The organism is Shinella sp. M31 (genome assembly GCF_049199205.1).
Lineage (GTDB): Bacteria > Pseudomonadota > Alphaproteobacteria > Rhizobiales > Rhizobiaceae > Shinella.
The window spans coordinates 1-91,144 of record NZ_JBLZPH010000072.1 but is presented as its reverse complement, the minus strand read 5'-3'; the positions used below and the strand labels follow the sequence as shown (position 1 = coordinate 91,144).

Sequence of the window (91,144 nt, the reverse complement as noted above, 5' to 3'; positions counted from 1 at the left end):
GTGGTGGCCTCGATCGATTGCGCCCGGCATTTTCGCATTCAGCATCCTGACTGGGTCACGGTCTGGGTGCTGTTCGGCGGCGACCGTCAGACGACGCAACTCGACCGCATGATCAGCCTGCCGAGCGACCGGGCCTATCTCGCCCAGTCTCGCACCTTTCTGACCGAAATCGCGCGCGAGGGCGGCTATGAGAACGTGGATATCGATACGTTGGCCGAAGGGCTGAACTATCTCGTGCACGGTGCCTGGTACTGGGACACGTTCAATCCCGATACGGTCCGTTCCGACGCCCTGCACGCGACGGCGCTGGCGCTGCTTCGCCAAGCGTTTCCGAAAAGTTTTTGAGCGGGCAAAAAAGAGCCCCGCACGAAGCGGGGCAGCAAGCGCCACGGTTTGGCTCCCAATGACGCGGGGAAGCTCGCGGGTTGCGCGAGTGACTTTCACCTAGGCCCTTGCCCCTCGCCAGGGAAGGTCTGATTCGGCGATTCCGGTACGCCTGTGCAAATAAACTGCAAATGCAGCGGTTTTGACCGCAGGCGTGCCTGGAAAGCGCCCACCTACAGGATACCACGCACGCCATCGGCCGAGCGGCGCACCACCGTGGCGATCTCCCGGAGCTGTTTGGCGAGCGGTGTGGAGTTGCGCCAGATCATGCCGATCGTGCGCGAGGGGCGGGGCGAGGGAAAGCGGGCGATGGAGACCGGCGCCGAGCGCGTTTCCACCGACACGGCCATTTCCGGAATGAGGGTGACCCCGATGCCGGCGCCGACCATCTGCACCAGCGTCGACAGCGAACTGCCCTCCATGATCTCGCGCGGCCTGGCCGCGCCGACGCGGCAGAAGGACAGCGCCTGGTCGCGGAAACAATGCCCTTCTTCCAGCAGGAGCAGCCGCATTTCGCGCAGCGCGTCGCGCTCGGGCACCGGCTTGCCCTCGTCCTCGCGCCGGCGCACCAGCACGAAATCCTCGTCGAACAGCTTCATTTCGGTCAGCGACGGCTCCGAGACCGGCAGGGCGACGATGGCGATATCGAGATCGCCCTGCGTCAGTTCCTGGATGAGCCTGGCCGTCTGCGTTTCGCGCACGTCGATCTGAATTCCGTCGTAGGCGCGGTTCAGATCGTTTATGATGACGGGCAGCAAATAGGGCGCGACGGTGGGGATGATGCCGATGCGCAGGCGCGCAAGGAAGGGATTGCGCGCCGCGCGGGCAAGCTCGCCCAGTTCGTCGACGGCCTGCAGGATGTCCCGCACGCGGTGCGCGAAAGTCTCGCCGAAAGCGGTGAGCGTCACGTCGCGGGCGTTGCGTTCAAAGAGAGGGTTGCCGAGTTCTTCCTCAAGCTCCTTGATCTGCATGGAGAGGGCCGGCTGGGAGATGGCGCAGGCATCGGCGGCAAGGCGGAAGCGGCCATGTCGCGCCAGAGCCTCGAAATAGCGCAACTGTTTAAGGGTGAGGTTCGTCATAACTTAAACTTATCGAAGCGATCAGAAAATCCAACTTAAATTTATCACATGCTTCCGGTAAGGAGAAGGCAAGGAAGGGAACACGCGCAAATTTGCCGCCCTGCAAGGCGGTCGCCGTCGCAATGTGCTTTCTTGGAAGAGACAAAGGGCCAACAGGAGAAAATCATGGACCAGAAAACTGACACCGCGGGCAAATGTCCCGTCGCCCATTCGGTCACCAAGGGTCGCTCGAACCGCGACTGGTGGCCGGACCAGCTGGACGTTCAGGTCCTGCACACCCATTCCAACCTCTCCGACCCGATGGGCGGGGATTTCGACTATGCCGAAGCCTTCAAATCGCTCGATCTCGATGCGGTGAAGCAGGACCTTCACGCGCTGATGACGGATTCGCAGGAATGGTGGCCCGCCGACTTCGGTCACTACGGCGGCCTCTTCATCCGCATGGCCTGGCATTCGGCCGGCACGTACCGCATCACGGACGGCCGCGGCGGCGCGGGCATGGGCCAGCAGCGTTTCGCGCCGCTGAACTCGTGGCCTGACAACGTCAACCTCGACAAGGCCCGCCGCCTGCTGTGGCCGATCAAGCAGAAATACGGCAACAAGATCTCCTGGGCCGACCTGATGATCCTGACGGGCAATGTCGCGCTGGAATCCATGGGCTTCAAGACCTTCGGCTTCGCCGGCGGCCGCGCCGACGTCTGGGAGCCGGAAGAGCTCTATTGGGGCCCGGAAGGCACCTGGCTGGGCGACGAGCGCTATAGCGGCGAGCGCCAGCTCGCCGAACCGCTCGGCGCCGTGCAGATGGGTCTCATCTATGTCAACCCGGAAGGCCCGAACGGCAATCCGGACCCGCTGGCGTCCGCCCGCGACATCCGCGAAACCTTCGCCCGCATGGCGATGAACGACGAAGAGACCGTCGCGCTGATCGCCGGCGGCCACACCTTCGGCAAGACCCATGGCGCAGGTGACCCGTCCTTCATCGGCGTCGATCCGGAGGGCGGCGAGCTGGAGGCGCAGGGTCTCGGCTGGGCGAGCAAGTTCAATTCGGGCGTCGGCAAGGACGCCATCGGCAGCGGCCTCGAAGTCACCTGGACCTCGACGCCGACCAAGTGGAGCAACAACTTCTTCTGGAACCTGTTCGGCTACGAATGGGAACTGGAAAAGAGCCCGGCCGGTGCCCATCAGTGGGTCGCCAAGGGCGCTGGCGCTACCATCCCGGACGCCTTCGATTCGACGAAGAAGCACCTGCCGCGCATGCTCACCTCCGACCTCGCGCTGCGTTTCGACCCGATCTACGAAAAGATCTCGCGCCGTTTCCTGGAAAACCCGGATCAGTTCGCCGATGCTTTCGCCCGCGCCTGGTTCAAGCTGACGCACCGCGACATGGGCCCGAAGGCCCGCTATCTCGGCCCGGAAGTTCCAGCCGAAGACCTGATCTGGCAGGACGTCATCCCGGCTGTCGACCACCCGCTGGTCGATGAAAAGGACATTGCCGATCTGAAGGCCAAGGTTCTCGCCTCCGGCCTCACGGTGCAGGAACTCGTCTCCACCGCCTGGGCTTCGGCCTCGACCTTCCGCGGTTCCGACAAGCGCGGCGGTGCCAATGGCGCGCGCATCCGCCTTGCTCCGCAGAAGGACTGGGACGTCAACCAGCCGGCGCAGCTCGCCAAGGTTCTCGGCGTGCTCGAAGGCATCCAGGCCGACTTCAACGCGGCTCAGACGGGCGGCAAGAAGATCTCGCTCGCCGACCTCATCGTGCTTGCCGGTGCGGCCGGCGTCGAAAAGGCGGCAAAGGCTGCCGGCTACGACGTTACCGTTGCCGTCACGCCGGGCCGGGCCGATGCTTCCGACGCGCAGACCGACGCGCAATCCTTCGCCGCGCTCGAGCCGCGTGCCGATGGCTTCCGCAACTATGTGAACGCCAACCGCCATCAGTTCCTGAAGGCCGAGGAAGCGCTCATCGACCGCGCCCAGCTCTTGACGCTCACCGCGCCGGAACTGACGGTTCTCGTCGGCGGCCTGCGTGTGCTGAACGCCGGCGCGCCCGAACACGGCGTCCTCACCAACCGCCCCGAGGCGCTGACGAACGATTTCTTCGTCAACCTGCTCGACATGGGCACGGTCTGGTCGCCGGTCGCCGACAAGAAGGGCGTCTATGAAGGCCGCGACCGCAAGACGGGCGAAGCCAAGTGGACCGGCACCCGCGTCGATCTGATCTTCGGTTCGCATGCCCAGCTGCGCGCGCTCGCCGAAGTCTATGGCGCGTCCGATGCCGGCCAGAAGTTCGTCAGGGACTTTGTCGCCGCCTGGAACAAGGTCATGAACGCCGACCGCTTCGATCTCGTCTGATCGATCCGCTCAAAATATGGAAATGGCCGGCTTTTGCCGGCCATTTTCGTTCAAGCCGTTGAAAACAAAAGTCCCAGGCCGTTTTTGCATGAGGTTTTGCCCAAATTGAATTGGCAAGCCCCGGCAAGTCGCACCAATGTTCCGCGCCAGTGACAACCAATGCGCTATGAGGAACGGATGGGCAGGATCGTCTACATCCATGGTGAGTTCGTGCCGGAGGAGGAGGCCCGCATCGGGCTTTTCGATCGCGGCTTCCTGTTCGGCGATGCCGTCTATGAAGTGACGGCCGTCATTGGCGGCCGGATGATCGACAACGATCTGCATCTTGCCCGTCTCGAACGCTCGCTCGGCGAGCTCGGCATCGCGTTGCCGCTGCCGCGACCGGACATCGAAGTCCTGCAAGCGGAACTGATCAGGCGCAATCACCTCACGGACGGCACCGTCTATCTGCACGTCTCGCGCGGCGAGGCGGACCGCGATTTCCTCTATCCGCAAGACATAGTGCCGAAGCTCGTCGGCTTCACCCAGACCAAGACATTGACCGGCACGAAGGCGCAGCGCGAGGGCATTGCCGTCGATCTGGCGGACGACCCGCGCTGGCACCGGCGCGATATCAAGACGGCAATGCTGCTCGGGCAGGTCATGGCCAAGCAGACGGCACGCGCGCGTGGCTTCGACGATGTCTGGCTGGTCGAGGCGGGGCTGGTGACGGAGGGGGCTTCCTCGACGGCGCATGTCATCACCGCCGACGGACGCATCCTCACCCGCGCCGCCTCGAAGGCAACGCTGCCGGGCTGCACGCAGCGGGCTCTGGCCCGCCTCTGCGAAGCCGAGGGCCTGCGCATCGAGGAGCGTGCCTTCACGCCCGCGGAGGCGCAGGACGCGGCCGAAGCCTTCCAGACCTCGGCCTCCAGCCTCGTCATGCCGGTCGTGAAGATCGGCGGGCGGATGATCGGCGATGGCCGGCCCGGTCCGATGACGCGGCGGTTGCAGTCGCTCTATCTGGAGGCAGCCGGCGTTCCGGCTTAGAGCAATTCCAGTACAAGTGCGAAGCGGTTTTGCGTCCGGAATTGCGTGAGGACAAAGAGATAGAGCGTCTTCGCGCTTCGAAGAAAAGCGGACATGCTCTAGAGAAGATCGGGACATCGGGGAGCGGCTATGAAGACGGCGCGGGAATGGGGTTTGATGCCGGAAAGCCGGCTGGCGGTGGGACCTGACAATGCCATCACCGATGTGCCGGGCGTGGCCGTCGGGCATCGTTCGCTGCGTGGCGACGGCATCTTTACCGGCGTGACGGCGGTAATCCCTCATCCGGGCGATCTTTTCCGAATAAAGCCGCGCGCGGCCGTCGAGGTGATCAACGGCTTCGGCAAGTCGGCGGGCCTGATGCAGGTGGCCGAGCTCGGCACGATCGAGACGCCGATCTTGCTGACCAACACGTTTGGCGTCGCAGCCTGCACGGATGCGCTGATCCGCCGGGCGATTGCCGCAAATCCGGCGATCGGGCGCAAGACCTCGACGGTCAATCCACTCGTCTGCGAATGCAATGACGGCAGCATCAACGATATTCAGGCGCTGTCCGTGACGCCCGATGACGCCATGGCCGTGCTCGATGCCGCCCGGTCGGGTCCGGTCGAGCAGGGCGCGGTGGGTGCCGGCTCCGGCATGACGGCCTTCGGCTTCAAGGCGGGCATCGGCACGGCCTCGCGTGTCATGCGCATCGCCAAACGCGATTTCACGCTCGGCACCTTGGTGCTTGCCAATTTCGGCGCGGCCGGCGATCTGCTATTGCCGGATGGCCGGCGTCCCGATCCCCGCGTGCCGGCCAGTCCGGAACGCGGCTCGGTCATCGTCATCATGGCAACGGACCTGCCGCTCGGCGACCGGCAATTGCAACGCGTCGCCCGGCGAGGCGGGGCGGGACTTGCCCGGCTCGGCGCCCTCTGGGGCCATGGCAGCGGCGATGTCGTGCTCTGCTTCACGACGGCCGATCCTGTCGCGCATGATCCGGTAGCACCGATCACCAGCCAGCAGCGCCTGTCCGACGACCATATCGACCTTGCCTTCCGCGCAGCAGCGGAAAGCACGCAGGAGGCCGTGCTGAATGCGCTCTGCATGGCCCCCGCCACCCCGGCCCGTAGCGGCCGCCTCTATCCCGCCCTGGCCGATTGGCTGAAGGAGAACCAGAACCCATGAAAGTCTTCATTTCCGCCGATATCGAGGGAACCGCCGGCATTGCCCAATGGGATGAGGCTGACCGCAACCACCCCGACTGGAACGAGTTCCGCGCGCTGATGACCGCCGAAGTGGTCGCCGCCTGCGAGGGCGCGCGGGCCGCCGGCGCGACCGAGGTCGTGATCAAGGACGCGCACAGCAGCGGCCGCAACCTGATCCTCGACCGGCTGCCCGATTATGCGCGCATCGTGCGCGGCTGGTCCGGCCATCCTGACGAGATGATGTACGGCATCGATGCGGGCTTCGCCGCCGCGATCTATACCGGCTATCACTCCAAGGCCGGCACGGAGGTCAATCCGCTTGCTCACACCTCCAACATGTGCATTTCGCGCCTGCTGCTGAATGGCGAGGTCGCCTCCGAATTCACCTTCAACGCGCTCTGTGCGGCCGGCTACGGCGTGCCGTCGGTCTTCCTCGCCGGTGACGAGGGCATCTGTGCGGAGGCGCGGGCCATGGTGCCGGGCCTTGCAGCGGTGGAAACGCTGGACGGCCGCGGCCATGCGACGACATCCATCTCGCCCGCCTGGTCGCGGCGCCTCATTCGCGAGGGCGTGGCCGCGGCCCTTTCGGGTGATTTCGCGCAGGCGCTGCCCGCCAAGGCCGAGCATTACGAGGTGATCATCGAATTCAACACGCCGGGCGAGGCCTATCGCGCCAGCTGGTATCCCGGTGCGCGCACGCACGGCCTTCGCGCCATCGCCTTCGAGCACAAGGACTTTTCCGAAATCCTGCGCGCGCTGCTTTTCCTCAAGGTCTGATCAAGCCGGTTCGCGCTCCAGGAGCAGCTTTGCCGTACGCCACAGGTCCTCGACCTTGCGGCTACGGCTTGCCGCATGGCGGTAGAGCCGGATTTCAAGAGCGAGGTTCCAGCCCGCATCGGCAGAGGCGGGCACGAGGCGTCCGCTGTCGATCTCGTCGCGCGCCAGGCTCTCCGGCAGCCAGCAGATGCCCGCTCCCGTCACCGCCATGTTCATCAGCCCGGCGCTGATCGTGTTTTCGTGCGTTGTGCGCCGGCGAAAGGGCGGGCGGCGCAGCATGAGGCGCGACAGCGCGACACCGAAGAACGAATTGAAGCCGTAGCTCAGGTAGGGAACGGCAAGCCGCGGCTGTGCGACGGCGCGGTCGAGGAGATGCAGCCCCGGCTGCACACCGCCGGGCACCGCGACCTGGGCGGCCGCAAGCGGGATCAGCCGGTCATGCGCGACCGTCAGCGACGAGAACTGCCCGCGGTCGAGGTGGAACGGCACTTCCGGATGGGCATAGGTGAGGAAAAAATCCGCCTCGTCGCCGACGAGGGCATCAAGATTGGCCTCGATGCCGCCGCGATCGGCGATCAGCGAGGTACTGAAGGCGCCGCCAGCCTTTTCGAGGGTCTGCAGCCAGCGCGGAAAGAACGTCACCGTCAGCGTGTGGAGGGCTGCGAAGCGCACGAGGCCCGGCTCGTGCGACGGCCGCAGCGCCTCGCGCGCCGCATAGAAGGTGCGGATCGCCTCCTGCGCGACCGGTAGGAAATTGCGGCCGGCCGGCGTCAGTTCGGCCGGCATTGTGGCGCGGCTGATCAACGTTGCGCCGAGCCAGCTTTCCAGCTGCTTGATGCGGCGGCTGAAGGCCGGCTGCGTGACGTTACGCAGATCTGCGGCGCGGGAAAAACTCGACGTGTCCGCCAGCGTCACGAAATCCTCGAGCCATTTGATCTCCACGCCCGCTCCCTCCCGATCCTGTCCCTGTCTTATGGATCATAAGTCATTCAATCGAAATGGGTATGCCGTTTCGGCATGGGCTGGTGCCAAAAGCGAATTGGCCAAGCCAGCCGCAACCTTTCACGTTGCGTCAGGAGGAGCGGGGCACCGGGTTGGTCGCCCCGACAAGGGAGTGATGCATGTCCGTTGCAATCGAAGCCGATCTGATCCTGCACAATGGCCGCATCTGGCGCGGCCGGCAGGAGGGTATCAGCGAGGCCGTCGCCGTCTGGCAGGGCAAGGTGTTGGCCGCCGGCGATAGCGCCGACATGCTGAGCCTGAAGGGCCCGCGCACCGAGGTCATCGACCTCGAGGGCCGTTTCGCCAGCCCCGGCCTCATCGACAACCACCTGCACCTCATCTCGACCGGCATCACCATGGGCTGGGTCGATGCGACGCCCGCAGCCGCACCGACATTGTCGACGCTGATGGCGGCGCTTGCCGATCGCGCCGCAACCACCGCCGAGGGCGGCTGGGTGCGGGCCCGCGGTTATGACCAGGTCAAGCTCGATACTGGCCGGCATCCGACACGCGACGATCTCGACCGGGCGGTGCCGGATCATCCTGCGCTGCTGACCCGCGCCTGCGGCCACATCGCCATCGCCAATTCGCGGGCGTTGGAACTGGCCGGCGTGAGCGAGGCGACGCCGGTGCCAGATGGTGGCGTGATCGGTGTCACCGATGGGCGTCTCAACGGCCTGCTAGCCGAAAACGCCATCAACCTCGTCAAGGCCGCCATGCCCGAGGTGACGACGGAGGAGCTAATCGACGGCATCGAGCGCGGCGGGCGGTATCTCAACTCGCTCGGCATCACCAGCTGCATGGATGCGGCGGTCGGCCAGCTTTCCGGCTTCGCCGAAATCCAGGCCTATGAAATGGCCAAGATTTCCGGCCGCCTGCCGGTGCGTGTCTGGCTCACGCTGCTCGGCGATCCCGGCATTTCCATCGTCGAGGATTGCTGGCGCGCCGGCCTGATCTCGGGTGCCGGCGACGACATGCTGCGTGTCGGTGCGGTCAAGATCTTCCTCGACGGTTCGGCCGGCGGACGCACCGCCTGGATGACGAAACCCTATGAGGGCGAGCCCGACAATATCGGCGTGCAGATGCTGCCGACCCCGGAGGTCGAAGCGCTCGTCCAATCCTTCCACGATCGCGGCTACCAGATGGCCTGCCATGCCATCGGCGACGGTGCGATCGAGCAACTGATCACGGCTTACGAAAAAGCGCTGGCCGCGACGCCCGATCCGGACCGCCGCCACCGTGTCGAGCACTGCGGCTTCTCGACCGCCGAACAGGACGCACGCATGAAGGCGGCCGGCATCCTGCCCGCGCCGCAGATGGCCTTCATCCACGATTTCGGCGACAGCTACATTTCCGTGCTGGGCGAGGCGCGCGGCAAGCCGTCCTACCAGATCGGCACCTGGATGCGAATGGGCCTGAAGCCCTCGACCGGCTCGGATGCACCGGTCTGCTCGCCCGATCCCTTCCCGAACCTGCACGCCATGATCACGCGCAAGACCGGCAAGGGCACCGTCATGGACGAAACCGAACGGCTGACGCGCGAGGAGGCGCTGCAGGCTTATACGGAATTCGGTGCCTGGTCGCAGAAGGCCGAGAACGTGAAGGGCAGGCTGGTGCCCGGCCAGTGGGCCGACATCGCGGTCTTCGACAACGACCTCTTGGAGGCCTCGACCGATACCATTCTTTCAGGCACGCGTTGCCTGCTGACCCTGCTTGCAGGCCGCGTCGTGCATGATGCGCGGTAGGGGCTTGCCGGACTGAACCATCGAAACGATGCCGAAAACGGCACGAGAGGGAGAACGACATGCTGAAAAGACTGACACTCGCCGCCATGCTGAGCCTCAGCGTCGCAACCGGGGCGCTGGCAGCCGGCGAACGTTCCGGCGGAACGCTCGTCTTCACCGCGCCCTATGGCTCGAGTTTCGCAACGCTCGACGTGCAGGCAAGCCCCAACACGCAGGAAGAGTTCATCACGCAGGCCATCCACCGCGGCCTCTACAGCTGGAATTCGATCGAGAACAAGCCGGTGTTGGAATTGGCCGATTCCGAGGATGTCTCCGAGGACGGCCTGACGCACACCTACCACCTGCGCAAGAACGCGGTGTTCCACAACGGCAAGCCACTGACGGCAGATGACATCATCTACAGCTACAAGCGCATCGCCAATCCGAAGAATGCCTTCCCCGGCGCGAGCTTCATCGCCGTCATCAAGGGCGCGGAAGAGTTCATTGCCGGCAAGGCGGAGGAGATTTCCGGCCTCAAGAAGATCGACGACAACACGCTTGAGATCACCTATACCGGCCCGATCAATCCCGGCTTCCCGCTGATGCAGAACACGACGGTGATCTACCCGTCGAATGTGGAAGATGAGACGACCTTCACCAAGAACCCGGTCGGTCTCGGCGCTTTCGTCTTCAAGGAGCATGTGCCGGGCTCGCAGGTCGTCGTCGAGAAATTCGACAAGTATTACGAGGAGGGCAAGCCCTATCTCGATCGCATCAACATCGTGCTGATGGCCGAAGACGCCGCCCGCGACGTCGCCTTCCGCAACAAGGAAATCGACGTCTCGATCCTCGGCCCGACGCAGTATCAGGCCTACCAGGGCGAGGAAGGCCTGAAGGATCACCTGCTCGAAGTTGCCGAGGTCTATACCCGCAACATCGGCTTCAATCCGGCCTTCGAGCCCTTCAAGGACAAGCGCGTCCGCCAGGCGATCAACCACGCCATCAACGCGCCGCTGATCATCGAGCGCCTCGTCAAGAACAAGGCCTATCCGGCCTCCGGCTGGCTGCCGCTCTCCTCGCCGGCCTTCGACAAGGACAAGGCGCCCTATGCCTTCGACCCGGAAAAGGCCAAGGCCTTGCTCGCGGAAGCCGGCTATGCCGATGGTTTCGAATTCGAGGTGACGGCGAGCCCGAACGAGAGCTGGGGCGTGCCGATCGTCGAGGCGATCCTGCCGATGCTGAAGAAGGTCGGCATCACGGTGAAGCCGAAGCCGGTGGAAAGCGGCGCGCTCGGCGATGCCGTGACGTCGAACAACTTCCAGGCCTTCATCTGGTCGAACCTCTCGGGTCCCGACCCGCTGAACGCGCTGCGCTGCTACTATTCCAAGACGGCGCAATCGGCCTGCAACTATACGAGCTATGCGAGCCCGGATTTCGACAAGCTCTATGAGGCCGCCCAGCAGGAACGCGATCCGGCCAAGCAGAACGACCTGCTGCGCCAGGCCAACAACATCGTGCAGGACGACGCGCCGGTCTGGTTCTTCAACTACAACAAGGCGGTCATGGCCTATCAGCCGTGGATCCACGGTCTCGTGCCGAATGCCACCGAACTGGCGGTCCAGCCCTATGACGAGATCTGGATCGATGAAAACGCGCCCGACGCGCGCAAATAAGCCTTGAGGGGTTCGGGGGCGGTTTTGGCCGCCCCCGCATCTGTTATCACGCCCTTAAGGGCGGCCAAAACGGAACCATCAATGCTTCGTTTCACCCTGCGCCGCATATTGCAGGTCATCCCGACGGTCGTCGTGGTGGCGCTGTTGATTTTCGTCATCTTCTCCGTCGTGCCCGGCACCTTCGCGGCGAGCCTCTTCGCCGATGGCAAGCGCGCCGCCGACCCGCAGATGATTGCCCGCCTCAACGAGGAATTCGGGCTGAACAAGCCGCTGATGGAGCGCTTCGTGACCTATGTCACGGACCTCGCACAGTTCGATCTCGGCACGTCCTTCCGCACCCGCCAGCCGGTCATCGACCTCATCAGCGACCGCATGGGGGCCTCGTTGCAGCTTGCCATCGCCGCCATGGTCTTCGCGCTGGTCGTCGGCGTGCCGCTCGGCTTTCTGGCGGCGCTCAGGCCCGGCTCCGTCCTTGATACGGTGACGATGATCGGCGCGGTCTCCGGCCTCTCCACTCCGCAGTTCTGGCTCGGCCTTTTGATGATGTATCTCTTTGCTCTCCAGCTGAACTGGCTGCCGAGTTTTGGCTATGGCGACGGTTCGTTCCGCAATCTCATACTACCGGCCGTAACGCTGGGTGTGACGCCGCTTGCGCTTCTCGCGCGAACGACGCGGGCGGGCGTGCTCGATGTGCTGAACGCAGATTTCATCCGCACGGCCCATTCCAAAGGCATGAGCGAGATGAAGGTCGTGCGCTGGCATGTGGCGCGCAACGCGCTGGTGCTGATCGTCACCACGGTCGGCCTGCAGTTCGGCTCGCTGATCGGCCAGGCCGTCGTCATCGAAAAGCTCTTTGCCTGGCCGGGCATCGGCTCGCTGCTCGTCGACAGCGTGGCGATCCGCGACATTCCCGTGGTGCAGGGCACGATCCTCGTCATCGTGCTGTGGTTCCTCCTCATCAACACCGCCGTCGATCTGATCTATGCCGCGATCGATCCGCGCATCAAGCAGGAGTGACGGGATGCGCTTCGGTTTCAATTTCTGGCTCGGTGCCGGGCTGACGGCGCTGGTGATCCTCGCCGGCATCCTCGCTCCGTGGATCGCGCCCTTCGACCCGGTGCTCGATGCCGACCTGATGAGTTCCGAACTGCCGCCCGACGCCACCTTCTGGTTCGGCACGGATGCGCAGGGACGCGACGTTTATACGCGCATCCTCTACGGCGCGCAGATTTCGCTGACCGTCGGCATCGTCTCGCAGGTCATCAATTCGATGATCGGCATCACGCTCGGCATGACGGCCGGTTATTGGGGTGGCTGGTGGGACGATCTCGTCAACGGACTGACGAATGTCATGCTCGCCATCCCCTCGCTGATCTTCGCGCTCGCCGTCATGGCGGTGCTCGGCCCCGGCCTGCCGTCGCTGCTCATCGCGCTTGGCCTCACCAACTGGAGCTGGACCTGCCGCATCGCGCGGTCCTCGACGCTGTCGCTGAAATCGCAGGGCTACGTGCAGGCGGCGCAGACGCTGGGTTATGGCGACCTGCGCATCATGTTCACGCAGATCCTGCCCAACATGATGGGACCGATCCTCGTCATGGCGACGCTCGGCATGGGCTCGGCGGTGCTGTCGGAAGCGGCCCTTTCCTTCCTAGGCCTCGGCATCCAGCCGCCGTTCCCGAGCTGGGGTTCGATGCTGACGGATGCGCGCCAGCTCATTCAGCTCGCGCCCTGGGTGGCGATCTTCCCCGGCCTTGCCATCTTCCTCTCGGTGCTCGGCTTCAACCTTCTCGGCGACGGCCTGCGTGACAGCCTCGACCCGCATATGAGGACACGCAAGCCATGACCGCGCCGCTGCTCGACATCAGGGACCTGCGCCTCGGCGTTTCGCTCGGCCGCTCGGCCCATCACCCGCTGCTCAAGGGCGTGTCCTTCCAGATCATGCCGGGCGAGGCCTACGGCCTCGTCGGCGAATCCGGATCGGGCAAATCCGTGACGTCGCTCGCCGTCATGGGGCTTCTGAAAAAGCCGCTCGCCATTGCCGGCGGCGAAATCCTGTTCAAGGGCCAGAACCTGCTCGCGCTTCCGAAACGCGAGATGCGGCGGCTGCGCGGCAACCGCATCGCCATGATTTTCCAGGAGCCGATGACGGCGCTCAATCCGCTGTCGACCGTCGGTCGGCAGATCGCCGAAATGTTCGTGCTGCACCAAGGCAAAAGCTGGGGTGAGGCGGAAAAGCTCGCCGTCGAGGCCTTGGGGAATGTGCGCGTGCCCAATCCCGACCGGCGCGCGAAAAACTATCCGCACCAGATGTCCGGCGGCCTGCGCCAGCGCGTGATGATCGCCATGGCGCTCGCCTGCGACCCCGACCTCCTGATCGCGGACGAACCGACCACCGCGCTCGACGTGACGGTACAGGCGGAAGTGTTGCGGCTCATCAAGGAGCTCTGCGCGGCGCGCGGCACGGCGGTGCTGTTCATCAGCCACGATCTCGGCGTCATCGCCAGCGTCTGCCAGCGCGTCGGCGTCATGTATTCCGGCTGCCTCGTGGAGGAAAACGAGACGCGGGCGCTCTTCGCCAATCCGAAGCATGATTATACGCGCGGCCTGCTCGGCGCGCTGCCGCGTCTTGGCAGCCGCAGCGAACATGGTCGCCAGCGTCTGGTCGATATCGACAGCATCATCGCCGACCGCTCGAAGCTCACCGAGACGCGCTTCATCGCGCCGCGCGGAGCGGAAGGGAGCCAGCCATGACCGCCCCCCTGTTGCAGGTGGACGATCTCCACGTGCGTTTCCCGATTTCCGGTGGCGGTCTGCTCGGCACGGGCAAGCGCACGCTGCATGCCGTCAACGGCATCAGTTTCGAACTGGCCAAGGGCGAATGCCTGTCGATCGTCGGCGAATCCGGCTGCGGAAAATCGACGACGGCGCTCTCCATCCTGGGCCTTCAGGCGCCGAGCGAGGGCACGATCCGTTATCGCGGCCAGCCGCTTGCCGGCCCCGGTGCGCCGGGCCGCATGCAGCGGGCGAAGGCGGTGCAGATGGTGTTCCAGGACCCCTATGCCTCGCTCAATCCGCGCCAGTCGGTGCGCACGTCGCTCGCCGCGCCGCTGCGCCTGCATGGCGTCACCGCCGCTTCGGAAATCGAGGGCCGCATCGAGGCGATGCTGAAGAATGTCGGCCTGACGCCCGAACAGGCGGGGCGCTACCCGCATGAATTCTCCGGCGGCCAGCGCCAGCGCATCGGCATTGCCCGTGCGCTGATCCTCGAACCGGAAATCGTGCTGCTCGATGAACCCGTCTCCGCGCTCGACGTCTCGATCCGCGCGCAGATCATCAACCTGCTGCTCGATCTTCAGGACAAGCTCGGCCTTTCCTATCTGATGATCAGCCACGATCTCAGCGTCGTCGAGCATATGAGCGACCGTGTGCTGGTGATGTATTTCGGCGAGGTTGTGGAGGAGGGCGGCTGGCGCGAGATCTTCGAAGCGCCCACCCATCCCTATACGCGCCGGTTGATCGCCGCCATTCCCGATCCGGCCGCCGCACTCGATCCGGCGGCAAAACAGGATCGTTTTGCCGACCTGCCGCAGTTTGCCGGCCGCCGCTTCGTCTCCGACGGCAGCACCTCGCCGGATGTTTTTACCGCACCGACAGCCTCCGAGCTGGTCGAGATCGCACCAAAACACCGCGTGCGGTTCGCCGCCGCCTGAACGAAAACGCCGCGGAGGAATATCCGCGGCGTCGATCTCCAGTGGAACGGCTCAGCGCGCCGGCGGTGAATACATCAGGCCGCCGTCGTTCCACAGGCGGTTCAGGCCGCGGTCGATCTTGAGGGGGCTGTCTTTACCGAGATGACGCTCGAAGATTTCGCCGTAATTGCCGACGGCGGAGATCGCCTGATAGGCCCATTTCGGATCGAGCCCCAGCGTCTTGCCGGCCTCGCTCTCGATGCCGAGGAAGCGCTTTTGCGCGACCGTGCCGCTTTCGAGAAGCGAAGCGGCATTCTCCTTGGTGATGCCCATCTCCTCGGCTTCGATCAGCGCAAACAGCGTCCAGCGCACGATCTTGAACCACTGGTCGTCGCCTTGGCGCACGGCCGGGCCGAGCGGCTCCTTGGAAATGACCTCGGGCAGCACGACGAAGCGGTCGGGATCGTTGAGCGTCAGGCGCTGGGCGTAGAGCGCGGAGGCATCCGTCGAATAGACATCGCAGCGGCCGGTGTTGAAGGCCTGGATCGTCTGGTCCGGCTTTTCGAAGGCGATGACCTGGTATTCGATCTTGTTGGCGCTGAAATAGTCAGCCATGTTCTGCTCGGTCGTCGTGCCGGTTTCCGTGCAGACGGAGGCGCCGGAGATCTCCTTGACGCTCTTCACGCCGACGTCCTTGTTCACCATGAAGGCCTGGCCGTCATAGTAGTTGACGCCGACGAAGCTCATGCCGAGATCGGTGTCGCGCGAGAGCGTCCAGGTCGTCTGGCGCGAGAGAAGATCGACTTCGCCCGATTGCAGCGCCGTGAAGCGGTCCTTGGTGGACAGCGGCACATAGGCCACCTTGTCCGGATTGCCGAGCGTTGCCGCAGCGACCGCCCGGCAGAAATCGACGTCGAAACCGCCCCAGACGCCGTTCTTGTCCGGCACGGAAAAGCCGAGCACGCCCTGGCTGACGCCGCAGCGCACCTCGCCGCGCTCCTTGATGACATCGAACGTGCCGGCATGGGCCGTGCCGGCGGCAAAGGCTGCGGCCGCAAGGGCCAGAATTGTCGTCTTCATGGTGTTCTCCTCCCTGATTGGTTTTTTCGGCATGCGTCTTCCCGGCCGGGGGAGAGCGCCCCCGGCTGAAGGTTTGAAAGTTTGGTATTTCGGGCCTTAGCCGAGCGTCTTTTCGACGTCGGCGAAGGTTTCCTCGAGCACGGCGATCAGATGATCGGCGTCGCGCCTGGAGAAGATCATCGGCGGGCGCATCTTCAGCACGTTGTCATGCGGGCCTTCGGTGCCCATCAAGACGCCCCGGCGGCGCGCCCCGTTGGAGACGGCGCGGGCGAATTCGGTGGCGGGTGCCTTGGTCCTGCGGTCCGTCACGAGTTCGATGCCGAGGAAGAGGCCGAGGCCGCGTACGTCGCCGATCGCCTGATAACGCGTCTGCATGTCGCGGAAGGCATCCATCAGGTAGTTGCCGACGGAAAGCGCATTGCCGCGCAGGTCCTGGCCCTCGATGACGTCGAGCACGGCGAGGCCGACGGCGCAGGAGACCGGGTTGCCGCCGAAGGTGTTGAAATATTCCATGCCGTTGTTGAAGCTGTCGGTCACGTCGCGGGTGGTGACGACGGCGGCGAGCGGATGGCCGTCGCCGATCGGCTTGCCCATGGTGACGATGTCGGGCACGACGCCCTGCGTCTCGAAGGCCCACCAATGGCTGCCGACACGGCCGAAGCCGACCTGCACCTCATCGGCGATGCAGACGCCGCCCGCCTCGCGCACCAGCCGGTAGACCTCCTTGAGGTAGCCCTCCGGCAAGAAGACCTGGCCGGCGACGCTCGGGATGGATTCCGCGATGAAGAAGCCCGGACCCTCGCCCTTGGCCTTCATGACGGCGATCTGCTCGGCGACGCTTTCGGCAAAGCGCTTGCCGTGCTCCTCAAGAGGCCAGTCCGCCGGGGCATGGTAGCTGTCCGGCACGGCGGCGATATGGACATGCGGCTTGGGGCCCTTGCCGCCCTTGCGGCGGAACTTGTAGGGGCTGATGTCGATCAGCTCCTGCGTCGTGCCGTGATAGGACCAGTCGAGCGTGATGGCATTTTCGCGGCCGGTATGGGCGCGCATCATGCGCAGCGCCAGGCTGTTGGCCTCCGAGCCGCTGTTGACGAAGCCGGCGACCGTCAATTCCTTCGGCAGCGTCGCCGTCAGGCGCTCGGCATAGGCGACGATATTGTCGTGCAGATAGCGCGTGTTGGTATTGAGCGTCGCGGCCTGCCTGGCCATCGCCTCCACCACGGCCGGATGGGCATGGCCGATGTGGCAGACATTGTTGAAGCAATCGAGATAGGCCCGGCCGCTGTCGTCGATCAGCCAGACGCCTTCGCCGCGCACGAACTTGATCGGTTTGTCGTAGGAGATGGAGAGATTCGGCAGCAGCAGTTCGCGCCGCATCTTCAATATCTCTTCGTGTGAGCGGCCCTGGCGCTCGAAGAATTCCTTGGCGACACCGGCAAAGGTGCGGGCATCGGGGAAGAGTTCCGCCCAGACATCGAGATAGCGCGGCTCGCCGACGCCGAGGATTTCGGTGGCCGAGAGCGTCGTGTCGGTGGAAATCTGCAGGTGGAGATGCGGAGCCCAGCCGCCGTTTTCCTTCGGTGCGCCCATTTCGCCGACCAGCGCGCCGGCTTCCAGCCGGTCGCCGGCCTTAAGGCGGGTGACGGCCTCGTGGGCAAGATGGCCCCAGAGCGAGATGAAGGGCGGGCAGCCCTCGGGTTCGTGGCGTAGCGCGATCAGGCAGCCATAGCCGAGCGGATCCTTCTCGACCTCGACGCTGACGACGGTCGCGGCAAGCGGTGCGAAGACCTTGGTGCCGGCGGCCTGGAAGAGATCGAAGCCGAGGTGATGCGTGCGGCGCGCTCCCTCGATGAAGCGCGAGACGAACATCTCGCCGGCATAGACCGTGCGCTCCTCGGCGAACGGACCGATGCCGAGCTCGACGCCGGTCTCGCGGCAATAGGCGTCCCAGATCGCCTGCGCCTCATCCGGCTGTTCGGCTGCGGAGGCGACGGTCATCGGGTGGGTCGGATCGCCATAGGGCACGAGCGCGGCCGGATAGGTCGCGGCCGGCTTTTCCAGCAGCGGGGCAAGGGATTCACGGTTCTTCTCGATCCACTCGATCACCCCGCGCGCACCGGGCACGGCCTCGAAGCCGCAGGCCTTGCGAAGGATGGCGGTGGCGAAGCGCGGGTTCACGCGGTCGAGCTTGCGCAGCAGCGCCCAGGCCGGGCGTTCGCTGATCGCGAGATAGGGGTTGTCCTCCGTATGGATCCGGCGCGAGGCCGAGATGGTGACTGACGTGATGAGGCGTGCCGCGATCAGGTCGAAGAGCAGATCGACTTCCTCTTCCAGCAGCGGATATTCCGCATGGAAACCTCTGATGATGGCGGCGGCTGCGCCGATCGGGTCGGCATGGTCGAGGCCGGCATAGGCGGCGGCGATCGCCACTTCCGCGATGACGGGCGTATGCAGCGCATCGCCGAAATCGATCAGGCCGGAAATGCGGTCATGGTTCGCGGCATCGACCAGCACGTTCCAGTCGTTGGCGTCATTGTGGATGACGGCGGCGCGCAACGTCGCAAGGCGCGGCGCGACGGTGGCGAAGCGCTTGAGGAAGCGTTCGACGAGAGCGCGGTCTTCGGCATCTGCGATATGCGAAAGGCGATCCGCCGAACGGCCGGCGGTGCGGATGTCCCAGTCGAGATCGCGCAACGCGCCGGGATGCATGAAACCCTTGAGCGCCGCGTCGAAGCGGCCGAGCATATGCCCCAGGGATTCGAGTGCGGCTTCACTGCGGCCCGTTTCGGCGAGCGGCTCGCCCTCGACCCAGCTGACGAGGCGGACGCGGTGCACCGTGCCGTGGGCGCTCGTGGTGGTGGCCAGGCTTTCACCCGAAAGCGTCGGGCGGATATGCGGCACCGGCAGATCGCCGGCATGCACGCCGAGATGGGCGAGCAGCGCCGTCTGGAAATCGCTCTCGACGGCCGGCTCGGCGGCGTTGACGATCTTCAGGATGAAGGTCCCGTCCGATGTTTCCACCTTGAAATTCTGGTCGCGCTCGCTGGCGAGCGGCGAGAGCTTTCCGGCAAGCCCGTAATGCTCCTTGAGCAGGGCGGCGGCGCCTTCGAGGGAGAAATCCGGGGTCGTCTTCAGCATGTCGTTCATGGCAATCCTCTTTTCGGGGTGAAGATTTGCATGGACGGCGCTTCGGCGCATCCGGCATTATGCCGGTTGTGCCGGCACTGTGTCTGTAATAACCGTCATCTTGTCGGCGCAGCGAAGAGGGGCATCATGCAGGGCACGGACAGTATCGACCGGACGATCCTCAGCATCCTCACGAAGGAAGCGCGCATCCCCATGAAGTCGCTCGCCGGGCGCATCGGGCTGTCGCGCAGTGCAACGACCGAGCGCGTCACGCGGCTGGAAAAAGCCGGGATAATCCGGGGTTATCGCGCCGATATCGGCCAGCTTGACGACGGTCAGGTCCAGGCCTTCCTGCTGGTGACGCTGAAGCGCACGCCGTCGATCGGCGTGCTCGACCGGCTCGCCGGCTTTTCGGCGGTGCGCAAGGTGTCCTCGGTCAGCGGCCAGCTCGATCTCGTGGTCGAGGTCGAGGTCGGCTCTATCAATGCGCTGAATGAACTGCGCGACGAGGTTGCGACGATGGAGAATGTCGAGGATCTGACGACCTCCATCGTGCTTCGCCGCGACATCGAGCGCGTTTGATCGGGCGCGTTTGATTGTCAGCGCCAGCCCAGCGCCGGTGCGACGTGTTTCAGGATCGCCTCGATGACATGGGCGTTATATTCGACGCCGAGCTGGTTGGGCACGGTCAGAAGCAGCGTGTCGGCCTCCTGGATCGCCTCGTCGGCGGCCAGCTGCTTAATCAGCCTGTCCGGCTCGTCTGCATAGGAGCGGCCGAAGATCGCGCGGGTCTTGTCGTCGATGAAGCCGACCGAATCCTCTTCCTTGCCGCCCCGGCCGAAATAGGCGCGGTCGCGGTCGTCGGTAAGCGCAAAGATGCTGCGGCTTACCGAGACGCGCGGCGTGCGGCTATGGCCGGCTTCCTTCCAGGCCTCGCGATAGGCGCGAATCTGTGCGGCCTGCTGGACATGGAAGGGCTCGCCCGTCTCGTCGTCCTTGAGGGTCGAGCTTTGCAGGTTCATGCCGCGCTGGGCGGCCCAGACGGCCGTCGCGTTCGAGCCGGCGCCCCACCAGATGCGTTCGCGCAGACCCTCGGAATGCGGCTCGAGACGCAGCAGGCCCGGCGGGTTGGGGAACATCGGCCGTGGGTTCGGCTGGGCAAAACCTTCGCCCTTCAGGACGTCGAGGAAAACCTCCGCGTGACGGCGGCCCATATCGGCGTCGCTCATGCCCTCCTGCGGCTCGTAGCCGAAGTAGCGCCAGCCGTCGATGACCTGCTCGGGCGAGCCGCGGCTGATGCCGAGCTGCAGGCGGCCGCCGGCAATAAGGTCGGCCGAACCGGCATCCTCGGCCATATAGAGCGGGTTCTCGTAGCGCATGTCGATGACGGCGGTGCCGATCTCGATGGTCTTCGTGCGCGCACCGACGGCGGCGAGCAGCGGGAAGGGCGAGGCGAGCTGCCGGGCGAAATGGTGGACACGGAAATAGGCGCCGTCAGCGCCAAGCTCTTCGGCCGCGACGGCAAGGTCGATCGACTGGAGGAGCGTATCGCCCGCCGAGCGGGTCTGGGATTGTGAAGAGGGTGTCCAGTGGCCGAAGGAGAGAAAGCCGATTTTCTTCATGATGTCGCCTCGACGCAGAGCGTCCGTTGCAAGATGTGTTGGGCGGAACATGGTGCATCGCGTCGGGCTTGAAAAGGTACCCGGCGAGAACGCATTGTTCACAAATCGGCCCTTGCAGGCGGGGCGACGCTCGCACGCCGCCTCGCTTCATTGACAATCAGGCCGGCACGACATGCACCGTGCGCGGCAGCGCGGAGAGGATTTCCGGGCCGTCGGCGCGCAGGATCACGATATCCTCCAGGCGGATGCCGAAGCGGCCGGGCAGGTAGATGCCGGGCTCGACGGAGAAGACCATGCCCTCTTCCAGAACGGTATCCGAGGTGGCGGTAATATAGGGCGGCTCGTGGATGTCGATGCCCAGGCCGTGGCCGGTGCGGTGCACGAAATAGTCGCCGTAGCCGGCATCGGCGATCACCGTGCGGGCGGCGGCATCGACGTCGCGGGCACGGGCGCCGGGCTTTGCCGCCTTCAGAGCCGCCTGCACGGCCTTTTCGACGATGGCGTGGATTTCGCCATAGCCTTCCGGTGCCGTGCCGATGACGGCCATGCGCGTCATGTCGGAGGGAAAACCGTCCTTGCGGCCGCCAATGTCGATGACGACGGCTTCGCCTTCCTGCACGACCTTGTCGCTCGCCGAATGGTGCGGGAAGGCGCCGTTGCCGCCCGCGCCGACGATCCAGAACTGCGGAGAGGCACCCTCGGAGGAGAAATGCGCGCGGATGGCGGCGGCGACCTCCTTCTCCGTCATGCCGGGGCGGATGGCGGCGAAGGCGGCCTGCATGGCGCGGTCGGCGATACCGGCATTCATCTTCAGCTTGGCATATTCCGCGTCATCCTTGCGCATGCGAAGACCGCCGAGCGTCGCGGGCGTGAAATCGCGGCGCGTCTCGGCCGGCAGCGCGTCAAGCAGCAGCAGCGCAAAATCCGCGCGCATGGTTTCGTCGAGCGCGACAAGGCCGGGAGCGTCCGCGCCGATATCGGCAAGGGCGGCGGCAAGGGCTTCGACCGGGCCGACCTCGTCCGCCCAGTTGTGGAAGGCGATATCGGTGAATTCGCGCGTGCCCTCGGCATTCAGCACCGGCATCAGGAACGCCTCCTTTTCCGGGCCGATCAGCAGCAGACAAGGCCGCTCGTCGGGATGCGGGTGAAAGCCCAGCACCCAGTCCATATGGGAGCCGGGCGCGATGGCGACGAGGCCGGTGCCGGTTTCGGCCATGCGCTGGCGCAGCGCCTTCAGGCGCGTGGCGGTCTGTTCGGTCATGATCTGTCCTTGCGATTACGGAGTGTCGGAAAAGGGGGATTTGCGTTTGACGACGAAGCTCGCCGGTGTGCGGCCCGCCGCCTCGGCGGCGCCGAAGACGTCCATGGTACAGGTATGGAAAATCGTCGTCGGCGTGCTCGTGTGGTTCCAGGTCGTGTGCGTCAGCGTCGAGAGGAAATGGGCGGAATCGCCCGCTTCCAGAATGGTGTGCTCGCCGTCGATCTCGATGGTCAGCGCGCCCTCGACGATGAAGTAAATCTCCTCGCCTTCGTGCGACATGGGCTCGCTGTGGAAACCCGGCGGCGCATGGATGAGCGTCGAGCACAAGACGCTGCCGGGGAAGGAGGCGGAAAGGCGTTCATAGGTTACGGCGCTGTCCGGCGTGCCGCCGAGGCCATAGACCGCGCGTCCGTCATGCCGCGTAATCGGTGTTTCCACGCGTGGCGGCTGGAAGAACGAGCCGACATCGGCATTGAGCGCGCGGCAGACGGCGACAAGCGACGTCAGCGAGGGAATGGTGATGCCGCGCTCGATCTGCGAGATGAAGCCGACCGAGAAGCCGGCGGCATCCGCGACCTCCTGCAAGGTCATCTTCAAGGCTCGTCGACAGGCGCGCAGACGCGCACCCACCGCCTGCGTATCGGCCGACGGTTGCTTTGCGGGGCTTGTCATCATGCTCACCGGGTTTTTAGTATTACTTCAATAGTGCGAAAAACAAGGGCGCCGTCAAATCATTTTTTAGTATTGCTAAAAATGGGCCGGACGTGACAAGTTTCCAGCCGCGGCTCGCCCCTATATCCTGAAGCTTTTATGCACCATGAAGCAATTATGTCGCCGCGCCATGACATGCTCACGCCGCGTAAACCAAATCCTTACGCCGAGCCACTAGCCTCTCGCGGATGGTGTAATGACCACACCTTATTCGTGTAGCGAGTAGCAAGCACATGAGCATGCCTGACACCGCAGTTCCGATCTCCCCGTCACCGGATGAGACCCATTCGCGCAGGTCCCGCCGGGAGGTGGACTTCTGGATGAACTGCGTTGGCGCACCGCTCGTTCTCATGGAAAAGCAGACGCTTTCGGTGCGCTATGCCAATGCCAATGCCGCGATCCTGTTTGGCCGCGGCCTCGAGGGCTTTGGCGGCTGTTCGGTCGAGGAACTGGTCGGCCAGGAAGCGACCCTGATGCTCGGCCAGATCTGGAGCGTGGCGCCCGTCGGCGTTCCCGGCGAGCCCTTCCTGATCCGCGCGCAGGTGCAGGGCCAGGAGCGCATGCTTATGGTACAGGTCACCAAGGTTGCGGTGGAAGGCGAGATCCTGCGCCTCTTCACCTTCCTCGATGCACCGCCGCAGGGCTCCGTGACGCTTGCCGGCTGGCAGGAGAACGTCATCTCGCTGCTCAACTGGCTACCCTTCGGCTTCGAGATCTCCGGCACCGACGACCAGATCCAGTTCGCCAACTCAACCTTCAAGGCCCTGTTCGGCTATACACAGGACGAGATTTCCAATATCGAGGACTGGTGGCGGCTCGTCTATCCGGATCCGGATTATCGCGAGTTTGCCCGAACGCAATGGTACGAGTCCCTCGCGGCCGCCCGCGCGGAAAACCGCGAGATGACACCCTTCGACCTTGAGGTGGCGACGGCGAGCGGTGAGACGCGGACGATCCAGTTCCGCCACCGCACGATCGGCAATTTCAACGTGAACATGTATATCGATGTAACGCGTGAGCGCAGCTACGCGAGGGAATTGAAAGTTCTCGCCGATACCGATCCTCTGACCGGCGCTATGAACCGTCGCCGCTTCTTCGAGGAGGCTGATCATATCCACGCGGAGTGCCAGAAGAGTGGCGCGTCTGCTACTTTCCTGATGCTCGACATCGATCATTTCAAGACGATCAACGATCGCTACGGCCATGGCGTCGGCGACGCTGTGCTCATCGAGTTCACTCGTCGCTGCCGCAGTGTGCTGCGCCCGGAGGACCGTTTCGGTCGCATGGGCGGCGAAGAATTCGCCGTCGTGCTTTGTCGCCCGGACGCCGTTTCGATCCATGCCGTCGCAGAACGGCTGCGGCAGGTCGTCGGAGCCGAGCCTTTCGTCATCGGCGCGGACACGCTGAGGGTGACGGTCAGCGTGGGCGGCGCGATCTGCGGGGACACCGAAAGCGTCGGCTCGGCCATTTCGCGTGCGGACAACGGACTTTACGATGCAAAGAAGGCTGGACGGGACCGGGTTGTTGTCCGGTAACGGTCTTTCTGAACCGTCATACTGCTCGATGGAACGCCTCCATAATGCGGCAGTTGGCGAGAGCGCTTGCCGACTTCGTTCGTCTCGGGGGTATTCATAACGGATTTCTATAGGCTCATCTGATCGTTTCATGAGCTGGAACGCCGTGTCGCCCTTGACTCGGTGCGTGATCCCCTGACACATTCAGTTGTCAGACATCTTACATAATGGGGATCCGAGCTGACGGATCAAAAGGAGGACCACATGAAAAAGCTCTTCATGCGCCTGGCCGTAGGCGCCGCCTTCGTCGCTGCCGCCGTTTCGGCTCAGGCCGGCGAGACGCTCGACCGCGTCATGGAAAAGAAGGCGATGGTCGTCGCCACCAACAGCGGATGGCCGCCGCAGAGCTATCTCGACGACAACAACGAGATGGTCGGCTTCGACATCGACGTGTCGCGCGAGATTGCCAAGCGCCTCGGCGTCGAGGTGAGCTTCGAGACGCCGGACTGGCAGACGCTGACCGGCGGCCGCTGGCAGGGCCGTTACGATCTCGGTGTCGGCTCGGTCACGCCGACCAAGGCGCGCGCCCAGGTGATCGATTTCGTCGGCATCTACTACTACAGCCCCTATGTCTACGTCGTGCACAAGGACAGCGACGCCAAGTCTGTCACCGACCTCAACGGCAAGGTGATCGGCGTCGAAACCGCGACGACTTCGGAAGACTTCATCAACCGCAAGCTGGAAATCGACGCACCGGGCCTGCCGCCGATCGAATACAAGCTGGAGCCGGGTGAAGTCCGCACCTTTGCCGATTCCATGCTGCCCTTCGACGATCTGCGCCTTGGCAACGGCGTGCGTCTCGACGCGGTGATCGCGCCCGAGCAGACCGCGATGAACGCCATCAAAAACGGCTACCCGGTCAAGGTCCTCGAAGGTGAATACGCGTTCCGCGAACCGCTCGTCGTCATCGCCGAGAAGGTCGATCCGGAATGGACCGCCAAGGTCGGCGGCATCATCGAGGAGATGAAGAAGGACGGCACGCTGGGTCAGCTTACCACCAAGTGGTACGGCAAGGATTACAGCGCCGACTGATGCAAGACCGGCGCGGGCGATTTTTGCCCGCGCCATTTCATTCGAGGGGGAGCATCCAATGGCCTATCCGGACACCTACTACAAACGAACCATGGCGGACCAGACGGCGCGCCCGGCGCTTTCGGGCACGGTCGAATGCGACGCGGTCATCGTCGGCGCCGGCCTTGCCGGCCTCACCACGGCGCTGCAGCTGGCCCGCGCCGGCAAACGCGTCACGCTGCTGGAAGCCGAAAGCGTCGGCTTCGGCGCCTCCGGGCGCAATGGCGGTTTCGTTGGCCCGGGCTACGCGACGGGCGGAGACGACATTGCCCGCGTGACCGGCAAGGAGGCGGCGCGCAAGCTGCATCACCTCTCCATCGAAGGCATGGATTTCATCCGCGAGAATATCGCGTCGCTCGCCATCGACGATGCCAAGCCCGAACCGGGCATCATGAGCGTGCTACGCTACGACGATGGCGCAAGCCTCAAGGCCTATGCCGAAGAGACCCGTCGGGAATACGGTTACGAGCTCGACTATATGGACCGCGATGCCGTGCGCGCGGTGTTGAAGTCCGAGCGCTATTTCCAGGCGCTGCGCAATCCCCATGCCTTCCACATGCACCCGCTCAACTATCTGCGCGCCATCGCAGCCGAAATCGAGCGCCTTGGCGGACGTATCTGCGAACAGTCTCCTGCCGTCTCGGTGGATTTCTCCGGCGCCGAAAAGCGCGTCAAGACATCCGGCGGCGAGGTGAAGGCCAAGGATGTCGTCTTCACCACCGGCGGCTATACCGGATCGCTGAACGGCAAGCTGAAGCGGTCCTATCTGCCGATTGCCACCTATGTCATGGTGAGTGAGGACGCGCCCGAGCTCATCGCCTCGGCGATCGCCACGAAAAACGCCATCGGCGACAACCGCCGTGCCGGCGACTATTATCGCCTTGTCGATGGCGGGCGCCGCATCCTCTGGGGTGGCCGCATCACCACGCACGCCGCCTCTACGGACGGCCTCGTGAAGGAACTGCGTGCCGAAATGGTTGGCACCTATCCGCAGCTTGCCGGCCTCAAGACCGAGCTCGCCTGGTCGGGCCTAATGTCCTATGCCCGCCACCTGATGCCCCAGATCGGGCGCATGAGCCCCGGCGTCTGGTACTGCACCGCCTTTGGCGGCCATGGCCTCAACACGACGGCCATCGGCGGCAAGGTCATCGCGGAAGGTATTCTCGGTGAAACCGAGCGCTACAAGCTCTTCGAACCCTTCGGCCTCGTCTGGGCCGGCGGTCTCGCCGGGCTTGCCGTGGCGCAGCTCACCTATTGGAAACTCCAGGCGCAGGACTGGTGGCGCGAGCGCGCAGCGTAAGCGGCTCAACGAGAACAAGGGGCGGAACATGATTGGCCGACTGATACTCACCTATCCCGAAGCATCGCGCAGGGCCGGCGGCCTGCTCATCCTCGCCATCGTCGCGGCGGTGCTCTATTCCATCGGCGTCAGCTCCGCCTGGATCGGCCATATCCTGCCGTCCTCCGTCGACTGGCTGAAGGAGAACGCGGCCGTCGGCCGCATCGTCTCGTCGGTGCTGATCGCGCTGATCGTCGCGGCGAACTGGAAGGCGCTGCGGCAGCTGCCGCGCCGCTGGCAGGTGGTCGGCGTCTGGGTCGAGCTCTTCGTACTCCTGATGCTGTTCTTCTATTCCTTCGATCTCTCCTTCTCCTTCATCGCCAAGAAGATCGGCTTCCTGATCACCCAGGGCGTGACGACGACGCTTTTCATTTCCGCGGTTTCGATCCTGATCGCCACGATCATCGCGCTCGCCGGCGCCATTGCGAAACTCTCCAGCAACGGCGTCGTCTATGGACTTGCGACCTTCTACACGTCGCTGTTCCGTGGCCTGCCGCTCCTGATGCAGATCTACATCATCTATCTCGGCCTGCCGCAGGTGGGTTATGTCATCGGGGCCATTCCGGCCGGTATTCTCGCTTTGTCGCTCTGCTACGGCGCCTATATGACGGAAATCTTCCGCGCCGGCATCCAGAGCATCAACCGCGGCCAGACGGAGGGGGCGACCGCGCTCGGCCTGAGCCCCGCCCAGACCATGGCGCTCGTCATCCTGCCGCAGGCCATGCGCGTCATCATCCCGCCGACGGGCAACCAGTTCATCGCGATGCTGAAGGATAGTTCGCTCGTCTCCGTCGTCGGTGTCTGGGAAATCATGTACCTTGCGCGCACTCAGGGGCAGACCGAGTTCCGCCATATCGAGATGCTGATCACCGCCTCCATGATCTACTGGATCCTCTCGATCGGCCTGGAATATGCCCAGTCCCGCATTGAAGAAAGGTTCGGCCGCTTCAATGTCCGCTGACGCCTCCGTGGCAGAGGGCGACGGCACGCCGGTCGTGCCGTCGAACGGCAAGGGCGCTCTGATCGTGCTCGTCGCCTTCTTCGTGTTTTCCGCGACCGATGCCATCGTCAAGATCATGGCGGGCACGATCCCCGCGCCGCAGGTGACCTTCCTCATCACCGCCACGGCGCTGATCCTCCTTCTGGTCCATGCGCTCGTCACGGGCCGCGTTCGCCGCCTGATTCCGCGCCAGCCGTCGCTCGCCTTCTGGCGGGCGCTGCTTTTGGCGCTCGATACGCTTCTGATCCATTACGCCTTTGCCACGTTGCCGATGGCCGAGGCCTATCTGATCGCCTTCCTGACGCCGATCCTGGTGGCCATGCTGAGTTTCGTCTTTCTGGGCGAGCGGCTGTCGCGCATCGGCTGGCTGGGCGTGCTGGTCGGCTTTGCCGGCGTTGCCGTGGCGCTGAAGCCGGGTGCCGCACCGCTCAATGCCGGCCATCTCGCCGCTTTCGTCTCGGCGGTGCTGTTCTCGCTGTCGCTGATCCTGCTGCGCCGGACCAAGATGGCGGAGACGGATGAGGCGCTGGTCGCGAGCCTTCTTGTGGTGATGACGCCGGTCGCCTTCGCCGTGGCGGCCGTCTCCGGCGAGTTGAAGCCGCTCGATCTTCCCATCTTCGGCTATGCGGTGGCTGGTGGCGTGCTGATGATCGTCGGCAATGCGCTGCTTGTGCGCGCCTTCCGGGTCGGCGAAGCCTCGGTCGTCGCGCCGTTCCAGTACAGCCAGATCATCTGGGGCTGCCTCTACGGCGTCTTCCTGTTCTCGACACCCGTGGAAATGCACACGCTGATGGGCGCCGCGATCATCATCTTTTCCGGCTGGCTGGTTCTGAAGTAACCGTTCAGAGCGCCCGGGCATCCTGCGGGAACCCGCCGACATGGGTGCAGGTCGCCGCTGCCTGGTCGCGCCCGGCTGCAAGGCAATCGGGCAGCGGCTTTCCAGCGATGCGGGCGGCGAGAAAGCCGGCGATGAAACTGTCGCCGGCGCCGGTCGTATCGACCACCTCGACGGTGCGAATACCCGCTTCGAAACGCGCCTTGCCATCGCTGACGACGGAACCCTTGCTGCCGCGCGTTACGACGGCGAGCGGCACGCCATCGCCAAGCAGGCGCTCCAGCTGCCGATCCGCCGCGCCGTCCTCGCTGCCTGCCGAAGCGAAGGCGATGGCAAGGCCGCCGGTACCAAGGTTGGTGGGATCGGCATTGACGGAAATGTCCTGCGAGACGCTGATACCGGCGGCAGCCAGCGTGCGACGCAGGGCGCCGCCATCGTCCATCCAGCCGATATGGACGTGATCCATGGTTTTCAGCACGGCGATGTCGCCGGCATCGGGCCGGTAGCCGGCGCAGACGCCGAAATCCTCATGGAGGAAGACGCGTTCGCCGGAGGGCAGGACATCGATGTCCGTATAGGCGGTGATGCCGTCGCGCTCCTTCAGGTGCCTGACGTCGACGCCGTTTTGCGCGATCAGTTCCCGTGTCCAGCGGCCGGCGGTATCCGGGCCGACGGCGCCGAAATAGAACGAGGCCTGGCCAAGCCGCGCGAGCTGGACGGCGACATTCACCGCATTGCCCCCGACGAGCGATTGCGAGACGGGCGGGCGAAAGCGGTCAATGCAATTGTCGCCGACGGCGGCGAAGCGGAAGCTTTTCATGCGGATCTCTTTAGGGACGGCAAAGCCGCGAATACGGACAGGCGCATTCGCGGCTCGCAGGCGTTCACGTCAAGCCGTCGATCAGTAGGCGACGCGCTTGTAATAGCGGCGGGTCGTCAGCGGATGGTTGCGCATAACCTCGAGATGGGCGCTGATGCGCTCCAGCACGGTGGCCAGCAGGACCGGGGAGATGAGGCCGCGCACCTCGGGCGAAATGCCCGGCAGCTCGAATTCGGCGGTATCGAGCACCGTGAGCTTGTCCGTGTAGTTCGGCGCGAAGTTCTCGATGCGCTCGGCGAGCGGCCGCAGCGCATCCTCGCCCTTGAACAGGATGACGCTCACGCCCTTTTCGACCAGCTCCAGCGTGCCGTGGAAGAAGTCGGATGCATGCACCGGGCGGGTGCGGATCCACTGCATCTCCTCGAGGATGCACATGCCGTAATAGAAGGCTTCCGGCCAGACATTGCCGGCACCCGTGACGATGTGGAAATCGGAGCCGGCCAGCACCTTGGCAAAGGCTTCCGCCTTCGGCTCGTAGGCGCGCTTGACCTCCAGCAGCAGCGCCGGCAGCCGCGCCAGTTCCGCGACGATGGCGTCGTGGTTTTCGATCTCGCCGCGGTGCTTGAGGACCGCCAGCGCCACGAAAAGCGACTGGAGATAGAAGGATTCGCAGGACGTGTCGTCTTCGGCGAAGTTGACGAAGACATGGTCTCCGCCCTTGCCGAGCGGGGTTTCTTCATGTCCGACGAGGGTTAGCACGGTCGCGCCGATTTCTTTCAGTTTGGCGAGAAGTGCTACGCTTTCCTTCGTCGTGCCCGACAGCGAGGGCATGACGACGATCGACTTGTCCGTCAGGTTCGCCGAACCGGTCAGCACGAGCTCCGCCGGCATGTCGATGAAGGCAGGGAAGCGCGAGCGGCGCTGCAGGAGCTGGGCGGCCGGCTGCATGAGGATCGCCGCACCGCCTGTGCCGAGGAAGAAGATGTTTTCCGCACCGGCGGCAAGGCAGGATGCAACCACCGTTTCCAGCCGCTTCTGCAGGCCGACGGCGCCGGACTGGATGCGCAGGAATCTCTGTTCGTCGAAGTTCAGCATGGACGTACCCTCGTGGTCATGCGTTTCAATGTTGTAAGACAACTGACATCATGGTTCGCCGCTGTCAAGCCAAGTCGCGGATTTTCCCGATAAGCGGAAGCGTAACATATTGCACAAGTCGCGCCCGTTCGGACGCCGGCTTGACCATCCGGAATTTGTCAGACAAGAAAGGTGACGACAACGACGAAAGAGGCATCCGGTGGAGGAACCCCTTCGCGATTCGCGCACCCTTGCCGTCCAGTTGCGGGACCGGGTTGCCGATCTGATCAAGGACGAGGGGTTGCAGCCGGGCGACAAGCTGCCGACCGAGGCACAGCTGACGCAACGCTTCAAGATTTCGCGGCCCGCTTTGCGCGAGGCGCTGAAGCTGCTCGAACAGGACGACGTGATCTATGTCGAGCATGGCCGCGGCCGCTTCGTCTCCGCGCTTTCGGCCGTGCAGGTCGACCGGCCGATCACCGTCTTCGAGAGCGTCACCGACATGGCGCAGCACTACGGCTACCGGACCGTCAACAAGGTGCTGTCGATTTCCGAGGAAACGCCGGAAAAGCGTGTCGCCGAGAGCCTGAAGCTTACGCCGACCGATCGCGTGATCCGTATCGAGCGCATCCGCCTGCATGGCGACGAGCCGATCCTCTATTGCATCGACTACGTGCCCCGCAGCGTCATTCCCGGCCGGCTCTACGATATCGAGTGGAGCGGGTCGCTGATGAAGGTCCTCGAGGAACACGCCAACCGCCCGCGCATGTCGGCGGCGAGCGTTTCGGCCGTCATGCTGCCGGATGACGTGGTCGAGCGGCATGGCCTGAGGGATTTCGGCCCGGCGCTGCTGATCACCGAAACCTGTTTCAACATCGCCGGCATCCCGGTGAACTATGCCGTGGATTATCATCGCGGCAGCCATTTTTCCTTCAGCCTGACCCGCAAGTGACGCGGGCGGCAATCCATCCCATAGAGGCAGACATGACCGATCAGGCGACCAGAAGAGTAGCGCTCATTGCCGGCGGTGCCGGCGGCATGGGAGCGGCGATCGCGGCGCGGCTTTCGCGGGAAGGTTATGCGGTTGCCATCGCCGACCTCGAAACCGAGCGCCTGACGCAGACAGTTGAGACCCTTGCCGCGGGCGGCGGCGATGCGCTCTCCGTGCCGCTCGACATGCGCCGGATCGCTTCCTGCGCCGCCGCCGTCGAGGCCGTGCTCGCCTGGCGCGGTCGCCTCGATGTCGTCGTCAATTCCGCCGGCGTCTGGCGCGAGGGCGATTCCACGACCATGACGGAAGCGGACTGGGATATCGTCTTCGACGTCAATCTCAAGGGTGCGTTCTTCCTGATCCAGGCTGCGATCCCGCATCTCGGCGCCGGCGCTTCCATCGTCAATATCGCCTCGGATGCCGGCCTCGTCGGCAACAACGGCGCGGCGATCTATTGCGCCTCGAAGGGCGGCCTCGTGCTGCTCACCAAGGCGCTGGCGCTGGAGCTTGCACCCCGCCAGATCCGCGTTAACGCCGTCTGCCCCGGCGACGTCGCGACCCCGATGATCGAATTCCAGGCCGAGCGCTACGGCGAGGGCGACCCGGATGGCTACAAGGCAAAACTCCTGTCCAACTATCCGCAGCAGGCGGCCGCGCGCTTCATCAAGCCGGAGGAAATTGCCCGCATGGTGGCCTTCCTCTGCGAGCCCGACGGCGCGCCGATCACCGGCGCGGCGCTCTCCATCGATTTCGGCGTCACCGCTGGTTACTGAGGACAAGCCGATGCAGCGCAAGACCGCGATCATCACCGGGGCCGGGGCCGCCGACGGCATCGGCTTTGCCTGTGCCAGAAGCCTGGCAGAGGAGGGCCTTCACGTCCATCTCGTGGCGACCAGCGAGCGCATTTTCGCCCGCGCAGAGGAATTGCGCGCGGCGGGCTTCGCCGCGACCGGCCATATCTGCGACCTTACCGACAAGGCCGCCGTCGAAGCCCTGCGGCAGGCGACGGGACCGGCCTCGGTTCTCGTCAACAATGCCGGCATGGGCAGCGTCGCGCAGCCGGCGCTGCAGCGGGAATTCGTCGATCTGGAGGAGGCGGACTGGGATCGCGGCATCGCCGTCAGCCTGAAGACCGCTTTTCTCGCCACGCGCATCTACCTGCCGGATATGTATGCCGATGGCTTTGGCCGCATCGTCAATGTCGCCTCGGTGACCGGCCCCTATGTCGCCAATCCCGGCGAGACCGCCTATTCCGCCGCCAAGGCCGGCATGGTGGGCATGACACACGCGCTGGCGCTCGAAGCCGGCCCGCGCGGCGTTACCGTGAATGCCGTCGCCCCCGGCTGGGTGGACACCGGTGCCTCGACCGAAGAGGAACGCCGGGCGGCGCAGGCCACCCCCTGCGGCCGGGCCGGCACGCCGGACGAGATGGCGGCCGCCGTCGTCTTCTTCGCCTCGGCCAAGGCGAGCTACGTCAACGGGGCAGTGCTCGTCGTGGACGGTGGAAACATCCTGCAGGAACGCAAGGCATAGGCCCTAAGCCGTTTCTTCCCGCGTCGTTTCGTACCATAGTGCGGGAAGCACTCCCGGGTGCCCTTTGCGGGCGCCGCGCAAATCCGAAGGTTCGCCATGTATTCACCCTGGCCCGAAGCCGGCACGCCGCTCGATCAGGTTGCAACGCCCATGCCCGTCATCGACGAGGACCGGCTTGCCGCCAATATCCACCGCACGCAGGCCTATTGCGACGCGCACGGCAAGGCGTTCCGCCCGCATATCAAGACGCACAAGATCGTCTCGGTCGCGAAAGCCCAGCGCGACGCCGGCGCTGTCGGCCTGAATTGCCAGAAGATCAGCGAGGCCGAAGTCTTCGCCGATGCGGGCTTCGACGACCTCCTCATCACCTACAACATTCTCGGTGCAGCGAAGCTGAAGCGCCTGCGCGCGCTGCACGACCGCGTGGCGCGTCTCAGCGTCGTCGCCGACAGCGCCGTCACCGTCGAGGGTCTGGCCGGCGCTTTCGACGCGGCGCATCCGCTGACGGTGCTGGTCGAGTGCGATACCGGCGGCAAGCGCTGCGGCGTGCAGACACCGGAGGCAGCGGCCGCTCTGGCGGAGAAGATCGCGACAGCGCCCGGGCTGCGCTTCGGTGGACTTCTCACCTACCCGGCGCCCGGCGGTGCCGAGGCGATCGAGGCTTTCCTGTCCGGCACGATGGCGCTTCTGGCGGCGAGGGGCGTCGATTGCCCGGTGCGCTCCAGCGGCGGCTCGCCGGACCTGTTCAAGGCCCATCTCGTGCCGTCGGCGACGGAGCACCGGGCGGGAACCTACGTCTATAACGACCGCAGCATGGTGCGCGCCGGCCATTGCACGCGCGCCGATCTCGCCATGCATATCCTGGCGACCGTCATCTCGCGCCCCACGGAAAACCGCGCCGTGCTCGACGCCGGCTCCAAGGCGCTGACGTCGGACCTGCTCGGCTTTTCCGATTACGGCGAGATCGACGGCTTCGAGGAGGCGCGCATCCTGTCGCTTTCGGAAGAACATGCAGTGGTCGATATCGGCGCCTATGGCGCTGCATTCCCGCCGATCGGCAGCGTGGTGAGGATCGTGCCCAACCACACCTGCGTCGTCAGCAATCTTTTCGACCGCATGGTCTTCCACCGGGGCGGCATCGTCACCCGCGTGGAGGATGTCGCCGCGCGCGGCACGGTCTGGTAACAGCAAGGAGACCAACTCATGGCTGACAACAATGCCCCCTTCTTCATCGAGGATACGGGCGAGAGCGAGATTTCCTCCGATACGACAGGCCTCGGCAACCTGCTCTTCACGACGCATATCCCGCTGCGCGCCGATGGCTCGATCGAGACCGGCGATATCAGGACCCAGAGCATCGCAACGCTGGAAAGCCTGAAGAATTCGCTGGAAAAGGCCGGCAGCAGCCTCGCCGAGGTGCTGCACCTGACGATCTACCTCACCGATATCAACGAGCGCCCGGCTTTCAACGAGGTCTATTGCAGCTACTTCAGGAAGCCCTATCCGGTCCGCTGCGCCGTCGGCGTCGCCGCCCTGGCCGATCCCGACATGAAGGTGGAAGTGACGGCGATTGCGGCACGCCGCCGGCCGGCCTGAATTTTCGACGAGGAGTGCCATGACCGATCTTTTCGATGCCGCGCCGCGCACCGGCTCGATGCCGCTTGCCGCCGAATTGCGGCCGGCAACGCTGGACGATGTGATCGGCCAGGAAAAGGTGATCGGCGAGGGCACGATGCTGCGCCGGCGCATCGCCGCCGGGCGGCTCGGCAGCATCATCCTCTACGGCCCGCCGGGGCTGGGCAAGACGTCGATCGCGCGGGCCATCGGCAATATGCTCGGCAAGAATTTCCGGCCGCTGCATGCCGCCCATAACAATGTCGCCGACATCAGGAAGATCGCCGACGAGGCGCGCATGCGCCCGACCCTGCTCTTTGCCGACGAGGTGCATCGCTTCAGCGCCACGCAGCAGGATCATCTTCTGGCGCTCTGCGAGGAGGGCGTCGCCGATTTCATCGGCGCGACCACCGGCAATCCCTATCACACGCTGACGCCTGCGCTTATTTCCCGCTCGACGATCCTCAAGCTGGAGCCGCTGACGCTCGAGGAGATGGAGGAGGTGGTGCGCCGCGGCGTCGGGCATCTGGCGAATCGCGGCATCGAGGTTCGGCTGGAGCCGGCGCAGCTGCGCCGCATCGCCGGCCGCTCCGGCGGCGATGCACGCCGGGCGCTGACCGTGCTGGAAAGCCTCGCCGTCGGCCATGAACCGGGCCGGGCGGTCGTCCTGACCGAGGCGATGGTGGAGGAGGCCTATGCGGCCGCCCCCGTCAACCACGACCGCTCGGGTGATGCGCATTACGACGTCGTCTCCGCCTTCGTGAAATCCATGCGCGGTTCGGATCCCGACGCGACGCTCTACTGGCTCGCCCGGTTGATTCACGGCGGCGAAGACCCGCGCTACATCGCCCGCCGCATCATGATCCACGCCTCCGAAGACGTCGGCCTTGCCGACAATACCGCGCTCCAGACGGCGGTCGCGGCCCTCCATGCGGTGGAAAAGATCGGCTATCCCGAGGCGCAGATCATCCTTGCCCACGCCGCCCTGCATGTCGCGCGGGCGCCGAAATCCAATTCGGCCTGCCGCGGCATTTCGCTGGCGCTTGCCCATGTGGCGAACGAGGCGCCCTCGGCTGTGCCGATGCATCTGCGCGACGCGCATTACAAGGGCGCGGCGGCACTCGGCCATGTCGGCTATGCCTTCCCGCATGACGATGGGCGCGGCTGGAGCGAGCAGGATTATGCGCCCGACGTGCCGCGCGGCGCCTTCTATCAGAGTGACGCGCGCGACGCCGCGACCTTCGAGCGGCGCGCGGACGAACATTGGGAGCAGGTGACCGGTCGTTCGACGCCGGGCCGGTTCAAGCGCTGACGTTTACGCGCCTGACAGTCCGGCGCGTACCCGGTTTACGACCGTCCAGGCGAGCAGCACGCAGGCCATGGGCTGGATATGCCAGGTCCAGGCCGGCAAGGTGCCGAACACAGCGACGAGCGCACCGAGCGCCCCGAACAGCAGCGCCCGGTCGCTCTTGCCCATCGGCCCCTCGTAGTTGCGGCCATTGCCATGCGCGACGCCGAGCACGCCGGCAAATTCCGTGAGCGTGGCGAGGAAGATGATCGCTGTCAGCCAAGGCAGTGAAAAGGGCGCGATGAGCGCGAAGGGTACGTAAAGCGCGGCATCCGACACCACATCCGTGATCTCGTTGAGATAGCCGCCGAGCGCGCTTTTCTGGCCGTGTTCACGCGCCAGCATGCCGTCGATGGCGTTGAAGGCCATGCGCAGGACCATCCAGACGGGAACCAGGGCGAAAAGTGCAGGCTCGGGGTGGGCGAGGAGAAGCGCGCCGATGCCGATGGAGACGACGGCGGCCACCAGCGTCACCTGGTTTGCGGTGAGGCCCATGGCGGCGAGCCGCCCGACCAAGGGCCTGAGGAGGGTTTGAAAGGACGATTTCAGTTTATAGATCGACATGAATGCTCGAATCCGCTCGATTGCTCGGGCCGAAATGAATGTGCAATCGACGGGAAATCAACTGCAAATATGGAGCTTCATCCGTATAGGTGAGAATGACATCCGCATGAGGGGGACAGCATGATCGAAAAAGCCTTTGCGAGCCATGATGGCGTAGAGCTCTTCTATCGCTACTGGCCGGCCCGGTCCGGCACGGCAAAGGGCGCAATCGTGCTGCTTCATCGCGGCCACGAACACAGCGGCCGCGTCGCCCATATCGCCGAGGAACTGGGGCTTGCCGATTTCGCCTTCTATGCCTGGGATGCACGCGGGCACGGCCGCTCGCCCGGCGAGCGCGGCCATTCGCCATCTTTCGCCCATTCCGTGCGCGACCTCGATTGTTTCGTGCGCCATATCCGCGAGACCGACGGTTTTGCGATGGACCAGGTCGTCGTGCTGGCGCAGAGCGTCGGCGCGGTGCTGGCCGCGACCTGGGTGCATGACTATGCGCCCGATATCCGCGCACTGGTGCTTGCCTCGCCGGCCTTCAGCGTCAAGCTCTATGTGCCCTTTGCGAGAGAGGGCATCGCGCTCTGGCAGAAGCTGAAGGGCACGTTCTTCGTCAATTCCTATGTCAAGGCGCGTTTCCTCACACATGATCCCGAGCGCATCGCCTCCTTCGAGGCCGATCCGCTGATCACCCGGCCCATCGCGTCCAACATCCTGCTGGAGCTCTACGAGGCGGCCGATCGCGTGGTGGCGGATGCCCGCGCGATCACCGTGCCGACGCAGCTTCTGATTTCCGGCAGCGATTTCGTCGTACGCCATGGCCCGCAGCACCGCTTCTTCGAAAATCTCGGCAGCACGATCAAGGAGCGACATGTGCTGCCCGGCTTCTTCCACGATACGCTCGGCGAGCGGGACCGGGCCAAGGCGCTGGACAAGGTCCGTAGCTTCATCCTCGCGCGCTTTGCCGAGCCGCCTGTTGTCGCGGATGTCCGCCGCGCGCACCTCTCCGGCTTCACCCGCGACGAGGCCGACCGGCTGGCGACGCCGCTCTCGCTGTTTTCGCCGCGCGGCGCCTATTGGGCGCTGACGCGCGCCTCGATCCGGATCGGTGGGCTGTTTTCCAAAGGTATCGCGACGGGCGTGCGCACCGGCTTCGACTCCGGCTCGACGCTGGATTATGTCTACGAGAACGAACCGCGCGGTCTGGGTCCCGGCGGGCGGCTGATCGACCGCCAGTTCCTCGATGCCATCGGTTGGCGCGGCATTCGCCAGCGCAAGGTGCATCTGGAGGAACTGATCGGCAAGGCGCTTGCGCGTCTCAAGGGCGACGGCAAGGCGATCCGCGTGCTCGACATCGCCGCCGGCCACGGGCGCTATGTGCTGGATGCAGTGACGGCCTCCGAGGCGAAGCCGGACAGCATCCGCCTGCAGGATTATTCGCCGATCAATGTGGAGAAAGGCACGGCGCTGATCGCCGAACGCGGCCTGCGGGATATTGCCAGCTTTCACCGCGCCGATGCCTTCGATACGGAGGGGCTGGCGTCGATAGAGCCGCGGCCGACGCTCGCCATCGTCTCCGGCCTCTACGAACTCTTCCCCGACAACACCCAGATCGAGGCGTCGCTTGCAGGCCTCTCACGGGCGCTGGAGCCGGGATCGCTCCTCGTCTATACCGGCCAGCCCTGGCATCCGCAGCTGGAGATGATCGCCCGTGCGCTCACCTCGCATCGCGGCGGTGAGGCCTGGATCATGCGCCGGCGCACGCAGCAGGAGATGGACCAGCTGGTCGCCGCCGCCGGTTTCCGCAAGATCGAGCAGCGCATCGATATCTGGGGCATCTTCACCGTCTCGCTGGCCGAGCGCATCTGAGGGCGGCATGGGGGAGGGCGTCGTTTTAGTGCCGACCGTCGATCGCCGCGCCGTTTTGCGCGCGGCGGCGCTCTGGCTCGCGTTTCTGGCGCCGTTCTTCTACCTGACCTATGGCGTGGCGAACTGGCTGGCCGCGCAGCGCGCCCATGTGTCCAACCTCGCCTTCGGCTGGGAGCGGCACATTCCCTTCCTTGCCTGGACGATCGTGCCCTATTGGTCGATCAACGCCTTCTATGCGCTCTCGCTCTTCGTCAACGAGACGCCTGAGGCGGTCGGGCGGCTGGCGCGGCGCTATCTGACGGCGCAGATCGTTGCCGTTTCCTGCTTCATCGCCTTTCCGTTGCAGGCGATCTTCGTGCGGCCGGAGACGCATGGTCTGCCGGGCTTTATGTTCGATGTGCTCGGCGGCTTTGACAAGCCGTTCAACCAGGCGCCCTCGCTGCATATCGCGCTGCTCGTCATCATCTGGGATCATTGGCGTGGCCGGCTGCGCGGCGCGGTGCTGGCGCTCTGGCATGTCTGGAGCCTGCTGATCGGCCTGTCGGTGCTGACGACCTGGCAGCACCATCTCATCGATATCCCGACCGGCGCGCTGCTCGGCCTCTTCGCGCTCTGGCTCTTCCCGGCGCAAGGCCCGTCGCCGCTGGCCGATTTCCGTTGGACGCAGGACGCGAAAGCATGGCGGCTGGTACGCTTCTATGCCGCCGGTGCCGTCACCTTCCTGCTGCTGGCTGTTCTCACAACGCGGGAGTCCGGCGCCGGCCTTCTTCTCCTCTGGCCGGCTTTGGCGCTCACCATCGTCGCTCTCGGCTATGCCGGCGCCGGCCCACGTATCTTCCAGAAGCAGGCCGACGGACGCATCAGCCTCGCCAGCCGGTGGCTGCTCTGGCCCTACCGTCTCGGCGCCCGGCTGAACGTGCTCTGGTGGACGCGAGACATGACCCCCGCCGTCGAACTTGCCGACGGCGTCTTCCTCGGACGCACCCCGCGACGTTCCGAGCTTTCGACCTATGTCGCCGTGATTGATATGACGGCGGAAATGCCGGCGATCGTCGCACCCGGCCTCACATGGCGCGCCTTTCCCTCGACGGACCTGCTCCCGCTCGAAGCGGGCCGCATCCGCGAGGCAGCCCTTGCCGTCGAAGACGCCAGCCGGCATGGTCCGGTCCTCATCTGCTGCGCCCTCGGCTTCCAGCGCAGTGCCGCGGTCGCGGCCTGCTGGCTGATCCGCGCGGGACATGGCGCCAATGCCGCGATTGCCGGCGAACGGATCAAGGCGGCGGGACGCCCCGTGCATCTGCGGCCCGAGATTTTTGCCGCCATCGACGAGGCGGCGCGATGAGCGACTGGAAGACGCTGACGAACGATGCTGTCAGGCGCCTGCGCCGCAACGCTTTCGTCGGCGGCGGAGCGGCCTTGCTGATCCTCGCCATCGCCCCGCCGACCGCGGGCGCGGAAGGTTTTACCGGGCCGCTCGCCTGGTGGCTGCTCCTCGCCTTCTGCCTGCTGCCGCTTGCCGTCTCCGTCCACCTGCTCTTCGATGCCGCCCTGTTCCGCCTCGCCGCGTCTCACGACGAGGAGACGGCGGGGCTAGCCGCAATCGACGATGTGCTCGCCCGCATGGGCCTGCGGTCCGCGAGCCCCGTTCCCGCACCCCTGGCCGATCGTCTTGCCGGTTGCGGCCGGCTCCTCCGGTTGCAGCGCATCGCGCTTTCGATCGGTGTTGCGCTCTACCTCGTCCTGCTGCTCGAGATGATCGCGGGGGGCGGGACGGTATGATGGACGGCGCCTCCCTCCTGCAGGCGGCGGCTGGTGCGGTGCTCGCGGGCCTTTCCCGCGCGGTGACGGGCGTGCGGCCGATCTGGGCCGGCACGGGGCCGAACGGCCGGCAGCGCATCTATTTCGCCAATCATGCCAGCCACGGCGATTTCATCCTCGTCTCGACTTGCCTCACGCCGCCCGAACGTGCCCGCACCGCCGCCGTCGCCGGGGCGGATTACTGGAATGCCGGGGCCGTCAGGCGCTTCATCGCAGGAAAGCTGTTGCGTACCGTTCTCGTCGAGCGCAACTGGGTGGAGCGCGCCGCAGACCCCATGCAGGTTATGCTGTCGGCGCTCGATGCCGGCCAATCGCTGATCTTCTTTCCGGAGGGCACGCGCAACATGACGGAGGAGCCGTTGCTGCGCTTCCGCTCCGGTCTCTACAATCTCGCCTGCGCGAGGCCCGATGTCGAACTCGTGCCCTGCTGGATCGAGAACATGTCACGCGTGCTGCCCAAGGGTGCCGTGCTGCCGATCCCGCTTCTGTGCCGCGTCGTGTTCGGCGCGCCCGTCGCGCTGCAGGACGGGGAGGACCGCAAGGTCTTTCTCGATCGCGCCCGCAATGCCCTTCTCACACTCGCGCCCAACAGGGATGGAACCCGCCGATGAACGACGACACGACCTGCCTTTTCTGGGGCCTCGTCGCCATCCTCACCACGGCAAGCCTCGTTGCCGCGGGGCTTTCCTGGCGCAGCCCCAAGCCGCTGCCGGCAACGCTGGAAAATCTCAATGCGCGGATCAAGGCCTGGTGGATCATGGTGGCGGGCATCACCGTCGCCTTCCTGTTCGGCACGGGCGGCGTGATCCTGCTCTTCGCCTTCGTCTCCTTCGCGGCCCTGCGCGAATATGTGACGCTCACCAACACGCGTCATGCCGACCGCTGGACGCTCATCGGCATGTTCGTCATCGTCATCCCCACGCAATATTACCTGATCTGGATCGACTGGTACGGGCTCTATTCGATCTTTATTCCAGTCTATTGCTTCCTCGCCATGCCGGCGATGACGGCCATCCGCGGCGACACGTCCCGCTTCCTCGAACGGGTCAGCGAGCAGCAATGGGGCATCATGCTCTCGGTCTATTGCATCAGCCATGTGCCGGCGCTGGTGACACTGCCCATTCCCGGCAACGAGGGCCGCGGCCTGCTGCTGATCGCCTTCCTGATAGCAACGGTGCAGGGCAGCGACGTGCTGCAATATATTTTCGGAAAGCTCTTCGGGCGCCGCAAGATCGCGCCTAACGTCTCGCCGTCGAAAACATGGGAAGGCCTGATCGGCGGCATCGCGAGCGCCTCCGCCCTCGGCGCCGGGCTCTACTGGCTGACACCCTTTTCGCCCTATGAGGCGGGCGTGCTCGCAGGCCTTTCCTGCATCATGGGTTTCTTCGGCGGCCTCGTCGCTTCCGCGATCAAGCGCGACCGCGGCGTCAAGGACTGGGGCCACCTGATCGAGGGCCATGGCGGCATGCTCGACCGGGCCGACAGTCTCGTCTTCGCCGCTCCCGTCTTCTTCCATATTGTGCGTTATGCCTGGACGTGACGCGCGGCCCGGTTAAGGGCTTTTAACCATCATCGCTATCCGAATCTTAGGATAGTTGTGTGCATCTTCGATACTCGTCAGGCGTGCGGATCTGATTCGGGAGTACACGCAAAGTGCCACCCGCCGTGCGCTTTCGGAGTGTCTGAATGCGCATTCTCTCGTGCCTTGTCGTGACGCACAATCCCTGGCTGATCCTGCTGGCGCTCGCGGTGGGCATCACCGGCAGCTGGGTGACGTTCCGCCTGTTCCGGCAGGCGCGGGCGCGTGTCGGGCGACAACGGGCCGGGTGGGTGCTGCTGGCCTCGCAGGCGGCTGGGTCCTCGATCTGGTGTGTGCATTTCATCGCGGTCGTCGCCTACGATGCGGGCGCCGCCTTCACCTTCGATCCGGCCTGGACGATGGTCTCGCTCTTCGTCGCCGTGGCGGGCTGCGCCTATGGTTTTTGGGTTGCGCTTTCGAAGGGCATCTACGCGGCGCCGGAGATCGGCGGCATAATCGTCGGTCTTGCGATCTCCGCCATGCACTACAGTGGCATGCTCGCTTTCCGCATCGACGGCGTCATCGAATGGCAGGCCGGCTACATCCTGCTGTCGCTCGCCTTCTCGATGTTCTTCGGTGCGCTCACCATGCGCCAGGCGGTCCGGCCATTTATCCGGGATGCGGGTTATCTGGCGGTCGCACTGTTCATGCTTGCCGTCCTCAGCCTGCATTTCACCGGCATGGCAGCTCTCGCGGTGACGCCGATTGCGGTCGGCAGCCAGTCGGCGTCCTCTTCGGCACTGGCCGCGTTTGCTGTTGTGGGCGTCGGCATGCTGGTGGCCGGCTCCGGCGTCATCAGCTATCTGCTCGACGAACAGGCCTCGCAGGAAACCCTGCGCCGTCTCGAGCATCTTGCTTTGCACGATGCGCTGACGGGCCTCGCCAATCGCCCGCAGGCACTCGCTCATCTCGACCGCACCTTTGCCGAGGCTCAAAAGAGCCAGGAGAAGGTCGCGGTCATCGGCATCGATCTCGATCGCTTCAAGGAAATCAACGACGTCTACGGTCACAAGGCCGGTGACGACGTATTGATAACGATCGGCCGCCGGCTGGCCGGCCTCCTGCGCGAGGACGAGTTCGTCGCGCGTATCGGTGGCGACGAATTCATGGCGGTGAAGCTGTTTTCGGATCGCACCGCGCTCGACAGTTTTCTCGCCCGTCTCGATGCGGCGCTCACCACACCGCTCTCCGTCGCCGGAAACGTCCTGCCGAGCATGGCGAGCATCGGCGTTGCGATCTTCCCGGATGACGGGGCGGACCGCGAGATGCTGATCTGCCATGCAGATCTGGCCATGTACCAGTCCAAACACGATCTTTCCCGCCGCATCTCCTTCTATGAGCCGGCGATTGAGCAGGCGACCCTCGAGCGCTATGCGCTTGCCCAGGACCTCGGCCGCGCGCTGGAGCTTGGCCAGTTCGCCCTGCACTATCAGGTGCAGAAGAACGTGGCATCGGGCCGGACCGTTGGCTACGAAGCGCTGCTGCGCTGGAACCATCCGCTGCACGGCAGCATCTCGCCCGCGATCTTCATTCCGATCGCCGAGGAGACCGGCCATATCCTGGCGATCGGCGAATGGGTGCTGCGCGCCGCCTGCGCGGAGGCCGCGACCTGGGACGCGCCGCACAAGGTCGCCGTCAATCTTTCTCCTGTTCAGGTCATCAATAGCGATGTCCCGGCGCTGCTGCGCGCCGTGCTTCTCGAAACGGGACTGCCAGCAAAGCGGCTCGAGCTCGAAATCACCGAATCGACCTTCATTGCCGACAAGGCCAAGGCTTTGCATGTGCTGCGGCAGGTCAAGGCGCTCGGTGTCTTCCTGGCGATCGACGATTTCGGCGTCGGTTACTCGTCCTTTGACACGTTGCGCACCTTCCCCTTCGACAAGATCAAGATCGATGGCTGCTTCACGCGTGATGCGGATCGCAGCTCCGAGGCGCGGGCGATCCTGCGCTCCGTGCTCGCCCTCGGCCGCAGTCTCGGCATTCCCGTACTCGCCGAAGGCGTGGAGACATCGGCGCAATTGGCGCTGTTGCGTGCCGAAGGCTGCGCGGAAGCGCAAGGGTACCACCTCGGGAAACCCGTACCGATGGAGCGGGCGAGACCCGTTGCGATGCGCGCCGGCTAGTCCAAAGCGCGGCGGCATTACGGTGCGCGAGACCCATTCGGCGATGGAAATGGCGACGCTCAGCGGCAAGTTGCGCTCGCTCAGCATTTCCGGCATTGATGCCGCGCTTCCATCGCCGATCGGCGTGGAATGCGCCAATTTCTTTTGTCGGCCTTCGGCAAAACCATTCTCTGATCATAACCATGGGAGACTTTTCATGATCAAGCGTATCAAGCCCGGCAAGCGGTTCTGTAGCGCCGTCGTCGTCAACGGCATCGTCACCACGGCTGGCGTGACTGGCGACGGTGCCGACACGGTCGCCCAGACCCGCGATATCCTCGCCCAGATCGACGGCTTGCTCGCCGAGGCCGGCACCTCCAAGGCCAAGCTGATCAGCGCCAATATCTGGCTGCGCGACATTGCGCATTTCAGCCAGATGAACGAGGTCTGGGATCAGTGGGTCGACAAGGACAACCTGCCGGTCCGCGCCACCGTCGAGGCCCGCCTTGCCGCGCCGGAACTGCTGGTCGAAATCCAGGTCACCGCGCTCGTTTGAGTTCTTTAAAGCGGTTTTTTGGAGGGCGAGGCTGCACAGGCGGCCTCGCCCTTTCTGTTTAAAGCGTCGTCAGAACATCGGCGAGCGCGTCGATCAGCGTGTCGGCGTTCTCACGCGAGAAGACGAGCGGCGGGCGGATCTTCAACACGTTGGCGCGCGGGCCGGACGCGCTAATGAGGATGCGGCGTTCGCGCAGGCCGTTGACGATGCGGGTCGTCAGTGCCGCGTCCGGGCTTTTTGCGGCAGGATCGGCGACAATCTCGACGCCGATGAACAGGCCCGATCCGCGTACGTCGCCGATGGCATGATAGCGCCAGGCAAGCGCCCTCAGGCCATCCATCAGATAATTGCCGACCTCAAGTGCATTCTGCTGCAGGCCATCGATGCGGATGGTGTCGAGCACCGCCTTGCCGGCTGCCGCCGCAACCGGATTGCCGCCGAACGTGTTGAAGTAGCGGGCGCGCGGGCCGAAGTCGGCGATCACCTCGGGACGCAGCACGATGCCGGCCATCGGATAGCCGTTGCCCATCGGCTTGCCGATCGTCACCATGTCGGGCGCCACGCCATGCCGCTCGAAACCCCACATGGTCTCGCCGGTACGGCCGAAACCGGGCTGCACTTCGTCGGCGATGAACAGGCCGCCGGCTTCATGAATGGCGTCCACGGCCGGCTTCAGGAAGCCTTTGGGGCCGGCAAAGATGCCGTCGCTGGAGAAGATCGTATCGGTGATCAGCATGGCCGGCTTGATGCCGTGGCGCTTGAGATCGGCGATGGCGGCGCGGACGTCGCGGCCGAATTTCTCCATCACCTCCTCGGGCGAATGGCGGTAGCTGTCGGGTGCCGCCACGGTGCGCACATGCGGGCCGAGCGTGACGGATTCACCCAGCGACGGCGAGAATTCGGCGACCGCGCCCGTCAGGCCGTGATAGGCGAGATCGGTGCAGATGATGCCGGTGCCGCCGGTGACGTAGCGGGCGATGCGCACGGCAAGGTCGTTCGCCTCGCTGCCAGTGCAGGTGAACATTGCCTGGCTCAACGCCGCTGGGAATGTCGCCGTCAGCGTCTCGGCATAGTCGACGATGCCCTCGTGCAGATAGCGCGTATGGGTGTTGAGCACGGCGGTCTGGCTGGTGATCGCCTCCACCACGCGCGGGTGGCAATGGCCGAGCGAGGCAACATTGTTATAGGCGTCGAGATATTTTTCGCCCGCGGTGTCGTAGAGGAAGACGCCTTCGCCGCGCACCAGATGCAGCGGTTTTTCGTAGAACAGGCGGTAGGCCGGGCCGAGCACCTTTTCCCGCCGCGCGATCAGCGCCTGTTCGGCATCGCTCAGCCGTTCGAAATCGTCGCGCGAAAATGCATTCACCATCGACATGGTCAGGCCTCGGTCAGGTTGGGCGCGAGCCGTTTCAGCCCGGCGGGAGTGAGATCGGCAATATTCCGCAGGCCGCGCCAGGCGGTGGCGTGGTTGCGCATGATATAGGCCCGGTTTTCCGGGAAGCGCGCCGAGCGCCATTCAGCGATGATGATCGACATTGCGAGGCGGCAGCGCATGAGGAGAGGCAGCAGTTCGACTTCAGGGGGCAGCAGCGGGCGCGCGGAAAGGAAGCCGTCGAGGAAGGCGCCGGTGCGGGCGGCCCAGTTGTCGGTGGCCATGTGATAGGAGATGCCGACGGCGAGGTCGTTGATCAACGGCGCATGCACCATGTCGCCGAAGTCGATGATGCCGACGACCGTCGTCGGCTCCGCCGGATCGAGCAGGATGTTGTGCGGGTTGAAGTCGTTGTGGATGATCTGCCGGCGCTCGAGGGCTGCGATGGCCGGCAGCGACCTCTCGAATTCGGCAAGCACCGCTTCCACCTGCGCGCGGCGCTCTTCCGCCACGTCGCCCACGACGGCTTGCAGATCGAGCGTGTGGGAAATGTCCCACATCAGCTTTCCCTCGGGCGGGCGGCCGTCGTAGTTCTTGAGGCCAAGCCCGAGTTCGGCAAGGGAGCGCCCGACATTGCGGCTCTGCGCTTCGGAAGTCTGGGTGCGGTATTGCAGCTCGCCGTCGAGGAAGGTGAGCAGGCGCATGATACGCGGGCCGTCCGACGTGGAAAGCGTGCGGCTCGGCTCGCCCGACAGCGTCGGCACCAGCCGCGGCACGGGCACGGCGGGCGCGACGGCTTCGAGATGTAGCAGGGCGCTATCCTGGAACTCCAGCGCGGCCGGATCTTCGGCCGGGTTGGCGATCTTCAGGATGAAGTCGGTGCCGTCGGTGCGCTTGAAGAGAAAAGTCTCGTCGCGCTCGCTGGAAAGCCGCTTCACCGCGCCGACAAGCCCGTAGACATCGGCGACGGCCGCTTCGGCGTCCTCGATCGCAGTCACGCTCCAGGTCGCCGACATAGAATCCGGTTTTTGGGAGTCCTGTTTATGGGCGGCGGTCGCTGGCTCCGTCATGCTTGCTCCGTTCTGGCGGTTTCCCGCGGGTTCGTCCACGACGGTTTCCAGCGCTGTCGACAGCGCTTTGAGCACCGTTGCCACAGGCACTTCTTCCCCCGAGAATGCATGCGGCAGCGGCTCATACTTGAAACACGTCAAAAAAGATGCATCAAGTATCTTGTTATTCGATTTTGCGGACCAGTTCCATGCCCGAATTCGCGACACTGGAATATGAGAACCTCAACAGCGTGGTCTATGCTGCGCTGTGCGATGCGCTGATGCAGGGCCGCTTCCAGCCGGGCGACCGGTTGAAGATCCGCGATCTCGCCGAGCAGTTCGGCACCAGCGTCACGCCGATCCGCGACGCGATCCTGCGTCTTGCCAATGACGAAGCGGTCACCTTCCGCTCGCCGCGCGACATCCGCATCGCCGGCTTGAGCGAGGCGCGCTACCGTGAAATCCGCACCATCCGCGTGCGCCTTGAAGGGCTGGCCGCCGAAACCGCTGCACAGGTGGCGACGAGCGCCGATATCCTGGCGATGGAGCAGATTTTGCGGGACAACGAGCAGGCGATCGCCGACGGCGACCGTCTGAAGGGCACGCAGCTCAACCAGGCCTTCCACTTTATGCTGCCGCAGATTGCCGGCCTGCCGGTGCTTACCACCATCCTGCGCCGGCTCTGGCTGCAGATGGGGCCGCACATTTCCGATGCCTATCTGGCCGGCGGCCGGGCGATGATCGACCATCATTATCCCGTCGTCGAGGCGCTGAAACGGCACGACTCGCCCGCTGCCGCCATGGCCATCGTCGATGATATCCTGCTCGGCGGAAAACCGATCCTCGAGCGCATCGAGCGCGGCACGGAACGGGAGCCGTTGCGGGCCTGAAGCGGGTTAAAAGAGGAGGCTTGCAATTCGCGGGCCGCCGATTACGATGTATCAAGCATCAAAAAGGATCGCCCTGCATGACCGAAGAACGCCGCTACATGTTGCTGACGGGAGCGAGCCGGGGCATCGGCCATGCGACGGTCAAGCTCTTCCAGTCGAAGGGCTGGCGCATCCTCACCGTTTCCCGTCAGGCCTTTTCCGAAGAATGCGCCTGGCCCTCCGCCCGCGAAAGCCATATCCAGGCCGATCTTGCCGATCTCTCGCAGATCGACCGTCTTGCCGCAACCGTGCGCGAGCGCCTGCCGAACGGCAAGCTCCATGCGCTCGTCAACAATGCCGGCATCTCGCCGAAGGGCCCGGGAAAGAGCCGCCTCGGCGTGATGGGCACGGATGCTGATGTCTGGACGCAGGTACTCAACGTCAATGTCGTCTCGACGGCGCTGATTGCCCGCGCGCTCATGCCCGAGCTCGAAGCGGCCAAGGGCTCGATCGTCAACGTCACCTCGATTGCCGGAACGCGTGTCCATCCCTTTGCAGGTGTCGCCTATGCGGCGTCCAAGGCGGCGCTGGGCTCGCTGACGCGCGAAATGGCGCATGAATTCGGCAAGCGCGGGGTGCGGGCCAATGCCATCGCGCCGGGCGAAATCGAAACTTCGATCCTCTCGCCGGGAACGGACGAGCTGGTGGCGGCGGAAGTGCCGATGGGACGGCTGGGCGATCCGCGCGAAGTCGCGGAGACCATCCATTTCCTTTGCACCGAGCAGTCTTCCTATATCAACGGCGCGGAAATCCATATCAATGGAGGCCAGCACGTCTGACAAGGGTCAAAAGGGGAAAAATCCCCGTTGACCGGCAATGACCGGAATGCATCAATCGGCCGAACGCCCAGGGGAAAGGGCGCGACGACCGGTGAGGCCGCAGCCGATGCCGCAAACGGCGGGGTAAGCGGCCCGCGTGAGATCGTCATCGGAGCCCAGGGCTCCATCACAATGAAGAAAAGGGGAGTACCATGAAGACAATTCTGAAATCGGGTGTTCTGGCGGCCGCCGCCATCGTCCTGTCGGCCAGCATCGTTGTGCCCGCATTTGCGCGCGACCTGACCGTCGTGTCCTGGGGCGGCAACTATCAGGACGCCCAGCGCAACATCTACTTCAAGCCGTTTTCCGAAAAGCTCGGCAAGCCGGTGCTCGACGAAGCCTGGGACGGCGGCATTGGCGTGATCCAGTCGAAGGTCAAGGCCGGCGCCCCGAACTGGGATGCCGTGCAGGTGGAAGCCGAAGAGCTGGCGCTCGGTTGCGCCGACGGCCTCTACGAGAAGATCGACTGGGACAAGATGGGCGGCAAGGACAAGTTCCTCGACAGCGCCGTCAATGACTGCGGTGTCGGCGCCATCGTCTGGTCGACCGCCATCGCCTATGACGGCGACAAGTTGAAGGAAGGCCCGACCTCCTGGGCAGACTTCTGGAACGTCGAAAAGTTCCCCGGCAAGCGTTCGCTGCGCAAGGGCCCGAAATACACGCTGGAATTCGCGCTGCTCGCCGACGGCGTCTCGAAGGACGAGGTCTATGACGTGCTCGGCACGGAAGAGGGCGTCGCCCGCGCCTTCAAGAAACTCGACGAGCTGAAGCCGAACATCGTCTGGTGGGAATCCGGTGCGCAGCCGCTGCAATTCCTGGCGTCGGGCGAAGTCGCCATGACCTCGGCCTATAACGGCCGTATCACCGGCATCAACCGTTCGGAAGGCAAGCACTTCAAGGTCGTCTTCCCCGGCAGCATCTATGCCGTCGACAGCTGGGTCGTGCTGAAGGACGCCGAGAACAAGGACGCCGCGCAGGATTTCATCGCCTTCGCCAGCCTGCCGGAAAACCAGGCCAAGCTGCCGGAATTCGTAGCTTACGGCCTGCCGAACAAGGAAGCGGCCTCCAAGGTGCCGGCGGAATTCGCCAAGGACCTGCCGACCGATCCCGCCAACATGACGGACTCGATCCCGCTCAATGTCGATTTCTGGATCGACAATGCGGAAACGCTGACGGCCCGCTTCAACGCCTGGCTGGCGCAGTAAGGGGCATCTGCGGCGCCGTGCGGTGCGGATGAGACCCCCTCATCTGCCTGTCGGCACCTTCTCCCCGGTGGCGAGGAGGGGATGACCGCAGACGTTCCATTTCCCCTTCTCCCTTCGGGGAGAAGGTGGCCGAAGGCCGGATGAGGGGGTTCTCCTCCCGGCGCCATCCGTTCGATGGAGTGATCCCTTGGCCGAATTCATTCGATTTGACCGCATCACCAAATTCTATGGCCCGCTCTGCGTGGTCGAAAATCTCGACCTCGGCATTCAGAAGGGCGAGTTCGTCAGCCTGCTCGGCCCCTCCGGCTCCGGCAAGACGACGCTTTTGATGATGCTTGCCGGCTTCGAGCAGCCGACCTCGGGCAGCATCCTGCTCGACGGAACCGCCATCAATGCCGTGCCGACGCACAAGCGCGACATGGGCGTGGTCTTCCAGAGCTATGCGCTCTTTCCGCACATGTCCGTCGGCGAAAACATAGCCTTTCCCTTGCAGATGCGCGGCATCGGCAAGGCGGAGGTTGGCGAGCGGGTCAAGCGCGCGCTTGATATGGTGCAGCTTTCCGCCCTTGCCGACCGGCGCCCCTCTCAACTCTCCGGCGGCCAGCAGCAGCGCGTGGCGCTCGCCCGTGCACTCGTTTTCGAGCCGCGCGTCGTCCTGATGGACGAGCCGCTCGGCGCGCTCGACAAGAACCTGCGCGAGCAGATGCAGCTCGATATCCGCGACCTGCATCGCCGTCTCGGCCTGACCATCGTCTTCGTCACGCATGACCAGTCCGAAGCGCTCACCATGTCGGACCGGGTCGCCGTCTTCAACAAGGGCCGGATCGAGCAGATCGGCACGCCGCGGCAAGTCTATGACGAGCCGGCGACGCGCTTCGTTGCTGAATTCATCGGCGAGACCAATCTTGTCGAGGGTGTCGTGGAAGCCGTGCAGGGGCAGGAGGCCACCGTGCGGCTTCCCTCCGGCGCGCAGATCGTCTCCGCCGTATCGGGCACCGTCGCCTCCGGCCAGCCGGTCTTTCTCTCCATCCGCCCGGAACGCGTCGATCTCAGCGAGACGCGCGGCGAGGCGCGCAATGTGCTGGAAACAGAAGTCACCGATAGCGTCTACCAGGGCGATCATCTTCGCGTGCAGTTGCAGAATGCGACGCAGCCAATGATCGCCAAGCTCGGCCGCCGGTCGCGCGAGTTTCCGCCCGGCACCAAGGTCTTCGCGGCCTTTTCGGCGGGCGACTGCCGGGTCATCGCGCCATGAGTGCAGCCTCATCCCGCACCGGGCGATCGTTCCTTCTGCTGGCGCCGCTGCTTCTCTTTCTCATCGGCTTCTTCGTCTGGCCGCTGTTCAGCATGATGTCGCAGGCCGTGTCGGATCCCGCCGTGCTCAAGCTTCTGCCGCGCAGCGCCGAGGTTCTCGCCGACTGGGACCGCAAGTCGCCGCCGTCGGCCGCCATGCAGACGGCGCTGATGGAGGACCTGAAAGCCGTTGACGACGACCAGGCGCTCGGCGACATGGTGCGCCGCCTCAACAGCGCCCGCTCCGGCTTCCGCACGCTGATGGGCAAGACGACGAGCGCGCTCGACGACACGGCAAACCCGCCCGCCGATCTCGTCTCAATCGACAAGCGCTGGGAAAAGCCGGAATTCTGGCTGGCGATCGCCGATGCTTTGTCGCCCTATACCGACCGCAACCTGCTGGCCGCCGTCGATTTCGGCCGCAATGCCGCCGGCGAGATCGAACATCTGCCGCCGGACCAGTCGGTCAACAGCGTGATCCTCGCGCGCACCTTCTGGATCGCCGGGCTCGTCACTTTTTTCTGCGCCCTGATCGGCTTCCCTTATGCGATCATCGCGGCGTCACTCGACGGCTGGAAGCGCGACCTGATGCTCGGTGCGGTGCTCCTGCCGCTGTGGACCTCGCTTCTCGTGCGCACCGCCGCGTGGTTCATCCTCTTGCAGGAAAAGGGTCTGATCAACGACCTTCTCCTGACGCTCGGCATCATCCATTCGCCGCTGGCGCTGATCTTCAACCGCACCGGCGTCATCATCGCCATGACCCATGTGCTCCTGCCCTTCATGGTTCTGCCGATCTATTCCGTGCTGATCACCATCCCGAAGAACCTGATGCCGGCCGCCGCCTCGCTCGGTGCGTCGCCGCTGCGCGCCTTCCTGCGCGTGCTCCTGCCGCTCAGCCTGCGCGGCGTCGCCTCCGGCGGCCTGCTCGTCTTCATCTCGGCGATCGGCTACTACATCACGCCGGCGCTGATCGGCGGGCCGGGCGACCAGATGATCTCGTCGATCATCGCCTTCTATGCGACCGGTTCTGCAAACTGGGGCATGGCCGGCGCGCTCGGCATGGTGCTGCTCGTCGCAACGCTCGTGCTCTACAGCGTCTATGCACGGCTCTCCAGCGAAGAACCGGGGAGGCGCTGACCATGCCGATGAAAATCGCCAAAGCCACCTTCGCCACGCTGACGATCCTGTTTCTCGTGGCACCCCTCATCGCCATCCTGCCGCTCGCCTTCACCTCGAGCGTCATCCTCACCTATCCGATCCCGTCTTGGTCGCTGCGCTGGTTCGAGGAGCTGTTCTTCGCCGACGCCTGGCGCCGCGCCATCGTCAACAGCCTGATCATCGGCACCGGCACGACGCTGCTCGCCACCGTTCTCGGTACGGCGGCCTCGCTTGGCCTGCGCAACCGGCTCATCCTCTTTCGCGGCACGATGCGCACGCTCTTCCTGCTGCCCATGGTGGTGCCGGCCGTTGTGCTCGGCGTCGGCATGCAGGTGCTGCTGGCGGGTTTCGGCCTCACGAACAGCTATCTCGGCGTGATCATCGCCCACACGGTCGTCGCCGTGCCGTTCGTGGTGGTCAGCGTCACCGGGGCGCTGGCGGGCATCGACGAACGGGTGGAGCTGGCCGCGCAGAGCCTTGGCGCGGCGCCGATCACGGTGTTCCGCCGCATCACGCTGCCGCTCGCCATGCCCGGCGTGCTCTCGGGCGCCGTGCTCGCCTTCGCGACCTCGCTCGATGAAGTGGTCTTGACGCTTTTCGTCGCCGGCCCCAACCAGCGCACGCTGGCGCGGCAGATGTTCTCCTCGATCCGCGAGAATATCAGCCCCGCCATCGCCGCCGCCGCCTTCCTGTTCATCGCCGCGACTGTGGTCATTGGTGTCGTCGTCGTCCTGTCTCGCTCGATGCTGGCGAAGCGGCGCCTGTGACGGCCCACCGGACGCGGGTCAATCCATGCGAAGGTTCTCTTTGAGGAGGATTTCGATGCGGAGGCGCTCTTGCGAGGCGAGCAGTTCACGATGGTCGGAGCGGGCGCGCATGATGCGCAGAGCGCTGCGCACGGCATGGCCGGGATCCTGCGCGATGACGGCGTCGATGCGCTCGTCCATCAGTGCCTGTTCACTGAAGGGTGTGCGCTCGTGCGCGATGACGGTCAGGGGGCGGGCTTCCTGGGCGTTCCAGATGGCGGTCAGCGGGACACGCGCTTCTGCACTGAGGACATAGACGGCGAGAATGTCGGGGTTGTGCTCCAAGGTGCGCCGGATTATGAGGTCGGCGCGTTTTTCGTCGGCATAGGTTTCCAGCGACGGCAGGCTTTCCAGATGCGGGAACTGGCTGTTGATCACGCTGTCGAAGCCGAGGCGGCGCTGGATACTGTCGAGTGCCATCATGGTTTCGGCGACGACCATAATCTTGCCGGGTCGTGCGGCGACGAAGCGCCCGGCAATCTTGCCTGCCGTCGCTCCGGCCGCGAAATTGTCGACGCCGACATAATCGGCGCGCTCCAGCCGCTCCTGGCCTGACAGGAACTGCACGACCTTCACGCCGCGCTCGACGAGGCGCACGAGCGCGTCACGCACCTGCGGCGATTCCGGTGCCATCACCGCGACGCCGTCCAGCGCTTCGCTGTCGATGGCCGAGAGGTATTTGGCGACATGGTGCGGATCGCTCATCGGGATCCGCGCGGCTTCGACCTCGGTGGCGTCGGCCCGGAGCGCTTCCTTCGCCTCGCCGACACGGGCAATGAGTTCGGCGAGATACTGGTCGCCGGACGTCGGCAGAACAAAGCGGAAGCGATAGGTCTTGTTGCGCGCCAGCGCCACGGCAGCGGGATTGCGCACAAAGCCGATACGCTCGATGGCCTCAGCAACCCTCTTTGCGGCTTTCGGGCTGACATTCGGCCGCTCATTGAGGACGCGGTCGACGGTCGCAAGGCTTACGCCCGCGGCTTCTGCCAGGTCTTTTGCGGTGGGCCGCATGCTGCACTCTCTTTTGCGACTGCGTGATTCTTCTCCGATCTCTCCAACAAAAGCAGGCGAAAATCAAGAATTGACGTGCGCACCTCAAAATTCGCTTGCATTGAGGTGCGCACCTCAATATGATTTTCACCGTGGTAGCCGAGAGGAACGGCCCAGCCACACAGGCGGCGCGGGGGAGAACAGGCCCGCCGGGAGGTTTACCGCGTCAGGTGCCCGCAAAAGGGCGTTTTCAGCCTTCCGATGGGGTCGGAAGGCGAGGGAGGAGGTCCCCGCCATGACATTTAGCCATATGAGATCACTGGCCGCTTTCGGCGCGCTTCTGGCCGCCGGCGTCGCAAATCCGGGTCAGGCCAGCGCCAAGGACTTGACGCTGTGCTGGGCCGCCTGGGATCCGGCCAATGCGCTCGTCGAACTCAGCAAGGATTTCGAGGCTAAGAGCGGCATCACGATGAAGTTCGAATTCGTGCCGTGGCCGAATTTCGCCGATCGCATGCTCAATGAACTCAACTCCGGCGGCAAGCTCTGCGACCTGATGATCGGCGACAGCCAGTGGATCGGCGGTGCGGCGGAGAACGGCCAATACGTCAAGCTCAACGATTTCTTCGACAAGGAAGGGATCAAGATGAGCGACTTCATTCCGGCGACCGTCGTCGGCTATGCCGAATGGCCGAAGAACTCACCCAACTACTGGGCGCTGCCGGCCTTCGGCGATGTGGTTGGCTGGAGCTATCGCAAGGACTGGTTCTCCCGTCCCGAGCTTCAGGCGGAATTCAAGGAGAAATACGGCCGCGATCTGGCCGTGCCGAAGACCTTCGGCGAACTGAAGGACATCGCCCAGTTCTTTCAGAAGCGCGAGATCGACGGCAAGACGGTCTATGGCGCGGCGATCTACACGGAACGCGGTTCCGAGGGCATCACCATGGGCGTCATGGACGTGCTCTACAGCTTCGGCTTCAAATACGAAAATCCGGACAAGCCTTATGAACTGGAAGGCTATGTCAATTCCGCGGACGCGGTAAAGGGCCTGGAGTTCTACAAGGAGCTCTACGATTGCTGCACGCCGCCCGGCCATTCCGACGCCTACATGTCCGAGGACATCGACGCTTACAAGTCGGGTCAGGTCGCGCTGCATATGAACTTCGCCTTCACCTGGCCGGGCATCAATGCCGACGCCAATGTCGGCGGAGAAAAGTCGGGTTACTTCCCCAACCCGGCAGGCCCGGATGGTGCCGCTTATGCGCAGCTCGGCGGGCAGGGCATTTCGGTCGTCTCCTCCTCGCAGAAGCAGGAGGATGCGCTCGCCTATATCAAGTGGTTCGCGCAGCCTGAAATTCAGCAGAAATGGTGGCAGATGGGCGGTTACTCGGCGCTCCTGAAGGTGGTTGAGGATCCCGGCTTTGCGACCAGCCAGCCCTATGCGCAGACCTTCCTCGATTCCATGGCCATCGTGCAGGACTTCTGGGCCGAGCCGAGCTACGCCTCGCTGCTGCAGGCCGCACAGAAGCGCTTCCACGACTATGTCGTTGCCGGACAGGGCACAGCCAAGGATGCGCTCGATGGTCTGGCAAAGGACTGGACGCAGGTCTTCGACGACGAAGGCAAATACTGACGCCATCGGCCGGGCCCGCGCCTCCCAGCGGGCCACGGCGCGGCCGGAGCCGGGGATTTATCCCGGCTCTGCCGCCGCCCACGCTTTTCTAGGGGAATACCAATGCTGAAATCATCCGTGGACCGGGTCGCCGAGGCGACGCCGCATGCCATCGCCAGACGCATGCACGGCCTATCCGACCGGGCGCTCGCCTGGCTCTTCGTCGCGCCGACGATCGTATTGCTGCTGGCGATCAATATCTTCCCGCTCATCTGGACGATCCGGCTGAGCTTCACCAATTTCCGGGTCAACCGGCCCAATGCAGAGGTCGAGTTCGTCGGCCTGAAAAACTATCTGAACGTCCTGTCCGATCGGGATATCTGGCTGACCATGCAGGCGACGGCCCATTTCTTGATCTGGACCATCGTGCTCCAGGTCCTGATCGGCTTCACGCTCGCCTATCTCATCAACAAGAAGTTCCGCGGCAACGACCTGTGGACCACGATCATCGTGTTGCCGATGATGCTGAGCCCGGCGGTGGTGGGCAATTTCTGGACTTTTCTCTACCAGCCGCAGATCGGCCTCTTCAACTATGCGGTCGGCTTCCTGACCGGCGCGGACCCCTCCAGCTTCTCGATGATCGGCGACGTGTCGCTTGCCCCCTGGGCCATCATCATCGTCGATACCTGGATGTGGACACCTTTCGTCATGCTGATCTGCCTGGCGGGCCTGCGCTCCATTCCGGGAAGCATCTACGAGGCGGCCGAGTGCGATCGCGCCAGCAAGTGGCGGCAATTCTGGACGATCACCATCCCGCTCGTCCTGCCCTTCCTGATGCTCGCCGTGCTGTTCCGCGGCATCGAGAACTTCAAGATGTTCGACCTCGTTGTGCAGCTGACAGGCGGCGGGCCAGGCTCGATCACCGAGCTCACCTCGATCAACCTCAAGCGTGAAGCCTTCGAGAAATGGCGCACCGGCTATGCCTCGGCCTATGCCGTCATCCTCTTCGTCACGGTCTTCGGCCTCGCCTCGATCTATGTGAAGGCGCTCAACAAGGTGAAACAACGATGAGCAGCTACTCCGTCACCGAGCCGTCGCTCCGGCAGAAATGGTTCGCCGGCTCCCTGGTCGTGCTTTATGCGCTGATCACCATCCTGCCCCTCGTCTGGATCATCGCGACGAGCTTCAAGAGCCCGTCCGACGCCATCGCCTATCCGCCGAAGACTTTCTTCACGCCGACGGTGGAGGGCTATGTCAACGTCTTCACGACCCGCACCCGCCTTTCGGCGGAACAGCTCCAGGCGCTCGGCGAGCCCATCACCTGGTATGACAAGCTCGTGCGCAAGGACGGGCTCGTCATCTCCGGCCCCTCGCGCTTTGCCGAGCGTTTCACCAATTCGGTGATCATCGGCTTCGGCTCCACGGTGCTCTGCATCGTGCTTGGTACGGTGGCGGCCTATGCCTTCTCGCGCTTCAAGGTGCCGCTCAAGGATGACCTTCTGTTCTTCATCCTATCGACGCGCATGATGCCGCCGATCGCCGTCGCCATCCCGATCTTCCTGATGTTCCGCTCGCTCGGGCTGAGCGACACTCATGCCGGCATGATCCTGCTCTATACGGCGGTGAACCTCTCGCTGTCCGTCTGGCTGCTTAAGGGGTTCATCGACGAAATCCCGATCGAATACGAGGAAGCGGCGCTGATCGACGGCTACACCCGCTTCCAGGCCTTCTACAAAGTCGTGCTGCCGCAGGCGGCGACCGGCATCGCCTCCACCGCGATCTTCTGCCTGATCTTCGCCTGGAACGAATATGCTTTCGCCGTGCTCTTGACCTCCGGCAATGCCCAGACGGCGCCGCCCTTCATTCCCACCATCATCGGCGTCAGCGGTCAGGACTGGCCGGCCGTGGCGGCGGGCGCGACGCTCTTCCTCGTGCCGGTCATGGTGTTCACCATCCTTCTGCGCAAACATCTCCTGCGCGGCATCACCTTCGGAGCCGTCCGCAAATGACACGATTTTTCAACGGTCTCATGCATTTCAGGCGGGGCGCCTGGGAGATGCTGGCCTCGGTGCTGATTGCCGCCGGCGTCGTCATGCTCATGCAGCCCTTCGCGCTGGCGCTCTATTCCTGGTCCTTCGTCATAACCCTGCTGGGCACGGTGATGTTCATCGTCGTCAGCCATTTCCCGGAGTAGGCCGATGGCGCAGATCAGAATCGAAAACATCCGCAAGGAGTTCGGCGCCTTCACCGCGGTGCGCTCCTCCAGCTTCACCATCGAAGACGGCGAATTCTTCATGCTGCTCGGCCCCTCCGGCTGCGGCAAGACGACGACGCTGCGCATGATGGCCGGCCTCGAACTGCCGACCTCGGGCGAGATCTTCATCGACGGCGAGGAGGTCGGCATGAAGCCGGCCAGCCAGCGCGACATTGCCTTCGTCTTCCAGATGTTCGCGCTCTACCCGCACATGAACGTGCGCAAGAACATCTCCTATCCGCTGGTCAGCCAGGGCATGAAACGTGAGGAAGTGGCGACGCGCATTGCCGAGGTCGCCCGCATCCTCAGGATCCAGCATATCCTCGACAAGCCGGTCGGCGGTCTTTCGGGCGGCGACCGCCAACGCGTGGCGCTCGGTCGCGCCATCGTGCGCCGGCCGAAGGCCTTCTTCATGGACGAGCCGCTCGGCGCGCTCGATGCCGAATTTCGCGAGCACATGGCGGAAGAGCTGCGTGCGCTGCACGACCGCATGGGCGCCACCACCGTCTATGTCACGCACGACCAGCTCGAGGCGATGCAGATGGGTGACAAGATCGTCGTCATGAACCACGGCATCGTCGAGCAATTCGGCAAACCGCAGCAGATCTACGACTGGCCGGCGACAAAATTCGTCGCCCAGTTCATCGGCTCTCCCTCGATGAATTTCCTGGATTTCGAAGGCATGATCGGTATCGGCGGCGATGGTGTCGACCTTGGAAGCGTCAGGGTCAGGGTTCCCGCAGTGCGCGAAGGCCGTGCCGGGCGGCTGACGCTGGGTGTTCGCCCCGAGCATGTCAAATTCCGCGACGATGCGCCGTATCGCGGCCGCGTCGTGGCCATCGAATATCTCGGCACGACGCAGATCGTCACGCTCTCGACGGCGCATGGCGATCTGAAGGCGCGCATTTCCTCCGGCCAGACGGTGCGCGAGGAGGAGCTGGTCGGCCTCGATTTCGATGAGCGAACGCTTTCGCTGTTCGACGCGGAAAACGGCAAGGCGCTCGTCTCCGAAGCCAATGAAGGAGTGCTGGGACATGGCTGAAGTCACCCTCGAAAACGTGACGAAGACCTTTGGCGGCACGGTCGCGCTCGACAATGTCTCGCTGAGGGTGCCGGACGGATCCTTCGTCGTGCTGCTTGGCCCGACGGGCGCGGGCAAGACGACGACGCTGCGCATGGTCTCCGGCCTCGATGCGCCCGACAGCGGCGCGGTCACCATCGGCGGCCGGTCGATGCGAGGCCTGTCCCCGGCAGAGCGCAACGTTGCCATGGTCTTCCAGCAATATTCGCTCTATCCCCATCTTACGGTTCGCCAGAACCTGGAGTTTCCCCTGAAGTCGCCGCTTCTCAGGACACCGCAGGCGGCGATCGACAGGAAGGTGAAGGAGGTTGCCGAGGTCTTGCAGATCGCCCACAAGCTGGACAACAAGGCGACCGCGCTTTCCGGCGGCGAGATGCAGCGCGTCTCCATTGGCCGCGCGCTCGTCCGCAACCCGGAGGTCTTTCTGATGGACGAGCCGCTGAGTTCGCTTGATGCCAAGCTCCGGGCAGACCTGCGCATCGAATTGAAACGCATCCAGGCCAAGTCCGGCGCGACGCTCATCTATGTCACCCATGACCAGATCGAGGCGATGACCATGGCGACCCATGTCGGCGTGCTGAATGCGGGAAGGCTTGTGCAATTCGGCTCGCCGCGCGAGGTTTATGAACATCCCGTCAGCGTCTATGCCGCGACGCGTCTCGGTCAACCGCGCATCAATGTGTTGCCGGCCGATCTCTTTGCCAGTGCACCGCCGGGTGCAAAAAGCATCGGCCTTCGACCCGAACACATCGCGCAGGGCGAGGGTGAGGAGGCGTTGGTCAAGCGCGTCGAGCATCTCGGCGACCAGACGCGCCTGCACCTTACCTTCAAGCGGCACGACCTCATTACCGTCACCGACGCCCATACGCCGCTCAGGGGCGGCGAGACCATCCGGATCCAACCGTCGCAGCCGCTCTATTTCGACGCGGCGGGCATGCGTTTAGTTTAAGGAGATTCCCATGGCGCAATTCATCAACAGGCGCGAAGACGTCGTCACGGAAGCGATCGACGGCGTGCTGGCTCTTTCGGGCGGTGCGCTTACCCGCCTCGACGGCTATCCGCATATCCGCGTCGTCAAGCGCAGCGACTGGGACAAGTCGAAGGTCGCGATCGTCTCGGGCGGCGGCTCCGGCCACGAGCCCGCCCATGTCGGCTTCGTCGGAAAGGGCATGCTGACGGCGGCCGTCTGTGGGGACGTCTTCGCCTCGCCCAGCGTGGACGCCGTGCTGGCCGGCATTCTTGCCGTGACGGGGCCGGCCGGGTGCCTGCTTATCGTCAAGAACTATACCGGTGACCGGCTGAATTTCGGCCTCGCCGCCGAAAGGGCGCGGGCCTATGGCCTGAACGTCTCGATGGTCATCGTCGGCGACGACATCGCGCTTCCCGACCTGCCGCAGGCCCGCGGCGTCGCCGGCACGCTTTTCGTGCACAAGATCGCCGGCGCGCTCGCCGAGCACGGCGCCGATCTCGACACGGTCACGGCTGCCGCAAAGCGCGTCATCGCCGGCACGCGTTCCATCGGCATGTCGCTGGACACCTGCCGCGTGCCCGGCTCGCCGAAGGAGGATCGTATCCCGGACGGCAAGGCCGAACTTGGTCTCGGCATTCATGGCGAGGCAGGCGTCGAGCAGATCGATTTTGCCGGCGCACGCGCCTCGGTCGCGACCATGGTCGAGCGGTTGGCCGCCGTCATGGGCGAGGGGCCGCATGTCGCGTTGATCAACAATCTCGGCGGCGCTTCGGTCTTGGAAATGTCCGTGCTTGCGCATGACCTTTTCGGCTCTTCCGTCGGCTCACGGATACACCATGTCATCGGCCCCGCGCCGTTGATGACCTCGCTCGACATGCAGGGGTTCTCCATTTCGGTCTTCCTGGCCGACGCCGACGAGCTGAGGCTGCTGAAAACCGCCGTACCGATCCCCGCCTGGCCGGGTGTTTCGGATGTCCGGCCGATTTCCGTCGTCGCGCTGCCGGACGGCCTGACGCCAATCATGCCGATGCCGTCCCAGCATGCGGCGACGCGCGCCTTCCTTCTCGATTGCTGCGACGTGCTGGTTGCCGCCGAACAGGATCTCAATGCGCTCGATGCCAAATCCGGTGATGGCGATACCGGCTCGACGCTGGCAGGTGCCGCCCGCGCGCTGACCAAGGCCATCGACCGCCTGCCGCTGTCCGACCATACGCAGCTGCTGCGCGCCATCGGCCAGGAGCTCAGCCAGACGATGGGCGGTTCCTCCGGCGTGCTGCTTGCTATCTTATTCGCCGCCGCCGGCGACGGGGCGTCGAGCGGCCTGCCGATGCGCGAGGCGCTGCGCGCTGGCCTTGCCCGCATGCAGGAAATCGGCGGCGCCCGGACCGGCGACCGCACGATGGTCGATGCGCTTGCCCCCGCGCTCGACGCGCTCGGACAGGGCGTTGCCGCTGCAGCCGATGCTGCAAGACAGGGCGCGAACGTCACCGCGACCCTGACCCGCGCCAAGGCCGGCCGCGCCGCCTATATCAACGCCAAACAGCTCGAAGGTCATATCGACCCCGGCGCCGAGGCCGTGGCCCGGCTCTTCGAACATCTGGCGCGCTGATCGCGCGCCGGAGCAGTTTGCCGGGCGCGTTTTGGCAATGCCTAGGATCGCGGTGCGAGATTGTGCCATTGTACCGGCTGCGGCGACGAGGAAAGCGAGCCCGGCATAGGCTTCTGCGCAGCCCCTTTCGAGGGTGCATGACATGAAGTCATCCAGCAATGCTTGCGCCGCACCGGAGGGCTGGTTGTCACCCGCGCCGAGCCTTTCCTCGCCCGTCTTGAGCGCTAGCCCGCCGATGGTCAGAATTCTGGATAGTGTCTGCGCTCCAGCGCTCGCGCCAGTACATCGTAAATGCGCGGGTCGCCCATGTGGGCAACGTTGAAGCGCATGAAGCTGCCGGCCGTTTGCGAGACGCTGAAGACATTGCCAGGCGCAAACACCACGCCTTCGGCGACCGCGGCCTGCGCGACCTCGCCGGAATCCAGCCCTTCCGGCAGCCGGCACCAGAGATTGAAGCCGCCGCGTGGCGAAAGCCACGGCGTGATGCCGAGCCGCGCCAGCCGGTCGGCCGTCTCGCGCCGCGCGCGCACCAAGCGGCGGCGCAGCTCTTCCATATGTTTGCGATAGAAGCCGCCGGCCAGCATATGGGCGATGATCTCGCTGGAGACCGGGCTCGGGCCGCCGAAATTGGTGGCGATCTGCAGATCGACCAGCCCCTCGACCCAGTCCGCCCGTGCCGCGATATAGCCGCAGCGCACGGAGGCCGAGAGCGTCTTAGAGAAGCTGCCGATGCGGATGACGTGGTGCAGGCCGTCGAGTGCCGCAAGCCGCGTCGTCGGCTCCGGCTCGAAATCGGCGAAGATGTCGTCTTCCACGATGACGGTGTCGTTCGCCGCGGCCGCGTTCAGCAGGCGGTGCGCGACCTGCGGCGAGAGCGTCGCGCCGGTCGGATTGTGCAGCGCCGAATTGGTGATGTAGAGCCGTGGCCGCTCCGCCGAAAGCAGCGCCTCGAACGTCGCGACATCGGGGCCTGCCGGTGTGTAGGGCACGCCGATCACCTTGACCTGATGGGCTTTCAGCAGTGCCTGAAAATTGAAGTAGCAGGGATCGTCGATCAGCACGGTGTCGCCGGGGCGAAGCAGGAAACGGCAGACGAGATCGAGCGCCTGCGTGCTGGTATTGGTCAGCATCAGCTGCTCGGGGCTGGCGGCCACGCCTTCTTCCGCAAGGCGGCCGAGCAGCAGCCGTCGCAACGCGTTGGAGCCGCGTGTATGGCCGTAATAGGCGAGCATGGCGTCGTCTGAGCGCGCGAGGCTGCGGATTGCCCGGCGCAGCGCCTCGTTGGGCATCCATTCCGCCGGCAGCCAGCCGCAGCCGGGTTTCAGCGTGCCGTCCTCGGCATCGAGCGATTGGCGCGATACCCAGAACGGATCGACCGCGCGGGCCTTCGGCGTTTCGGCATCCGCCAGCTTCAGTGGCGGCGGGGCGGCATGGGAGACGTAGAAGCCGGAGCCGCGTTGCGGCCGGATCAAGCCCTCGGCGGCCAGCCGGTCATAGGCCTCGACGACCGTCGACGGCGACACGCCTGCCGTGGCGGCGAGGCCGCGGATCGACGGCAGACGATCGCCCGGCGCCAGCGCCCGGCCGGCGATGCGGTTTCGAATGGCGGCCATCACCTGTTCGGTGCGGCTTCCTCTTGCGGTTTCGGGCAAGGCTTCGCTCAAGTGTATGGCTTCTGAAGCTGGTACAGTTATTCGATATTGTATGGTTTTGTTTCTGTCCCGGCCAGCCCCGCGCGCGTATTTTCCCGGCGAATGCGAGGTGCACATGAAAACATCCATGGACGGTTGGGGCAGCGGGCTTGCCGGTGTCATCATCTTCAGCGGGTCGTTGCCGGCGACTCGTATCGCGGTGGCGGATTTTTCGCCGCTCTTCCTGACCTCGGCGCGGGCCGTCATCGCCGCGCTGTTGGGGGCGGCGCTGCTCGTCGCGCTGCGTCAGAGCAAGCCCTCGCGGGACAATCTCTTCTCTCTCGCCATCGTCGCGCTCGGCGTCGTCGTCGGCTTTCCGCTGCTGACGGCGCTCGCGCTGCAATATATCACATCGGCCCATTCCATCGTTTTCGTCGGGCTTCTGCCGCTGGCAACCGCGGTCTTCGCGGTGCTGCGGGGCGGGGAGCGGCCCAAGCCGCTGTTCTGGCTGTTCTCCGTCATCGGCAGCGCGATGGTGGTGGGCTTCGCGCTGAATTCCGGCGCGGAGGTCTCGCTGACCGGCGATCTCCTGATGGTGGCGGCGATCATCGCCTGTGGACTAGGCTATGCGGAAGGCGCGAAACTGTCGCGCACGCTCGGCGGCTGGCAGGTCATTTCCTGGGCGCTGATCCTCGCGTTGCCACTGATGGCCGTCATCGCGCTTGCGACGCTGCCGGACAGTTGGTCCGACATTGCCGGCGGCGCCTGGGCGGGGCTGGCCTATGTTTCGGTCTTCAGCATGCTCGTCGGCTTCGTCTTCTGGTATCGCGGGCTGGCACGCGGCGGCATTGCGGCGGTCGGGCAATTGCAGCTGCTTCAGCCCTTCTTCGGCCTGCTGCTCGCCGCCTTCCTACTGCATGAGCACGTCAGCTCGCTGATGCTCCTGACTACGCTCGCCATCGTCGCCTGCGTTGCCGGGGCGCGCAAATTTGCCAGATAAGCCAATCAGCATACAAACGCTGTGCAAGGAATGGAGCGGTGGGGCGAAATCTGCTATGAATATCGACGGCGGTCCTGGCTGGCGACGATCCTGTCCCGGCAGACCGCCCGGGAGATGCGGATGACGGTGGATGTGCGGACATCGCGGGAGACGGGCAACCACGCGGCGCCCAAGGCGTTGCGCGTCGGTTTCATCCTGTCGAAAAGCTTCACGCTCTCCGCCTTTGCGCTGTTCGTCGATACCTTGCGGCTTGCCAGCGATAGTGAAGACCGCTCCCGCCGCGTCAATTGCGACTGGGACGTCTTGAGCAGTTCGCGCAATTTCATCTCCTCGTCGAGCGGCATCCAGGTCGCGCCGACGGCCCCCTTTGCCGATCCCTCGGCTTTCGACTACATCGCCGTGGTCGGTGGCCTGCTCAAGGTGGATGAGCCGATCGACAGCTATGCACGCGCCTATCTGGCCAAGGCCGCCAAGGCCGGCGTCGGGCTGATCGGCCTCTGTACCGGCAGCTTCGTCCTTGCCGAGGCGGGCTTGCTCAAGGGGCATACGGCCTGCGTGAGCTGGCTGCACCACCGCGAATTCCGGGCCCGTTACCCCGATATCGAGGCGACTTCCGAGCAGATTTTCCGCTTCGACGGCAAGGTCGCCACCTGTGCCGGCGGCAGCAGCGTCGCGGATCTGGCCGCAACGCTCGTGCGCCATCATGTCGGCGAGGCGGCGGAGCGCAATGCGCTGGAAATCCTGCAGATCCGCCACCGGCGCGACGCCACCGACCTTCAGCCGCGCAATCCGCTCGGGCTGGAGGCGCGCGACCGCCGCGTGCATCTCGCCATCATGATGATGGAGCAGCACACGGAAGACCTGTTGTCCATCGACAGCATCGCCACTATGACCGGCGTCTCCCGCCGCCAGCTGGAGCGCCTGTTCGAGAGCGACATGGGCGCCTCGCCGAGCACGATCTACATGAAGATCCGCATGGCGGCCGCCTTCAACATGGTGGTGCGCACCAACAAGCCGCTGATCGAGATCGCGCTTGAGACCGGCTTCGAGAGCCTGTCGCATTTCACCCGCCGTTTCCGCGCGGCCTTCGACGATACGCCCTCGCAGATCCGTCGCGACGGACGCCGCCAGGCGAGCTGATTTCGCCTTTTCCGGGAACCAAGACGCCCGCCATCCGTTCGGTCACCATTCTGACAAGGAGACCGCAATGGCAAGCACTGACGTTCAATCCCAGATTTCCGCCCTTCGCGCCGAGATCGCCACGCTCCAGAAGGATCTCAGCGATCGCGGCAGCGAGGCCTATGAAACGATCCGTGATCGCGCCGGCAATGCCGTGGATGCGGCCCGCCCGGCCGTGCGCTCGGCAACGAAATATGTGCGCTCCGAGGGTGCTGCCGTCGCGCAGGCCGCCCGCGAGCATCCGGCCGGTCTTTCGACCGTCGTTCTGGCCGCCGGTCTTGCCGGTGTCGTGCTGGGCTATCTGCTCGGCTCGCTCGAAAACGAGCCGCCGCGTCGCCAGCGCTGGTTCTGAACACGGAAAAGCCCGGCAATGCCGGGCTTTTTTATGCTGTTCGATAGGTAAAATCAGCGGTGGCGCAGGCCGAAGAGGTAACCGATGAAGGCGGCGCCCGCGAGTGTTGCCAGCGGATTGGCCTGGATGGTCTGGCGCAAATCTTCGCGCAGCGATTCCGCCTTGGCGACGGCGAGCTGGCCGGTGCCTTCGGCAATCAGGCCTGCGGATTCCTTCATCCGGCTGATCTCCGATTTCAAGGCTTCGATCTGCTCGTTGATCGAGGCTTCCGCCTCGGCGGCGCGAACTTCTTCCGAAATGTTGTCTCGCCCCTCGACGACGCCAAGCGTGCGCTTTCCGGTGCTCTTTTCGTCAGCCATGGACATGTCTCCTGGATTGAATGGAATGGCAAAGGGTAGAACTTCCGCCGCGCCACTTGGTTCCCGTCTCTGATTCAAACTGTGATCGTTGCGGGCCGGCAGGAGTGATTGACTCTCTTTTCGTTTAAGAACAAAAAGAGAACGAACGTCTTTCGTCAAGGAGCTGCCCCGCCAATGTCCGCCCTCGCCGCCAGTGCCGTTGTCGCCGATCTGCGCGACCGCATCCGGCAGTTCGACGGCCGCGCGGCGCGCGACCGAGCGGTACTGCCTTTCGGTGTGCCCGAAATCGATGAGCGCCTGCCGGGCGGCGGGCTGGCGCTGGCCAGCCTGCATGAGGTCTGCGGCGGCGGCAATGACGCCGTCGAGGGTGCGGCCGCCATGCTCTTTGCCGCCGGTGTCGCGGCGCGCACGAAAGGGCAGGTGCTCTGGTGCCTGACCCGTCCGGACCTATTTGCGCCCGCACTGGCGCAGGCGGGACTGGCGCCCGGCCGGGTCATCTATGTCGAGGCGGGCGACGAAAAGAGCTTGCTCCTCTGTTTCGAGGAGGGGCTGCGTCATGGCGGGCTCGGCGCCGTCGTGGCCGAAGTCGCGCGCCTGTCGATGACCGCCTCGCGCCGCCTGCAACTGGCGGCGGAGGCCGGCGGCACGCTCGGCCTCGCGCTTCGCCGTTTCCGGGACCGTAAGGAGGCGGCAGTCTTCGATCAGCCGACGGCCGCCGTGACGCGCTGGCGGGTGTCCGTCCGGCCGTCGCTCCCCCTTCCCGTGCCGGGCATCGGCCGGGCGCGATGGCTGCTGGAACTGACGCGTTGCCGGGCGGGTGCCGCGGCGGAGTTTGATGTGGAGGCTACCGATGGCGAGGGTCGTATCGCTTTTTCTTCCCGGCTGGCCGATCGATCGCCTGCGGCGCTCCCTCGGAGCCGCGGCGCCACCGGCTGACCAGCGGCTCGTTCTCGTCGGCCGCGACGGCGCGCGCCGTGTTCTCACGGCGGTGAGCCGGGTGGCCGAGCAGGCGGGCCTACGCGTCGGCATGCCGCTTGCCAAGGCCCATGCGCTGGTGCCCGACATTCTTACCCTGCCGGCCGATCCCGCCGCCGATGCCGCAGCCCTCAATCGTCTCTCCCTCTGGGCCTTGCAGCACTATGCCCCCATCGTCGCGCCCGATCCGCCGGATGGGCTCGTCATCGACACGACCGGTGCGGACCATCTGCATGGCGGCGAGGAGCGCATGTTGGCCGGCCTCGTCAACCGGCTCGGCGCCTCCGGCATTTTCGCCCGCGCGGCGGTGGCCGATACGTGGGGTGCGGCGCATGCCGCCGCCCGGTTCCTGGCCGCACCCGTCTGCGTTATCCCGCCGGGCGAGACCGGCAGGATCGTGGCGCCCTTGCCGATCCCCGGCCTCAGGATCCCGCCGGAAACCGTGACCGGCCTTCATGTGCTGGGCTTTGCGACGATCGGCGAGGTGCTCGCCGTGCCGCGCGCGCCCCTCGTGCTGCGCTTCGGCGCAGGCCTCGGCCGACGGCTCGACCAGGTGCAGGGCACGGTTTCCGAGCCCGTCGATCCCTTGCGCGATCCTGAAGTCGTCAGCGCGCGCAAGGTCTTCGGTGAGCCGATCGGCGCGGCCGAGACCATCGCGCGCTACACGTCAGGCCTCGTCGGCGATCTCTGCCGGGCGCTGGAAAAACGCGGCCTCGGTGCCCGCCGGCTGGATCTGATCTTCCACCGCCTCGACAATACGCTGCAGGCCATCCGCGTCGGCACGGCACGCGCCGTGCGCGATGAAAAACGCCTCGTCCGGCTGCTGTGCGATCGTATCGAGACGATTGATCCGGGCTTCGGCATCGAGATCATGGACCTCACGGCGACGCTTGCGGAACCGCTTGTCCTGCATCAAGCCGTCTCCTCGCTGATCGAGGAGGAACAGGCTGACATCGCCGGTCTCGTCGATGTCATTGCCAACCGGATCGGCGCCCGCCGGCTCTATCGTCTTGCGCCGGTCGAAAGCGACGTGCCGGAACGCTCCATCCACCGTATCGCGCCGCTTGCGCCCGATGACGGCGCGACCTGGCCCGGCCGCTGGCCGCGCCCGGCGCGGCTTCTGGCCCGCCCCGAGCCGATCGATGTCATGGCGCTGATGCCCGATCACCCGCCCGCCTTCTTCACCTGGCGCGGCGTGCGCCGGCGCGTGCAGCGCGCCGATGGCCCCGAGCGCATCTTTGGCGAATGGTGGAAACGCGATGCCGAGCTTTCCGCCGTGCGCGATTATTTCCAGGTGGAGGATGCCGAGGGCGAGCGCTTCTGGCTGTTCCGATCGGGCGAGGAGCAGCACATCATCAACGGCGCGGGCCGCTGGTTCCTGCACGGGATTTTCGCATGACGCCGCGCTACGCCGAACTTCAGGTCACCTCGCATTTCTCGTTCCTGCGCGGGGCGAGCAGTTGCGCGGAACTGTTTGCCCAGGCAAGCGCACTCGGCATCGAAGCCATGGCCGTCGTCGACCGCAACAGCCTGGCAGGTGTCGTGCAGGCCTATCGCGCGGCGAAGGAAAACGGCATTCGCCTCGTCGTCGGCTGCCGGCTGGATCTTGTCGACGGCATGTCGCTCATCGTCTATCCGACGGACCGCGAAGCTTATGGCCGGCTCTGCCGCCTGCTCACCATCGGCAAGAAAAAAGCCGGCAAAGGGAAATGCCATCTCGACTGGCAGGATGTCATCGAATGGAACGAAGGCCTGCTTGCTGTGCTGGTGCCCGACGAGGCCGACGACACCGCCGCCTTTCACCTGCGCCGCCTCTCGGAAACATTCGCGGGCCGTTGCTACCTCGCCCTGACGCTCCGCCGCCGGCCGAACGACCAGCTGCGCTTGTTCGACCTCTCCAACCTCGCTGCGCAATACCGCGTGCCCACGGTCGTCACCAACGACGTGCTCTACCACGAACCGGCCCGCCGCATGCTGCAGGACATCGTCACCTGCATCCGCCACAACGTCGTCATCGACAATGCCGGCTTCCTGCGCGAACGCCATGCCGACCGCTACCTCAAGCCACCGGCCGAGATGCACCGTCTTTTCGCGCGTTATCCCGAAGCGCTCCAGCGCACGATCGATATCGTGGGACGCTGCACATTCTCGCTGGATGAATTGCAGTACCAATATCCCGAAGAAAAGGAATATGCGCATCTCACGCCGCAGGAGGCGTTGGAGAAATATACGTGGGAGGGGGCAAAAAAGCGGTATCCCGATGGGGTGCCCGATTCCGTCATAAAGAAGTTGAATGATGAATTGCAGCTTATCGAAAAGAAGCAATATGCGCCTTACTTCCTGACGGTGAACTCTATTGTCCGTTATGCACGCTCGGTCGATATTCTTTGCCAAGGCAGGGGGTCGGCGGCCAATAGTGCGGTATGTTATGTTCTTGGCATCACCGCCATAGACGCCAGGAATAACGGCCTGCTTTTTGAGCGGTTCGTATCGGAACAGCGCGGAGAGCCGCCCGATATCGACGTTGATTTCGAACATGAGCGCCGGGAGGAGGTCATTCAATGGGTCTATGAAACCTATGGGCATGACCGTGCTGCGCTTTGTGCCACGGTCATCCGTTATCGCTCACGCGGCGCCATGCGCGATGTCGGCCGGGCGCTCGGTATGCCGGAAGATGTACTGAAGGGATTGTCGTCACAGGTCTGGGGCTGGTCGAACGACATTCCAAAGGCTGAAATCAAAGACATCGGGTTCAATGTCGATGACCGGCGCTTACGGCTGCTGGTGGAGCTTTCCCGGCAATTGACCGGCGTGCCGCGGCATCTTTCCCAGCATCCGGGTGGTTTCGTTTTGACGCGCGACCGCCTGGACGACCTCGTGCCGATAGAGCCGGCAGCGATGGACAACCGGCAGGTCATCGAATGGGACAAGGATGACGTCGAGTTCCTGGAATTCATGAAGGTGGATGTTCTGGCGCTTGGCATGCTTTCCTGCATGCGGCGGGCGTTCGAATATTTGAAAGATCTAAAGGGGATCAGCAAGGAGCTCTGGAATATCGAACTGGATGACAAGCCGACCTACGAGATGATTTCCAGAGCCGATACACTCGGCACCTTTCAGATCGAAAGTCGGGCGCAGATGTCCATGCTGCCGCGCCTCAAGCCTAAGGAGTTTTACGACATCGTCATCCAGGTGGCGATCGTTCGGCCTGGACCGATTCAGGGCGATATGGTGCATCCCTATCTGCGCCGCAGGCAGGGTGTGGAGGTGCCAGACTATCCAGATGACGAAAAACTCAAGGCCGTTTTGCAGAAGACTTTGGGAATTCCTTTGTTCCAAGAGCAGGCTATGCAGGTCGCTATCGTCGGCGCGGGCTTTACGGCAGGAAGGGCGGACCAGCTGCGCCGTGCTATGGCAACCTTCAAGCAGACCGGGGGCGTTGACAAATTTCGGGATGAACTGATCGCCGGCATGACGAAGAATGGCTATCCGTTGGAATTCGCCGAACGCATGTGCAAACAGCTCGAAGGCTTCGGCTCTTATGGCTTCCCGGAAAGCCATGCCTACAGTTTTGCCATTATCGCCTACGCCTCGGCCTGGATGAAACGCCATCATCCGGAAATCTTCTGCGCGGCTTTGCTCAACTCTCAGCCGATGGGTTTTTATGCTCCGGCGCAGATCGTGCGTGATGCGCAGGAGCACGGCGTTGAAGTGCGGCCTGTCTGCATCAACGAGAGCCGATGGGACTGCACTTTGGAGCCCATGGATGAGAAGGGACGCTTTGCCGTGCGCCTTGGTCTATGTATGGTCAAGGGGTTGAACAGCAAGGCCTTGGACCGCTTCTTTGCCGAACGGTCCGCGAGCCTTTTTGTCTCGGTGGATGATCTCTGGCGGCGTTCCGAGCTGCCGGCTGCGACGCTCGTTGAATTAGCCGAGGCCGATGCGTTTCGACCCTCGCTCGGCTTGGCCCGGCGCGAGGCGCTCTGGGCGATCCGCGCGTTGCGCGACGAGCCGTTGCCGCTTTTCACGGCGGCTGCAAGGCGGGAAAAGGCGGTGATCGCGGAACTGGACGAGCCCGCCGTTGCGCTGCGCCCCATGACGGCCGGCAACGAGGTGGTGGAGGATTACGGCCATGTCGGCCTGACGCTGCGGGCCCATCCGGTCAGCTTTTTGCGGGAAAGCCTTCAACGGCGGCGCATCCTCCCCTGCGCGCAAGCGATCGGGCTGCGTGACCGGCAGAAGGTGGAAACGGCGGGTATCGTGCTCGTGCGCCAGCGGCCGGGCTCGGCCAAGGGCGTCATCTTCGTGACGATCGAGGACGAGACGGGGATCGCCAACCTTGTCGTCTGGCGCAAGGTCTTTCTCGCCTATCGCCCCATCGTGATGGGCGCGCCGATGATCGGCGTGAAAGGCTACATTCAGCGGGAGGGGGAGGTGGTGCATCTCGTCGTGCAGCATCTCACCGATCTGTCCGCCGATTTCGCCACGATCGGCCGGCGCGGCGCCACCGCTGGGAATGATGCGGGCCAAGTGGAGGCGATCCGCGTCAAATCCCGCGATTTCCATTGATTTATCGGCGGTGGCGGCGCTTCGATCGTTTTCAAGGCCTGCGTCTTGCCTTGCCCCATCCGCAAAACTCGCCTACGAAAATGGCAGCGAGGGAGGGCGCCATGCAGGACGATCACACGGTTTCGGACGGACGGCTGGACGACCCGCAGCGTGCCTATAAAATCCTGATCGCCGATCTCGTCGGCCTGCGCTTCGACGCGGACGGCAAGCCCGATCCGGGCGAGGTGCGCGCCCATATCGAGGCGAAGGGCGGCACCTTTCATGAAGGTGCCTATCAGCGCGAGACGCTGCCGCCGGGCCTGCATTTCTTCTACCAGCCGGATCTGAGCGCCGAGGCCGAAATCATCGCCCAGACGGCGGACGGTCGCTACGACGCGCTGATCGCGGCGGCGACCTTCATTCCCAAACAGGCGATCTTTCCACTCGGCGGCGTGCGCATCGGTGCCGGCACCGGCAATATGGGCTCGGCCTCCTGGGGCGGCGGCAATGGCGACGGTGGTGCTGCCCCCTTGATGAACACGCCCGGCATCAACAGCCGCGCCACGGCGCAGATGGTGATGAAGGCGATCCTGAAGGTAGCGCCGGACCTGCCGGTCGCAGAACTGCATGCGCGCGTGGCGACAGGTGGTTTCGATACCGGCCGCGACCTCAAATCCTACCCGACCGCCAAGCTCGAGGGCCGTCGCATGGCGGTGCTCGGCTACGGCAATATCGGCCGCGAGGTGGCCCGGCTCGCCCAGGCCTTCGGTATGCTTGTGACGATCTATGCCCGGCCGAGGCACCGGCAATGGATCGAGGCGGAGGGCTTCGATTATGCGGCTTCACCGGTGGAGGCGGCCGAGGGGGCGGACGTGCTCTCCGTGCATGTCGGCCTCGGGCGGCTGGACGAGGCGACGCGGATCCATGCCAATGCCGGCATGGTCGGCGAGGCGGTGATGGCGGCGATGAACCGCGGCGCCGTCATCGTGAACTACGACCGCGGCGAAGTGGTGGATACGGCCACCCTCGACCGGGCGCTGGCCTCGGGGCAGGTGCGCCATGCGGCCATCGATGCCGATCTCTTCCGGAACGCGACGAGCGGCGCGCTGAGCGGCCCGATGCTGCCCTATCTGAAACTGGCCGAGCGCCATCCGGAAAAGCTTGAACTGCTGCCCCATGCCGCCGCCGATACGGATCATCCCTCGCGGGTGGCCGGCGCCTGCCAGGCGGTGGACCAGATCATCGATGTCATCCGTTTCCGGAGGGTGACGAACCTCAAGGGCGATCTTCCCGAAAGCTATGCCGATGCAGGGTCGAAGGTGCCGCACGGCATCGGACGCGTGACGACGGCAACGCTGGCGGCGGCGGCGGTCGATCCGCGGTTTGCCGAGCTCAACGGCATTTCCCGCGAGATCGCCGATACGTTCGAGGCGATCGCCGAGGCGGTGGACGAGGGCATGACGCACCAGCCGGCTCATGGCGACGTCGCGGCGCTGACCCATCTCTTGCTGCGCCAGCGCCGGCTGCTTGAAGCGCTGGGGTTGGACGGGCCGGCGGAGGACTGAGGAACTTTTTATCTCATCTACAAGTTTCGTCCCTGAGTTCCATTTCAGGGAGTGTCATTCATGACCCATCAGCAAGACGAACGCGGCGATCCGATCACCCGCACACACGATCCCATCCGCAAGGATTATTCGGCCCGCGAGACCCGGCAGGGCGGCCCCGGCCGGCCGGTGCTGAAAGTGCTCGGCATCAGTCTTGCGCTGGCGCTGATCGCGTGGGGTGCGGTGGAAATCTTCGGCGAACGCATCGATCCGTCCGCGCCTGTCGATGCGACGCAGACCTCCTCCACCACCAGCGGCGAGCCGACCCAGGACACGATCGACAACAGCGTGCCCGGCGGCGGTCAGACCGTGCCGACGGACCGCTCTCCGACGCAGCAGTCCGGCACCGGCGGCGACAGCCAGAAGGTCACGCCTGACGGCACTGCGAACTGATCTGAAGGGCCGGCGCGTTTAGCGCCGGCCATATTGCTGCATGACAGCCATCAGCGCGTCGTGGTCTATGGCCTCGACGCGTAGGCGGTCGTGCTGCGTGCCACCAGCGCTTTCCGCCGCCAGCATGGCGTTGACCACCGCTTCCTCCACGCTGTCGACCGCCGCGGCATAGACGGGGTCGAGATATTCATCATTGACCATCTCCATGGCGAGCCGCGGCGGGGCGCGGTGCGCCATAGGCTGCGGATTGGCCGTGGAAAAGGCGAGGAAGATATCGCCGGAATTGTTGCCGCCGGGCGTGCCGTTGCGGCCGATGCCGATCGCGGCGCGGCGGGCGAGGCGCTTCAGCTGATGCGGCATCATCGGCAGATCGGTCGCGATAACGACGATGATTGAGCCGCGCTCCTTAAGCTGGCTTTGCGGGGTATTGTCCAGCAAGTGTTTGCCGACAGGCACGCCGCAGACCGTCAGCCAGTCGCGCTGGCCGTGATTGGCCTGCACCAGTGTGCCGATCGTATAGTCCCTGTCGCCGTACGGGACGACGCGCGACGAGGTGCCAGTGCCGCCCTTGAAGCCGTAGGTGATCATGCCGGTACCGCCGCCGCAATTGCCTTCGGAAACGGGGCCGAGCGAGAGATTGTCGAGGGCCGCGCGGGCGTCCGCTTCCGTCACCGGCATGCCGTTGATGTCGCTCAGCGCCCCGTCATAGGTCTCGGCGATGACGGGCATCAGCCAGAGGAAATCGCCGATATCGTAGGTCGAGGGGTAGCGCTCCAGCATCCAGCGGATGGTCGCGTGATGGGTGATGCCGACACCGTGGGTGTTGGTGATCATGACCGGGCCGAGGAAGGCGCCGCCATCCTCGATCCAGTGCGTGCCGGTCATTTCGCCATTGCCGTTGAAGCGATGCACGCCGGCATAAACGGGCACGGGCGTTTCGCTTTCGCTATGCGGCAGGATGGCGGTGACGCCGGTACGCACCGGGAGCTTTCGGCCGGGGCGCGGGGTTTCTTCGCGGATGGTCTGGAAGCCGACGGCGATGCCCTCGACATCGGTGATGGCATTGAGCGGGCCGGTGCGGCCGGTGAAGGGCAGGCCGAGCGCGCGGGCGCGGGGTTTTGTCGTCTGGGTCATAATCATTTCTGCCGGGAGCGAAGGTAGAGGCCGAGCGAGGCGATGAGGAAGGAGAACGTCAGCATCATCACGGCGATGGCGTTGATCTCCGGCTTGATGCCGCGCCGGAGCATGGCGAAGATGAACATCGGCAGCGTCGTCACATCGACGCCGGCGATGAAATAGGTGATGACGAGGTCGTCCATCGAGATGATGAAGGCGAGCAGCGCGCCGCCGACGATGCCGGGCAGGAGCTGCGGAAATACCACCTTGCGGAAGGTCGTCCATTCGTTGGCACCGAGATCGGCCGAGGCGTGCTCCAGCGTGCGGTCCATGCCGGCGAGCCGGGCGGTGACGACGATGAAGACATAGGAGATCAGGAAGGTGCACTGGCCGATGATGATCGTCTTCAGGCCGAGATTGATACCGGAATTGACGAAGAAGATCAGGAGCGCGATGCCGAGCACGATATCGGGCATCAGCATCGGCATGAACATGACGGTGCGGTAGAAGCGCCGTCCGAAGAAATCGAACCGGTAGAGTGCGATGGCCATGGCCGTGCCGAGCACGGTGGCGATCGCCGTGGTGGAGGTGGCGATGATCAGACTGTTCCAGAGCGCCTCGACGAGCTGGCTGGTGGATTCCAGGTAGAGCGCGTTTTCCGAAATCTTCGTCTTGAAGCCGAGGACCTGGGCGTACCATTCGGTGGTGAAGCCGGTCCAGGTCATCATGTTGACCGGGTTCGCGTTAAACGAATAGACGGCGATCAGCGCGAGCGGAATGTAAATGAAGGCGAAGAACAGCACGGTATAGGCAATCAGGCTGCCGCGGGCCAGCGTGGCGAAAATCTTCATGGCCGCTCTCCTCAATGTCCGGTCGCGGGGTCGAAGCCGCGACGGCCGGAAACGACGACGTGGATGAAGAGCAGCACCAGCATGACGGTCATGACCATCATGGCGAGCGCCGCGCCGAAGGGCCAGTTGCGCGCGGCGAGGAACTGCTGCTCGATGAGATTGCCGAGCATCATGACCTTCGCGCCGCCGAGAATGGCCGGCACGACGAAATTGCCGAGCGCGGGGATGAAGACGATGACCGCGCCGCCGGCGATGCCCGGCGCCGTCAGCGGCAGGATGATGCGCAGGAAAGTGCGGATCGGCCCGGCGCCGAGATCGAGCGAGGCGCGCACCAGCGTCCAGTCGAGTTTTTCGACGCTGGCATAGACCGGCATGAACATGAAGGGGATGAAGACATAGACCATGCCAAGGATGATCGCTCCGTCCGTGTAGATCAGGTCGAGCGGGCGGCTGACGACGCCGGTGCCGATCAGCACCTCATTGGCGAGGCCGGTCGGGCGGAGAATCAGCACCCAGACGAACAGCCGCACGATCAGGCTGGTGAAGAAGGGCAGCGTGATCAGGAACAGACAGAAATTCTTCCAGCGGTCGGAGAGCCGGCTGATGCGGAAGGCGGCCGGATAGCAGACGAGCAGCGCTGCCACGACCGTCATTGCCGCGATCTTCAGCGAGCGCAGGAAAATCGCGATGTAGATCGGATCGAAATCCTCGAACATCGGGTCGGCGAAGCCGAGGATGCGACCGTAATTGTGCGGATACCAAGTCCACTCCACCCCGCCGTAAAGGCCGGGGGCGAGGAAACTCGTCACGATCATGATGGCGAGCGGGCCGAGGAAGAAGACCGCCAGGAATAGCGAGACCGGCCCAAGCAGGACGGTCAGCTGGGCGCGGCGGCGAAAGGCAATCGACGTCATGTCAGGCCGCCTCCGCCGGAAGGAGGTGCACGGCGGCGGGATCATAGGCGAGGCGCGCGCGGCGCGATTGCTCGATTTCGCCGACGAGGCTGCGCCGCATGGCGGGGATTTCCGCGATGACGCGCCGGCCGGTCGCTGTCCGGCCGAACAGTTCGAAGGTGGAACCGACGAACACGATCTGTTCGAGATCGACGTCGAGGCCCGGCGCGCTGTCGCCGGTCTGGGCGATGAAAAACTGTTCGGGGCGGATGAGGGCAGTCGCCGCGCCCGTCGCGCCCGGCCGTCCATGGGAAATGGAAAGACCGTCCTTGGTGACGAGTTGTCCGCTGCCGGCCTCGCCCTCGAAGAGGTTGCTGGCGCCGACGAAGGTGGCGACGAAACTGTTCTTCGGCTGGTCGTAGAGGACGCGCGGTGTGTCGAGCTGCTGGATGCGGCCGCCCGAGAGCACGGCGACACGGTCCGACATGGTCAGGGCTTCCTGCTGGTCATGCGTCACGAAGATGAAGGAGATGCCGAGTTCGTGCTGCAGCGTCTTCAACTCGATCTGCATGGATTGACGCAGGTTCTTGTCGAGCGCCGACAGCGGTTCGTCGAGCAGGAGCAGCTTCGGCCGGGCGATGATGGCGCGGGCGAGCGCCACGCGCTGCTGCTGGCCGCCGGAAAGTTGGCGGGGCTTGCGGCCCTCCATGCCCTCGAGCCCGACCATGCGCAGCGCGTCACCGACGCGCTTCGTGCGCTCCGCTTTCGCGACGCCGGCGACCTCAAGCGCGTAGCCGGTATTTTCACCCACCGTCATATGCGGGAAGAGCGCATAGTTCTGGAACACCGTGTTGACCGGGCGGCGGTAGGGTGGCCGGTCGGTCATGTCCTCGCCATCGATCAGGATGCGCCCGCCATCGAGCTGGACGAAGCCGCTGATCGCCTGGAGCAGGGTGGTCTTGCCGCAGCCTGAAGGCCCGAGCAGCGTCAGGAATTCGTTTCGGCTGACATCGAGGTCGATTGCGTCGAGCGCCGTCACGGTCTGTCCCTCGGGCGTGGCAAAGGCCTTCGCCGCCTTTTCCAGGCGGACTATGGAATCTCGCATCGTCGTTCCCCATTAATGTTATAAAAATAACGCTTGTGCGATTTCGATATCTGGATACCATTTGTTCATCCAAGTCAACGGCCGAAAAGAAGCCGGGACGGGAAGACGGCGCAAAGGAAAGCGCCGGGGCCACGACGGGCCGAACCATCAGAGGAGACTATCGATGCCGAAATCGCATGATGCCGGTCTGTCCGGCTTTCGCCGCGCCGCTTTCTCGCTCGCCGTGCTCATGGCCACGACGGGCATGGCCAGCGCCGCCGAGCTCAACGTTTACAACTGGGGCGAATATATCAATCCGGAGGTTTTGAAGAAGTTCGAAGAGGAGACCAAGATCAAGGTCAACCTCTCGACCTATTCCTCCAACGAGGAAATGCTGGCCAAGATCCAGGGCGGCGCTACGGGTTACGACATCGTCTTCCCGTCCGTGCACATGCAGGACATCATGGCCAAGCTCGATCTTCTGGAAAAGACCGACATCAACCAGTATGAAGGCTTCAAGAACATCGATCCGACGTTCCTGCGCGCCAAGAGCGACCCGAACGGCGAATATTGCCTGCCCTATGCCTGGGGCTCGGTCGGTATCATGTACAACCGCAAGGTGCTCGGCAAGGATATCACGGGCTGGAAGGACCTGATCGCGACGGTGAAGGCCAAGGGCCTGAAATTCACTTTGCTCGACGACATGCGTGAGGTTCTGGCGGTCGGCCTTATCCTGAACGGCCACAAGATCAATTCGACGGATCCGGCGGAGCTGCAGCAGGCGGCAGACACGATCATCGCCATGAAGCCCGACGTGGCGGCCTTCACCTATGACGAACGCCCGATGGTGCAGGCGGGCGACGTCGCCGCCGGTCATGCCTTCGTCGGCGCGATGGTGGATATCTTCGCCAATGAGAAGGACCTGGGCTACGTGATCCCCGAAGAGGGGGCGACCATGTACCAGGAGGACATCTGCGTACTGAAGACCGCGCCGAACAAGGACAACGCGATTAAGTTCCTGCAGTTCTACACGCGCCCGGAAATCGTCGCCCTTAACGTCTCGCAGCAGACCAACGGCACCGCCAATGTGCCGGCGCGGGAATTGACCACGGAAAAGATCAGGAATAGCAAGGAAATCAACCCGCCAGCCGAGACGATGGCGCGTCTCCAGATATTCGAGGATCTGGGCCCGGCTTTGCGTCAGGTGGACCGTGTCTGGACGCGGGTCAAGACGGCCCAATGAGCCCGGCGTGAGTGCGGTTGATACCCGCCCGTCTTTGGACGGGCGGGATTTCGAGGAGAGGGGCGACGTGTCGAAACGCATTCTGAAGCTCGTTCAGTCCGACGACCTCAGGCGGTCCAAATCCGACAAGCTGATCGCCCACTATATCGAGCGCAACCTTTCCGAACTGCCGTTCGAGACGGCGCGCTCCATCGCCCAGCGTCTCGAACTTTCCCCCATGACCATCGGCCGCTATCTGCGCCGTATGGGCTTCGACGGGCTCGACGAGTTGAAGAGCGAGCTGCGCCGCGGCAGTTCCAACCCCGCCTGGCAAGTGAAAGGGCAGGTCGGACGCCTGGAGCAGGACCGCAAGGACGGCAAGCTGCTCGCCGGCCTCATCCAGCAGCAGATCGACAATCTCGGCCAGATCTATGCCCTCACCACCGCGCCGGAATGGCAGCAGACGATCGACGCGCTGATCGGCGCGACGGAGGTCTATGTCGCCGCCTATCAGAACGTGCGCGGCATCGCGCAATATTTCGCAAGCCAGCTTTCCTATACGCGCCCGCGCGTGCAGTTCGTCGATGGCGTGAACGGCACCTATGCCGAAGTGCTCGACGGCTCCGTCGAGGGGCGGCTGCTTTTCCTGCACGACGTGCGCCGCTTTGCCGCCAAGGCCCGGCCGCTCGCGCTGGAGGCCCGGCGTGCCGGCGTAAAGGTCGTGCTGCTGACCGATGAATTCTGCCCCTGGGGTCCTGAAGTCTCCGATATCTGTCTCATCGTGCCCGGCTCGCACGGGCCGCTGTGGGATGGTGCCGCGACCATGACGGCGGTGATGGATCTGATGCTCAGCAACGTCATCGTCGAAATGGGCGACGAGGTGAGCGAGCGCGTCGACCGGCTGACGCACCTTCAGGACGTCTTCGGGGATTTCGAAAGCTGATTGTCACCGTCATCTTGACGCCACCGAACGGTGCGGATTAAGGATGGGACGACGGTTCCCCGAAGGATGACTCCCAGGGGATTAATAGGGAACACGGTGCGGACGACCCAACAGGGACCCATTCCGTGGCTGCCCCCGCAACTGTAGGCGGATTGCCGCCTGTCCTCGTGACGCGTTTGGCGTCATGCCACTGCGCATTTCGCGCGGGAAGGCAGACAGGCAGCAGATATCCGTGAGCCAGGAGACCTGCCGTCAGAGCCGAGAGTGCTGCTTGTCGCGCACTCGAGAATCCAAGTCACGGGCGGGGAAGCCCGGAACAGGAGACGCCATGACGAGCCCGACTGCCGCCCGCGGCAGACCTCCCTTCGTTTTCTCCCGACCGCATTCGGTGCGCCCTTCGTGGTCCATTGGCTGAGCCCGCACGCCTTCACTCTCCGGGAGAAATCCATGACCCTATTTGCCGCGGCCCTGCGTGCCGCATCCCTCGTTTCCGCCCTTGCCGGCGCAGTGACCCTCATCGCTTCCGGCACGGCCCAGGCCGCCGCGACGCAGTATCCGCTTACGCTGCAAAACTGCGGCCGACCGGTCACCTTCCAGAAGGCGCCGACGAAGACCGTCTCGATCGGCCAGAGTTCGACCGAAATCCTCTACATGCTCGGCCTCGCCGACAAGGTGGTGGGCACCGCACTTTGGGTCGGCCCGGTCCTCAAGGGCTATGAGGACGTCAATGTGAAGATCGATCGTCTCGCCGACAACGAGCCGAGCTTCGAAAGCGTGCTCGCCAAGAAGCCGGATATCGTCACGGTGCAGTTCCAGTGGCAGGTCGGCCCGGAAGGTGTCGTCGCCAAGCCCGAGCAGTTCGAGGAACTCGGCATTCCCGTCTATACCTCGCCGGCCGATTGCGTCGGCAAGGAGAACAGCGCGGCCAGCGACGGCGTGCGCCACCAGGTCTTCACCATGGAGCTGGTTTATCAGGAGATCCGCGAGATGGCGCAGATCTACGATATCCAGGACAAGGGCGAAGAGGTCGTTGCCGCGCTGAAGGCGCGTGAGGAGGCTGCCCGCGCCAAGGTCGCCGCCGCCAAGGACAAGCTCTCCGCCGTCTTCTGGTTCTCCAGCGCTGCCGATGCCGATCCCTATGTCGCCGGCAAGAACGGCGCGCCGGGTTACATCATGTCGGCGCTCGGCATCGAAAACATCATCAAGACCGAGGACGAATGGCCGACGGTCGGCTGGGAGACCATCGCCAAGGCCGCACCGACCATGATCGTCGCCGGCTCGATGGAGCGCCGCCGCTATCCGCTCGACAGCCTCGAGGCGAAGCTCGACTTCCTGAAGACCGATCCGGTCGCGGGCCTCATGCCGGCGGTGAAGAGCAACCATGTCTTCGACATGGACGCCCAGGCGATGAACCCGACGATCCGAACCATCGAGGGCATCGAGCGTCTGGCCGATGCAATCGAAAAGGCTGGTCTCGCCAAGTGATCTCCGATCGCCCCATCGTGCTTCGGACGGGCGCCGTTTTCACGGCGCTCCTCCTCCTGCTGTTGGCGCTCGGCGTCGGGGCCGCCGTCGGCGAGACGGCGATCCCGCTCGACGTGGTGGCGAAGACGGTGGCAAACCGGCTCTGGCATGCCGGCTACCCGCTGGAGCCGATCGACGAAGGCATCATCTGGAACTACCGGCTGAGCCGGGCGATGGTCGCGGCTTGCTGCGGTTCGGCGCTGGCACTCTGCGGCGTCATCCTGCAATCGCTGCTGCGCAATGCGCTGGCCGATCCCTACATCCTCGGCATTTCCGCCGGCGCCTCGACCGGTGCCGTCAGCGTGGCGATCCTCGGCATCGGCGCCGGTGCCCTGACGCTGCCGGCCGGCGCCTTCCTCGGCGCGCTCGTCGCCTTCGGCCTTGTCAGCGCGCTCGCCTTGCGCGCCGGGCGCGGCACGAGCGCGATCATTCTCGCCGGCATTGCCGGCTCGCAGCTCTTCAATGCGCTCACGTCCTTCATCGTCACCAAGGCGGCGAGTGCGGAGCAGGCGCGCGGCATCATGTTCTGGCTGCTCGGCAATCTCTCCGGCGTGCGCTGGCCGGATGTGTGGCTCGCGCTGCCGGCGGCGATCCTCGGCCTTCTCGTCTGCCTGTGGCATGCCCGTGCGCTCGATGCTTTCACCTTCGGCACAGAATCGGCCGCCTCGCTCGGCATTCCCGTGCGCCGGGTCTATGTCGTGCTGATCGCCATTTCCGCGCTGATGACGGCGACCATGGTCTCCATCGTCGGCTCGATCGGCTTTGTCGGCCTCGTCATTCCCCATGCCGCGCGCATGGTCGTCGGCGTGCGGCACGGCCTGCTTCTGCCGGCCTCGGCGCTGATCGGCGCCATCTTCATGATCGCGGCGGACGTGCTGTCGCGTGTCATCATTCCCGGCCAGGTCCTGCCCATCGGCGTCATCACAGCGCTGTTCGGCGCGCCGGCCTTCGCGCTCATCCTCAGCCAGAGGAGATCGGCCCTGTGACGTTGTCCGCCAAAAACCTGCACTGGTCGGCCGGTGGCGCGACCATCCTGTCGGATGTCTCGCTCGACGTGCGCCCCGGCGAATTCCTCGGCATCATCGGCCCGAACGGCTCGGGCAAGACGAGCCTGATGTCGCTGATGTCAGGCATTCGCAAGCCGCAGGCCGGTGCCGTCCTGCTCGACGGCAGGCCGCTTTCGGATCATGGCCGCCAGGCCGTTGCCCGGCGCATCGCCTTTGTCGAGCAGCAGGCGGAAACCACCGAGCGCATCACCGCGCGCCAGGCCGTCGAACTCGGCCGCACACCCTATCTCGGCGCGCTCACCCCCTGGTCGCGGACCGATGACGCCATCGTCGACCGGGCGCTGGAGGAGGTCGACATGGCGCATTTCGCCGGCCGGCTCTGGCACACGCTGTCAGGCGGTGAGCGCCAGCGGCTGCATATCGCCCGGGCGCTCGCCCAGCAATCGCCGATCCTGCTGCTCGACGAACCGACCAACCATCTCGATATCGGCCACCAGATCAGCCTGCTCCAGCTGGTGCGCGAGCAGGAGCTGACCGTCGTCGCCGCCCTGCACGATCTCAACCACGCCGCCATGTTCTGCGACCGCATCGCCGTCATGCAGGGCGGGCGCATCGTGGCACTGGGCACGCCGGCCAAGGTGCTGGAGCCGCAGCGCCTGCTGGAGGTTTTTGGCGTCACCGTGGATGTGGAGCGCGACAGCGCCGGTGGCTGCTTCATCCGCTATCGCCGCCCGGAGCCGCGGCCGCCGCGGCTGAAACTCGTGGCGAACGAGGGCATGTAATGCACGGCACGCTCTCCAACGATCACCTCAAGGAAGACATCCGCGACTACTGGTCCCGCCGCTCGCAAACCTTCGATCTCGCCTTCGGTCACCGCATTCCCGAAGGGCCGGAATTCGACGCCTGGGCGGCGGCGATCCGCGAGCATCTGGGACCGGAGCCGCGCCGTGTGCTGGAGCTTGCCTGCGGTACGGGGGAGGTGACACGCCTGTTGCTGTCACTCGGCCACGATGTGACGGCGCTCGATTTTTCGGAGGCTATGCTGTCGGTGGCGCGCAGGAAACATGCGGGGGCGAAGGGTCTTCGCTTTCTGCTCGCCGATGCGGAAAACCCCATGGAGCCGGACGAAAGCTATGATGCCATCGTCTGCCGCCACCTCGTATGGACGCTGACGACGCCTGAGCAGGCCTTTGCGGAATGGCACCGCGTGCTGAAACCGGGCGGTACGCTGCTGTTCTTCGATGGCGACTGGGCCGCCCCGACACGGCTTGGACGGCTGGCGAGCCGCGCCATCGCGGTGCTCGATCGGTTTATCGGAACCGACCCGCATTATGACGGTGCGATGGGTGACCGGCATTCCAGTATCATGCAGCGCCTGCCCTTTGGCGACGGGCTGACGGTCGAACGCGTACTGCCTTTGCTGGAGACGGCCGGTTTCCGCGGTGTGACGATCGGCTCCCATGCGCCGATCGCCAGAGCACAGTAGCGGACGGCGGACCTGCGCAACAGGCTGCGCACGCTGCTTTATCGTCGCTTCATTCTCTGCTGCCGCAAGCCGGCCTAGTCTTCGGGCTCCACCGTCAGCTTGACACGGTCGGCAGCGAAGCGGGTGCGGGAAAACTGGATCGGCGTTCCCGCAAGGTCGGTATTGACGGCTGTCGCGACGAGGATGATCGCGCCGGGCGAAAGCTTCAGGTGCCTGATATCGTCGCCCTCGGCGTGGATGGCCGAGATTTCCGTCGAGCGGCGCACATAGTCTGTGACGCCGAGCTCGCGGAAGGCCGCGGTGATGGAGCGGGTCCGCTCGAAAATCCCGCCGATCTCGCCGAAACGGTCCGCCGGGAAATAGTGCGTCGCGCGCGAGATTGGGCGCTTGTCGGCACTGTTGACGGTTTCCATGCGCACACAGAGCGTGCCGATAGGGAGTCCGAGGGCTTCGGCCACGATCGATGGCGCAACCTCGGTTGCCGCCTCCAGCATCCTGCCCTCGATATCGCGTGCCTGATTGCCGAGGCCCTGCGAAAAGCGCGTGCGCTTTGAAATCGGAAAACGCAGCCGGTCGCGCCGCTCGATGCGGGTGCCGATGCCCTGGATGGGGCGAACGATGCCTTCTTCCGCAAGCGCCGCCATGGCGCTGCGCACCGTGTGGCGGTTCACGCCGAAGCGGGCGGCGAGCACCATTTCCGGCGGCATCATGCCGGTTTCGTCGAAATCGCCATTGTTGATCGCAAGGCGCATGCGGTCGGCGATCTGCCGCCAGAGCGCCACGCCCGATTGCCGTTCCACCATTTTTTCGCCCCCGCGATATCGTCCGCTGTCACACCCTTGTCATTCCGGCCGATTAAGACAAGACTTAGATGTTCGGTTGTCTAGATTAATAGACATTTGGAGATGAGGCAATGGCATCAATGGAAAAAAGGACCGGGGCCACCGCGAAGGGCACGGCGGCGGACCGGCAGAGGGCGATGGGCCTGCTTGCCAAGGCAAGCCGGGCCGAGTTGCAGGCGGCATTCGACGTGCTGGCGGACAAGCCGGTCGTGCAGCCGGTGCGCGGGCCGGAAACGGGTCTCGTCATGGTGCGCGGCCGCATCGGCGGCGGCGGTGCGCCGTTCAATCTCGGGGAGGCGACGGTGAGCCGCGCCAGCATCCGCCTTACGGATGGCACGGTCGGCCACAGCCAGGCGCTCGGCACGGATGGTGCCAAGGCCCGGCTTTCGGCGATCTTCGATGCCCTCTTCCAGCAGCCGGCCCACAGGGCCGAGGTGGAGGCGCTGCTTTCGGCAATTGCGGCACGCATTGCTGATGAGGACGCTGAAAAGGCCCGCCAGACGGCGGCCACCCGCGTCGATTTCTTCACCATGGTTCGCGGAGAGGACTGATGTCGTTGGATACACTCGCCTTTGCCGGCGGTTTTCAGGAGCCGGTCTTCCAGGCCCAGGCCGTCTTCCGCACGATGATGGATTGCATGGCCCGTCCGGGCACGATCGGCGATATCGCCGCAACCGTCGCGCCGCCCAAGCCGCTGACGCCGGCCGCCGGTGCCATCGCGCTGACGCTCTGCGATCACGATACCGCCGTCTGGCTGACGCCGGCGCTCGCCGCCTCCGCCTTGCCCGGCTGGCTTGCCTTCAATGCCGGCGCGGTGCTGGCGGAAGAACGCCAGAACGCCCGCTTCGCCTTCATCGAGAAGGGCGCGATGCTGCCGAATTTCTGCCTCTTCGCGCAGGGCACGCAGGAATATCCGGACCGTTCCACGACGCTGGTCGTCGAAATCGAGGCCTTCGAAGGCGGCCGCCCACTCGTCCTGAAGGGGCCGGGCATCCGCACACAGGAGGAAATCGCGCCGGTCGGCCTACCCGACATGTTCCCGCAGTTCTGGGCGGAAAACCGCCAGAAATTCCCGCGCGGCGTCGACCTGATCCTCGTTGCCGGCGACAGGATCGTCTGCCTGCCGCGCACCACCGTTATCAGCGTGAAGGAGGTGTAACCATGTACGTTGCCGTCAAGGGTGGCGAAGCCGCCATCTCCAACGCTCACCGCCTTCTCGCCGACCGCCGACGCGGCGACCGTTCACTGCCGGCCATCGGCATCGAGCAGATCGTCGCCCAGCTCGGCCTTGCCGTCGACCGCGTGATGGCGGAGGCCTCGCTCTACGACCGTTCGCTTGCCGCACTTGCCGTCCGGCAGGCACGGGGCGACATGATCGAGGCAATCTTCATCCTGCGCGCCTACCGCACGACGCTGCCGCGCTTCGGTTATTCCAAGCCGGTCGAGACCGGCGAGATGCTTGTCGAACGCCGCGTCTCGGCGACTTACAAGGACCTGCCGGGCGGCCAGTTGCTCGGCCCGACCTTCGATTACACGCACCGCCTGCTCGATCCGTCGCTTCTGACAGACGACGCGGTTGACGCCCCGCTGGAGCGTGATGAGGCCGGCGAGCCCGTCATGCGCGTCTCCGACATTCTGGCCGGCGAAGGCCTGGTCGAGGATGACGGCGACATGCCTGATGGCCACGTCGCCGGCGACATCACCCGCGAGCCGCTGGAATTTCCTATGGCCCGCGACTTGCGCTTGCAGGCGCTCGCCCGTGGCGACGAAGGCTTTCTGCTCGCGCTCGGCTATTCCACGCAGCGCGGTTATGCCCGCACCCATCCCTTCGTGGGCGAAGTGCGCATCGGCGAGGTCGAGGTGGAGCTGGACATGCCGGAGCTCGGCTTTGCCGTCTCGCTCGGCCGCATCCAGATCACCGAATGCCAGATGATCGCGCAGTTCAAGGGCTCGGCGAAGAACCCGCCCCAGTTCACCCGTGGCTACGGCCTCGTCTTCGGCCAGAGCGAGCGCAAGGCCATGGCCATGTCGCTGGTCGACCGGGCGCTGCGCGCCGATGAGTTCGGCGAGGATATCGTCGCGCCGGCGCAGGACGAGGAATTCGTCATCTCCCATTCCGACAACGTGCAGGCGACCGGCTTCGTCGAGCACCTGAAGCTTCCGCATTACGTGGATTTCCAGGCCGAACTCGACCTCGTGCGCCGCATGCGGCGCGAATACGAGGCCGCGCACAACATCGACACCGATCTTCCGGAGGCCGCAGAATGAGCACGGCAGAACTGGCAACCTACAATTTCGCCTATCTCGACGAGCAGACGAAACGCATGATCCGCCGTGCGATCCTAAAAGCGATCGCCATCCCCGGCTATCAGGTGCCTTTCGCCTCGCGCGAAATGCCCATGCCCTATGGCTGGGGCACCGGCGGCGTGCAGGTGACGGCCGCGATCCTCGGCCCCGAGGATGTGCTGAAGGTCATCGACCAGGGGGCGGATGATACGACCAACGCCGTCTCTATCCGCGCCTTCTTCCAGAAGGTCGCCAATGTGGCGGTGACGACGAAGACGCGCGAGGCGACGATCATCCAGACGCGCCACCGCATTCCCGAGGAAAAGCTGACGGAAGGCCAGACGCTCGTCTACCAGGTGCCGATCCCGGAACCCTTGCGCTTCCTCGAGCCGCGCGAGACCGAGACGCGCAAGATGCATGCGCTGGAAGAGTATGGCCTGATGCATGTCAAGCTCTACGAGGACATCGCCAAGAACGGCCATATCGCGACAACCTATGCCTATCCGGTGAAGGTCGAGGGCCGTTACGTTATGGATCCGTCGCCGACGCCGAAATTCGACAATCCGAAGATGCACATGTCGGAGGCGCTCCAGCTGTTCGGCGCCGGCCGCGAGAAGCGCATCTATGCGGTGCCGCCCTATACGGAAGTCGTCAGCCTCGATTTCGAGGATCACCCCTTTGAAATCCAGAGCTTCGACAAGCCCTGCGCGCTGTGCGGTGCGGAGAACGTCTATCTCGACGAAGTGGTGCTCGACGACAAGGGCGGGCGGATGTTCGTCTGCTCGGATACCGACCATTGCGAAGACCGCTGTGCCCACGGCCATCGTGGTCATCTCGCCTATAACAAGGAGGCTGCCGAATGACCGACATGCCGCTTCTCAAAGTCCGCGATATCTCGAAATTCTACGGCGCGCGCATCGGCTGCCAGAACGTCTCCTTCGATCTCTGGCCGGGTGAAGTGCTGGCGATCGTCGGTGAATCCGGTTCGGGCAAGACGACGCTGCTCAATTGCCTCGCCACCCGCCTGATGCCGACCTCCGGTGCCGTCGAATACCGCATGCGCGATGGCGACATGCGTGAACTCTCCCGCATGAGCGAGGCGGAACGCCGCTTCCTGATGCGCACCGACTGGGGTTTCGTGCACCAGAACCCGGCCGATGGCCTGCGCATGGCGGTCTCTGCCGGCGCCAATGTCGGTGAGCGGCTGATGGCCGTCGGCGACCGGCACTATGGCCAGATCCGCGAGACGGCTGGCGACTGGCTGCGGCGGGTCGAGATCAGCACCGACCGCATTGACGACCAGCCGCGCGCCTTCTCCGGCGGCATGCGCCAGCGCCTGCAGATCGCCCGCAATCTCGTGACCGCGCCGCGCCTGATCTTCATGGACGAGCCGACCGGCGGCCTCGACGTCTCGGTGCAGGCCCGCCTGCTCGACCTCCTGCGCGGCCTCGTTCAGGATCTCGGCCTTTCGGCGATCATCGTCACGCATGACCTGGCCGTCGCGCGCCTCCTGTCGCACCGCATGATGGTGATGAAGGATGGCCTCGTCATCGAGCAGGGCCTGACCGACCGCGTGCTCGACGATCCGCGCGAAGCCTATACCCAGCTCCTCGTTTCCTCGATTTTGCAGGTGTAACCATGCCGACACCCCTCGTTGTTTCCGAAGTCGCGAAGAGCTTCACGATGCATCTTCGCGACGGCATCCGCCTGCCCGTCATGTCCAATGTGTCCTTCTCGGTAAAGGCGGGCGAATGCGTCGTGCTGGGCGGCCCGTCCGGCATCGGCAAGAGTTCGCTGCTCAAGATGGTCTATGGCAACTATGCCGTCGACAGTGGCCAAATTTTGATCGAGCATGGCGGCCGCCTGCTCGATCTGGCGATCGCCGATCCGCGCACCATCCTGTCGGTGCGCCGGGCGACGCTCGGCTATGTCAGCCAATTCCTGCGCACCGTGCCGCGCGTCGCGGCCGTCGATGTCGTGGCCGAACCGCTGACTGCACGCGGTATGGATGCGGCCGAAGCGCGCGAGACGGCGGAAGCGATGCTGGCGCGCCTCAACCTGCCGCGCGAACTCTGGCAATTGCCGCCCGCCACCTTCTCCGGCGGCGAGCAGCAGCGCGTCAACATTGCCCGCGGCTTCATCACCGATCATCGCATCCTGCTGCTCGACGAGCCGACGGCCTCGCTCGATGCGAAGAACCGTGCGGTCGTCGTCGGCATGATCGAGGAGAAGAAGGCGGCCGGTGTTGCGCTTCTTGGCATCTTCCACGACGAGGACGTGCGCGAAAAGGTCGCCGACCGCATCGTCGACGTCTCCGCTTTCTCGCCGCGAAAGTCCGCCGCATGACCAAGCTGTCCGAAACGCCGCTGATCCACCCGACGGCCGTGGTCTCCGACACGGTTCTCGGCCGCTATACGGAAATCGACGAGAACTGCCGTGTGAGCGAGGCCGAGATCGGCGACTATTCCTACATCATGAACGGCGGCTCCGTCTGGTGCGCGACGATCGGCAAGTTTGCCAATATCGCGGCGTCCGTGCGCATCAACGCCACGAACCACCCGATGTGGCGCGCGACGCTGCATCACTTCACCTACCGTGCCAACGATTACTGGCCGGATGCAGAGCCCGAGGCCGAATTTTTCTCCTGGCGGCGCGAGCATCGCGTCACCATCGGTCACGATGTTTGGATCGGCCACGGATCGACCATTCTGCCGGGTGTCACGATCGGGAACGGCGCTGTCATAGGCTCCGGCGCCGTTGTCACAAAAGACGTCGAACCCTACACGATCGTCGGCGGGGTCGCCGCGAAGGTTATCCGCGAACGGTTCCCGCGAAGCATCGCCGAACGCATGGAAAAACTCGCCTGGTGGGACTGGGATCATGCCCGGCTGCGCGGCGCTTTGGACGACTTTCGCAAACTTGACGCAGAAGCCTTTCTTGCCCGTCACGACGGGTGAGGAAGGCCGTCGTGATGCCGGAAAATCAGGCCTGTGGACTGTTATTTTTCCGACATCGAACTGACATCGCCCCTTCATCAACAGCGTTTAGAGCCAGTCCCGAAAACGACAGGACCCGACCTTGGGCCGCAAGTTAAGGAAGAGGGATCCGCCATGTTCCGACTGAAGAATGTCACCCGCCGTTTCGGCACACGCGTCGCGGTCGACAATGTGACTTTCGACATTCCGCAGGGCCAGATGGTCGGCGTCATCGGCCGTTCGGGCGCCGGCAAGTCCACCATGCTGCGCATGATCAACCGTCTCGCCGATCCGAGCGAGGGCACGATCCATTTCAACGATATCGAGGTCTCGTCGCTGCGCGGTTCGGCTCTGCGCAACTGGCAGCGCGACTGCGCGATGATCTTCCAGCAATTCAACCTGGTGCCGCGCCTCGACGTGCTCACCAATGTGCTGCTCGGCCGGCTGAACCACCGCTCGACGGTCATGAGCATCCTCAATCTCTTCACCCGTGAAGAGCGCATCATGGCGATCGCTGCTCTGGAACGGCTCGGCATCGAGCAGACGGCGCTTCAGCCGGCCGGCACGCTTTCGGGCGGCCAGCAGCAGCGCGTGGCGATTGCCCGTGCGCTGATGCAGAACCCGAAGATGCTGCTCGCCGACGAGCCGATCGCCTCGCTCGATCCGCTCAACGCCAAGATCGTGATGGACGCGCTGCGCGACATCAACGAGCGCGACGGCATCACCGTCGTCACCAACCTGCACACGCTCGATACGGCGCGCGCCTATTGCGAGCGCATCATCGGCATGTCCGGCGGTCGCGTCGTTTTCGACGGTCCGGCGCGGGAGCTCGATGCCGAAGCCGTGCGCACGATCTACGGCACCGGCGCCGATGGCGCCGAGATCGATGAAAGCCTCACGTCCACGGCGATCCGCAACCCGGCACGCCAGGACAACATCAAGGAATCCGCCAGCCCGACACCGCTGGCACTGGCCGGGCTTTAATCCGGTCGGGATCGAACGGTCCGCGTGAAGGGCCATACACTTCAAGGCACGGCAAAGCCGGCCAAACAGGAGAGAGATCATGCTGAAGAAGATTCTTCGGGGCGCCGTCGCGCTCATCGCCCTTGCCGGTCACGTCCAGGCTGAAGACCTCAAGGAATTCCGCGTCGGCATCATCGGCGGCGAAAACGAAGCCGACCGCCTGCGCAACTACCAGTGCCTCGGCGATCACCTGAAGGCCGAACTCGGCTTCGAGAAAGTCTCGTTCTTCCCGGCCGCCGACTATGACGGCGTCATCCAGGGCCTGCTCGGCGGCACACTCGACTATGCCGAACTCGGCGCTTCGGGCTTCGCCAAGATCTACCTCGCCAAGGCCGACGCC

At 64.6% G+C, this 91,144-nt stretch carries 82 protein-coding genes, 4 pseudogenes and 1 riboswitch; of the genes and pseudogenes, 66 read left to right on the top strand and 20 right to left on the bottom strand.

Going from position 1 to position 91,144, the window contains the following annotated elements:
- Positions 1–345: pseudogene (locus tag ACOZKU_RS11445) on the top strand (TetR/AcrR family transcriptional regulator); the annotation flags it as partial.
- Between the two features lie 212 nt (positions 346–557).
- On the opposite strand, the gene ACOZKU_RS11440 reads toward ACOZKU_RS11445, so the two are convergent.
- The gene (locus ACOZKU_RS11440; protein ID WP_421578968.1) at positions 558–1,463 is read right to left on the bottom strand and encodes a LysR substrate-binding domain-containing protein; all 906 of its coding nucleotides are present in this window, start codon (positions 1,461–1,463) and stop codon (positions 558–560) included.
- A 165-nt stretch (positions 1,464–1,628) separates the two neighbouring features.
- Here ACOZKU_RS11440 and katG point away from each other — a divergent pair, with 165 nt between their 5' ends.
- The 4 genes from katG (at position 1,629) to ACOZKU_RS11420 (ending at position 6,805) form a co-directional block, all read left to right on the top strand.
- The gene (gene katG / locus ACOZKU_RS11435) at positions 1,629–3,812 is read left to right on the top strand and encodes a catalase/peroxidase HPI (RefSeq protein WP_421578967.1); all 2,184 of its coding nucleotides are present in this window, start codon (positions 1,629–1,631) and stop codon (positions 3,810–3,812) included.
- A 177-nt stretch (positions 3,813–3,989) separates the two neighbouring features.
- Entirely contained in the window at positions 3,990–4,841 is an 852-nt protein-coding gene (locus ACOZKU_RS11430) for a D-amino-acid transaminase (protein WP_421578966.1), read from the top strand.
- Between the two features lie 129 nt (positions 4,842–4,970).
- Positions 4,971–6,008: a P1 family peptidase gene (locus tag ACOZKU_RS11425; protein WP_421578965.1), complete on the top strand. Its 1,038-nt coding sequence runs from the start codon at positions 4,971–4,973 to the stop codon at positions 6,006–6,008.
- Positions 6,005–6,805, top strand: coding sequence for a M55 family metallopeptidase (locus ACOZKU_RS11420; RefSeq protein ID WP_421578964.1), 801 nt, complete (start codon positions 6,005–6,007; stop codon positions 6,803–6,805). The genes ACOZKU_RS11425 and ACOZKU_RS11420 overlap by 4 nt, the downstream gene beginning before the upstream one ends.
- On the opposite strand, the gene ACOZKU_RS11415 is transcribed toward ACOZKU_RS11420, so the two are convergent.
- Positions 6,806–7,747 carry a LysR family transcriptional regulator gene (locus tag ACOZKU_RS11415; RefSeq protein ID WP_421578963.1) on the bottom strand — a complete coding sequence of 314 codons (942 nt, stop codon included), beginning with the start codon at positions 7,745–7,747 and terminating at the stop codon, positions 6,806–6,808.
- A 179-nt stretch (positions 7,748–7,926) separates the two neighbouring features.
- Between ACOZKU_RS11415 and ACOZKU_RS11410 the strand changes: the two genes are divergently transcribed.
- From ACOZKU_RS11410 to ACOZKU_RS11385, 6 genes are all read left to right on the top strand, one after another.
- Positions 7,927–9,552, top strand: coding sequence for an amidohydrolase (locus tag ACOZKU_RS11410; RefSeq protein ID WP_421578962.1), 1,626 nt, complete (start codon positions 7,927–7,929; stop codon positions 9,550–9,552).
- Between the two features lie 59 nt (positions 9,553–9,611).
- Positions 9,612–11,204: an ABC transporter substrate-binding protein gene (locus tag ACOZKU_RS11405; RefSeq protein ID WP_421578961.1), complete on the top strand. Its 1,593-nt coding sequence runs from the start codon at positions 9,612–9,614 to the stop codon at positions 11,202–11,204.
- 81 nt (positions 11,205–11,285) lie between these two features.
- Positions 11,286–12,221 carry an ABC transporter permease gene (locus ACOZKU_RS11400; protein WP_421578960.1) on the top strand — a complete coding sequence of 312 codons (936 nt, stop codon included), beginning with the start codon at positions 11,286–11,288 and terminating at the stop codon, positions 12,219–12,221.
- Positions 12,222–12,225: 4 nt separating this feature from the next.
- Complete coding sequence (locus ACOZKU_RS11395) at positions 12,226–13,047, top strand: ABC transporter permease (RefSeq protein WP_117370951.1); 822 nt, start codon at positions 12,226–12,228, stop codon at positions 13,045–13,047.
- A complete protein-coding gene (locus ACOZKU_RS11390; RefSeq protein WP_421578959.1) occupies positions 13,044–13,955 on the top strand; it encodes an ATP-binding cassette domain-containing protein in 912 nt (303 codons plus the stop codon). Before ACOZKU_RS11395 ends, ACOZKU_RS11390 begins: the two co-directional genes overlap by 4 nt.
- Positions 13,952–14,914: an ATP-binding cassette domain-containing protein gene (locus ACOZKU_RS11385; protein ID WP_421578958.1), complete on the top strand. Its 963-nt coding sequence runs from the start codon at positions 13,952–13,954 to the stop codon at positions 14,912–14,914. The genes ACOZKU_RS11390 and ACOZKU_RS11385 overlap by 4 nt, the downstream gene beginning before the upstream one ends.
- Positions 14,915–14,965: 51 nt before the next feature.
- Here ACOZKU_RS11385 and ACOZKU_RS11380 read toward each other — a convergent pair whose 3' ends face one another.
- Both ACOZKU_RS11380 and ACOZKU_RS11375 read right to left on the bottom strand, forming a co-directional pair.
- Positions 14,966–15,973, bottom strand: coding sequence for an amino acid ABC transporter substrate-binding protein (locus ACOZKU_RS11380; RefSeq protein WP_421578957.1), 1,008 nt, complete (start codon positions 15,971–15,973; stop codon positions 14,966–14,968).
- Between the two features lie 96 nt (positions 15,974–16,069).
- Positions 16,070–19,120 (bottom strand): aminotransferase class III-fold pyridoxal phosphate-dependent enzyme, encoded by a 3,051-nt coding sequence (locus tag ACOZKU_RS11375; protein WP_421578956.1) that lies wholly within the window; start codon positions 19,118–19,120, stop codon positions 16,070–16,072.
- A gap of 126 nt (positions 19,121–19,246) precedes the next feature.
- On the opposite strand from ACOZKU_RS11375, the gene ACOZKU_RS11370 reads away from it, so the two are divergent.
- Positions 19,247–19,681, top strand: coding sequence for an Lrp/AsnC family transcriptional regulator (locus tag ACOZKU_RS11370; protein WP_421578955.1), 435 nt, complete (start codon positions 19,247–19,249; stop codon positions 19,679–19,681).
- 17 nt (positions 19,682–19,698) lie between these two features.
- Here the strand turns inward: ACOZKU_RS11370 and ACOZKU_RS11365 are convergent, their stop codons facing one another.
- The 3 genes from ACOZKU_RS11365 to ACOZKU_RS11355 form a co-directional block, all read right to left on the bottom strand.
- Positions 19,699–20,721: an LLM class flavin-dependent oxidoreductase gene (locus ACOZKU_RS11365; RefSeq protein WP_314088766.1), complete on the bottom strand. Its 1,023-nt coding sequence runs from the start codon at positions 20,719–20,721 to the stop codon at positions 19,699–19,701.
- A gap of 157 nt (positions 20,722–20,878) precedes the next feature.
- Entirely contained in the window at positions 20,879–21,982 is a 1,104-nt protein-coding gene (locus ACOZKU_RS11360; protein WP_421578954.1) for a M24 family metallopeptidase, read from the bottom strand.
- A gap of 15 nt (positions 21,983–21,997) precedes the next feature.
- Positions 21,998–22,654, bottom strand: coding sequence for a helix-turn-helix domain-containing protein (locus ACOZKU_RS11355; protein ID WP_421578953.1), 657 nt, complete (start codon positions 22,652–22,654; stop codon positions 21,998–22,000).
- Between the two features lie 359 nt (positions 22,655–23,013).
- Between ACOZKU_RS11355 and ACOZKU_RS11350 the strand changes: the two genes are divergently transcribed.
- The 5 genes from ACOZKU_RS11350 (at position 23,014) to ACOZKU_RS11330 (ending at position 28,515) form a co-directional block, all read left to right on the top strand.
- Positions 23,014–24,228, top strand: coding sequence for a GGDEF domain-containing protein (locus ACOZKU_RS11350; RefSeq protein ID WP_421578952.1), 1,215 nt, complete (start codon positions 23,014–23,016; stop codon positions 24,226–24,228).
- A gap of 243 nt (positions 24,229–24,471) precedes the next feature.
- Positions 24,472–25,299, top strand: coding sequence for a transporter substrate-binding domain-containing protein (locus ACOZKU_RS11345; RefSeq protein WP_421578951.1), 828 nt, complete (start codon positions 24,472–24,474; stop codon positions 25,297–25,299).
- Positions 25,300–25,357: 58 nt separating this feature from the next.
- On the top strand, positions 25,358–26,638 hold the full coding sequence (locus tag ACOZKU_RS11340; protein WP_314088754.1) for an FAD-binding oxidoreductase: 1,281 nt from the start codon (positions 25,358–25,360) through the stop codon (positions 26,636–26,638).
- A 28-nt stretch (positions 26,639–26,666) separates the two neighbouring features.
- Positions 26,667–27,638 carry an amino acid ABC transporter permease gene (locus ACOZKU_RS11335; protein ID WP_314088751.1) on the top strand — a complete coding sequence of 324 codons (972 nt, stop codon included), beginning with the start codon at positions 26,667–26,669 and terminating at the stop codon, positions 27,636–27,638.
- Complete coding sequence (locus ACOZKU_RS11330; protein ID WP_421578950.1) at positions 27,628–28,515, top strand: DMT family transporter; 888 nt, start codon at positions 27,628–27,630, stop codon at positions 28,513–28,515. Before ACOZKU_RS11335 ends, ACOZKU_RS11330 begins: the two co-directional genes overlap by 11 nt.
- 4 nt (positions 28,516–28,519) lie before the next feature.
- On the opposite strand, the gene ACOZKU_RS11325 is transcribed toward ACOZKU_RS11330, so the two are convergent.
- The gene (locus tag ACOZKU_RS11325; RefSeq protein WP_421578949.1) at positions 28,520–29,332 is read right to left on the bottom strand and encodes a PfkB family carbohydrate kinase; all 813 of its coding nucleotides are present in this window, start codon (positions 29,330–29,332) and stop codon (positions 28,520–28,522) included.
- An 81-nt stretch (positions 29,333–29,413) separates the two neighbouring features.
- Positions 29,414–30,427 carry an SIS domain-containing protein gene (locus ACOZKU_RS11320; protein ID WP_421578948.1) on the bottom strand — a complete coding sequence of 338 codons (1,014 nt, stop codon included), beginning with the start codon at positions 30,425–30,427 and terminating at the stop codon, positions 29,414–29,416.
- A gap of 199 nt (positions 30,428–30,626) precedes the next feature.
- Between ACOZKU_RS11320 and ACOZKU_RS11315 the strand changes: the two genes are divergently transcribed.
- The 6 genes from ACOZKU_RS11315 to ACOZKU_RS11290 all read left to right on the top strand — a co-directional run bounded on the left by ACOZKU_RS11315 (position 30,627) and on the right by ACOZKU_RS11290 (position 35,856).
- Positions 30,627–31,358, top strand: coding sequence for a GntR family transcriptional regulator (locus ACOZKU_RS11315; RefSeq protein WP_421578947.1), 732 nt, complete (start codon positions 30,627–30,629; stop codon positions 31,356–31,358).
- A gap of 32 nt (positions 31,359–31,390) precedes the next feature.
- Positions 31,391–32,170: an SDR family NAD(P)-dependent oxidoreductase gene (locus ACOZKU_RS11310; protein ID WP_421578946.1), complete on the top strand. Its 780-nt coding sequence runs from the start codon at positions 31,391–31,393 to the stop codon at positions 32,168–32,170.
- Between the two features lie 10 nt (positions 32,171–32,180).
- The gene (locus ACOZKU_RS11305; protein WP_421578945.1) at positions 32,181–32,930 is read left to right on the top strand and encodes an SDR family NAD(P)-dependent oxidoreductase; all 750 of its coding nucleotides are present in this window, start codon (positions 32,181–32,183) and stop codon (positions 32,928–32,930) included.
- Positions 32,931–33,026: 96 nt separating this feature from the next.
- On the top strand, positions 33,027–34,115 hold the full coding sequence (locus ACOZKU_RS11300) for a D-TA family PLP-dependent enzyme (RefSeq protein WP_421578944.1): 1,089 nt from the start codon (positions 33,027–33,029) through the stop codon (positions 34,113–34,115).
- Between the two features lie 18 nt (positions 34,116–34,133).
- Positions 34,134–34,526, top strand: coding sequence for a RidA family protein (locus tag ACOZKU_RS11295; protein WP_421578943.1), 393 nt, complete (start codon positions 34,134–34,136; stop codon positions 34,524–34,526).
- Between the two features lie 19 nt (positions 34,527–34,545).
- The gene (locus tag ACOZKU_RS11290; protein ID WP_421578942.1) at positions 34,546–35,856 is read left to right on the top strand and encodes a replication-associated recombination protein A; all 1,311 of its coding nucleotides are present in this window, start codon (positions 34,546–34,548) and stop codon (positions 35,854–35,856) included.
- Between the two features lie 3 nt (positions 35,857–35,859).
- On the opposite strand, the gene ACOZKU_RS11285 is transcribed toward ACOZKU_RS11290, so the two are convergent.
- Entirely contained in the window at positions 35,860–36,456 is a 597-nt protein-coding gene (locus ACOZKU_RS11285; protein WP_421578941.1) for a CDP-alcohol phosphatidyltransferase family protein, read from the bottom strand.
- A 120-nt stretch (positions 36,457–36,576) separates the two neighbouring features.
- Here ACOZKU_RS11285 and ACOZKU_RS11280 point away from each other — a divergent pair, with 120 nt between their 5' ends.
- The 7 genes from ACOZKU_RS11280 (at position 36,577) to ACOZKU_RS11250 (ending at position 44,368) form a co-directional block, all read left to right on the top strand.
- Positions 36,577–38,313 carry a bifunctional alpha/beta hydrolase/class I SAM-dependent methyltransferase gene (locus ACOZKU_RS11280; RefSeq protein ID WP_421578940.1) on the top strand — a complete coding sequence of 579 codons (1,737 nt, stop codon included), beginning with the start codon at positions 36,577–36,579 and terminating at the stop codon, positions 38,311–38,313.
- A gap of 7 nt (positions 38,314–38,320) precedes the next feature.
- Positions 38,321–39,655 (top strand): phosphatase PAP2/dual specificity phosphatase family protein, encoded by a 1,335-nt coding sequence (locus ACOZKU_RS11275; RefSeq protein ID WP_421578939.1) that lies wholly within the window; start codon positions 38,321–38,323, stop codon positions 39,653–39,655.
- Positions 39,652–40,092: a hypothetical protein gene (locus ACOZKU_RS11270; protein WP_421578938.1), complete on the top strand. Its 441-nt coding sequence runs from the start codon at positions 39,652–39,654 to the stop codon at positions 40,090–40,092. Before ACOZKU_RS11275 ends, ACOZKU_RS11270 begins: the two co-directional genes overlap by 4 nt.
- Positions 40,092–40,742, top strand: coding sequence for a lysophospholipid acyltransferase family protein (locus ACOZKU_RS11265; protein WP_421578937.1), 651 nt, complete (start codon positions 40,092–40,094; stop codon positions 40,740–40,742). The genes ACOZKU_RS11270 and ACOZKU_RS11265 overlap by 1 nt, the downstream gene beginning before the upstream one ends.
- Positions 40,739–41,671 (top strand): phosphatidate cytidylyltransferase, encoded by a 933-nt coding sequence (locus ACOZKU_RS11260; RefSeq protein WP_421578936.1) that lies wholly within the window; start codon positions 40,739–40,741, stop codon positions 41,669–41,671. Before ACOZKU_RS11265 ends, ACOZKU_RS11260 begins: the two co-directional genes overlap by 4 nt.
- Positions 41,672–41,817: 146 nt before the next feature.
- A complete protein-coding gene (locus ACOZKU_RS11255; RefSeq protein WP_421578935.1) occupies positions 41,818–43,833 on the top strand; it encodes a putative bifunctional diguanylate cyclase/phosphodiesterase in 2,016 nt (671 codons plus the stop codon).
- Between the two features lie 196 nt (positions 43,834–44,029).
- Positions 44,030–44,368, top strand: coding sequence for a RidA family protein (locus ACOZKU_RS11250; RefSeq protein ID WP_314088702.1), 339 nt, complete (start codon positions 44,030–44,032; stop codon positions 44,366–44,368).
- 58 nt (positions 44,369–44,426) lie between these two features.
- Here the strand turns inward: ACOZKU_RS11250 and ACOZKU_RS11245 are convergent, their stop codons facing one another.
- Together ACOZKU_RS11245 and ACOZKU_RS11240 are read right to left on the bottom strand one after the other, a co-directional pair.
- Positions 44,427–45,743, bottom strand: coding sequence for an aspartate aminotransferase family protein (locus ACOZKU_RS11245; protein WP_421578934.1), 1,317 nt, complete (start codon positions 45,741–45,743; stop codon positions 44,427–44,429).
- 2 nt (positions 45,744–45,745) lie between these two features.
- A complete protein-coding gene (locus ACOZKU_RS11240) occupies positions 45,746–46,810 on the bottom strand; it encodes a phosphotransferase (RefSeq protein WP_421578933.1) in 1,065 nt (354 codons plus the stop codon).
- A 188-nt stretch (positions 46,811–46,998) separates the two neighbouring features.
- Between ACOZKU_RS11240 and ACOZKU_RS11235 the strand changes: the two genes are divergently transcribed.
- The 6 genes from ACOZKU_RS11235 to ACOZKU_RS11210 all read left to right on the top strand — a co-directional run bounded on the left by ACOZKU_RS11235 (position 46,999) and on the right by ACOZKU_RS11210 (position 52,959).
- Positions 46,999–47,679, top strand: coding sequence for a GntR family transcriptional regulator (locus tag ACOZKU_RS11235; protein ID WP_421578932.1), 681 nt, complete (start codon positions 46,999–47,001; stop codon positions 47,677–47,679).
- A gap of 77 nt (positions 47,680–47,756) precedes the next feature.
- Entirely contained in the window at positions 47,757–48,497 is a 741-nt protein-coding gene (locus tag ACOZKU_RS11230; protein ID WP_314088693.1) for an SDR family oxidoreductase, read from the top strand.
- Between the two features lie 191 nt (positions 48,498–48,688).
- Positions 48,689–49,741, top strand: a complete 1,053-nt coding sequence (locus ACOZKU_RS11225; protein WP_421578931.1) for an ABC transporter substrate-binding protein — start codon at positions 48,689–48,691, stop codon at positions 49,739–49,741.
- 187 nt (positions 49,742–49,928) lie between these two features.
- A complete protein-coding gene (locus ACOZKU_RS11220; protein ID WP_421578930.1) occupies positions 49,929–50,996 on the top strand; it encodes an ABC transporter ATP-binding protein in 1,068 nt (355 codons plus the stop codon).
- Positions 50,993–52,171 (top strand): ABC transporter permease, encoded by a 1,179-nt coding sequence (locus tag ACOZKU_RS11215; RefSeq protein WP_421578929.1) that lies wholly within the window; start codon positions 50,993–50,995, stop codon positions 52,169–52,171. The genes ACOZKU_RS11220 and ACOZKU_RS11215 overlap by 4 nt, the downstream gene beginning before the upstream one ends.
- A 2-nt stretch (positions 52,172–52,173) precedes the next feature.
- Positions 52,174–52,959: an ABC transporter permease gene (locus ACOZKU_RS11210; protein WP_421578928.1), complete on the top strand. Its 786-nt coding sequence runs from the start codon at positions 52,174–52,176 to the stop codon at positions 52,957–52,959.
- An 18-nt stretch (positions 52,960–52,977) separates the two neighbouring features.
- Here ACOZKU_RS11210 and ACOZKU_RS11205 read toward each other — a convergent pair whose 3' ends face one another.
- Complete coding sequence (locus tag ACOZKU_RS11205; protein ID WP_421578927.1) at positions 52,978–54,009, bottom strand: LacI family DNA-binding transcriptional regulator; 1,032 nt, start codon at positions 54,007–54,009, stop codon at positions 52,978–52,980.
- A 289-nt stretch (positions 54,010–54,298) separates the two neighbouring features.
- Between ACOZKU_RS11205 and ACOZKU_RS11200 the strand changes: the two genes are divergently transcribed.
- The 7 genes from ACOZKU_RS11200 to ACOZKU_RS11170 all read left to right on the top strand — a co-directional run bounded on the left by ACOZKU_RS11200 (position 54,299) and on the right by ACOZKU_RS11170 (position 61,511).
- Entirely contained in the window at positions 54,299–55,618 is a 1,320-nt protein-coding gene (locus ACOZKU_RS11200; RefSeq protein WP_421578973.1) for an ABC transporter substrate-binding protein, read from the top strand.
- Positions 55,619–55,720: 102 nt separating this feature from the next.
- The gene (locus ACOZKU_RS11195) at positions 55,721–56,668 is read left to right on the top strand and encodes a carbohydrate ABC transporter permease (RefSeq protein WP_421578926.1); all 948 of its coding nucleotides are present in this window, start codon (positions 55,721–55,723) and stop codon (positions 56,666–56,668) included.
- Entirely contained in the window at positions 56,665–57,606 is a 942-nt protein-coding gene (locus ACOZKU_RS11190; RefSeq protein WP_421578925.1) for a carbohydrate ABC transporter permease, read from the top strand. The genes ACOZKU_RS11195 and ACOZKU_RS11190 overlap by 4 nt, the downstream gene beginning before the upstream one ends.
- Positions 57,603–57,791 carry a hypothetical protein gene (locus ACOZKU_RS11185; protein ID WP_421578924.1) on the top strand — a complete coding sequence of 63 codons (189 nt, stop codon included), beginning with the start codon at positions 57,603–57,605 and terminating at the stop codon, positions 57,789–57,791. The genes ACOZKU_RS11190 and ACOZKU_RS11185 overlap by 4 nt, the downstream gene beginning before the upstream one ends.
- A gap of 4 nt (positions 57,792–57,795) precedes the next feature.
- The gene (locus ACOZKU_RS11180) at positions 57,796–58,893 is read left to right on the top strand and encodes an ABC transporter ATP-binding protein (RefSeq protein ID WP_421578923.1); all 1,098 of its coding nucleotides are present in this window, start codon (positions 57,796–57,798) and stop codon (positions 58,891–58,893) included.
- The gene (locus ACOZKU_RS11175) at positions 58,886–59,881 is read left to right on the top strand and encodes an ABC transporter ATP-binding protein (protein ID WP_421578922.1); all 996 of its coding nucleotides are present in this window, start codon (positions 58,886–58,888) and stop codon (positions 59,879–59,881) included. Before ACOZKU_RS11180 ends, ACOZKU_RS11175 begins: the two co-directional genes overlap by 8 nt.
- 10 nt (positions 59,882–59,891) lie before the next feature.
- The gene (locus tag ACOZKU_RS11170; protein ID WP_421578921.1) at positions 59,892–61,511 is read left to right on the top strand and encodes a dihydroxyacetone kinase subunit DhaK; all 1,620 of its coding nucleotides are present in this window, start codon (positions 59,892–59,894) and stop codon (positions 61,509–61,511) included.
- Positions 61,512–61,750: 239 nt separating this feature from the next.
- Here the strand turns inward: ACOZKU_RS11170 and ACOZKU_RS11165 are convergent, their stop codons facing one another.
- Positions 61,751–63,124 (bottom strand): PLP-dependent aminotransferase family protein, encoded by a 1,374-nt coding sequence (locus ACOZKU_RS11165; protein WP_421578972.1) that lies wholly within the window; start codon positions 63,122–63,124, stop codon positions 61,751–61,753.
- Between the two features lie 154 nt (positions 63,125–63,278).
- Here ACOZKU_RS11165 and ACOZKU_RS11160 point away from each other — a divergent pair, with 154 nt between their 5' ends.
- The 3 genes from ACOZKU_RS11160 (at position 63,279) to ACOZKU_RS11150 (ending at position 65,673) form a co-directional block, all read left to right on the top strand.
- Complete coding sequence (locus tag ACOZKU_RS11160) at positions 63,279–64,142, top strand: DMT family transporter (protein ID WP_421578920.1); 864 nt, start codon at positions 63,279–63,281, stop codon at positions 64,140–64,142.
- A 120-nt stretch (positions 64,143–64,262) separates the two neighbouring features.
- Complete coding sequence (locus ACOZKU_RS11155; RefSeq protein ID WP_314088678.1) at positions 64,263–65,282, top strand: GlxA family transcriptional regulator; 1,020 nt, start codon at positions 64,263–64,265, stop codon at positions 65,280–65,282.
- A 67-nt stretch (positions 65,283–65,349) separates the two neighbouring features.
- Positions 65,350–65,673 carry a hypothetical protein gene (locus tag ACOZKU_RS11150; RefSeq protein WP_314088676.1) on the top strand — a complete coding sequence of 108 codons (324 nt, stop codon included), beginning with the start codon at positions 65,350–65,352 and terminating at the stop codon, positions 65,671–65,673.
- Positions 65,674–65,726: 53 nt separating this feature from the next.
- Here the strand turns inward: ACOZKU_RS11150 and ACOZKU_RS11145 are convergent, their stop codons facing one another.
- Positions 65,727–66,032, bottom strand: coding sequence for a hypothetical protein (locus ACOZKU_RS11145; RefSeq protein WP_314088674.1), 306 nt, complete (start codon positions 66,030–66,032; stop codon positions 65,727–65,729).
- 174 nt (positions 66,033–66,206) lie between these two features.
- On the opposite strand from ACOZKU_RS11145, the gene ACOZKU_RS11140 reads away from it, so the two are divergent.
- From ACOZKU_RS11140 to ACOZKU_RS11120, 5 genes and pseudogenes are all read left to right on the top strand, one after another.
- The gene (locus ACOZKU_RS11140; RefSeq protein WP_421578919.1) at positions 66,207–66,968 is read left to right on the top strand and encodes an ImuA family protein; all 762 of its coding nucleotides are present in this window, start codon (positions 66,207–66,209) and stop codon (positions 66,966–66,968) included.
- Complete coding sequence (locus ACOZKU_RS11135) at positions 66,883–68,406, top strand: Y-family DNA polymerase (protein ID WP_421578918.1); 1,524 nt, start codon at positions 66,883–66,885, stop codon at positions 68,404–68,406. The genes ACOZKU_RS11140 and ACOZKU_RS11135 overlap by 86 nt, the downstream gene beginning before the upstream one ends.
- A complete protein-coding gene (locus ACOZKU_RS11130; RefSeq protein WP_421578971.1) occupies positions 68,403–71,576 on the top strand; it encodes an error-prone DNA polymerase in 3,174 nt (1,057 codons plus the stop codon). The genes ACOZKU_RS11135 and ACOZKU_RS11130 overlap by 4 nt, the downstream gene beginning before the upstream one ends.
- A 125-nt stretch (positions 71,577–71,701) precedes the next feature.
- A pseudogene (locus ACOZKU_RS11125) lies at positions 71,702–73,120 on the top strand (NAD(P)-dependent oxidoreductase); the annotation flags it as partial.
- Between the two features lie 60 nt (positions 73,121–73,180).
- Complete coding sequence (locus ACOZKU_RS11120; protein ID WP_421578917.1) at positions 73,181–73,552, top strand: hypothetical protein; 372 nt, start codon at positions 73,181–73,183, stop codon at positions 73,550–73,552.
- A gap of 18 nt (positions 73,553–73,570) precedes the next feature.
- Here the strand turns inward: ACOZKU_RS11120 and ACOZKU_RS11115 are convergent, their stop codons facing one another.
- From ACOZKU_RS11115 to ACOZKU_RS11100, 4 genes are read right to left on the bottom strand one after another with little or no spacing between them, the layout of a single operon-like run.
- Positions 73,571–74,686: a P1 family peptidase gene (locus ACOZKU_RS11115; RefSeq protein ID WP_421578916.1), complete on the bottom strand. Its 1,116-nt coding sequence runs from the start codon at positions 74,684–74,686 to the stop codon at positions 73,571–73,573.
- Between the two features lie 2 nt (positions 74,687–74,688).
- Positions 74,689–75,519, bottom strand: coding sequence for an ABC transporter permease (locus ACOZKU_RS11110; RefSeq protein WP_421578915.1), 831 nt, complete (start codon positions 75,517–75,519; stop codon positions 74,689–74,691).
- A gap of 11 nt (positions 75,520–75,530) precedes the next feature.
- Positions 75,531–76,433: an ABC transporter permease gene (locus ACOZKU_RS11105; protein ID WP_421578914.1), complete on the bottom strand. Its 903-nt coding sequence runs from the start codon at positions 76,431–76,433 to the stop codon at positions 75,531–75,533.
- A gap of 1 nt (position 76,434) precedes the next feature.
- On the bottom strand, positions 76,435–77,517 hold the full coding sequence (locus tag ACOZKU_RS11100) for an ABC transporter ATP-binding protein (RefSeq protein WP_421578913.1): 1,083 nt from the start codon (positions 77,515–77,517) through the stop codon (positions 76,435–76,437).
- Positions 77,518–77,746: 229 nt separating this feature from the next.
- Here ACOZKU_RS11100 and ACOZKU_RS11095 point away from each other — a divergent pair, with 229 nt between their 5' ends.
- The 6 genes and pseudogenes from ACOZKU_RS11095 to ACOZKU_RS11070 all read left to right on the top strand — a co-directional run bounded on the left by ACOZKU_RS11095 (position 77,747) and on the right by ACOZKU_RS11070 (position 83,756).
- Positions 77,747–78,739 (top strand): polyamine ABC transporter substrate-binding protein, encoded by a 993-nt coding sequence (locus ACOZKU_RS11095; protein ID WP_421578970.1) that lies wholly within the window; start codon positions 77,747–77,749, stop codon positions 78,737–78,739.
- A gap of 67 nt (positions 78,740–78,806) precedes the next feature.
- Positions 78,807–79,661 carry a MurR/RpiR family transcriptional regulator gene (locus ACOZKU_RS11090; protein ID WP_314088652.1) on the top strand — a complete coding sequence of 285 codons (855 nt, stop codon included), beginning with the start codon at positions 78,807–78,809 and terminating at the stop codon, positions 79,659–79,661.
- 35 nt (positions 79,662–79,696) lie between these two features.
- A riboswitch (cobalamin riboswitch) is annotated at positions 79,697–79,929 on the top strand.
- A gap of 179 nt (positions 79,930–80,108) precedes the next feature.
- Entirely contained in the window at positions 80,109–81,146 is a 1,038-nt protein-coding gene (locus ACOZKU_RS11085) for an ABC transporter substrate-binding protein (RefSeq protein ID WP_421578912.1), read from the top strand.
- A 14-nt stretch (positions 81,147–81,160) separates the two neighbouring features.
- Complete coding sequence (locus ACOZKU_RS11080; RefSeq protein WP_421578969.1) at positions 81,161–82,171, top strand: FecCD family ABC transporter permease; 1,011 nt, start codon at positions 81,161–81,163, stop codon at positions 82,169–82,171.
- A complete protein-coding gene (locus ACOZKU_RS11075; RefSeq protein WP_421578911.1) occupies positions 82,168–82,974 on the top strand; it encodes an ABC transporter ATP-binding protein in 807 nt (268 codons plus the stop codon). The genes ACOZKU_RS11080 and ACOZKU_RS11075 overlap by 4 nt, the downstream gene beginning before the upstream one ends.
- Positions 82,974–83,756: pseudogene (locus ACOZKU_RS11070) on the top strand (class I SAM-dependent methyltransferase). Before ACOZKU_RS11075 ends, ACOZKU_RS11070 begins: the two are co-directional and overlap by 1 nt.
- On the opposite strand, the gene phnF reads toward ACOZKU_RS11070, so the two are convergent.
- On the bottom strand, positions 83,753–84,481 hold the full coding sequence (gene phnF, locus ACOZKU_RS11065) for a phosphonate metabolism transcriptional regulator PhnF (RefSeq protein WP_421578910.1): 729 nt from the start codon (positions 84,479–84,481) through the stop codon (positions 83,753–83,755). The pseudogene ACOZKU_RS11070 and the gene phnF sit on opposite strands and share 4 nt — an antisense overlap.
- 110 nt (positions 84,482–84,591) lie before the next feature.
- Between phnF and phnG the strand changes: the two genes are divergently transcribed.
- The 9 genes and pseudogenes from phnG to ACOZKU_RS11020 all read left to right on the top strand — a co-directional run.
- Positions 84,592–85,071: a phosphonate C-P lyase system protein PhnG gene (gene phnG / locus ACOZKU_RS11060; RefSeq protein ID WP_421578909.1), complete on the top strand. Its 480-nt coding sequence runs from the start codon at positions 84,592–84,594 to the stop codon at positions 85,069–85,071.
- Positions 85,071–85,679, top strand: a complete 609-nt coding sequence (gene phnH, locus ACOZKU_RS11055; RefSeq protein WP_421578908.1) for a phosphonate C-P lyase system protein PhnH — start codon at positions 85,071–85,073, stop codon at positions 85,677–85,679. The genes phnG and phnH overlap by 1 nt, the downstream gene beginning before the upstream one ends.
- Before the next feature lie 2 nt (positions 85,680–85,681).
- Positions 85,682–86,788, top strand: a complete 1,107-nt coding sequence (locus ACOZKU_RS11050; protein ID WP_314088628.1) for a carbon-phosphorus lyase complex subunit PhnI — start codon at positions 85,682–85,684, stop codon at positions 86,786–86,788.
- Positions 86,785–87,669, top strand: coding sequence for an alpha-D-ribose 1-methylphosphonate 5-phosphate C-P-lyase PhnJ (locus tag ACOZKU_RS11045; protein ID WP_421578907.1), 885 nt, complete (start codon positions 86,785–86,787; stop codon positions 87,667–87,669). Before ACOZKU_RS11050 ends, ACOZKU_RS11045 begins: the two co-directional genes overlap by 4 nt.
- Complete coding sequence (phnK, locus tag ACOZKU_RS11040; protein WP_314088621.1) at positions 87,666–88,442, top strand: phosphonate C-P lyase system protein PhnK; 777 nt, start codon at positions 87,666–87,668, stop codon at positions 88,440–88,442. The genes ACOZKU_RS11045 and phnK overlap by 4 nt, the downstream gene beginning before the upstream one ends.
- 2 nt (positions 88,443–88,444) lie before the next feature.
- Complete coding sequence (phnL, locus tag ACOZKU_RS11035) at positions 88,445–89,152, top strand: phosphonate C-P lyase system protein PhnL (protein ID WP_421578906.1); 708 nt, start codon at positions 88,445–88,447, stop codon at positions 89,150–89,152.
- On the top strand, positions 89,149–89,763 hold the full coding sequence (locus ACOZKU_RS11030) for a DapH/DapD/GlmU-related protein (protein ID WP_421578905.1): 615 nt from the start codon (positions 89,149–89,151) through the stop codon (positions 89,761–89,763). The genes phnL and ACOZKU_RS11030 overlap by 4 nt, the downstream gene beginning before the upstream one ends.
- 153 nt (positions 89,764–89,916) lie before the next feature.
- Positions 89,917–90,765 (top strand): phosphonate ABC transporter ATP-binding protein, encoded by an 849-nt coding sequence (gene phnC, locus ACOZKU_RS11025; protein WP_314088612.1) that lies wholly within the window; start codon positions 89,917–89,919, stop codon positions 90,763–90,765.
- A 79-nt stretch (positions 90,766–90,844) separates the two neighbouring features.
- A pseudogene (locus ACOZKU_RS11020) lies at positions 90,845–91,144 on the top strand (phosphonate ABC transporter substrate-binding protein); the annotation flags it as partial.

Coding starts and splice junctions, on each gene's coding strand:
- ACOZKU_RS11335 (WP_314088751.1), top strand. CDS start 26,667: ATGATTGGCCGACTGATACTCACCTATCCCGAAGCATCGCGCAGGGCC.
- phnL (WP_421578906.1), top strand. CDS start 88,445: ATGCCGACACCCCTCGTTGTTTCCGAAGTCGCGAAGAGCTTCACGATG.
- ACOZKU_RS11340 (WP_314088754.1), top strand. CDS start 25,358: ATGGCCTATCCGGACACCTACTACAAACGAACCATGGCGGACCAGACG.
- ACOZKU_RS11310 (WP_421578946.1), top strand. CDS start 31,391: ATGACCGATCAGGCGACCAGAAGAGTAGCGCTCATTGCCGGCGGTGCC.
- ACOZKU_RS11400 (WP_421578960.1), top strand. CDS start 11,286: ATGCTTCGTTTCACCCTGCGCCGCATATTGCAGGTCATCCCGACGGTC.
- ACOZKU_RS11295 (WP_421578943.1), top strand. CDS start 34,134: ATGGCTGACAACAATGCCCCCTTCTTCATCGAGGATACGGGCGAGAGC.
- ACOZKU_RS11030 (WP_421578905.1), top strand. CDS start 89,149: ATGACCAAGCTGTCCGAAACGCCGCTGATCCACCCGACGGCCGTGGTC.
- phnK (WP_314088621.1), top strand. CDS start 87,666: ATGACCGACATGCCGCTTCTCAAAGTCCGCGATATCTCGAAATTCTAC.
- ACOZKU_RS11285 (WP_421578941.1), bottom strand. CDS start 36,456: ATGTCGATCTATAAACTGAAATCGTCCTTTCAAACCCTCCTCAGGCCC.
- ACOZKU_RS11160 (WP_421578920.1), top strand. CDS start 63,279: ATGAAAACATCCATGGACGGTTGGGGCAGCGGGCTTGCCGGTGTCATC.
- ACOZKU_RS11255 (WP_421578935.1), top strand. CDS start 41,818: ATGCGCATTCTCTCGTGCCTTGTCGTGACGCACAATCCCTGGCTGATC.
- ACOZKU_RS11230 (WP_314088693.1), top strand. CDS start 47,757: ATGACCGAAGAACGCCGCTACATGTTGCTGACGGGAGCGAGCCGGGGC.
- ACOZKU_RS11155 (WP_314088678.1), top strand. CDS start 64,263: ATGACGGTGGATGTGCGGACATCGCGGGAGACGGGCAACCACGCGGCG.
- ACOZKU_RS11110 (WP_421578915.1), bottom strand. CDS start 75,519: ATGAAGATTTTCGCCACGCTGGCCCGCGGCAGCCTGATTGCCTATACC.
- ACOZKU_RS11305 (WP_421578945.1), top strand. CDS start 32,181: ATGCAGCGCAAGACCGCGATCATCACCGGGGCCGGGGCCGCCGACGGC.
- ACOZKU_RS11100 (WP_421578913.1), bottom strand. CDS start 77,517: ATGCGAGATTCCATAGTCCGCCTGGAAAAGGCGGCGAAGGCCTTTGCC.
- katG (WP_421578967.1), top strand. CDS start 1,629: ATGGACCAGAAAACTGACACCGCGGGCAAATGTCCCGTCGCCCATTCG.
- ACOZKU_RS11440 (WP_421578968.1), bottom strand. CDS start 1,463: ATGACGAACCTCACCCTTAAACAGTTGCGCTATTTCGAGGCTCTGGCG.
- ACOZKU_RS11275 (WP_421578939.1), top strand. CDS start 38,321: ATGGGGGAGGGCGTCGTTTTAGTGCCGACCGTCGATCGCCGCGCCGTT.
- ACOZKU_RS11330 (WP_421578950.1), top strand. CDS start 27,628: ATGTCCGCTGACGCCTCCGTGGCAGAGGGCGACGGCACGCCGGTCGTG.
- ACOZKU_RS11120 (WP_421578917.1), top strand. CDS start 73,181: ATGACCCATCAGCAAGACGAACGCGGCGATCCGATCACCCGCACACAC.
- ACOZKU_RS11045 (WP_421578907.1), top strand. CDS start 86,785: ATGAGCACGGCAGAACTGGCAACCTACAATTTCGCCTATCTCGACGAG.
- ACOZKU_RS11210 (WP_421578928.1), top strand. CDS start 52,174: ATGCCGATGAAAATCGCCAAAGCCACCTTCGCCACGCTGACGATCCTG.
- ACOZKU_RS11365 (WP_314088766.1), bottom strand. CDS start 20,721: ATGAAGAAAATCGGCTTTCTCTCCTTCGGCCACTGGACACCCTCTTCA.
- ACOZKU_RS11375 (WP_421578956.1), bottom strand. CDS start 19,120: ATGAACGACATGCTGAAGACGACCCCGGATTTCTCCCTCGAAGGCGCC.
- ACOZKU_RS11270 (WP_421578938.1), top strand. CDS start 39,652: ATGAGCGACTGGAAGACGCTGACGAACGATGCTGTCAGGCGCCTGCGC.
- ACOZKU_RS11360 (WP_421578954.1), bottom strand. CDS start 21,982: ATGACCGAACAGACCGCCACGCGCCTGAAGGCGCTGCGCCAGCGCATG.
- ACOZKU_RS11145 (WP_314088674.1), bottom strand. CDS start 66,032: ATGGCTGACGAAAAGAGCACCGGAAAGCGCACGCTTGGCGTCGTCGAG.
- ACOZKU_RS11370 (WP_421578955.1), top strand. CDS start 19,247: ATGCAGGGCACGGACAGTATCGACCGGACGATCCTCAGCATCCTCACG.
- ACOZKU_RS11180 (WP_421578923.1), top strand. CDS start 57,796: ATGGCGCAGATCAGAATCGAAAACATCCGCAAGGAGTTCGGCGCCTTC.
- ACOZKU_RS11235 (WP_421578932.1), top strand. CDS start 46,999: ATGCCCGAATTCGCGACACTGGAATATGAGAACCTCAACAGCGTGGTC.
- ACOZKU_RS11425 (WP_421578965.1), top strand. CDS start 4,971: ATGAAGACGGCGCGGGAATGGGGTTTGATGCCGGAAAGCCGGCTGGCG.
- ACOZKU_RS11245 (WP_421578934.1), bottom strand. CDS start 45,743: ATGTCGATGGTGAATGCATTTTCGCGCGACGATTTCGAACGGCTGAGC.
- ACOZKU_RS11265 (WP_421578937.1), top strand. CDS start 40,092: ATGGACGGCGCCTCCCTCCTGCAGGCGGCGGCTGGTGCGGTGCTCGCG.
- ACOZKU_RS11050 (WP_314088628.1), top strand. CDS start 85,682: ATGTACGTTGCCGTCAAGGGTGGCGAAGCCGCCATCTCCAACGCTCAC.
- ACOZKU_RS11325 (WP_421578949.1), bottom strand. CDS start 29,332: ATGAAAAGCTTCCGCTTCGCCGCCGTCGGCGACAATTGCATTGACCGC.
- ACOZKU_RS11205 (WP_421578927.1), bottom strand. CDS start 54,009: ATGCGGCCCACCGCAAAAGACCTGGCAGAAGCCGCGGGCGTAAGCCTT.
- ACOZKU_RS11140 (WP_421578919.1), top strand. CDS start 66,207: ATGTCCGCCCTCGCCGCCAGTGCCGTTGTCGCCGATCTGCGCGACCGC.
- ACOZKU_RS11200 (WP_421578973.1), top strand. CDS start 54,299: ATGAGATCACTGGCCGCTTTCGGCGCGCTTCTGGCCGCCGGCGTCGCA.
- ACOZKU_RS11300 (WP_421578944.1), top strand. CDS start 33,027: ATGTATTCACCCTGGCCCGAAGCCGGCACGCCGCTCGATCAGGTTGCA.
- ACOZKU_RS11290 (WP_421578942.1), top strand. CDS start 34,546: ATGACCGATCTTTTCGATGCCGCGCCGCGCACCGGCTCGATGCCGCTT.
- ACOZKU_RS11430 (WP_421578966.1), top strand. CDS start 3,990: ATGGGCAGGATCGTCTACATCCATGGTGAGTTCGTGCCGGAGGAGGAG.
- phnG (WP_421578909.1), top strand. CDS start 84,592: ATGGCATCAATGGAAAAAAGGACCGGGGCCACCGCGAAGGGCACGGCG.
- ACOZKU_RS11405 (WP_421578961.1), top strand. CDS start 9,612: ATGCTGAAAAGACTGACACTCGCCGCCATGCTGAGCCTCAGCGTCGCA.
- phnF (WP_421578910.1), bottom strand. CDS start 84,481: ATGGTGGAACGGCAATCGGGCGTGGCGCTCTGGCGGCAGATCGCCGAC.
- ACOZKU_RS11240 (WP_421578933.1), bottom strand. CDS start 46,810: ATGACGGAGCCAGCGACCGCCGCCCATAAACAGGACTCCCAAAAACCG.
- ACOZKU_RS11390 (WP_421578959.1), top strand. CDS start 13,044: ATGACCGCGCCGCTGCTCGACATCAGGGACCTGCGCCTCGGCGTTTCG.
- ACOZKU_RS11170 (WP_421578921.1), top strand. CDS start 59,892: ATGGCGCAATTCATCAACAGGCGCGAAGACGTCGTCACGGAAGCGATC.
- ACOZKU_RS11175 (WP_421578922.1), top strand. CDS start 58,886: ATGGCTGAAGTCACCCTCGAAAACGTGACGAAGACCTTTGGCGGCACG.
- ACOZKU_RS11350 (WP_421578952.1), top strand. CDS start 23,014: ATGAACTGCGTTGGCGCACCGCTCGTTCTCATGGAAAAGCAGACGCTT.
- ACOZKU_RS11115 (WP_421578916.1), bottom strand. CDS start 74,686: ATGACCCAGACGACAAAACCCCGCGCCCGCGCGCTCGGCCTGCCCTTC.
- ACOZKU_RS11165 (WP_421578972.1), bottom strand. CDS start 63,124: ATGGCCGCCATTCGAAACCGCATCGCCGGCCGGGCGCTGGCGCCGGGC.
- ACOZKU_RS11260 (WP_421578936.1), top strand. CDS start 40,739: ATGAACGACGACACGACCTGCCTTTTCTGGGGCCTCGTCGCCATCCTC.
- ACOZKU_RS11085 (WP_421578912.1), top strand. CDS start 80,109: ATGACCCTATTTGCCGCGGCCCTGCGTGCCGCATCCCTCGTTTCCGCC.
- ACOZKU_RS11225 (WP_421578931.1), top strand. CDS start 48,689: ATGAAGACAATTCTGAAATCGGGTGTTCTGGCGGCCGCCGCCATCGTC.
- ACOZKU_RS11395 (WP_117370951.1), top strand. CDS start 12,226: ATGCGCTTCGGTTTCAATTTCTGGCTCGGTGCCGGGCTGACGGCGCTG.
- ACOZKU_RS11185 (WP_421578924.1), top strand. CDS start 57,603: ATGACACGATTTTTCAACGGTCTCATGCATTTCAGGCGGGGCGCCTGG.
- ACOZKU_RS11135 (WP_421578918.1), top strand. CDS start 66,883: ATGGCGAGGGTCGTATCGCTTTTTCTTCCCGGCTGGCCGATCGATCGC.
- ACOZKU_RS11355 (WP_421578953.1), bottom strand. CDS start 22,654: ATGACAAGCCCCGCAAAGCAACCGTCGGCCGATACGCAGGCGGTGGGT.
- ACOZKU_RS11150 (WP_314088676.1), top strand. CDS start 65,350: ATGGCAAGCACTGACGTTCAATCCCAGATTTCCGCCCTTCGCGCCGAG.
- ACOZKU_RS11095 (WP_421578970.1), top strand. CDS start 77,747: ATGGCCACGACGGGCATGGCCAGCGCCGCCGAGCTCAACGTTTACAAC.
- ACOZKU_RS11420 (WP_421578964.1), top strand. CDS start 6,005: ATGAAAGTCTTCATTTCCGCCGATATCGAGGGAACCGCCGGCATTGCC.
- ACOZKU_RS11380 (WP_421578957.1), bottom strand. CDS start 15,973: ATGAAGACGACAATTCTGGCCCTTGCGGCCGCAGCCTTTGCCGCCGGC.
- phnH (WP_421578908.1), top strand. CDS start 85,071: ATGTCGTTGGATACACTCGCCTTTGCCGGCGGTTTTCAGGAGCCGGTC.
- ACOZKU_RS11280 (WP_421578940.1), top strand. CDS start 36,577: ATGATCGAAAAAGCCTTTGCGAGCCATGATGGCGTAGAGCTCTTCTAT.
- phnC (WP_314088612.1), top strand. CDS start 89,917: ATGTTCCGACTGAAGAATGTCACCCGCCGTTTCGGCACACGCGTCGCG.
- ACOZKU_RS11250 (WP_314088702.1), top strand. CDS start 44,030: ATGATCAAGCGTATCAAGCCCGGCAAGCGGTTCTGTAGCGCCGTCGTC.
- ACOZKU_RS11130 (WP_421578971.1), top strand. CDS start 68,403: ATGACGCCGCGCTACGCCGAACTTCAGGTCACCTCGCATTTCTCGTTC.
- ACOZKU_RS11195 (WP_421578926.1), top strand. CDS start 55,721: ATGCTGAAATCATCCGTGGACCGGGTCGCCGAGGCGACGCCGCATGCC.
- ACOZKU_RS11215 (WP_421578929.1), top strand. CDS start 50,993: ATGAGTGCAGCCTCATCCCGCACCGGGCGATCGTTCCTTCTGCTGGCG.
- ACOZKU_RS11190 (WP_421578925.1), top strand. CDS start 56,665: ATGAGCAGCTACTCCGTCACCGAGCCGTCGCTCCGGCAGAAATGGTTC.
- ACOZKU_RS11345 (WP_421578951.1), top strand. CDS start 24,472: ATGAAAAAGCTCTTCATGCGCCTGGCCGTAGGCGCCGCCTTCGTCGCT.
- ACOZKU_RS11105 (WP_421578914.1), bottom strand. CDS start 76,433: ATGACGTCGATTGCCTTTCGCCGCCGCGCCCAGCTGACCGTCCTGCTT.
- ACOZKU_RS11320 (WP_421578948.1), bottom strand. CDS start 30,427: ATGCTGAACTTCGACGAACAGAGATTCCTGCGCATCCAGTCCGGCGCC.
- ACOZKU_RS11385 (WP_421578958.1), top strand. CDS start 13,952: ATGACCGCCCCCCTGTTGCAGGTGGACGATCTCCACGTGCGTTTCCCG.
- ACOZKU_RS11410 (WP_421578962.1), top strand. CDS start 7,927: ATGTCCGTTGCAATCGAAGCCGATCTGATCCTGCACAATGGCCGCATC.